The following is an 83,277-nucleotide window of genomic DNA, read 5'->3' as shown; positions in this document are numbered from 1 at the left end:
GGTTTCGCGGCCCCCTAACCGGGGTCCGCCCCACTCCGGGCGGCCAAGCGATCCGGCCTCCACCCGAGCATTTCAGCCCCGGTGTTTTTGTCCGTTCCTCGCTGGCAGAGAGAACATTACGCGGCCCCTCCGGCGGCATGCAAATCGGGGTCGGTTGTCCCCCGTCACATCATCACCACCTGCCGATACCCGAATCCGATTCACTCCGGGCACTCCCGCATAACCCCAGCTCAGCTACCTAATCAGTAGCGCAATCGGGTGCCGTGGAGGCCGTCCCGGACCGCTCGACCAGGTCGGCGACCTCCACCGGGTGACTCAACGGGACCAGGTGACCGCCCGGCAACAGCTCCGCCTCGACCCCGAGCCGTTCGCGGGCGACGCGCTGCTGGAACACGGCCGGGAACATGCGGTCGTCGCGGCCGGTGAGCACCCGGATCGGCACCGCCGGCCAGGCCTCGAACACGCACGGGTCCCCGAAGATGCGCTCCGACTCGTCGCGGTCGTGGCTCAGGGCGTACGCGATGAGGTCTTCCGGCACGTCCTGGAAGAAGTCGGCCCGCAGGTCGACATCGGCGTCGGGGTCCCTGCCCTGCCGCAGGGCCAGCTCGCGCCGCGCCTCGGCGGATCCGGTGACCTCACCCCACGCGCTGGCCGTCTCGCCGGGCAGCGGGATCATCGCGTTGACGAACACGATCCCGGCCACCGGACGGCGGGCCGCCACCGCCGCTGCGGTGAACCCGCCCAGGGACAGCGCGACCAGCACCGGCTCCGCGCGCTCTCCCACGGCCGCGTCGACCGCGTCGGCGTACTCCGGAAGGCCTGCCTTGTCGTCCTCGGCGGGCAGGTCGACGCTGATCGCCTCGTGGCCGCGTGCGGTGAGCTCGGCGGCGACGCGGTGCCAGTACCAGGCGTCGCCGCCCGCGCCGGGGATGAACACGAAGGTCGTCATCCGTCCGACGCTACGCATTCCCACCGACAGAACAGCCGGCTAACGGGGCGTACTGGTGAGCAGGTAGTCGTCGGCCTCGGTGTCCCAGCGCAGGTCCACGACCCCGGCGGTGGCCGCGGCTTTGCAGAACTGCAGGAAGCTCCGGTAGCCGAGCTTCTTCTCGCTGAAGTCCGGCTGCGCGCGGCGCAGGTGGTTCTTCAGCCCGGACAGCGCCACCGGCCCCGAGCTGCGGCTCAGGTCGGCCACGACGCCGCGCAGCAGCCCGAACTCGGCCTCCGGCCCGCCGTGCTCGGGCAGTGACACCTCCGGATCCCCCTTGGCGGGTCCCTCACCCAACTCGACGACGTCCCGGCCGGCGAGATAACGCAGCAGCTCCCCGAAGGTGCGGAAGCCGTAGTCGCCCTCGGTGAACGTCGGGTCCTTGCGCAGCAGGGTGCGCTTGAGTGTCGAGGCGGTCACCGCACCGCCCGAGCTGCCCTCCAGCCCGGCTACGGTCTGCGCGACGAACACCGCGAGGCCGTCCATGTCGCGGGCCGGCTCGTCGGCGGGTGCCTGCGGTTCGAGCTCCTGCTCGACCGGCTGAGGGGTGGCCTCCTGCGGCCGGGCCTGCGCGGGCGTCCGGCCGCCCCGGGTGCGCGCGGGCCGGACCTCGACGCCTTCGAGCCGGTCGTAGTAGAGGAACTCGTCGCAGGCCGGTGGCAGCAGCGCCGAGGTCGACTGCTCGACGCCCACGCCGATGACGCGTTTGTTGAGTTCGCGGAGCTTGTGCACCAGCGGGGTGAAGTCGCTGTCGCCGGTACCGAACACGAAGGTGGAGATGTAGTCGCGCTCGAAGGCGAGCTGCAGCGCGTCGACGGCCATCTTGATGTCGGCGGAGTTCTTGCGCGAGGCGCCCATGCGCTGCGGAATGTCGATCAGCTCAACATGTGACCTGGTCAGCAGGCGGCGGTCCTCGTCGAAGTAGGACCAGTCGGCGTACGCCCGGCGCACCACGACGCGGCCGCGCTCGGCGAGCGCGTCGGCGATGGGGCGCAGGTCGAACGTCATCCCGCCGAGGTGTTCACGGGCGCCGATCGCCAGGTTCTCGTAGTCAAGGAACAGGGCAATACGATCCTCTTGATCCACGCGCTCAGCGTACGCCGAACCGCGGCGGGCCACGTCTGCCCGCACCCGGTTCGGCGTGACGCGTTCCCGCCAGGTCAGCGGTCGAGGGCGTTGATGGTGACGCGGTCGGTGGGCGAGGGCCAGTTCGGGACGGTGAAGTGCTGGGTGCCGCCGCCGGCCCGGGACTGGATGGTCACGGCGATCGTGCCGGAGGCGTCGGCGGAGGCGGGGATGTAGACGTCGGCGGCGCTGATGAACACCTCGTCGAAGTCGGCCAGCGCGGTGCTGAGGTCGGTGCGCTGGTCGACGAGCTGGTCGTGGGCGAACAGGCCGATGGCGCGCTTGTCGCGCGGCGCGGTGACCGCGTTGAGGATGTCGACGCCGCCGATGGTCAGGTGGTCGCTGTCGGCTCCCTGGTCACCCCACCATTCCTTGTATCGGGTGAGCGAGATCGCGCTGTGCCGCGGGTCGACGGGCACCCGGGCGCTGATGCCTTCGCCGGGCCGGTTGGTGAGCAGCCGCAGCAGCCGGTCGGTGCGCTCGAACGGCTGGAAGTAGTGGTGCTGGGTGTGGCCCCCGGTGTGCACGATCGCGAACTCGTAGCGGGCCTGCGGCCCGGCGGTGAACGGGCCGAACGTGCCGTCGGCGGTGATCGTGAACCGGGCGGCGGGCGCGGCGGTCTGGCGGCGGCCGGTGGCGGCGTCGATCGCGTACACGTCGACGCGTGCCCCGACAGCGGCCGCGTTGGACGGGAACAGCACCGTCCTGCCGGACAGCGTGATCGGGCCGGTCTCGGGCACGACCGCCGTGGTGGCGGGGTCCGCGCCGGTGAAGAAGCGGTGCATCTGCGTGAAGCTCTGCGTCGAGGTCACCGTCTGGGTGTGGGACTGGCCGCTCTGGTACACGTTGGTGGCGCCCCAGATGCGTCGGGTGGTGCTGCCCTCGCCCCAGATGGCCAGGGTCGGCACGCCGCCGGGGCGGCTCAGCGCGGTCGCGCCGTCGAGGTTGACGTAGTGGGCGACCTTGGCCGCGCGGGACCGCGTACGCAGGAAGGTGTGGCTCAGGAAGGTGCCCAGCGAGTGGGCGACCAGGTCGACCTGGGTCGCCCCGGTCTGCGCGCGGAGCTGGTCTATCCGCTGCTCCAGGCGGTTCAGCACGGCGGTGCTGCTCTCCGCGCCGAACGAGTAGTCGTAGTCGATGCCGTCGATGATCTCGACCGGGTAGCCGTTGCCAGCGAATCGTTTGGCCTGGGTCTCGAACTGGGCGGCGGAGCCGGCCGCGCCGTGCAGGAACACGATGGGCCGCCGTACGGCAGCGGCGGGCGGCTGCTCCGCGAAGCCCGCGGCGGCTGGTGCGGCGGTCAGCGCCAGGGCGGCGGTGACGGTCAGCAGGACGGTGCGCATCAGACCTGCCCTCCATTCTCAAGCGTGGATATGGGGAGGTCCGATGCTATGGCGGCGGCAATATCGGCCGAGTCGGCAGAATCACCAGCCTTTCGCCCATTCAGGCGACAACCGGCAGCCTGTCCGCCGACGCACCGGCATTACGAAGCAGTGACCGTCGGTCATATCGGTGGTCGCAGCCGTGCCGCGGGACGACGATGGATGGACCGGCAACTGCCCGGGGAACACGTGGTGGTCGGTGGCCGTTGAACGTGCCGACCGATAGTAGACCGGTCGACTTATTGGACCGCCGAGGAGAAGAACCATGAACCTCAAGCTCGAACTCATCGTCCTGCCCGTGTCGGACGTCGACCGCGCCAGGGCGTTCTACGAGCAGGCGGGCTTCCGCCTGGACCTCGACAAGGCCGCCAACGAGCAGTGGCGCGCGGTGCACCTCACCCCGCCCGGCTCCGAGGCGTCGATCATGTTCGGCAGCGGGCTCACCTCCGCCGCGCCCGGCTCGGTTCAGGGCCTGTACCTCATCACGCCCGACATCGATCAGGCCCGCGCGGACCTCGTCGGCCGCGGCATCGCGGTGAGCGAGGTCTTCCACGACGACAAGGGGCTGGTCTACCACGGCCACGGGGGCGGCGGCATCACCCACGACGGCCCCGGCCAGGGCCGCGTGGCCGGGCCACACCCGGAGCGCGCCGACTACGGCTCATTCGCCACCTTCAGCGACCCGGACGGCAACGGCTGGGTGCTGCAGGAGGTCAAGAACCGCGCCCCGGGGCGCTGAGGCCGTCCGCGATGATCGGGCGTACGGGGGCCCAGGATCCACATCCGACCGCAGGAGAGCAGTGATGACGCAAGCAGCGGCGAACGACGCCGACCGCACCTATGACGTGATCGTCGTCGGAGCCGGGCCGGTCGGCGAGAACGTGGCCGACCGGACCAGCGCCGCCGGGCTCAGCACCGTGATCGTCGAGCGTGAGCTGCTCGGCGGCGAGTGCTCGTTCTGGGCCTGCGAGCCCAGCAAGGCGCTGCTGCGGCCGGTGATCGCCCGCGCCGAGGCCCGCCGGGTTCCGGGGCTGCGCCAGGCGGTGGCCGGGCCGCTGGACGTCGCGGCGGTGCTCGCCCACCGCGACGAGATCGTCAACCACTGGCACGACGAGGACCAGGTCGGCTGGCTGGACTCGGTCGCGGTCGACCTCATCCGCGGCCACGGCCGCCTCGACGGCCCCCGCCGCGTCACGGTGCGGACCCCCGACGGCGGCACCGTCCGGCTGACCGCCCGCCACGCCGTCGCCGTGTGCACCGGCACCACCACGGCCCTGCCCGACACCCCCGGGCTGGACTCCGTACGGCCGTGGACGAATCGGGAGGTGACCAGTGCCGATCATGCGCCGGAACGGCTGGTGATCGTGGGCGGTGGCGTGGTCGCCGTCGAGATGGCCGCCGCGTGGCAGGGGCTCGGGTCCCAGGTGACGATGCTGGTCCGCGGCGACGCGGGACTGCTGTCGAAGATGGAGCCGTTCGCCGGGGAGCTGGTCGCCGACGCGCTGCGGGAGGCGGGTGTCGACATCCGCTACGGCGCGAGCGTGGCGTCGGTGTTCCGCGAGGGCCGCGAGGTCCGGCTGACGCTCGGCGACGGCACCTTGCTGGCCGCCGACGAGATCCTGTACGCCACCGGACGCAGCCCGGCGACCCGCGACGTGGGACTGGACACCGTCGGCCTCACCCCGGGCGACTGGCTGCCCGTCGACGACACGGGCCGGGTCACCGCCGTCGACGGCGGCTGGCTCTACGCCGCGGGCGACGTCAACCACCGGGCGCTGCTGACCCACCAGGGCAAGTACCAGGCGAGGATGATCGGCGACGCGATCGGCGCCCGCGCGAACGGCGAGCCGGTCGACGACGCCGCGTGGGGCGCGCACGTCTCGACCGCCGACCACACGGCGGTGCCGCAGGTCGTCTTCACCGACCCCGAGGTCGCCTCGGTCGGCCTGACCACCCGTGAGGCGGACGGCTCCGGCCGCCGGATCGAGGTGGTCGACTACGACATCGCCCGGGTCGCGGGCGCGCACCAGTACGCGCAGGGCTATCGCGGCCAGGCCCGGCTGCTCGTAGACCTGGACCGGGGCACCGTAGCCGGGGCGACGTTCGTCGGGCCGGGCGTCGCCGAGCTGCTGCACTCGGCCACCGTCGCGGTCGTCGGCGAGGTGCCCATCGACCGGCTCTGGCACGCCGTGCCCGCCTTCCCGACCATCAGCGAGGTCTGGCTGCGGCTGCTGGAGACCTACCGCGACCGGCACCAGCCGCGCCGCCGCCCGCCCGCGCACACCTGAGCATCCACCAGCACGAAGGAGATCGACCCATGGCAGCCAGTGACCTGGTTCTCATCGCCGGCGCCGGCGGCGTGGGCAGCGCCGTCCTCGAAAGACTGCGCGCCGGGGACGTACCAGTGCGGGCGATGGTCCGCCGTGACGGCGAGCACGCGGCCGCGCTGCGCGAGCTCGGCGCGGAGGTCGTCCTCGGCGACCTGACCCGGCCGGAGTTCGTCGCCGCCCATCGGGACCTCTACCTGGACTGAGCATCACCTGTCGCGAAGGAGACGACGCCATGCGCACCGCACCCGAGCATCCCGACACCACCGAGACCGCCCGCCGGGCCCGCTTCGGCACGCTGCCCCAGCAGATCCGCCCCGAGGAGATGGTCGAGGAGCGACCGGCCTCGACCCCGGCGGACCACACCTACAACTCCGACGACTGGCTCGTCCGCTACTGCTGGTGAGCCCACCCCGCGATGGAGGAATCCGATGCGACTGCCCAAGCCCCTCATGGTCCTGTCGATGGCGGTGCTCACGGCGAGCGTGGCGATCGGCTGCTTCGCCCACCTCACCTGACCGCCCTCAGCTCGCCCCGGCCGGTTCCGCCGGGGCGAGCGCCAGGCCGTGGTTCTGGACGCGCTGGCACCTGCCACAGCCGCTGACGGTGCCCCTGTTCGACAGCGGCCTGTCCCGCTAGGAGGGCCGGGGAGCGCGGTCCGATGCGCCGACGGCGCAGTCGGGGGCCTTGCAGTCGCGGCGGTTCCGGTGGATGCGCAGGTCGTTGGCGCTGATCCGGACCACGCTCACCGTTGGCCGGGCGGGCCCGCGCCGCCAGTAGGCGTGCTCGGCCTGCGCGGCGCGTTCGGCCTCGGCCAGCGTGAGCCGGGGCGCGACGAACTCGTGCGTACGCCAGTCCGGCCAGTCGCGGCGTACCGCGAACACGACCGTGTTGTCGGCCACGCGCCGCCGCGCCAGGCCGAACCAGCCGACACCCACCCACAGGCCACCCATGCCCCGTCCCCCGTCCTGCTTCCGTCCCCGCCGCGCCGGCCACCGGACCCGCCGCCGCGATTCCAGCGTCGCAGCGGACGCCCGATCACCCACCGTTACGTCGGCGTTCTGTCCACGGCCGGGTGAACGTGCCCACCGCATCGGCGCGGCCCATCCCGGCAGCATCGACCAAACATCGATACATTGACAACTGTGATACTAGTTCCCGTCGCAACCCAGCTCAAGGGGACCACTGAGCAAAACCGTTCCGGTCTGGACCGCGCATGGGTATCTCGGCTCGTCCCTACCGGTCAGGCGGAGGGCGCGCCGTTCCAGACCGGCGGGGCGTATCCGGCGGGCTTGTCGCCGATACCGAGACCGGGGCTGACGATCCAGGACTGGTACTGCGGCGTGAACATCGCGTACGGCCCGCCCGGCTCCGGAGCTCCGGCCTGTTCGAGGCGTTCGCGCAGCTCGGCCGGGATGGTGAAGTCGAGCGCCGCGAGGTTCGCGTCGAGCTGATCGGCACTGCTCGCCCCGATGATCACCGAGCCGACGGCGGGCTGGGTGGCCACCCAGTTGACCGCGACCTGGGCCATGCTGCGCCCGAGTTCGGCGGCGACCTTTTCCAGGGCCTCGATGACGGCCCAGTCGCGCTCGGCGACCGCGACGCCGCCCAGCCGCCCCTGGCCCGCCAGTGCGTCCCCGGTGCGGCGGTACTTGCCGGTCAGCAGGCCGCCGCCGATCGGGCTCCAGGCGGTCAACCCGATGCCCAGCGTCTGCGCCATCGCCGGATACTCGGCCTCGATACCCCGGTTGACCAGCGAGTACGGGAGCTGGAGGCTGATCATCGGGGTCATCGCGTGAGCCTCGGCGAGGCTCTGCGCGCGGGCGGCGTACCAGGCGGGCACGTCGGACAGGCCCGCGTAGCGGATCTTCCCGGCGCGGACCAGGTCGTCGAAGGTGCGCACGACCTCCTCGACCGGGGTGATCCGGTCCCAGGTGTGCAGCAGGTAGAGGTCGAGGTAGTCGGTGCCCAGGCGGCGCAGCGACGCGTCCAGGGCCCGGATGATGTGCTTGCGGCCGTTGCCCGCGGCGTTCGGGTCGCCCGGGTCGACGGTGTTGGTGAACTTGCTGGTCAGCACGACCCGGTCGCGGACCCCGGCGGCGGCGATCAACCGGCCGAGGATGGTCTCGCTCTCGCCCGCGGTGTAAAAGTCCGCCGTGTCGATGAAGTTCCCGCCCCCGTCGAGGTAGCGGCGGAGGATGGGTTCGGCCTCGCTCTCGCTCTTGCCGTAGGCCGCGTGGAAGCCGCCGGTGCCGAAGTTCATCGTGCCGAGCGCCAGCCGGCTCACCCGCAGGCCGGACCTGCCGAGCAGGTAGTAGTCGTTCACAGCTGCCGTCCTTCTTGTTCGCGTGGCGGCCCAGGATTGGACCGCTTAGTCCAACCTAGGTCGACAAAACTGGACCGTCAAGTCCAGATCTTGCGTAAGCGCAGGTCACCGCCGAACAGACGGCGGATCGCCGCTTTCGCGTACGCCATGAGGGTGTCACGCACGTGGTGTCTTGCCGGACTTAACCCGATTTGTGGGGCAGGATGTCGGGCGTGGAGTGGCCTTCGCGCGGAGGTCGCCCTCGCCGCCCATGAGAACGGCTTTCCGGGGGCTGAGCGAGGCCGCACGCGCGAACCACGCGGCGGACCGCCGCGCCCGCACCGGCCCACCGGCCGCGGAGCCCTCCCCCCTGTTCCCGCATCCAGCAACTCCCCGACCGGAAGGGTTCGCACCATGACCTCGCCCCCGGCACCCGGCTCGACCGGCGCTGCGGCACCGTCCGACGGCCCCACCAAGCAGCCCGGCCCCAGCGCCGGCCCGACCGCCCCCGGCAGCGTCCGGGCTGGTCGCAGTGGCGGCCCCGCGCCGACCGGCCCCGCACCGCTGCGCCCCGTCGCCGGACGCGCCACGGTGCCGTCCGCCACCGGCCGGACCGGCGGCAGCGGCCGGATCGCCCCGGGCCGCGCGAGCGTCGGCGGACCCGGCCGACCGGCCGCCAGCAGCACGACCCGCGTCAACACGCTGCCCCCCGGGCGCGAAGCGCCCCACGGCGGCGGCAAACGCCCCAAACGCAAGATCAGGCTAGGCCGGTGGAAGTGGCGCAGCATCGTGCTGGCCGCTGTGGCGGTCGTCGTCATGCTCGCCGGTGGCGGCCTGGTCGGCGTCGCCTACCTCTACGACTCGGTGCCCGAGCCCGCCGACTTCAGCCCGAACGAGAACACGTTCGTCTACTCGGCCGACGGCGTGCAGATCGCCAAGCTCGGCGGCGAGAACCGCGAGATCGTCTCCATGGCGTCCCTGTCCGACGAGGTGAAGGTCGCCCTCATCGCGGGCGAGGACAAGAACTTCTTCAACCACCACGGCATCGACCTGTGGGGCGTGGCCCGCGCCGCCTGGAACAACCTGACCGGCGGCGAGACCCAGGGCGCGTCGACCATCACCCAGCAGTACGCCCGCAACGCGGCCAAGGACCTGGAGGTCACCTACGCGCGCAAGCTGCGCGAGGCGGTGATGGCGCGGCGGCTGGAGGAGGAGCACTCCAAGGACGAGATCCTCGGCTTCTACGTCAACACCGTCTGGTTCGGCCGCGGCTCCAGCGGCGTCGGCGCGGCGGCCAAGGCCTACTTCAACAGGTCGGCCGCCCAGCTCACGGTCGAGCAGGCGGCGGTGCTCGGCGCGGTGCTCAAGCAGCCCGAGCCCAACGACTACGACGGCACCAAGGGCTACGACCCGCACCTCAGCCCCGAGGCGGCCAAGATCCGCTGGAACTACGTGCTCGACAACATGGTCGAGATGGGACGCCTCGACCAGGCCAAACGCGCTGCCATGGTGTATCCGGACAAGACGCTGCGCAAGTACTCCGCGCGCTCCGGGGAGACGGGCATCCAGGGCACCGGCACCGGCTTCGTGATCAACAAGTACGTCGAGCGGGAGATGGCCGCCTGGGGCATCACGGACTGGCGCAACAAGGGCTACCGGATCACCACGACGATCAACTCCAAGGCGCAGCGGGCGCTGGAGGCGCAGCTGTTCCGCACGTTCGAGTGGAAGGAGACGTGCGAGGGCAAGGGCGACGAGAAGGAGTGCGTCAACGACGTCGTCAAGGCGGTCGACCCCAAGGTCGACGGGGCGTACACCAAGATCAAGGGTTATCCGAAGAACGTGATCGCCGCCGGGGTCGCCATCGACCCGCGCAACGGCCGGGTGCTGGCCTACTACGGCGGCGCGGACGGCACCGGCATCGACTACGCCGGGAAGATCAACGAGGGCACGATCTGGGAGGACGGCGGGCACCCGCCGGCGTCGTCGTTCAAGGTCTACACCCTCGCCGCCGCCATCGACGCGGGCATCTCGCTCAGGTCCACCTGGGACCCGACGCCGATCGTGGCCACCGGCAAGAAGCGCAACTGCGACAAGTACCAGCTGTGCCCGTACGAGGTGGAGAACGCCGGGCGCGAGGCCGGCAGCCTCAAGTGCAAGCGCAAGTGCACCCTGATGGACGTCACCCGGATGTCACTGAACGTGCCCTTCTTCAAGATCGCTAAGAAGATCGAGCCGAAGAACGTCGTCGCCATGGCGCACGCCGCCGGGATCGACACCATGTGGGCGCTGAGCGACGGCAAGGCCCGCGACCTGACCAAACCCGAGACCGACACGAGCCGGGCCTCCTTCGACTACCAGGTCGGCTTCGGGCAGTACCCCGTCACCGTGCTCGACCACGCCACCGGCATGGCGACCTTCGCCAACCACGGCGTCTACAACAAGCCGCACGTCGTGCTCAAGGTCGAGAAGAAGGACGAGCGGACCGGCAAGTACGCGCTGGTGCCCAACACCGGCGAGGTCAGCCGGGCCGAGCGGCGCATCCGGCAGGAGGTCGCCGACGAGGTCACCGGCATGCTCAAACAGCTGCCCAAGTCCTACTACCACGCGCTGGCCGGGGGCCGTGAAGCCGCCGCGAAGACCGGCACCTGGGAGAGCAAGGTCCAGGACAAGGCCCACTCCAACGTATGGACCGTCGGCTACACCCCCCAGATCGCCACCGCCATCTGGGTCGGCAACGTCAAGAACGCCTCGGACCCGATCTACCGGCCCAAGGCCCTGGGCGGCGGCAACATCACCAGCGTCGGCCTGCCCGCCGACATCTGGCAGGGCTTCATGAACCAGGCCCATGCGGACATGAAACTGAAGCTGGAACCCCTGGCCACCGGCACCAACGGCAAGCTCGGCGAGGTCGAGGGCGTGGGTGACGGCGTCGAACCGTCCAAGAAGCCGAAACCGGACGACGACTGCGACCCCAAGCCGGCCTGCCTGGCCGCCAGCCCGACCATGCCCGGCAACGCCGCCGTGGTGCCACCGACCCCGTCGACCGGCCCACCCGGACCCGCCACCCCCCTGGCTCCCCTACCCTCCGCCTCCGGCTGAACACCACCCACCCCCACCAACCCACCAACCCGCCCCACCCACCCGCCCGACCCGCCCGGCAATGACGCTGGCCTATCCGGATGACTTCGATCACGAAAAAGTCATCCGGATAGGCCAGCGTCTATCGCTAGCGGGGCGGCCGCAGCCCCTGCCCCCGAGCGCCAGGGCGTGGCAGTATGGCGGCACCCGTCACATACGGGCCGTCACTGATGCCGCGACCGGGAGCCCTCATGGACAACGCCATCGACCACGCTCCCCTGCACCACGACGGCGACGACGGCATCGGCGTCGTGGTCTGCCACGGCTTCACCGGTTCGCCGCACAGCATGCGGCCCTGGGCCCGGCACCTGGCCGCGCAGGGCTGGTCGGTGCGCCTGCCGCTGCTGCCCGGCCACGGCACCACCTGGCGCGACGCCAACCGCACCACTTGGCAGGACTGGTACGGCGAGGTCGAGCGCGCGCTCACCGACCTGCGGCAGCACTGCTCGTCGGTGTACGCCGTCGGCCTGTCCATGGGCGGCACCCTCGCCCTGCGGCTCGCCCAGCAGCACCCCGACCTGGCCGGGATCGTGCTGGTCAACCCGGCCGTCACCATGCTGCGCTGGGACGCCAAGCTGCTGCCCGTGCTCGGCCTGGTCGTGCCGTCGGTGCCCGCGATCGGCAACGACATCGCCAAGCCCGGCGTCGACGAGGGCGCCTACCCGCGCACCCCGGTGCGGGCGGCCGCGCAGCTGCGCCGCTTCCAGGCCGTCGTCCGCGCCGACCTGCCCAAGGTCGCCCAGCCGGTGCTGCTCTACCACTCCGCCGACGACCACGTCGTGGAGCCCGTCAACAGCGAGATCGTCCTGAAGGGCATCTCGTCGGCCGACGTGCGGGAGGTCGTCCTGCACGACAGCTACCACGTGGCGACCCTCGACCACGACGCGCCGCAGATCTTCGACGGCAGCGTGGCCTTCATCCAGCGCCTGAGCAGCTGACCGCCGGTCAGCCCGGCACCCGTGCCGCGGCCAGCCCACGCAGCTCGTCGAGCACGATCCGGGCGGCGGCGGTCAGCGCCGACCCACGGCGCACGGCCGCGTACACCTGCCGGGTCAGCGGCTCACGCAGCGGCCGGACGTCGACCCGGTACCGGCGGTCGACGGCCAGCTCGGGCAGCAGCGACACCGACAGTCCCGCCTCGACGTGCGCCAGCAGCAGCTCGTAGCTGGCGAAACGGCCCGCCACCCGCGGTTCGAAACCGGCCTGCCGGCAGCTGCCGGTCACCAGCCGCGACAGGTAGGTGCCGGGCAGGTCGACCGACCAGGCCGCCTCGGCGTAGTCGGCCAGGTCCACCGGCCCGCCGTCGTCGCCGGTCTGCGGCGTGACGAGCACGACGGCGTCGGCGAGCAGCGGGATGGCGTGCACGTCGCGGTCCAGCGGGGTGGAGCCGTCGATGACGTCGGCGGTCACGATGATGTCGCAGTCGCCACGGCGCAGGGCCGGGTGACCGGCCTGCGGGTCGAGTTCGCTGATCTCCAGCTCGATGCGCGGATGCGCCTGCCGCAGCCGGGCGGCGAGCGGGATGACCAGGGTGCGTACGGCGCTGGAGAACGCGGCCAGCCGCACCGGTCCGGCGGGCTGCCCGGACAGGTCGCGCAGTTCGGCCTCGGCCGCCTTGACCTGGTCGAGGATGACGCGGGCGTGCCGGGCCAGGGTGCGCCCGGCGGCCGTGAGCTGCACCCGGCGACCGACCCGCCGCAGCAGCTCGGCGTGGGCCTCCGCCTCCAGCACCGCGAGCTGCGCCGACACCGCCGACGGGCTCAGGTGCAGCGCCGCCGCGACGGCCCGCACCGTGCCGAGGCTGTCCAGCAGGCTGAGCATCTCCAGGCGAGCGGTGTTCACGGCGGCTCCTTGTGCAGATAATCCGCACAGGCTAGCCGGATATCGGAGCTTTTCGCGTACAGCGGCGATCCCTATCGTGAAGCTCATGACGCTGATGAGCGAGCAGGGCACCGCCGAGCAGTTCTGGTCCGACGCGCAGCGCCACCTGGTGCGCTACGGCGGCCCGTTCACGCCGGAGATCATCGAGAGCGCGGCGGGCAGCTACGTGTTCACCGCCGACGGCCGCCGCATCCTCGACTTCACGTCGGGTCAGATGAGCGCGATCCTCGGCCACTGCCACCCGGCGATCGTGGCGACGGTGCAGCGGGAGATCGCGAGTCTCGACCACCTGTTCAGCGGCATGCTGTCGCGCCCGGTCGTCGAGCTGGCCCGGCGGCTGTCCGAGACGCTGCCCGCGCCGTTGGACAAGGTGCTGCTGCTGACCACCGGCGCGGAGTCCAACGAGGCCGCGATCCGGATGGCGAAGCTGGTCACCGGCAAGCACGAGATCGTCGCGTTCGCGCGCTCGTGGCACGGCATGACCGGGGCCGCGGCAGCCGCGACGTACAGCGCGGGCCACCAGGGCTACGGCCCGACCGCGCCGGGCAACTTCGCGATCCCGACGCCGAACCCGTACCGGCCGGACTTCACCACCGCCGACGGCGAGCTGGACTGGCGGCGGCAGCTCGACCACGGTTTCGCGATGGTCGACGCGCAGTCGTCGGGCAGCCTCGCGGCCTGCATCGTCGAGCCGATCCTCAGTTCCGGCGGGGTCATCGAGCCGCCGCCGGGCTACTTCGCGGCGCTGGCCGCCAAGTGCCGCGAGCGCGGCATGCTGCTCATCGTCGACGAGGCGCAGACCGGGCTGTGCCGCACCGGCGACTGGTACGCGTTCGGCCGCGACGGGATCGTGCCCGACATCCTGACGCTGTCCAAGACGCTCGGCGCGGGCCTGCCGCTGGCGGCCGTGGTGACCAGCGAGGAGATCGAGCAGCGGGCCCACGAGCGCGGTTACCTGTTCTACACCACGCACGTGTCCGACCCGCTGGTCGCGGCGGTCGGCAACACGGTGCTCGACGTGCTGCAGCAGGAGCGGCTGGACCTGCGGGCGCAGGAGCTGGGCGCGTTCCTGCGCGCCGGGCTGCTCGACATCCAGCAGCGGCACGAGGCCGTCGGCGACGTACGCGGCCGTGGCCTGATGCAGGGCCTCGAACTCGTCGCCGACCGCGCGACCAAGCAGGGCGCGGACCTGCTGGGCGCGCAGGTCACCCGCCGGTGCCTCGAACTCGGCCTGCACCTGAACGTGGTGCAACTGCCCGGCATGGGCGGCACGTTCCGCATCGCCCCGCCGCTGACCGCGACCCGGCAGGAACTGGCCCTCGGCCTGGAGATCCTCGACCAGGCGCTCGGCGAGGCCACCGCAGCCGCCTGACCGCGGAACGGGCGGGAGATCGCCGGACCGGCGGCGGAGCGCCGTGCACGCCTGCGCCGGCCGCTACGTCAGAGCCTCGCGTAGCTCGTCGTAGGTCGGGGCGAGCAGCCGTAGCGCGGCCGCCGCCGTCGGGAAGTCCTTGGTGACGATCGGGTGCTGCAGCGAGCCGACGATGCGGGCCTGCTCCGCGGCGATCCCGGCGGCCTTGTCGTAGCCGGCCAGCAGCAGGCAGTCGGCGGTGTCGGCGAGGCGGCGCGCGCCGACCCGGATCGCGAAGTACATCAGGTGCTCGCGCAGCCCGTCACCGGCACCGGCCTCGACCAGCTCGGCGACCCTCTCGGCGGCGGCGCCGTTGGCTAGGCTGCCCGGCGGCATCGCGATGTCGGCGCGGGGCGTCAGCCAGGCGATCGCGGCCGGGATGATCGACCGGATCGCGTCGGCGTCGGCGACGTCGGCGATCTTCACGAAGTCGGTCCGCATCGTGTACGGGTCCCCGTAGCTGACCGTCTCGGCCTGCCACGCGGTCATGAAGTCCCCCACCGGCACCTGCGCGTACGGGAACCCGTGCGGGTCGTGGATCAGCACCCGCTCGTCGTCCACGTCCAGCGCGACCACGAAGTGATCGGCCCCGATCGGGCCGTTCATCTCGGGCTGGTGGCGCAGGTGCCCCATCTCGACCGGCCCGACCCACACCGGCCCGCGCTCGACGGCCGCCGCCAGCCGGGCCAGCGCCGCGTCGGCGTCCCCGCCCTTGCTGACCGTCGACGTCCAGCCGATCGCGGCGAGCGCCTGGTCGAACCCCTGCTCGGGATCCCACCCGTACGCGTCGAAGAAGACCAGCGTGCCGCCGATGAGCTGCATGCCGAACGGCCCGCCGGTGGCGACCTCGATGACCGCCGTCGACGGCGACCGCTCGCCGAGCAGCATCGCGAACGAGTTGGCGTAGCAGTACGGGCCGCTGCCGACATAGGGAAGGTGGCGCATGGGGAACCTCTCGCTTCAGGGGACGGTGACCGGGTACGCGACGTCGAAGCGCGTGCCGGTGCCCGGATAGACCTCGTAGGGGTGGCCGGTGCAGACGACGCCGGGGCGCGCGTCCGTCCAGGCCTCGACGGTGTCGTAGACGCGCAGGATCAGCGGCAGGTCCTCGCACGAGGCGGGCACCGGCAGGTAGACGGCGGTGTGCGCCGGGATGAGGCGTACGTGCAGGTCGCCGACGGGTTCGACGCTGCCCGTGCAGGCGAGGGCGACCTCGACGTACCCGTCGCTGTCAGGGGTGATCAGGTCCTCGAAGAACACGTACCGGTGGCCGTCGGCGGCCAGCCCCGAGGCGCGCAGGTGGGCGCGGGCGTCGCGCTCGGCGGCGGCGGTGAACCCGGCCAGCGCGGTGGAGTGGATCCGCTGCCGCCGCCCGAGCACCTTGATCGCGGGCACCTCCCGCACCGCCACGGCGTCGGCGAGTCCGGTGTCGACCGACGAGCCCTGCACCGCCTCCACGACGGCCGCCCGGTCGTCGAGCAGGGCGCGCTGGGCGTGCAGCCAGCCCCGCAGTTCCAGGGCCCGGTCCTGCGGCGGCAGGTCGGCGAGCACGGCGATGCGGGCCAGCGGCAGCCCGAGCCGCCGCAGGCGCGCGATCACGCGGGCACGAGGCAGCTGGTCGGGGCGGTAGTAGCGGTAGCCGGTGGCCGGGTCGATACACGCGGGCGGGAGCAGGCCCTGTTCGGCGTAAAGGCGCAGCGCTTTGGGCGACAGCCGCGCCGCCGCCCCGAACTCCCCCGCCAGCAGGTGGTCCCGTGTCACCCGGCCAGTCTGCGGCGTGCCCTTGGGGCGAGGTCAAGCCGCTCGGAAACTTTCTACTTGCACAAGTGGAAAGTATTAGCCTATGGTTTCCGTCATGGAAAGTATTAGCCTTGCGGAGCAGCTCAAGGCAGCCGAGCGCGGTGCCGCCGCCCCGTACGTCGACTACCCGGCCACCCCGTGGTGGTACGCCCCCGCCGTCGGCGCGTGGGCCGCCGCGATGATCGGCACGTTCACCTGGTGGCGCGAGAACGCGGTCCTGTTCGTCGGGTCACTCGTGGTCCTGATCGCCGCCGAGCTGCTGTTCGTCACCTGGATGAAGCGCCGCCACGGCGCGCTGCCGATGCCCGGCAAGGGCACCCCGCCCGCCGAGATCTCCGCGTTGTGGCGCGGTTACGCGCTCGCCCTGCCCATGACGGTCCTGCTCGTCGCCGCCGTCTGGTGGCTCGGTGGCGTCCCGGCGGCGGCCGGTGCCGCGTTCGTGCTCGTGACCGCCGGCCTGGCCCTCTACGAGCGGCGTTATGCCGCGGCCGCCGCCCGGACCCGGGACCGCCTGCGGTGATCGACGGCCTGGACCCGGTCATCCACGTGCCCAAGCGCCTGGCCGCGATGGCGGTGCTGGCCAACGCCCCGTCGGTGTCGTTCCGCTTCCTGAAGGACCACCTGAAGCTCACCGAGTCGGACCTGTCCAAGCAGATGTCCGCCCTTGAGGCGGCAGGCTATGTCAGCGCGGCCAAGGACGGGCACGGCCGCGGGAGCAGCACCACCTACCGGATCACCAAGGCGGGACAGCAGGCGTACGAGACACACTGCGCGGTCCTGCGGGCGCTGATCGGCGCGGCCTGACCCGGTCCGGGCCGGACGCCCGCCGACCCGGCGGACGTCCGGGCACCGGGCCTACTCGCCCTTCGGGTCCGGGCAGTTGATCTGCACGGTCACGGTGCCGGTCTGCCCGTTGGCGGCGACCGTGATGACAGCCTGGCCGGACCAGGTCGGGTGGACGTCGGCCCAGGCGTTGTGCAGGTAGCCCAGGCCGTTGCCGCTGCCGTCGGTGGTGAAGGTGTCGTCGTGGTCGAAGCCGTACGCGGTCGACGCGGTGTAGACGGTGTTGGGCTGGCCGCCGGACACCGCGACGTACACCTGCGCGCCGAGGTCGTTGCAGCCGTCAAGGGTGCTGGTCAGCTGCCCGACCGGCGTCTGCGCGGTGTCGGCGAGCGCGACCTCGTGCACGGCCAGTGTCGTGGCGAGCGCGACACCGGCGATGCCGAGCGCGCGGAGGGCGTTGATCCGAAGGGTGGACACGTTGACCCCGTTTCGTCCCGGTCCCGGCGGCGTGTCCGCCGCGACTTGCGACCACAGTAGACAGACGGGCGCGGCCGTGGGGGGCGTGAGTAACCGATGGCGGCACGATCTTCACCGGAAGTCGTCGGGCGCACACGACTGGCGTGACGGGTGACGAGGTCGCGGGTTGAGCGGCGGCCGTCACCGGTGCGGGTGGCTCCGCTGTCGGGCATGCGTCGCCGCACTGGCCACTCGCCGTAAACAGTGGCTGTAATCGATGTATGATCCCGGCCGCTGAAAGTGCCTTCGCCCGACGTTCCAGCTCACCGGCCGCACTGGGGCGCACCCTGGCGGCGGTCGGCGAGCGGGCACCGATCGTGTTCGACGAGCTGATGAACGCGCCGCTGGTGCTGCGGCACCGGGACGTGAGCGCCGCGCTGCGCGACACCGCCACGTTCAGCACCCGCTTCTACGGGATGGGCCCGATGAGCGCGGCGATGATCGCCCTCGACGGTCCGCCGCACCAGCGGCTGCGCCGCGCGCACAACCGCTTCTTCAGCGCCGCCGCGAGCGCGAAATACGCCCAGGCCATCGCGCCGATCGCGGCCCGGGTATTCGGCGGTCTGCCCGCCGACGCCGAGGTCGAACTCGTCGAGCAGGGCATCGCCCGGTATCCGATGGAGGTCTTCCTCACCCTGCTCGGCATCCCCGACGACCTGGGCGACCAGGGCCTGACCTGGGTACGCGAGATCATCACGTGGCTGGGCTCGCCGATGGACGAGTCCGTGGCCGCACCGGGGCAGCAGGCGTTCGCACAGCTCAGCGAGTACACCGCCACGCTGGTGCGGCGGGCGCGGGTGGACCGCGGCGACAACATGCTCGGCGAGATCATCCGGGCGTTCGAGGCCGAGGACGCCTACTCCCTGGACGAGGTGACGACGGCGGTGGTCAGCCTGCTGCTCGGCGGGTTCGAGACCACCATCCAGATGATGTCGGCGACCGTCTCCGCGCTGCTGCTCAACCCCGACGCGCTCGCGCGGGTACGGGCCGACGCGAGCCTGACCGAGGCCGCGATCGAGGAGGCCTTCCGCTGGGCCAACCCGACAGCCGGGCTCTACCGCCTGGTGACGCGCGACGTCGAACTCGCCGGAACCCCGCTGGCCGCGGGCAGCATGGTGTACGTGTGCATCGCCGCCGCGCACTTCGACGCGCAGGTCTACCCCGAGCCGGCGGCGTTCCGGCTGGACCGGCGGGGCGGCGTGCACCTGGGCTTCGGTCTTGGCCCGCACTACTGCGTCGGTGCGCCGCTGGCCCGCATCGAGGTCAGCGCGGCCGTCACGGCGCTGCTGGACGCCTGCCCGCGCCTGCGTCTGAACCCGGCCGCGCCGCTGAGTTTCCACTACGGCGCGCGGGGCTTCGTCCAGCACGGCACCGAGGCCCTGCCGGTGCTGACCTGACCTCAGCCGACCCGTTCCTCCTGCTCCGCGATCTGCGCGAGGACGGTCTCGTAGCGGTGCCGCCGGTCCGGGCGGGCATGCCCGGCCGCGTGCCGGAGCGCCGGAGTCGCCGTAACCCCGAACCGGACCAGAGCCTGAGTCGCGGAGGTGCGGATCGAGGGATGGGCGTGTGCCAGCAGGCCGATGATCTCGGGGATCGCCGCCTGATACCCCGCGTGGCCCAGGGCTTCGACGGCCGACCGGACCACGGCGGGCTCGCGGTCGCCGAGCAGCAGTGCGGTATGGCGCAGGTGGGTCGGGCGATCCAGGAGTCTGCGGCCGATGCGATGCGCGTGCAGGCGGACGCCGGTCTCCGGGTGATGCAGCAGTTCGGCCAGCAGGCCGACCAACTCCGGGTCCGCGCCGGAGCGGTCGTCCTCCCGGGCTTCGGCCAGGCGGGTCAGCGCCCGGCGGACCTGTTCGGGACGGCCGGTGCGGATCAGCGAGATCAGCTCGTGGCCGGCGGGTCCGGGCGGTGCGGGCTCCACGGTCGGCCGCTCCCGCAGCGCCGCCAGCCGGGCGGCGTCGTCGGCGGCCGCGCTGGGCTCGCGCAACGGGCCGTCCACCAGGGTCAGCTTGTCGGCGAGGTCGTCACGCCCCTCGGCCCGCAGCCGCCGGACCGTCTCGACCAGCGCCGGGGTGCGCAGCAGGGTCCGTCCGGCGATCAGATCGAGAAGACCCCAGGCTCCGGCGTACAGGCGTCCGCCGAGATTCTGGGCGACGGCGTCGGGCACCCGCCCCAGCGCCTGCGCGGCCGCCGCGCGCGTCGCGGGCCCGCCGTTCTCCCACGAGTGCACCAGCAGCGCAATGAGGCGGTGCAGGTCCGGAGCGTCGAGGTGGAGAGCCGCAGCGGCGATGCGCTCCCGTCCGGTGTCGCTGCCGGAGGCCAGGGTCCGCAGTTCGGCCTCATCGATGGTGGCCAGGGCCCGTGCCAGGTCGACACGGACGGTGACGTCGACGCTTCCGCGCAGGTACGCGCGCAGCACAGCGCGGGCCGTCTCGGGTTCGGGCCAGGTAAGCAGTGCCGTGGCCGCCGTGTCGCGGCGGCCCGCGTCCGCGCCGTCGAGCATCGCGAGCAGGCGGTCACGCTGTGCGGCCGAGCGTGGCTGGTCGAGATCGCCGTCGCGCGGTGCCCGTGGCGCGGGAACGGGCCGGCGGGCGTCCTCGGCGATGGTCCAGGGCGGTGCGCCGACCGGCTGGAGGGTCTCCATCCAGTCCAGCAGCGCGTCGCGGGCGTCACGGTGCGCGGCGGGAAACAGGTCGATCAGAGCGTCGAGCCGGTGGCGGGACGGGACCGTGCCGTCGTCACCGGCCCGGAAGGCACCGAGCGCCTCGGTGGTGCGTACGGCCGCTTCGAGCCCGCGCCGCCAGGCCGCGGCTTCGCCGGTCCCGGGAGTGGCGGTGATGGCGAAGGCGTCGCGCAGCACGGCGGTCTCGCCGCGCCACGGGTCGGCACCGAGCCGCGCCCCGGCCAGGGCCTGCTCCACGTCGGCGCGGGTCAGCACCGCGCCGCACCCGCGCAGCACGGGCAGCGCCGACCGTTTCCCAGCGGCGGTGGGCGGCAACGCGCGCAGCCGGGCCGCCAGGTCGACCGCCTGGGTGCGTGGCAGCGTCGGCGCGACCGCTTCGAGGACCGCGAGCAGATCGTCCCGGTCGTCGCCCGTGGCATCGGCGAGGGCCGCCACCAGGGTCCGGGCCGACCGGCCCAAGAGCTTCAGCTCGTCGGACGGCCACGGGGCGGGGCAGAGCCGCAGGGTGAGCCGCAGCGTCGCGGGCCGTAGGGCCGGTTCGTCGGCGGCCAGCCGGAGCCAGTCGGCCAGCATCGGACGCAGCTGGGCGGACCGGTGTGCCCGGCCCGCCGCGACGCCGCGCGGTTCGTCCAGTGCGCGCAGGTGCTCGGGCTGCCGCGTGTGGCTGCTCACGATCCGCAGCGCGGCAGCGGTGTCCCAGCCGTCGCGCACGAGCGTGGCGATGTCCTCGTCGGACGGCCCGGCGGGCGGCGGCGCGGCCGGTGCCGCGATGCCGTGTGCCGCGAACTGCGCCGCCAGGTCGCCTACGGTTCCGCAGGCGAGCCTGACCTGCTGTGCGGCGATCAGCGCCAGCAGCACCGGCGCGACCGGTGAGCCCTGCCGCGCCAGAGCGCCGACCGCCCGCGCCGACGGGACACCGTCCAGGCCGCGTAGCAGCAGTTCCCGGCTCCGCTCGTCGTCGGACTGCTCGGCCGCCGCCAGGACGGTCGCGGTGTAGGCGTCGCCGAGGATCGCTCGCAACGCCCTGATCAGGCTCGCGCGCAGGCCGGGATTGTCGTGGCGGCCGAGCCAGAACAGCAGCTCGGGCACCGTGGCCGGGGTGCCGGCGTGGACCAGTACGTCCGCGGCGGTCTTCTTGATGTTCATGACGGGGTGGTCCAGTGCCGCCGCGATCACCGGTGCCGCCCAGTGGGCCCGGACGTGACCGAGGGCGAGCAGCGCCTGCCGGACGGTCTCCCGGTCAGGGGCGGTGACCAGCGTGATCAGGCTCGCCGACAGCGCTTCGGCGTCCCCGCCGGTGGTGTCGGCGGCCAGCAGCGCGATCACGTGCTTGCGTACGTGGCGGTCGCGGTGGCGCAGCAGCCGGTGCACCCGTGCGCGGGTGCCCGCGTACGGCACCCGTCGCAGCAGGACGAGCAGTGCGGCCTGCTCGCCGCCGGACAGGCCGGGGCGGTCGAGCAGGTCCAGTGCCGTCGTCGCGAGCAGCGCACGGCCCGCCTCGGCGGCGTCGGCGGCCTCGCGCAGGCAGAACGGGCGCAGCTTGCCGCGCTCGCGCAGGCGTTCGCCGAGTGCCTGGATCGCGTCCACGACCTCGTCCGGCACCGAGGGCTCACCGGACGGCGGGACGTCCGGGTGCTGCGCCTTGGGCGGCCACGGTGACGCGGGGCCACTCGGCTCACCCGACGCCGCCAGGTCTGCCACGATCCGCAGCAGCAGGTCGGCGATGGTCGGCAGGGTCGCCGTGTCGCCCTGCCGGGCCAGGCTGAGCAGCGCCTGCACCGGGTCGTCCTCGGCGAACCCGGCGGCGAGCAGGGCCAGCTCCCGGCGGTCGGGCGCGCCGAGGTCGGCCGCGATGCGGCGCGGCACGTCGCGGGGGTTGAGCCGGGACACGATCACGGTACGGCGGCGGGGATCGTCGACGAGATGCCACAGCAGCTCCAGGGCCTGGTCGCGGACCGGCCACAGGTGGGGCGCCATGACACTGACGGCGTCGCCGTCGGGCAGGCCGAGTCCCTGCCACAGCACGGCCGCCGTCCGCGGGCCGCCGATCGCCTCCAGCGTGCGCAGTGCCGCTCCCGGTGTGCGGGGCAGCATCTCCAGGACCGACGCCTCGGCAGGCACGTGACGCAGCGCCCGGATCGCGGCCAGCAACGGCTCGGGACGCGCGGCCCCGGCGAGCAGGCCGGTGATCGCCTCGCCGACCGGCAGGTCACCGCCGCCCTGGCGGGCGAGGTCGACGAGCAGGTCCAAGCGACGCGGCCAGGAGTCGTCGGCGGCTTCGGCGGCGAGCAGCGCGTCGAACGCCGCACCTCGGCACGTGAACACGATCGTGGCCACGTCGGTGGAGGGCACGCTGTGGTCGGCGAGCGCCAGCCCCACGACCGCTTCGGCGTCGGCGGCGGCCGGGAAGTGGCCGCGCCGGTGCATCGCCCGCAGGCAGGCGATCGTGGGTGCGGCGAGCAGCAGCGGATCGGTGGCGGCGTAAGCGGCCAGCGCGCCGACGTCCTCGTGTGCGGCCAGCTCACCCAGGGCCCGCATCGCCTGCTGCCGCGTCGCGGGCGGCATCGCCTCGTCGGCGACGACGTCCCGGAGGAGGTCACCGTGTCCGTGCCGGGCCGCGACGGCGATCGCCGCGTCGGCGGTCTCGGGCGCGTCGGCGGTCAGCAGCGTCCGGAGCCTTTCCGGCCCGACGGCGGCGAGTGCCGCCCACGGCTCGGCCAGCTCACGGAGCACCGGCACGGCCACGCTCGGCGACGCCAGCAGCCCGGTGAGGTGCTCGCGGGCACGGGCCGGGGCCAGCAGTGCGGCGCGCAGCCCCTCGCGGGCCAGCCGCAGCGCCTCGCGGTGCAGCACCAGGTCACCACCGGCGACCAGCTCGCCGATCAGCTCGTCCAGCAGGTCGGTGTCGACGGCGGCGATCCCGGCCACCGCCTGGTACAGCAGTTCCCCGGTTTGTCCCTGAACCGTCGACGGCGCGTCGGCGATCTCGGCCCGCAGCCATACGAGACGCACGCTGACCGGCAGCTCGCCCGGCGGGAAGCCGCCCGCGCCGAGGTGGCCCGTCAGCCAGCCGAGGTCGCCCCGCCGCACCGCGGCCCGCACCTGCTCACTCACCGACGTCATGCCGCCAGATGCTAGTGCGCGCGCGGCCGGCCGGAGCTGTCGCTCCGGCCGGCCGCGGTGGATGGTGCCGGTGTTACGGAGCCGGGTACTGGTTGACGTACACCGGCGAGCCGATGCGCGTCGTGTCGGCCGGGTCGCCGAGACCGTTGACCACGTGGTCGATGATGCCGGCGCTGAGGTTGACCGTCATGACGTGGTGCAGCTGCACACCGGGCCGGTTCGGCACCTCGAAGCCGTTCTCGGTGTGGATGGACGGGTTGTTCTGGTTGAACACGTACACGCCGCCGCCGTAGAGGGTGTGGGTGCGCACGTGGTCGCCTACCTTGTAACCCGCATAGCCTTCGACGTCGCCGTTCATCCAGTCGGCCTGCGTCGGCGGGTCGTAGGGCAGCTCGTTCTGGTACAGGATGGTGCGGCCGCGCTCGCCGTTCCAGACGGTGTTGTACTTCTGGAAGTGCTCGACGAACAGCCCGTTGGCGTTGACGTCGTCACCGTTGATGACAGCGCCGTACCGGCCGGTGTTGGTGTTCCACCGCTCGGTGTCGGTGAAGCCCTCCACGCCGTGGTCGCCGCGCCACACCCAGGTGTGGTCGATGAGCACGTTGTTGCTGTTGACCTGCAGCGCGGTGTCGGTCTTGCCGATGTGCGGGCCGCCGACGCGGAAGTACACGTCCGACAGGGTGGTCGGGTTGTTCGGGTTCGACCAGCGCAGCAGGTTGAACTTGCGGCCGACGCGCAGCAGCACCGGCGACTCCTTCAGGCCGGCGTCGATGGTGACGCCCGCGATGATGACGCCGGGCACGTCGGCGACGTCGAGCGGCACCGACCCGTTGACGGCGGTCAGCGTCGCCTGGCCCAGGCCCAGCACCACGGTGTCGGGGCGCCAGACCTCGATGCTGCGGGCGATGTCGTACACGCCCGGCGTCAGCAGCAGGTGCTTGCCGAGCGCGAGCGCGACGTTGATCTTCGTGACCGAGTCGCCCGGCTTGGCGACGTAGAAGTCGCTCAGCGGCACGGTGCGGCCCGGGGTCATCCCGTCGGCCCAGGAGACGCCGCTGGTGTCGAACCGCGCCGACGGCACGCGCACCTGGTACTTACCCTGCGCGTCCACGAACAGGTACGGCTTCTCCCGGCTGACCGGGGTGGTGGCCAGCGTGGTGTACGGCGGGTTCGGGAACGCCTCGTCGGTCGGGGCGCCGACCACACCGCTGAACACCTGGTTCCACACGCCGTTGGACCAGCCGTCGACCTGGCTGTTACGGGTCAGCCACTGCTGCTGCGACCCGCTGACCACGAACGGCAGCTTCGAGTCGGCGATGAAACCGCCACTGGCGTACTGCGGACCGGCGGTGCAGTAGTCCATCAGCGACAGGTTCGCCCCGGTGATGTTGAGCCGGCGCATGGAGACCGCCTGCGACACCCCCCAGAAGTTCGCCGAGCCGCGGCAGCCGTCCTGCCCCGCCGAGTTGACGTTGATCGTCAGGTTGGACAGGGTCCGCCAGAAGTTGACCAGCGCGAGGCAGTTGCTGGTGCCGCCGTCGGCCAGGCAGCGGTTGTAGACCTCGACCTTGCCGTTGATCACCACGTCGGTCGGCGACGCGCCGAGACCGGCGATCTCGGTGTAGTAGCCCACCTTCACCTGCAGCGGCTGCTCGGCGGTGCCGTAGGTGCCCGGCTTGAACAGGAACGCGTACCGGTTGGGGGCCATCTCCGCGTCGACCTGTGCCGTGTGCACCGCGTCCAGGGTCGCCTGGATCTGGCTGACCGGCATGCTCGGGTCGAAGACGGTGACGTTCGCGCCGAAGTTCGGCGCGGCCGCGGACGGTGCGGTCGCCGCGGCGGCGGGGCCGGTGGAGCCGACGACCACCACTGCGGCGGCGAGTGCCGCCGTCAGACCGAACGACACCTTCCGGCGTACGGCGCGGCGGCCCGGGGACGGTGCCGTGCCGACACCGCCGGGACTCGTGCTCATCATGGAGTGCAGGTCCTCTCTGCTGGGACTGGGACCGCACGGTGACAGCGCTCTCCGCCTATGCGAGGTAGGCGTGACAAGGAAAGTGCGATGTCAGAGAGAGCGCTCTCCGGACGGATCCTCTGGAGCGTAGCGGAGCGGACTCGTTCTGGAAATCTCCGTTGTGGACACCGATACATCGATCCCGGTTTGCTCGGAACAGCAGCCTTGGTCGCACCTCGCCCCGCTTAGCACCGACCATCCACCCCGTGACCCGCCCCACCCACCACCCCCACCATAGACGCTGGCCTATCTAGATGAATTTAATCTTCAAAAAGTCATCTAGATAGGCCAGCGTCTATTGCGATTCGGGCGGGGCGAGCGGGACCGACTGCCGGATGTCAGCATGACCCGGTGACAGTGTGGGAGGAACTCACGTTGGAGCAAGTGGCCGTCATGCACGTCGCCGCCGAGGAGGGCGAGCTGCGCCACGTGATCGGCGAGTGGGACCTGCTCGCCAACCGGCTGCCCGTCGGCCGCGGGCACCAGCCTTCGACACTGACGTACGGCGATCGGCTCGCTCTCGTGCCGCGCTTCGCCGACATCGTCGCCGACGTGGTCGAGCGCGGCTGGATCGCGGTACGCGAGCCGTACTACCGCGACGGCTGGCAGTGCGGCGATCCGATGACCCCGGCGGCGCTGCGCGCCCTGCGGGACCCCCAGGTCTGGGTGCTAGCCGATGCGGGCCCTACCCGCCTGATCTGGCTGGAAGCCACCGACTACTGGCTCGACCTGTCCCGAAGGCCTTGACCGGCGTGAACGGTGAAGCGTCAGAGGTCGGGGGCGAAGTGGGTGGCGGCGGCGGTCACGGAGGCGTTGATCTCGTCCTCGGTGGCGGTGCCGGAGGCGCGGATGGCATCGGCCCAGGCCTGGATCGAGCGGCGGGAGAACTCCTGGCCGGGCAGGGAGTTCTGGTCGGCGAGGGGGTCTTCGGTGGTGTCGCCGGCAAGGTGGCGGGCGAGCATGAGCAGGCCCTGGTCCCAACCGGGGCCGACGTAGAGGGCGCCCGCGCCGCTGCCCGCCATCGCGACCGGCACGGTGTGCTCGACCTCCAGGTCGGTGGCGTCCGCGCCGGACGCGGCCAGGCGCACCTCGACGATGCTGGTGGGGCCGCCGTAGGTCATGCGCAGCAGCTTCGGCGGGCGGCACTGGAGGATCTCGCCGGAGGCCATGTTCTCCACCTGGAAGCTGCCGCCCTCGCGGAAGTCGCCGCTGACGGGCGCGAACCAGCGCGGCAGGCGGTCGGGGTTGGTGATCGCGTCCCAGACGTCGGCGGCGTCAGCCTGGTAGGTGCGCCTGACCAGCACGGCAACGGTCTCGCCGGAGTCGCCGCCGCGCCGGGCGACCTCGCGCCGGATCGCCTCAAGCTGCTCGGTGATGTCCTGCATCGGGTTTCTCCTCGTCGGATCGTTCACTCGGGCGGCGTTCGCGGCGGCCCCGGGCGAGTTCGGTGCCCAGCGTGTCCAGGCGCTGGTTCCAGAACCGGCGGAAGTGGTCCAGCCAGCTGTCCACTTCCCGCAAACCGGTCGCGTCAACCGCGTACCGCCGCCGGGTGCCCTTCAACCATGGTATTCACGTCGCCGGCAGGTGGAGCATTCCATCGGTCAGCGCGGCCGTGCGGTCGGTGCCGTCAGCAAGGGCGGTGACGACCACGGCTGCCGCGCCGGTGCGTTCCCGGTCGCGGGCGCTAGGCGCAGCCGCCGGGCAGGGTCGCCAGGTAGTTCATCCCCACACCGGCCAGCGCCGCGAACGGCACCAGGCTCAGCGCCCAGCCCGCCAGCACGGCCCACCGCCTGCCGTCCGTACGGCGCAGCGCACCGGCCAGCAGGATGCCGCCCAGCAGCAGGTCGAGCAGCACCGCCAGCGCCCAGCCCGCGGCCAGGCCGTCGGCCCTGTCGCAGCCCTCCAGCCGCAGTAGCGAGAGCGTCCCGTAGACGAGCAGCGCGAGCACGTGTACGCCCGCGCCGATCGTCAGGTTCGCCGTCAGCCCCAGCGGGACGGAGGGCCGGCGCACCGTGTGATCCGCCACGTGACCGCCTCAATCACTGCCGTCGCGCCGGTGGTCCGGCGCGGGCCCAGTGTCCCACCAGGAGGTTACCGTTCGTTTACTGGTCGTCGCCGATGCCCTCCATCACGCGCAGCCGCTCGACGACCTCGGCCGCGAGGTCCAGGCTCGCCGGGGACAGGCCGGTCATCCGGTGCAGCAGGCGGCGCACCTTGGTGTCGCGCAGCGCGCCGAGCAGTTCCAGCTCCCGGTCGACGAGCGCGGCCCGCTCGGGGTCGAGGAAGTAGGCCACGTCCACGCCGAAGTACGCGGCGATCCGGCCGACCAGCTCGTGACCCGGATTGGTGCGCTTGCCGGTGCGCAGCATGCCGATGTACTGCGCGGACACGTCGACGGCGCGCGCGACCATCTCGTCGGTGTGGCGTACGCCGCCGGGCTGGATCGCGTCCAGCAGCCGGTTGTAGCGCTGGGCGAACAGGGGCAGCACAGGTCGCGCGCGCATCTGGACATCATCTGACGGGCAGGCCGGGCCGGTCATGTTCACTCCATTTTGGACACGACGACAGCGGCGGTGTGTCGCTCAGTCGGGTGACGGCGTCAGGTGCTGGAGCTGGTGCGCGAACGCCATGATCACCGCGTCGAACTGGGCCTCGATCGCGGGCAGGTTCGACCGGGCCGCCTCCAGCGAGCGCAGGCAGGTCGCCAGCATGGCCACGTCGCGTGCCTGGCGTTCCAGGTCGGGGCTGTACGCGCCCCCGGCCGACGCACGGTAGCTGGCCGCGGCCCGGTCCGCGTCGCGGCGGGCGGCGTCCAGGATGTGGGTGGCCTGCTTCTCCGCGCTCTCCACGATCAGGCGGCTCTGCTGCTGCGCGGCGGCGATCACGGTGTCGGCCTGAGCCTGGGCGCGGGCGGTCAGGGTGACCGCCTCGGCGGCGACCTGCCGGGCCCGTACCGCCGGGTCGACGGGCTGCAGCCGGTCGCCGAGCCGCTTGACCCGGTCCAGTTCGGCCTGCTGGGCGACGATGTAGGCGTTGAGCGCGTCGACGTCCTCGGCCAGGGTGCGCCGCAGCCGGTCGACGGCCTCCTTGTCGTAGCCGCGCCGCCGTCCACTGGCGTCGGGCAGGTGGTGGCGGACGATCGACTCGGGCGTGTGCGGCACCCGCTTGCGCAGGTCCGGCTGCTCGTACGCGCTGACTGTGGTCACTGCTCCCCCTGTGTCAGGTCATCGGGCCGCGGCGGTGCTCGCCGCGGGCGCCGGGGACGGCAGGTAGGTCCCGCCGTCGTTGTCCTCCAGATGGATCTGCGCGACGGGCACTCCCGCCGCGGCGAGCGCGCCGCGGGCCTGCCCGACCAGGGCGGGCGGGCCGCACACGTACACCTCGCGCTCGGGCAACCGGAAGGTGCGCAGCGCCGCGCCGAGCACGTCGTCGCCGCCGCGCTCCTCCGGTGTCACGGCGAGCACGCTCAGCCAGCGGTGCGCGGCCTCCAGGCCGCGCAGGGTCGGCAGGTCGTAGAGGTCGCCGACGTTTCGCGCGCCCGCGAACAGCTGCACGGACCGGGGCGGCACGCCCGCGGCGGTCTCGACCTCGACCTGCTCGACCAGGGCCCGCAGCGGGGCCAGTCCGGTGCCGGCGGCGATCAGCAGCAGGTCGCGCCCGCCGCCCGGGGTGAGGGTGAGCCGCCTGCCGACCGGCGCGCCCAGCCGCACCTGGTCGCCCTCGCGCAGCTGGTGGACCAGGGCGGGGCTGAGTTCGCCGCCGGGCTGGGCGCGGACGTGGAATTCGATGGTGCCGTCGGCGCGCGGGGTGTTGGCCGGGGACAGGAAGCGCCAGACCCGTGGCCGCAGCGGGCATTCGACGCTCACCGACTGTCCGGGACGGTAGGTCAGCGGCATGTCGGGGCGCACGGTGAACACCGCCAGGTTCGGGCCGCGGCGTTCGTGTTCGAGCACCTCCGCGGTCCACCAGGCGGGCTGGCTGCGGGCGGCGTGCTCGGCCGCCCGCAGCATGGTGCCCGACACGAGGTCGTACGCCGCCGACCACGACGCGGCCAGGTCGTCGGTCCACTCGTCGCCCAGGAAGTGCTCCAGGGTGGCGAGCAGGGCCTGCCCGACCTGTGTGTAGTGCGCCGCGACCACCGAGAACCGGCGGTGGTCGCGGCCCAGGCCCTCGATGTAGGGCGTGGCCTGGTCGAGCCGGTCGACGTGCGACACGACGTGCCCGAGCGCCTGCAGCAGCCGGTCCCGCTGGCCGGCCATGGACACCGGGAACAGGTCGCGCAGCTCGGGATACGCCACGAACAGGAAGGCGTAGAAGTGCTGGGCGGCTCGGTCGCCGTGCGCGGTCACGACGGCGAAGCTGCGCTGCAGGCGGTGGGCGTCCATCCTCAGGCCGCCGCCGGTGCGGCGACGATCAGGGGCTGCACACTGGCCAGCACCTGTCCCACCTGGAGGATGACGTCCATCGGGGCGTGCAGTTCGAACAGCACTCCGGCGGCGTACTGTGCGACGCGCTCGTAGTGCGCCACGCTGATGTTCAGCCGGGCGTGCGCGGGGCCGAGGTTCTCCACCGGGTAGCCGGTGGGGCCGCCGAGCACGTGGGTGAGCAGCATGACCATGTGGCCCTTGAGTTTGGGCAGGTCGATCCCGTCGAAGTAGTCGGCGAGCTGCTCGTCGGCGAGCAGGTAGGTGTAGAGCCGGTCAACCGCCTCGCGCACCGACGGCGCGCCGCCGATGAGGTCGTATGCGCTGCTGACCGTGGTGGTCGCTCCGGGACTGTCTGACATGTCGCGCCTCCGTCATCGCAGTGGTGAGCAACGCGGAGCCGGCGGTCGCCCGGTCCGGGCCCGCACCCGGTTCGGGACGTGGTGGAGCACACCGGCACAACCAGCGGTTTGCCCGAAGGCCGCCAATCAAACCACTGGTTATCCGCGCACTAGCAGGATATATAGATGCATCACTTTGGTGTCAACCAGTAGTCGACAAATACACGGTGTGTGTTTTAGAACACACGTTCGAACGCCGTCCACATCGGATGTTACCGGTCGGGCGGGCCGTGTGCGCCTCAGCCCGCGCTGGTGGCCGTGAACTGCGCGGTGAGGGATCCGGCGATGCCGTCGGCCACCCGCGTGCCACGGACCGACAGCGCCAGGTCACCCGACAGCGTCGCGCAGTCACCGGCCCGCGGCGTGAACCGCCCCTCGACCGCCAGCTTCGCCGTCGTGACCGGACGGTCGCCGACGGCCCACTCCAGGGTGCCCCCGGTGTGGGCGAACGTCGCGGCGGCCGGGCCGCCCGCCGGTCGGGCCGTGCCGTCCAGCGTCGCCGTGACCCGGCCGCCGGACAGCTCGACGACCTGACCCACCTCGCCGTCGATCACGTTGCCGCCCGAGACGACCAGGCGGAAGGTGACCTGGCCGCCGACCGGCCGCACCGTCGCGCCGCCCACCCGCACCGCGCCCGACACCGTCGCGGTGCCGCTCCACTCGCCGTCGGTGAACGTCGCGCAGTCCTCCCTGCCGTGCCAGGCGACGGTCACCGGAAGCCGCCCCACGGTCCGCGGCATCGGCGCGAGGAAGTCGGCCAGCGCTTCCGGCGCGCCGGAGAAGGCCGCCCGGAACAGCCGCAGGTTGTCCGTCGGCACGGCCTGCAGCACCCCGGTCACCGCCCGCTCGGGATCGGCCGGCGCGCCCGGATCGGCCGTCGCCCGCATCCGCAGCGTCGCCCGGCCCGCCGCGTCGGTCACCACGCGCCGCGGTGCGAATCCGCCGTCGCCCAGCTCCACGTGCCCGGCCAGCTGCGCGGGCGGCAACCAGGCCAGGTCCACCACGCCGGGGGCGGCGTCCGCCGTCAGCAGCGGCCGCGCCCCGAACTTCGGCGCGCCCTGGACCACGTCCACGGTGGCGACCACGTCCACGGCGTCACCGGGCCCGCCCGGACCCTGGGTCAGGCGCGCGGTCTGCGGCGACAGCCTGATCCGCACGTCCTGCCAGGACAACAACGCCTGGGCGTACGCCGTCGCGGGCGCACTGCCCAGGGACAGCTCCCGGCCACCGGCGGCGTACGCCAGCCCCCACCCGGCCGTGTCCGGCGCGGGCCGCTGCCCGGAGCCCATCGGCGCGCGCGCGGGCACCCGCGCCCCCGCGTCCGGGATCACGAACGCGTCCAGCAGCATCAGCCACTCCGACAGCGCGTCCACCGACGGCCCGAGCTCGCCGTCGCCGGAGAAGTCCACCTTGCGGGCCTGCAGCAGCCGCACCAGCCACCACGTCCGCCCCTGCCAGTACGCCGTCCGGTACAGCTCCAGCAGCGCGGCTGGCTCCCGCCGCACGCCCAGCGCCGACAGCCGCCCGGTGAACGCCAGCATCGGCTCACGGGCCGTGCCCGCCATCTCGGCCAGCGTCTCGACCTGCGAGTCCAGCACGTACACCCCGTCGGCGCCCGGCCGGACCCCGGCGAGCACCTGCTCCCCCGTCGGCGTGTAGACCGCGACGCCCAGGTTGGCCAGCAGCGACCAGGCACCGCGGCGGCGCTGCGCCGGATCGGGCGAGGCCAGTGCGGCGGCGGTCTGCTCGGGTGACAGCGCGACCTGCGCGCCGTCGCCCCGGCTGCCGCCGCCCGTACACGCGGCCAGCGGCAACAGCAGCGCGAGGACGAGCCCGCCCACGATCGAACGCCGGGCCATGCGCTTCCCCCGTCTGCCGCACGCGGACACGTCCTGGGCCGTCACCGTAGTGGCCCGCGCCGGGGCCGCGCCAGGGGTCGGTCAGTCCTCTTCGAGCACGGACAGGATGTTGCCCGCCGGGTCCCGGAACCAGGCGATCCGCGGGCCGGTGTCCGCATCGGACACACCGGTGCCGTCGGTCTTCAGGTCGGCGGTGTCGTACTGCTCGAACGCGACGCCGCGTTCCCGCAGCTCCCCCATCGCGGCCTCCAGGTGCGTCACCGGGAAGTTCAGGATGGTGTACGTCGCGGGCTCGTGATCGGGCTTCGGATAGATCAGCACCTGGCCGCCCCCGGCCAGCTCCAGCCGCAGCATGCCGCCCCCGACGTCGGTGACCTCCAGACCCAGCGTCTCGCCGTAGAACCGCCTGGCCCGGTCGGTGTCGTCGACCGAGAACCCCGAGAACGCTCGCGTCCTGCCGAACATCGTCCGCTCCTCCTGCTGTGTCGCACCGGCCCCGGCGGGGCCGCCGTCAAACCTCGGCGGTCCGGGCGTCGATCGCCGCCTGCGCCTTCGCGGTGCGGCGTACGGCCGCGGCCAGCGCGCGTTCCGCCGCCGTACGGGCCGCCCGCCGCCCGTTCGCCTCCTGCCGCAGCAGCGCCCGCCGCTCCTCCAGCGCCGCCATCGCGTCCCTGAGCTGGGTCAGCTCGTCCTCAGCCGACGCCTCGGCGGCCCGTGCCCGGTCGGCCTCGGCACGCGCCCCCTGCTCGGCCTCACGCGCCGCCGCCAGCTCCCGCCGCATCCCGACCGGCACCGTCGGCGTGGCCGGACGGGGCGGCGGCGCCGGGCGGGACGGTGGTGTCGGCGCGGGCCGGCGTGCGGGCGCGGCCCTGCGCGCGGGTGCACGTGCTGCCCGGTCGCGGGTGCTCACGGACGGTTCATTGTCGTCGGGTTCGTCGCCGGGCGGCGGCGGCGCGCCGAAGCCGGTGTACGACACGGCTTTGACGACCGTGCCTGCCCGGACCTGTGCGGCCACCTCGTCGTCGGCCAGCGCCGCGGCGAGCGTCTGCTCGACCTCGGTCATCGGCAGCTTCGCCGGGCTCAGCGCCGGTTGCGCCCGCACCGCCAGGTCGGCGGCCTGGGCGGCCAGGGCAGACAGCAGCTCGCGCCGCTGCACGGTCAGCGTGCGCAGGTCAGCGCCGCGCAGCTGCCGCTGGGCGGCGCGCAGGGCGTCGGCCAGCGCGGTCAGCTCCGCGATGCGGTCCGGGGCGCGGTGGGCCAGCAGGTTGACCAGCCACGCGGCGACGGTCGGGCGACGCAGCCGCTTGATGGCGGTGGCCTGTGCCGCGTGACCGGCGGCGCGGGCCTCGGCGGCCGCCGCGTCCCGGGCGGCCGTGAACTCCTCGGGCAGGGCCGTGTACAGCTCGCGTACGGTCTCCTCCGGAACCTCGCCCACCTTGCCATGATATGAGCAGATCAGTCGGCGGCCAGGTAACCGTGGGCCTGGATCGTGAACAGCTCCGCGTACCGGCCGCCGGCCGCCATCAGCTCGTCGTGGCGGCCCGACTGCACCAGGCGGCCCTCGTGCAGCACGTGGATGGCGTCGGCGTGGCGGACGTTGGCCAGCCGGTGCGTGATCAGGATGGTGGTCCGCCGCCCCTGCCGGTCCCGGATCGCCTGGAACAGGGCGTCCTCGGCACGCGGGTCCAGGGCCGAGGACGGCTCGTCCATGATGAGCAGGTCCGCGTCGCGCAGGAAGCCGCGCGCGGCGGTGATGCGCTGCCATTGCCCGCCGGACAGGTCCTGCCCGTCGGCGAACGTACGGTCCAGCAGGGTGTCGTACCCGAACGGCAACTGCATGATCATGTCGTGGGCCACGGCGCGGCTCGCCGCCGCCTCGACCCGCTCGTGGGACACCGGCGCGCCCGCCTCGCCCAGGCGGATGTTCACCTCGGCGGTGAACGGCCACTTCCAGTAGTCCTGCGACACCACCGTGATCCGGGCGCGCAGCTGGTCGGCGTCCAGTTCGGCGAACGGCACGCCATTCCAGGACACGGTGCCTCCCGACGGCTCGCGCAGCGCGGCGATGATCGCGGCCAGGGTCGTCTTGCCGGAGCCGTTCTCGCCCACGAACGCCACCGTCTGACCCGCCCGCACCACCAGCGACACTCCGTCGACCGCGGGGGCCGCCCGGTCGGGATAGCTCAGGCTGACCGCCTCGACCCGCAGCTCCTCCAGCTCCGCCGCGGGCAGGGTGCCGTCCGTGGCGGGCACGTGCGCCCTGGCCCGCGCCATGAACCCGGTGTAGTCGTCGAAGTGCCGCCCCTCCATGTACAGCGCGTCCACCTGGTAGGTCACCGTGGCCAGCGAGTGCCGGGCCGCCTGCAGGGCTATCACGGCGGTCGCCGCGGCCGCCAGCGGGATGGCGCCGTCCAGCAGCAGCCAGCCCAGCAACCCGTACACCGCGCCCCCCGCGACGCCGCCCGCCATCGCGCCGAGCGCGTTGGTCGTGGTGACCCGCCGCGCCAGGTCGAGCTGGATGCGCGTCTCGGTCTCCATGACCGTGTCGTACTGGCCGAGCAGGAAACCGCGCAGCCCGTACGCGCGCAGCTCAGCGGCGGTCAGCCGGTCGGCCATCAGCCGGTTGAGGATCCACATCCGCCGCCGCCGCACCGACCCGGCCAGATACGTCCGGTACTCCAGGTGCCCGGTCTTCAGCGCCGCCCACGCGTTGGGCACCGTGGCGACCAGCATCGCGCCCAGCAGCAGCGGATGCACCACGACCAGCGCCACCGCCACCGCGAGCACCCCGATCGTGCCCGCGGCCAGCGCCATCATCGCGTTGACCAGGCGGATCACCGAATCCATGCCGCGCGCGGCCCGCTCCATGTCGTCGGCGAACGCGTCCTCGTCGAACGCGTCCAGCCGCACCGCCGTCGTCGCCTCGAACAGCCGCCGCTGCACCTCCCGGTCCACCCGCGGCGTCAGCCCGTTGAGGGCGTACCCGGTGGCGATGCCCATGCCCGCGCGCACCGCCGCGGCCCCGGCCAGCACGACCAGCGCGGGCAGCGCCGTGGCGACCCGGTCGGGCGTCGGTGCGGCGGAGAACAGGCCGACCAGCACCTGCTGCGTGGCGAGCAGCCCCGCGGTCGACATCACCCCGGCCAGCACGGTGCAGGACAGCACGATCGCGGTGCGGGCCCGGTCGGCGCGCCAGGCGATGCGCAGCGCGGTGCCGACCAGGCGCGGCAGGGCCTGCGCGAGCGTGCGCAACCCGGCGTCGGCGCGGGCCCGCAGGCCCTCCTCCCACCACATCGTGCGCATCTTCGGCAGCACGGAGTCGACGGCGGACGTCGGTTCGGCGGCGGCCACGGTAGCGGTCACGGTGGCGGCTTCGGACGGTGCGGACACAGGCATTCCTCCCCTGAGCCGCCTCCCACCGGCGGCCTGGGGAAAAGTTATGCCCGATCAGGAATGATCGGTCGATTCGTTCACGTCGGTCCGGTGGGCGGCCATCCAGCCGGTCGCGAAGTCCACCAGGTCCCGCTGCCGGGCCAGGCGCGCCGTGGCCCCGCCGACCGGGCCGACCCGCATCGCGCCGGTGGCCTCGAAAGCGTCCCCGACCTGGGTGAAGTCGCTCTCGTCCGGGTCCACCTCGGTCCAGGTCACCCAGTGGCTGGTGCCGTCCGGCCGCCGCACCGACGAGCCGGTGCGGTGCGTCGGCGGCTCCTGCTGGCGGCACTCGGCCAGGTGCAGCGACGTGTTCGAGTCGTGCCCGCAGCCCAGCAGCAGCACCCTGCCGTCGAGCCGGTAGACCGCGCCCAGCGGCGAGCGCTCGCCGAGCGCGTCGTCGAGCGGGTGGTCGGCGACGATGTCGGCGGCGTGCGCGCCGAACGCGGCGAAGGAGACCTGCGGATGGCCGCTGCGTTTCGCGCCGGGCCAGGTGCGGACCGTCTCGGCGAGCACACCCATCCAGCGGCTGGGGGTGCACGCCGGGTCGAAGCCGGGGGCCTGCTCGCGGATCACCGGCCACCATGATTCGGGGACCGGCGGGTGCTGCCATACGGCCGGGTCGGTGTTGTCGGGGGTGTGGGTCGGCACGACCAGGGTGCCGCCGGGGCCGAGCACGTCGAGGAACGCCTGCACGACGGCCTGCGTGCCACCGGCGACGAACCCGACGTTCTTCATGGACGAGTGCAGCAGCACCACGTCACCGGGGGCCAGGCCGAGTCGGGTCAGATCGGCGGCGAGGGTGGCCGTGGTGTGCGGCGTGGTCTGCTCCATCGGCGCATCGTAGCCGCGTCCCTCGCCGCGCCCCGCATGGTTTTCGCGCGGTCAGGGGCTGTCCGGGCGGGCCGGTTTGCGCAGCATGAACACGTCGTACGCGTCCTCGGCCTCGACGGTGAAGCCGTGCCGCTCGTACAGCCGCCGGGCCGGGCTGCCCTGCAACACGATCAGCCGGACGGCGACGCCGTCGCGGTCGCACCGCGCCAGCAGGCCGGTGAGCACGGCCGTGCCGACGCCGCGGCCGTGCAGGTGCGGGGCCAGCAGGAAGTTCTCCAGCCAGTGGGCGTCCTCGGCCGGGCGCAGCGTCACGCAGCCCGCGAACGCGCCACCGACCTCGATCACCGACGTGTGCTCGGCCGCGAACTTGTCCCGCAGCCGCTGGCGCACCCGGTGCTCGTCGTAGCGCCCGATCCGTTCCAGGTCGGCCCGCAGCACCACGGCCCGCAGCTCCGCTACCGTCTCGACGTCCGCGGCCGAGGCCGGGCGGGTGGTCCAGCCTGCGGTGATCATCGGGCCGCCGCCGGGCGGAAGTTCTCCAGGCCCAGGATGTGCAGCTTCTTCGCCGGGTCGAGGCGGTACGGCACGATCTTCCCGGTCGCGGTGAACCCGATGCGGCGGTAGAAGGCCAGCGCGCGCTGGTTGTCCTCGTGTACGCCCAGGGTGAGCCACGCCGCGTCGGTGTTGTCGCGGGTCCACCTGATCCCCGCGTCCATCAGTCGGGCCGCGAGGCCCGCCTGCCCGCCACGATGCGCGGGCGCCACGTAGACGCCGTGCAGGCAGGAGGTCCCGGGGACGTCCGGCAGCGGCGCGCAGCCGGTCATGCCCACCCAGTGGCCGTCGACGGTGGCGGCGACGAACATCGCCGAGGTCGCCGACGTCGCGTTCAGCTCCGCCTGCTGCCGCCAGTCCTCGTCGGGCAGCGCGGCGGCGTCGGCGTACGTGACGCCGAAGGCCGTCGGGGAGTCACGCAGCGCCTCCAGGCGCAGTGCGCGCAGCTCACGCCACTCCCCCGGCGCGGTCCGGCGTACGACATAGGTCATGGATCTGCTCCCTGCGGGTCGGATTCGCATGATGCCACCCGCCCCGCGCGCCGGGACGCCGCTCGGCCGACCTTGTGCCGCAGCGCACTCAGGCGGGCGTGGACCGCTCCGAGCGCAGCTCGTTCTGCGGGCGGCCGCCGACGCCGACGATGTGCCAGCCGAGGTCTGGGAACCCGGCGCTGCGCGCGGTGCGGTCCGAGGCGGTGTTCTCCGGGTCGTGCAGGTAGATCGGCACCGCCCCCTGCGCGATGATCCAGCGCGCGGCCTGCGCGACCAGTGCGGTGGCCAGCCCGCGGCCTCGGTGCGCCTCCTCGGTGCCGACGGAGATCTCCATGCCCGCCGGGTTGTGCCGTTTCACGCCCACGCCCGCCGCGTACCGGCCCGCGCCGTCGAACGTGATCAGCACGTGACCGCCGAACGGGTGCAGCCACTCCGGCACGCGCGGATCCAGCGCGGGCACCCACTCACCGGCGTCGGGCAGCTCGGCGGGGCCGGTGGTCCACCGGAAGACCCCGCGGTAGGCGGTCGCGTCGGGCCGCCCGAGGGCGGCGGGCAGCCGGGCGGCCACGTCGTCCCAGGTGCGGACGGCGTCGCGTACCGCATCGGCGGTGTCCGGGGCGACCGACAGGACCCCGCCGCGCGGCGTGGACACCCCGACCACGTCGCGGACCTTGCCGTCCCAGCCGGGGAGCGTCCGGGCCGGGCTGCCGACCACGGTCAGCCCGTCCGCCTCGGTCCACCGCCCCAGGTACTCGACCAGGAAGTCGGTGAGGCGGGGGTCCGTGCAGATCTCGCGGCTGTCCACCGCCCGAAGAATACGTGCCCGGCCGTACGCACACCCGCAACCGGTCCGCCGTCACCCCGTCTCGGCGACGGTTGTTGTCGGGCGGCGGGTGTAGGTTCGCGGGCGTGGAGGAGATGCTCGAGGCGCACCGGCGGGAACTGACCGCCTACTGCTACCGCATGCTCGGTTCGGCGTTCGAGGCCGAGGACGCGGTGCAGGAGACGCTGATCCGCGCCTGGAAGGGCTACGACCAGTTCGAAGGCCGCTCCGCGGTCCGCTCGTGGCTGTATCGCATCGCCACCAACGTGTGCCTGGACATGCTCGGCAGCGCGCAGCGCCGGGCCCGCCCGATGGACCTGGCCTCGGCCGGTGCGCCCGAGCGGGTCACCAGCGCGCCGGTGCCGCTGGCCGAGTCGGTGTGGGTCGGCCCCGCGCCCGACGACCGGCTGCTGCCCGACACCGCCGACCCGGCGGACCTGACCGTCGCCCGCGAGTCGGTCCGGCTCGCGTTCGTCGCGGCGCTGCAGCACCTGGCGCCCAAGCAGCGCGCGGTGCTGATCCTGCGCGAGGTGCTGGCGTGGAGCGCCGCCGAGACCGCCGAACTGCTCGGCCTGACCGTCGCCTCGGTCAACAGCGCCCTGCAGCGGGCCCGGGCCAGCCTGAGCGCGGTCAGCGCCACCGACGCCGACGTACTCGTGCCCACCGACGCCGATCAGGCCGCCCTGCTCGCGCGGTACGTGGAGGCGTTCGAGCGCTACGACCTCGACGCCCTCGCCACGCTGCTGCACGAGGACGCGACGCTGTCCATGCCGCCGCTGGACCTCTGGTTCCGGGGGATCGGCGACATCAGCGCCTGGATGCTCGGCCTCGGCTCCGGCTGCCGCAGCTCGCGGCTGGTGCCCGTCGCCGCCAACGGCCTGCCCGCCTTCGGGCAGTACCGGCCGACCGAGGACCCGGACCGGCACGATCCGTGGGCGCTCATCGTCCTGGAGATCTCAGCCGGACGGATCGCCGGGGTCAACAACTTCCTCGACACCGAGCGGCTGTTCCCGCTGTTCGGCCTGCCCCCCGTGCTCGTGCGGGGCCGGGAGGCCGAACTCGTCGGCTGAGCCGTCCGGGTGCGACGGCAGCACGCTGCGCAGGCCGGTCAGCTCCAGCAGCAGCCGCAGGTGCGGTCCGGCCCGCCACAACCGCAGCGTGCCCCCGGCCCGGCCGGTGTGCAGGCGCAGCCGGGCCAGCACGTCCAGCCCCGCCAGGTCCGGCCGGGCCAGCCCGGCGACGTCGCAGAGCACCACCAGCTCGCGGCCCGCCGGCACGTCGCGGTGGGCGTCGTCGACCCGGGCGCACAGCGCCGCAAGGTCCCCCGCCCCCAGCGAAGGACCGAGGACCAGCACCGCGTACGACTCCCGCTCGCGCACCGCTCGCCTCCTTGACGGCGCACCCGCCCGCCGCCGGACGCGAGCCGGGCACGGGGCACCTCGCCAGATAGGACGATCGGCGACGCCTCGATTCATCGCAGCCTAGCCGTGTCCCCGTCATCGCAGTTCAGCGCCGTTTTACGCAGCCGACAAATTTTTCTTCCCGGAACCGATGAGTTTCCGGACGCTGCTTCGTCTGAGTTGGTGAGACAGCAGCCGCGCCACCGGGGCGCGGCGCTGACATCGCTGGAGGACATCATGCGGAAGATCGTCGCTGGGCTGTTCGTGTCGCTGGACGGCGTCGTCCAGGACCCCCACACCTGGCACTTCCCCTACTTCGACGACGCCATGGGCGCCGCCGTCGGCGCGCTGATGGAAGGCTCGGACGTGATGCTGCTGGGCCGCACCACCTACGACGGCTTCGCCGCGTACTGGCCGCAGAGCGAGGACGACTTCGCGGCCGTCATGAACGGCAAGCGCAAGGTCGTCGTGTCCAGCACCCTGCAGGACCCGACCTGGGAGAACACCACCGTCGTACGCGACCTCGACGAGCTGCGCGCCCTCAAGGCCGAGCCCGGCACGAACCTCGGCATCACCGGCAGCGTCGTGCTGGTGCGCTCGCTGCTGCGGGCCGGCCTGCTCGACGAGTTGCACCTGCTGATCCACCCGATCGTGGTCGGCCACGGCCAGCGCCTGTTCGACGACGGCGAGACGGTGCCGCTGACCCTGCTGTCGTCCGAGACGTTCAAGACCGGCGTGATCAACGCGGTGTACGCCCCTGCCACCGAAGCCTGAGCCGGAGAACCGGACCATGAGCGAGAAGACCATCGCCGCGAAGCTGCCGACCAAGCCGAACACCAGTTACTGGACCGCGACCGACGAGCAGCCGGCGCTGCGATTTCGCGCGAACAAGCCGGGCGGGGTGCCGTTCACCAGCGGCGCGACGGCCTGACCCGCACGACGCAGCGGGCCGGTGCGGGCACCGCGGAATGTCTCCGCGATGCCCGCACCGGCCCGGCGTGGTGTCAGCCCGCCGTGGACCGGCGGACGGTCACGAGATCGAGACGGGCGTGAACCTGCTGTGCGTCGGGTCGAGCAGGTGGATGCGGCTGGTGGCGATGTCGAAGTACATGCCGACCAGTTCCAGCCGTCCGTCCCGGACGCGCTCGGCCACCGCTGGATAGGTCATCAGGTTCTCCAGTTGCTGGACCACGTTCTGCTGGCAGAGCCGGGTCAGGTGGTCGCCGTCGCCTTCGGGCAGGCCGCCCCGGTGCAGGCTCGGCTGGGCGTGGCGCAGCCACCGGCGCAGGTCCGGCATCGGCGTCGCACTGGTCGCCGGGCGCAGCAGCGCGGCCAGCGCCCCGCAGCCCGAGTGCCCGCACACGGTGATGGTGCGCACCTGGAGCACGTGCAGCGCGAAGTCCATCGCCGCCTGCACGCTGCCGTCGTGATCGCCGTCGTCGTGCCTTGGCACCAGGTTGCCGACGTTGCGCACGGTGAACAGGTCACCGGGCCCGGTCGACGTGATCATGCTGGTCACGATGCGCGAGTCGGCGCAGGTGATGAACAGCTGCGTCGGCTGCTGGCCGGTGCGGGCCAGCTCGGCCAGCAGCGGCCCGACCCGGCGCGCGCCGTGCCGGTGGAACAGCCGCGCGCCTCGGGCCAGGCGCTCACGGGCCCCGTGCGGCACCGCCCGGTGTACGCGGGGCAGCAGCCACGCCGTCGGGTGGACCTTGCGGGCGGGCGAGCGGCGGCCGGTGATCGCGTCGGCGTACCAGTTGTGGTGCAGTTCGTGCACCTCGACGCTGCCCCCGCCGCGCTCGTGCGCGGTGCGCCAGTCGTGTAGCGCGGTGACCGCGGCGTGGTCCATGAAGTCGGCGTTGAGCTCGACGCCGACGGCGACCCCGGTAGGCACCTGGGCCAGTGACCGGGTCAGCTGCGGCACGGCCAGGAAGGTCAGCGAGCCCTCGATGGCGACGTGCCAGCCGTGCTCGTCGGCGTACGCGCGCACGGTCGCGTGGGTGAGCCGCCAGATCGACAGCAGCAGCGCGCACCCCATGCCGACCAGCACCCCCTCGAACAGGCCGAGCACCACCACCGACAGCATCGTCAGCACGTACACCGGCATCTCGCGGTGCTGGTGGACCTGCTGGGCGTGGGTCAGGTTGACCATCTGCACGCCGGTGTAGACCAGCAGCGCCGCGAGCGCGGGCAGCGGGATCAGCTCGATCACCGGAGCGGCGGCGAGCACCAGCACCAGGATCCACACGCCGTGCAGCACCGTCGACAGCCGCGACCGGCCACCGGCCTTGACGTTGGTCGTCGAGCGCACGATCACCCCGGCGACCGGCAGCCCGCCGAGCGCCCCGGCGACGATGTTGGCCGCGCCCTGCCCGGCCAGCTCGCGGTCCAGGTTGACCCGCGGGCCGTCGTGCATCCGGTCCACCGCGACCGCGCACAGCAGCGACTCGACGCTGGCGACCAGTGCCACCGCACCCACCGCTGCCAGGAACACCGACGGCGACGCGTCGGGCCAGACCGGGCCCATGTCCAGGGCGAGGATGTCGTCCGGGATGTCCACCCGCTGCAGATCCCACCCCGTGGCGGCCGCGACGGCGGTGCCGATGACGATCGCCGCGAGCGGCGCGGGCACGATCCCCGCGATGCTCGGCACCGCCCGCCAGCCCCACAGCACGACCAGGGTGAGCACGCCGACGAAGACCGCCGGGGTGTGGTTGTGCAGCAACTCGGCGGGCAGCTCCCGCAGGTTGGCCAGCGCCGAGGCCTGCGGGGCGTCGCCCAGCAGCACGTGCACCTGGGACAGGACGATCACGACGCCGACCCCGGCCAGCATCCCGTGCACGATCGCGGGCGAGACGGCAAGCGCGGCCCGCGCCACCCGTGACGCGCCCAGCCCCAGTTGCAGCACCCCCGCCGCGACGGTGATCGCGCAGGCCCCCCGCCAGCCGAAGGTGGCCACGGTCTGCGCCACGATCAGCGTCAACCCGGCCGCCGGGCCGCTGACCTGCACCACCGACCCGCCCAGCGCACCGGCCACGATCCCGCCGATCACCGCGCTGATCAACCCCGCCAACACCGGGGCGCCCGACGCCACCGCGATACCCAGCGACAGCGGCAGCGCTACCAGCACCACCACCAGGGACGCGGGCACGTCCGTCCGCAACCGCTCACGCCATTGTGCGCTCATGTAGACGACCACCTCTCCTTACGCGCTTTGCCCTCCTCAACTGCCGCAAGCTGAGAAAACGCTGATGAAGAGATCGTCGATCAATCCGAGGGGCCGTCCGGATCGTGCGGTCGGTAGAGGCCCAGCAGCAGGCCATACCGTATGCCGTCGTCTTCGGCGTCAGGAGTGTCCTCGGCCAGGGCGGTCAGCGTGGCGGTGAGTTCGCGGACCTGCTCGGCGGTCAGCCGCAGGTGCCGCAGCACCAGGAACGGGTCCGGCGCGGCGGCGGCGATCTCCGCGCCGAGCGCCTGGAACGCGACCGCGGTGTTCTCGGCGGCGCCGGGGCCGGTGTAGTGCAGGGCGCGGGCCGGGCGGGCGTAGTACTGCTCGGTGCCGCCGCGCACGGTGCGGGTGCCCGCGGGCCGCACCAACCCGGCCTCGACGAGCACCTTCAGGTGGTGCGCCACATTGCCCTTGTTGGTACGCAGCACCGCCGCGAGCCGGCTGATCGTCGCCGGACGCTCCAGCGCGAACAGCAGCCGGTGCCGCATCGGGTGCGCGAGGGCCCTGTAGTGCTCCGGGCCGTTCACCTGCATGACCGCCGGGTCCTCGGATGCGGCGGCGGGCGTCTCGTCGGGCGATGTCATGCGTCAAGCGTCAAGAACTCTTGACGCTTTGTCAAGCGGCGTGCTTCCCTGAACGGCATGCAGACCCCTGAGGTGACCGAGATCGTCGACCGACTGCGGACCCTGGTGCAGGAGCGCTACGTCTTCCCCGACGCCGCCGCCGACATCGCCGCGCGGCTGGCCGCCCACCGCGACGGCTACCCCGCCGACCCGGCCGCGCTCGCCGCCGCGGTCACCGCCGACCTGCAGTCCGTCAACGGCGACAAGCACCTGCGCCTGCTCCACCACACCGAACCCCAGCCGGAGCAGGTCCCCGGCGACGACGCGGCCGAGTACGCGGCGATGGCGCAGTGGGCCGAGCGCACCTGCGGCGGCGTCGCCACGGCGCGCCGCCTGCCCGGCGATGTCGGGCTGCTGGAGATCACGCCGGTGCTGTTCCCGGCGGTGCTCGTCGGTGACGTGTATGCCGCCGCGTTCACGCTGCTCGCACCCGTGCAGGCACTGATCGTGGACCTGCGCGGCTGCCTGGGCGGTGAGCCGTCGGCGGTCAACCTGTTCTTCAGCTACCTGTGGGACCACGAGCCGGTGCAGATCACGGGCATGTACGAGCGGGCCACCGACCAGGTACGCCAGTCGTGGACCTCGGCCCACGTGCCCGGTGGCCGGTACGGGCGGGAGCGGCCGCTGTATGTGCTGACCAGCGGGAAGACGTTCTCCGGGGGCGAGGCGCTGGCGTACGACGTGCAGCAGACCGGGCGGGGCACCGTCGTCGGCGAGCAGACCCGCGGCGGCGCGCACCCGCGCGAGGGCTTCCGCCTGCACCCGCACCTGGAGGCGACGATCTCGGTGGCCCGCGCGGTCAACCCTGTCTCCGGCACGAACTGGGAGACCGTCGGCGTCACCCCGGACGTGCCCGTCGCGGCCGCCGACGCGCTGTCGACGGCATACCGGGCGGCCCTCGAACAGCTCGCCGCCCAGGACGGCCCGCCCGCCGCCGAAGCCCGCACCGCCCTCGACGCAGGCGCACCGCTCTGACAGGCGAAGGAAGGGCACCTTCACATCGCTAGGCGTTGTGGAAGGTGCCCTTCCTTTCACAGCAGGCGTTCCAGGTAGGACTCCATGACGGGGAGCGGGGCGGCGTGCGGGCCCTCCCACTCCATGTCCAGGAAGGCGAGCAGGTCGGCGGCCGGGTCGTGGCCGTCGAGCAGCGGGAGCAGGGCGTCGGCGGCGTCGGGGCCGTGCGCGATGAGCAGGTTGACGCGCAGGTAGCCGAAGTCGTAGCCGGGCAGGCCACGGGACGCGTTGGTCCAGTCGACGATGCCGGTGAGGCGGCCGTCGCGCCACAGCGTGTTACCCGGATGGTAGTCGCGGTGGAGCAGAGTGGACCGGGCCGGCGGACCGATCGCGGCACCGGCCGTGAACGCCCGTTCCCACAGCTCCGGCCGCGTGCTGGCCCGGGGCGGCTCCGCCTCCTCGAGCATGACGTACGGCTCCCACGGGGCGACCTGCGTGCCGTCGACCGCGTGCACGGCGCGGGCCGCGTCGACGAGCTGGCGCAGCATGGCGGCCGACGGGGGCGGTTCGGTGGCCGCGCGGTGGGTGGCGCTCGGCAGCATGGAGCCGGGCAGCCAGGTCATCAGCAGGGCGGGGAAGTCGGTCTGATCGCCCGCCGGGTCCACCGCGACGACCTCGGGGACGGGCAAGCCCGTGTCGGCAAGGGCGGTGAGCGCCGCGACCTCGTTGGCCGGGGTGAACCACGGGTCCTCGACCTGCCAGCCGGGACGGCACCAGCGGCGCAGGGCGTACCGCCGCCCATCGGTGGTGTCGACGGCGCTGATGGCGTGCGCGATCCCGCCGACCAGCGGAGTCACAGCGGCGACCGGCACACCGAGAACACGCCGCAGCCAGTGCAGCGTGGCGGGTGTGGGCGGCGGATACGCGTTCGCAGTCATGGCGACTATGGGACGAAGTAGCCGATGCCCTGGTGCGAGGTCAGTTCACCGCTCGCCTTGAGGCGGTCGAGGGCGTTGCGCACACTGCCCAGGCTGCATCCATAGTGCTCCCTGAGCGCGGGCAGGCTTGGCAGCTGATCACCGGACTTGAGCTCTCCGGCCGCGATCTGGCGTCGGATGTCGGCGATGATGTTGGCAGCGTACGGCGGGCTGATGGGCATGGATGTACTCCTGGCAGGTCGGCCCCGCCATCAAATCACCGACTGAGGTCAGCCGTCTACTAGCACTGCCAACACTGATCACAGAGTTGTGGTTGACACTGCTAGCAGTGTTAGCAGAAACTGAGGACGGTGTCTGGCAGGTCGGCAAACTCGCCAGCAGCACGAGCCTTCCCCCAGAGGTCGGCTCAACGGGTGGCCTCCCATGGCAAACCACCCGTAATCAGCGCCCCGCCGCCTCGACAGAGTTACGGTGCGGCGGGGCGCCCAGCGGACGCGTGGAGGGCACCATGCAACGGCAGCGGCTTCCGCGACCCAGCTGGGCCGACGAACGAGCACGGGAGTTGACTCCCGCGGATCTCGTCGCCCGGGACTTCTCCCAGTTGGTCGCTTGGAACAGGTCGACCAGCGTCGTCCGCGCGGTGCTGGCGCGCCTGCGCACCGACCTCGGCGGCGAGACATGAGAGCACCGTCGTTCTGGGTGCTTGCCGACGGCGCCGGCGTGCGGCTGGGCGACATCGTGGCCACCGAGGACGGCGAGGGTCCGATCGTCGCCGTGACCGCCACCGGCTACCCGATCATCGAGGTGACCTCGGGCCGCCGCACCGGCAGCCGGCCAGCCGTTCGACATCATCGCCCTGGTCCGGCGCCCCGCGCCGAAGGACTGAGGACAAGCCTCGCCGGACCCGGCCACGATGATCGCTGTTTCGGGTCAAAACCTCGGGTGGAACCGCAGGTTTTGACCCGAAACAGCGATCATCGTCGGGAGCCGCCGCGCGGAGGGTCCCACGGTCAGCGGCGAGCGATCATGGCCGGGCTCGGCGCGCAGGTCGGGTGAGTCAGAGGCGGAAGGTCAGGTCGGCGGGGAGGACGGCTACCTCGATCTGGGCTTTTTGGAGGCGGCCGGAGTAGTCCCAGTTCAGGGCCTGCCAGCGGGTGAACTGGTCGAGCACCCACATGCCGGACTGGCGGCTGCCGTTGCCGGAGCGGCCGTTGCCGCCGAACGGCAGGTGCGCCTCCGCGCCGGAGGTCGAGTTGTTCACGCTGACCATGCCCGCGCCGATGCCGCGCCGGAACGCGAACGCCTTCTTCGGGTCGGTGGTGTAGATCGCGCTGGACAGGCCGTAGCCGGGGGCGTTGGCCAGCGCGATCGCCTCGTCGAGGGTGCCGTAGCTGGTCACGCCGACCAGCGGCCCGAACGTCTCGTGGTCGAACAGGTCGTCGCCGGGACGTACCCCGTCGACGATCACCGGGTGGTAGAACAGCCCGGCCGCCGGGTCGCCGACGAACCCGGCCCGCGGGTTGTCCGCCGTGATCCGCCCGACCGCGCCGAGCACCCGGTGCCCACCGGAGATCCACCCCAGATACTTCTCGTACGCCGCCGCGAAGCGCTCGTCGAGCATCGGCCCGTACAGCACGTCCCGGGTCGGATCGCCGACCGCGGCGGCGGCCGTCGCCGCGGCGAAGCGGCGCAGGAACTCCCCGTGCACCGACTCGTGCACGATCGCCGTGCCCAGCGACGTGCAGCGCTGCCCGGCGGTGCCGAATCCGGCGAACAGCGCGCCCTCCACGGCCAGGTCCAGATCGGCGTCCTCGGTGACGACCATCGGGTTCTTGCCGCCCAGCTCCAGGCACGGGCTCTGCAGGTGGCGGCCGCACAGTGCGCCGATGGCCCGGCCGACCTCGGTGGAGCCGGTGAAGCCGACCTTCTGCACCAGTCCCTCGTCCAGGGCCTGGGACAGGCCGTTGAAGGTCTCCGTCCCGTCGGCGTGCACCAGGTTGAGCACCCCGGCGGGCAGTCCGGCTGAGACGAACAGCTGGTAGAGGGCGTCGGCGCTGGCCGCGGCGTACAGGGCGGGCTTCCAGACGACGGTGTTGCCGCACAGCAGCGCGGGCACCAGGTACCAGGACGGCACGGCGACCGGGAAGTTGCCCGCCGTGATGATCATCGCGGTGCCGACCGGTTCACGGAACGTGAACAGCTGCTTGTCGGGCATCTCCGAGGGCACGGTCTGGCCGTAGAGGCGGCGGCCCTCGCCGAGGAAGAACCGGCAGGTGTCGACGATCTCCTGGACCTCGCCCCGGGACTCGGCCAGCGGCTTGCCGATCTCGCGGGTGACCAGCCGCGCCAGGGCCTCGGCATTGGCTTCGACCAGGGCGCCGATGTTCGCGATGACCTGGCCGCGGACCGGCGCGGGCACGTCGGCCCAGGCGCGCTGGGCGGCATGTGCCGACCGGGCGGCCGCGGTGACCGTGGCCGGATCGGCGAGCACCACCTGCGCCACCACGTCGTCCAGGTGGGCGGGATTGCGGCTGTCCAGCACCCGGGATCCGGCCGCAACCGGTGAGCCGTCGACGATCGAACGAAGCATGCCAGCATCATGGCCCCTGCGGGCAGCGTGCGCCAAGGTTCGGTGGGGTGCCCGCCAGCCGTGGCAGAATGTCCGAATGCAGCGAGTAACAGGTATCGGCGGCGTCTTCCTCCGCGCCCGCGATGCCGAAGCCCTGCGGGCCTGGTACGCCACCCACCTCGGCATCGATGTCAGCGAATGGGGTGGGCATACTTTCCGCTGGCACGCGGGAGGCACCACGACCTGGACCGTCCTGGAGAAGGACAACGACTACATCGTCGACCCCGACCAGCCGTACATGATGAACTTCCGGGTGGACGATCTGGACGCCATGCTCGCCCAGCTGCGGACCGCCGGGGTCAGGGTCGCCGAGGAGGTCGAGGACGGGGAGTACGGGCGGTTCGGCTGGGCGTACGACGGCGAGGACAACCGCTTCGAACTGTGGCAGCCGCCGCGCGGCCGGTGAAACGCTTCCTCACCGGCGACCGGGTCTGGCCTCCCGGTTGGACCCGGCTGCACGTCTACCTGCTGCCCGAGCTGGAGCAGAACCAGGACCTGGCCCGGCTTGTACGCGACTGGCGGGCGGCCATGGCCCCGTTCGGCTTCCTCGCCCCCGTGCCCGACCCGTGGCTGCACGTCACCGTCCAGCCGGTGATGGGCATCCCCGCCGCCGAGATCAGCCCCGGTGAACGTGCCAAGCTGACCGCCCTGCTCACCGAGGCGCTGGCCGACGTGCCCGCGTTCACGCTGACCGCCGGCTGCGCGCTGGCCAGCGTGTCCGTCGTGCTCGCCGACCTGGACGGCGACCTGCCCGGCGAACCCCTGCACACGGTGCACGCCCGCACCCGTACCGCGATCTCCGATGTGCTCGGCTCCGAGGCCGTCGCCTACCAGGCCATGCCGGGGCATATGACGATCGCCTACGCCACCGGCTCGGGCGACTCCGGGCGGGTCCAGGCGGCCCTGCGCCAGGTGCGCCCCGCCCACGCCGCGCTGACCGTACGCGAGGTGCACCTGCTCGACGTCACCCAGGACACCCGCGCGGCCGTGTACCGGTGGACGCCGGTGGCCCGGATTCCGCTGCGAACCTGATATGCGCACGTCAGGTGCCGTTTCACCGTCACTGACGTGGGATGAGCCGCGACAGCGGACCCCGGCACGTGCCATCATCGCGACATGCTCGAGCAGTGGCGCACCATCGCGGACCTGGACGCGGCACGGCAACGCTTCGAGGCGGCGATCCCCGGCTGGCAGCCACCGGCCGCGTTCGGGGTCGCCCGGCTCGTCGCCGGACGGCCCGTGTTCGCCCGGGTCGCGGTCGGCGACGGCTTCCTACCGGCCGTCGTGCTGGCCAGCGTATGCGGGCACGCCAGCGGCTCGGCGTCCTACTCGCTCACCCCGGCCGACCTGGACCGCGTGATCGCGCTGCTGACCCCGGCCGTGGCCTGCACCGACCTGCCGCACCCCAACCTGCACGCCTGGCGGGGGCTGCGCCAGCAGCTCAGCCTCGGCGAGGACGCGCTGGCGGTGTTCGCCGCCGACCTGTCCACGCCGTCGGAGAACCCTCACGTGACCGCGATGCTCGAACAGGCCGCCGTCGCACGGTGACGGAACCCGCAGGGGGTCCGTCCACGTCGGAGGCGGCATGAAACCACGCGCCGCGATCCTCCTCGTCCTGGCCTCCCTCGTCACGAGCCTCGTCGTGGTCCTGTCCCCCGCCGACCCGGCCTGGGCCTGCTCCTGCGTGTACAACCCGGTCGAGCAGGATGAGCGGGCCGAACGCACGGTCAACGGCACCGTGACGGAGGTGACCGACACCGCCATCCGGCTCGCGGTCGACACCGTGACCAAGGGCGACGCCAAGGTCGGCGACACGCTCACCCTGCGCGTGGCACGCAGCGAGGCGAGCTGCGGCTACGAGTTCCGGGTGGGCGCTCGATACCGGGTGAACGCGAACAGGAACGAGACCGGCCTGTGCATAGGCGCCTACCCGCTGGCCGCCATGCCGCCCGCGCCCGCCGCGACGACCGCCGTCCCCGTGGCGGCGCCGATGATGACGCCCGCATTCGATCGTCCGAGCCCCTGGTGGTTCGTGCCCGGTGCGCTGCTGCTCGTCGCCGCCGGGCTGATCACGCTGTCCCTGCGCGGCCGCCGGGGATCAGCCGGGTAGCACCGGCCGCGTTCAGCGGGCCATACGGCGGGTCAGCTCGGCCGCGCGGTGCAGCTGCACGGAGCGCGCCTGGCCGGTGACGAACCCGCGCATCGGCGCGGCCATGGTGATCTCCATCTGGTCGTCGATCGTCGCGCCGGCACCGTCGGGCGTGAGCCGCACGGTCCACTCCAGCCGCACCCCACCCGGGCTGACCACGCTCTGGCGCAGCGCCGTGCCGGGTGCGACCACGCGCATGCGTACCCGGATCAGGTTGTCCCAGTGCAGCACCTTGAGGAACCGGAAGCGCTCGACCGCGACGTAGTCCGTCACCGGCTCGCCCCGCTCGCCGGTGCCGGGCCGTACGTCGCGCACCGCCACGATCAGCGGCGACAGGCCGATGTAGTTCTCCGGCGCGGTCAGGTGGGCGAAGACGGTCTCCGGAGCGGAGTCGACGTGCCAGGAGTGGGCGAGGTGTGCGACGGCCATCGCGACAGCGTAGTGGCCGCCGTCCGCCCGCTCAGGGCAGGAACCGGTAGTGCGTGGTCACCCGCAGATCCTCGTCAAGCACGTGGAAGGCCAGCCCCGGCGGCGCGTCGAGGTCCATCGGCTGATCCGTGCCCTCCCAGGGCAGCCGCAGCCGCGAGGCGACCCCGGGCGCGACCAGCAGCGGCCTGCCCGCGAACGTCGTCGCGGCCGGGGTGTGCGCGTGACCGCACAGGACCGCGACCACGTTCGGGGACTGGGCGACCAGTTCGGCCAGCGGCTGGGCGTCGTGCAGCCGCAGCGCGTCGATGAACGGGATGCCCAGCTCGACCGGCGGGTGGTGCAGGCAGACCAGCACCGGGCCGTCGCTTCCCGCCACGACCCCGCGCAGCCAGCCGAGCGTCTCGGCGTCGAGGCGCCCGTCGTCGCGGCCGGGGATGCTGGAGTCGCAGAGCGCCAGGGTCACGCCGTTGACCACGACCGCCCGGTTGACCGGGCCGCCGTCGGCGGGTTCACCGAACAGCCCCTGCCGGTAGGCCGCGCGCACGTCGTGGTTGCCGGGCAGCGTCAGCGCTTCCGGCACCGCCGCCAGGGCCTTCGCCGCCTGCTCGTACTCGTGCGGCAGGCCGTGGTCGGCGATGTCTCCGGTGACCAGCACGACGTCGACGGGATGCGGCAGTGCGGCCAGGTAGGACAGCACCCGCGCGCTGCGCTCGGCCGCGCGTGTGCCGCCGTCGAAGTGGGTGTCGCTGACGTGCGCGATAACGATCATGAGTTTTTCTCCGTCCCGGCTTCAGTGGGCTCATCATCGTCGGCCAGGGCCAGGAAGACGTCCACGACCGCGGGGTCGTAGCGCGTGCCGCATCCGTCCAGCAGCGTCTGGCGTGCGTGTGGTGACACGCCTGCTGCGGCGTCGGCCCAGCCGTCGCAGACCGCGATGATCCGCGCACCGATCGGGATGTCGGATCCGGCGAGCCCGCGCGGGTGGCCGCTGCCGTCGTGGCGCTCGTGCACGGCGGCCAGCAGGGGTGCCAGGTCCGGCCGGTGCGCGAGATCGGCCAGCAGGCACGCCGACTGCTCCGGCCCGGCGCGGGCCGCATGGCCGTCGTCGGTTGCCGGGCCCGGTTCGCAGGTGGTGGTGAGGCAGCCGATGCCGTGCAGGCGGGCGGCGGCGGCGATGCGCAGCCGGGTCGCCTCGTCCAGGCCGAGCGCGGCGGCCGTGCGCCAGGCCCAGCCGCTGACCGCCGCACTGCGGCCGTCGCCGCGGATCCGGTCGAGTTCGTCGGTCAGCCAGACCAGTTCCGGCGGCAGGTCGAGGGTCGGTGAGACTTCGGCCGGTTCGCGCGGTCCGCCGCCCACCACGCGGTCGCGCCCCTGCGCCTTGGCGCGGTACAGGGCGCGGTCGGCGGTGTCGACGAGTTCGTCGACGCTGAGCCCGCTGGGGTCGGCCGGGTCGGCGCAGGCGACGCCGAACGACGCGGTCATCGCCAGTGGCTCGGCGACGCCGGGGACCGGGATCGGGGTGGCGCGCAGGCCGACCCGGAGCCGCTCGGCCAGGTCCCACGCGGCCGGGCCGCCGGTGCGGGGCAGCAGGCACACGAACTCCTCCCCGCCATACCGGCAGAGCAGGTCGCCGGCGCGCAGCGACCGCCGCAGCCGCTCGGCGACGGCGGTCAGCACGGCATCGCCGACGAGGTGGCCGTGGGTGTCGTTGACGGTCTTGAAGTGGTCGAGGTCGATCAGGACGACGCTGAGCGGGCCGCGGCGGCGGGCGGGGTCTGCTTCGGCGGCGAGCATCTCCTCGAAGTAGCGCCGGTTGTAGAGGCCGGTGAGCGCGTCGGTGATGGCGGCGGTGCGCAGCTGCTCGGTGAGCCGGGTCCGGCCGCGGGCGGCGACGATCTGGCGTACGAGCAGGCCTATCAGCAGCAGCAGGGCGACCGTCAGGGTGACCCGGCTGAGCTGACCGGACAGGATCAGGTCGGCTGCGGCCAGGCCGCCGACGACCAGCACGGCGACGAGCGCGGGCAGGAAGGACACCTCGCGGGCCGGTGGCCGCTCCCGTTCGTCGCCGGGATGCCGCGCGGCGACCAGCGCGGCCAGGCACAGCAGCAGGATCTCGCCCTGCCAGCCGACGTTCAGCCAGGTCGTGCTGGTGTAGTGACGCAGGACGCTGGAGTAGGCGTAGACCCCGTCCATCACGACGGCGATCCCGAACGCCACGGCGAACAGGACCATGGCGGGGGGCACCCGGCGGTCGCCGGTCAGCATCAGCGCGACCAGCACGCTGAAGATGACCACCGAGAAGACCGGGTACAGGAATGTCACGAACGCGCCAGGGTCCCAGCTCGGCGGCACCAGCGGGCTGATGACCAGTTGCCAGCCGATGGCCGCGCCGGCGGCCGCGACCAGCAGCGCGTCGAGCAGCCCGCGCAGCTTGAGCCCGAGCGCGATCATGATGGCGGGCATGGTCAGCAGGAAGCGCAGCAGGTAGAAGGCATCGGCCAGGGTCGGCACCGGAGGGTCGCCGCCGGGGGTGGTGTAGACGTAGTACGCCCAGACGGAGTCACCGCACAGCCAGGCGACGTTGGAGGCGACGAGCAGCCGCCACGCGGTCCTGCTCCGCCCCTCGGTGCGCCGGGCCGCGTAGACGCTCAGCCCCAGCAGGGTGGCCACCGGCACCAGGTACAGCACCTCGCCGGTGAACCGGGCCAGCCCGGGTCTGTCCTGGCCGAGAAAAGTCAGCGCGGCGTAGAACACGAGCCAGGCGAGGCAGCCGAGGCCGAAGACGGCGAGAACCCGATCGCCGACCAGCGGCACCCGGCTCCTGTGCACCATCCCGCGCCCCCGTGATGACCCGTCGGCATGGGTGGCAGCTTGCCCCACCATCTTGTCAGGAATGATCAGCAGGCATCCGGTTTAGGCGAATTACCCCTGGTTCAGCAGACGTCGACGATGACCTCGGTGCGCAGTCGCTCATAGACGGCGGGGTCGACGACGCCGGCGACCGGCGACAGCACCGCGGCGGCGGACAGGGCCACCGCGTCGCGCAGGCGCTCGGGCCAGGGCTGCCCGGCGAGCAGGCCGCGGGCCAGGGCGGCCACGCACGCGTCACCCGCGCCGGTGGGGTTGCCGGTGAGCGGCTCGGCCAGCCGGGCGCGCCATACGCCCTGCTCGCTGACCGCGACCAGGCCGCCACCGCCCAGCGACGCGACCACGTCGCCCGCGCCCAGTTCGCGCAGCGCGGCGACGGCGGCGCGGGCCGCGTCGGGCCCGTCCACGCGGATGCCGGTGAGCGCGTGCAGCTCGGCGGCGTTCGGCTTGACCAGGTCGGGCTGCACGCGCAGGCCCTGGCGCAGCGGGTCGCCGTCGGCGTCGAGGATCGTGGCGGCTCCGGCCGCGTGGGCCAGGGCCAGCAGTTCGGCGTACGCCGTCGCGGGCACGCCCGGCGGCAGCGAGCCGGACAGCACGACGACCTTCACCCCGGCGAGCAGTGCCGCGAAGTGTGCGGTGAACCCGGACCACTCGGCGGCTGTCACGGTCGGGCCGGGCTCCCAGAAGCCGGTGGCGTCGGCCCGGTCGGCGACCACGACGGTGCGCCGGGCGTCGCCGGTCACCGGCAGGAACGCCTCGGCGACGTCGTCGGCGATCAGCAGCTCGCGCAGCCGCTGCCCGGTCGGTCCCCCGGCCAGGCCGGTGGCCAGCACCGGCGTGCCGAGCCCGTGCAGCACTCGGGCGACGTTGACGCCCTTGCCTCCGGCGCGCTCGGCGACGGCCCCGACGCGGTGCGTGGCGTACGGGGTCAGGGCGTCGATCTGGTAGGTGACGTCAAGCGCGGCGTTGGGCGTGACGGTGAGGATCATCGGGTTACCTTAACCGGCGTTACGGTGACCTCTTCGAGGCTCGTCAATACATGGCGGCCGGGAGCGTCCGGAATGTCCTGAAGGTGCGGTACGGCGACCGTGGTGCAGCCCGCGCCCTCGGCGGCGGCCAGCCCGGCCAGGCTGTCCTCGATGGCGACGCAGCGCGCCGGGTCCACGCCCAGCAGCGCCGCCGCGGTGGCGTACGGCAGCGGGTCGGGCTTGTGACGCGGCACGTCGTCGGCGGTGACCGTGACCGCGAACGCCGCCCGGCCCAGCACGTCGAGGATGATCTCGGTGTCGGCCCGGCCCGACGAGGTGACCAGCGCGCACGGCACGCCCGCCGCGATCAGGTCGTCGAGCAGCCGCCGTGCGCCCGGCCGCAGCCGTACGCCCACTTCGGCGATCTTGGCTTTGACCGCCTGGTCGATCCACCGGTCCAGGTCCGCGGCGGCGTGCCGCCCGCCGGTGGCCACACCGACCACCGCGACGATCGACGCGACCGTCCCGCCGATGAGCCGCGCCCGGTCCAGCGGGTCCGCGCCCAGCTCGGCGGCGACGCCGAGCACCGCCTCGATCCACAGTGACTCGGTGTCGACCAGGGTGCCGTCCATGTCGAACAGGACGGCGTCGAACGCGCCCAGGTCGAATCGCATCATGACTCCATCGCGAAGGTGCTCAGCACCGCCCAGTGGTCCGAGGTCCACTCATTGTCGCCATGGTGCGGCATCAGGCGCGGCTCGCCCACGCCCACGGTGTCCGACGCCACCGGCCGCAGGGGCCCCGTGTAGTGCACGAAGTCGATGCGGTCCTGCGGTTCGAGCACCCCTTCCTCCTGCTCGTGCCAGTGGTTCAGCGGCGACCAGGTGTGGCCGGGCTTGGCCATCGCGTCGGGGTGCACGACGCGGTAGGAGTCGCGCAGCCCGGCCCGCTCGACGGCGACGCTGACCTGCCAGGGCAGCTCGGGCCAGTCCAGGTGGGAGGGCACGTTGAAGTCGCCGGTGAGCAGCACGGGCAGGCCGCGCTCGGCCAGCGCGGGCCGCATCGCGTCGATGATGTCGGCGATCTGGCGCGGGCGGCCCGCCTCCTCCTCGCGCGCCAGCACCTGCGGCACGCTCATCCCGGCGAGGTGGAAGTCGTACGGCCCGTACGGTTCGTGGTTCAGGTGCGCGCTCCAGGCCACCAGCTCACGGCCGGAAGGCAACTGGACGCGCGCGCCGACGCCGCGCAGGGACTCGTCGCCGTAACGCGCGGTGATCGGGTGGGGCGAGATGATGCCGCAACTGCCGCCCTGGTGGAAGTGCCAGCCGAGTTCGGTGGCCAGCTCACGGGCGGCCTCGCCCATGGTCTCCTGCAGACCGACCACGTCCGGGGCCTGCTCGCGCAGAAACGCGAGCTGCTTGGTGCGGGCGTCGTCGACGAACCGGCCGTCGAGCCACAGGTTCCACGACATGACCTTCAGGTAACCGCTGTCTGGGCTCATCGCTGATCAGCACTCCTGCTCACCTACGCCGTGACGGTCGTTATCGGACCGGCCTCGCAGCGCAGCAGCGTATACGGTTTCGCCCCGCCGGGGACACCCTGCCCGTCCCCGGCAGGTCACGACGAGGCGATGTCGGGGATGTCTAGTTCGCGGCTGTAGGCGGCGTCGAGGGCGGCCCAGCCGTGGCTCTTGGCCTCGTCGCCGCGGATCGGCGGCACCGGGTCGCCGTCGAGCAGCCGCTCCGCGACCACCAGGCACAGCTGCCAGCCCGCGGCGACCTTGGGCACCCAGGTGCGGTCGGCCATGGTGTGGCGCAGGGTCAGCCGGGTCCCGGTGGCGGTGGCGGCCAGCTCCCAGCGCAGCAGGTCCTCGCCCCAGGTATATACCAGCAGGTGCGGCGGCTCGGCGCGCTGCACGGTGGCCGGCAGGTCCTCGGTGTGCTCGCCGTCGATCATCGTCAGGGTCGCCGCGCCGGTGCGGCCGAGGTCGCGGTCGGCCAGGTAGGGCGCCCACCGGGCGAGCTGTCCGGGTTCGGTGAGCGCGGCCCACACCTTCGCGGGCGGGTGCGCGAGGTCGCGGTGCAGCACCAGGGTCCAGCGCTCGCCCGACGGGTGGCACTCGACCGGCCAGATCGGGCCGGGGTCGATGGCGTTCATGGTCGTCACTCCTGGTCGTCGAGATGCCGTTCCAGCGCGTCGAGGTGGCGGTCCCACAGGCGGCGGTACTGCGCCAGCCAGTGCTCCAGCTCGGCGAACGGCTCGGGTTCTATGCGGTAGATCCGCTGCTGGGCGGCGACGCGGCTGGACACGAAGCCCGCGTCGCGCAGCACCCGCAGGTGCTTGGAGACGGCGGGCTGGCTCATCCCGAGCCGGTCCACGAGTTCCCCGACACTGCACTCGGCGCCGCGCAGGTGATCGAGGATGCGCAGCCGACTCGGCTCACCGAGCACTGCGAACGCCCCCACCACCGCCACGCTCACAACATGCCTTCCCGGTTATATGCCTGTCAAGTCGTACACAGAAATCTCGCGAAATCGGGAAGGAGTATTAACAGTTCTGGGTTCATGATCGGCATGACCGTCGTGACACCGGATCGCATGTGGACGCGTGACTTCAGCCTGTACTTCGTCGCCCGTGGCGTCGCCCTGCTCGGCGACGGCATGCTGCCCGTCGCCGTGGCGCTGGCGGTGCGCTCGGCGGGGCACGGCGACTCCGGCGTCGGGCTGGTGCTCGCCTCGTGGATGACCCCGCTGGTCGCCCTCATCCTGTTCGGCGGGGTGTTCGCCGACCGCTTCGGCGCGCGCCGCCTGATGATCGGCGCGGACGCGGTGCGCGTCGTCACCCAGTCCGTCGTCGCGGTCGCGCTGATCACCGGCAACTCGCCGCTGTGGCTGCTGGTGACGATGTCGGCGCTGGCCGGGGCGGCCGCCGCCATGTTCCAGCCGGGCGTGGCCAGCATGGTCCCGCGAGTCGCCACCGACGTGCAGCGCGCCAACGGTGCCCTGCGCGTGGCCGACGCCGGGGCGCAGCTGCTCGGCCCCGCGCTGTCGGCGACGCTGGTGGTGCTGACCGGGCCCGGCACGGTGTACGCCATCAACGCCGCGACGTTCGCCGTCAGCGCGGTGTGCCTGCTGGCGCTGCGGCTGCCGCCGGTCGTCCGCGCCCCGCGGCCCGACGTCACGATCCGCCGGGACCTGCGCGAGGGCTGGCACGAGTTCCGGGCGCGCAGCTGGATGTGGAGCGTGATCGGAATCTGGGTGGTGTTCGGCGTGACGCTGTTCGGGCCGTACATCCCGCTCAGCTCGGGTGTGATCACCGGCTACCTGGGCGAGAGCGCGTACGGGTGGGCGATGTCGGCGATGGGCGGCGGCACCGTGCTCGGCGGGCTGGTCGCGATGCGGGTGCGCCCGGACCGGCCGCTGGCCGCGGGTGGTGTGGCGATGTTCGGCTTCGCGCTGATCCCGTTGTCGGTGTCGGTGCACGCCCCGTTCTGGCTGCTGCTGGCCGCGCACGCGGTCGGCGGCGCGGCATGGGCGTTCTGGTCGGTCATGTGGGCCACCAGCGTGCAGACCCAGGTCCCCGGCCCGGTCCTGAACCGGGTCTCGGCGTACGAGGTCGCGGGTTCGGTCGCGGGCATCCCCGTCGGCCAGGTCCTCGCCGGCCCCGCCGCCGCGCTGGTCGGAGCCGACCAGGTGCTGGGCGCGTCCGCGCTGGTCGGCGTCGTCGGCTGCGCCGTCCTGCTCGCCCTGCGCCCGGTCCGCCGCCTGCGCCGCGCCGCCCCCGCCTGAGAAAGGAAGGGCACCGCTATACGTTGTGCAAGGTGCCCTTCCTTTCCTGGACGCGGAGGGCGCGGGATGCGGCCGTCGGCGTCGAGGAACGCCTCCAGGTGGAAGACGCCGCCGGTGTGCCCGAGGGCTCGCATCGCGGCTTCGGCCAGTTTCCCGCCATCGCCCGGCAGATCGCCGTGGACCACGGCGGCACGATCGGGCTGGTCAGCGAGCCCGGTCGCGGCACGACCTTCACGATCCGCCTGCCGGCCACGTGAGGCCGCAGCCGCTCGAACGCGCTACTTCGGGGGTTCGCGCAGGGCCACGTAGGGTTCCTCGTCGGCGGGGTGGCCTGCGGCGATGGCGCGGGCGCGGTGGAGTTCGGCGTCGAACTCCGCGCCGAGCAGCAGGGCGACGTTGCTGATCCAGAGCCAGATCAGGAAGACGATGATGCCGGCCAGGCTGCCGTAGATCTTGTTGTAGGAGCCGAAGTTCGCGGCGTACAGGGCGAAGCCTGCCGAGGCGAGCAGCCAGATGAACACGGCGAGCAGGCTGCCGGGGGTGATCCAGCGCCAGCCGCCCTGCCGGGCGTTGGGCGAGGCCCAGTAGAGCAGCGCGAAGATCAGCGCGATGACGAGGATTACCAGGGGCCACTTGGCGATGTCCCACACCCGGACCACACCCGTGCCCAGGTGCAGGAACTCTCCGGTGCGCGCGGCGACGGGACCGGTGAAGACCAGCGCGACGGTGACCGCGACGATGGCGATCACGGACACGATGGTGACGCCGAGCCGGACCGGCAGCATCTTCAGCATCGACCGGCCCTCGGGCACGTCGTAGATGATGTTGCTGGCGCGCATGAAGCCCGACACGTACCCCGAGGCCGACCACAGGGCCAGCAGCACACCGATGACGGCGACCAGCCCTGCCGCGCCCTGGCCGCGCTGCAGTTCGGTCAGCGCGTTGGCCAGCACGTCGCGCACCGCCCCGGGGGCGTACGCGCCGACCTCGGCCAACGCGCGCTGGGCGGTGTCGGCACCGGTCAGGCCGAGCAGGGCGACGAGCACCAGGATGCCGGGGAACAGCGACATCACCGCGCGGTAGGTCAGCGCGGCGGCCCAGTCGCCGAGGTTGTCCTGCTGGTACTCCTTGCCGGTGCGTTTGAGCACGTCCCACCAGTCGCGCCGGGTCAGGTCGCGGGGGCTGTCGGGCACGGCGGTGGTCGGCAGGGGCACGGTGTCCTCCGGTGGTCGGGTGTCAGACCGGGTCCGTACCCGGCGGGCCGTGGTCCGAACCGCCGGGGTGCGGCCCGTGCTCGGGTGGCAGCGGTTCGCGCAGTTCGGCCAGCACAGTCTTGACCGTGGCCGCGATCGGGATGGCCATCAACGCGCCGATCAGGCCGAGCAGTCCCGCGCCGATGAGGCTGGCCAGCAGCACCGCGAGGGCGGGCATGTCCAGGCTCTGCTTCATCACCTTCGGCACGATCACGTAGTTCTCGATCTGCTGGTAGATGAGCAGCCAGACGACGATGCCGACCGCGGCGGGCCAGACCCCGGACGCGACGGCGGCGACCACGCCGCAGACGGCGGTGCCCAGCGTCGCCCCGATCAGCGGGATCAGGTCGGTGACCGCGACGATCAGGGCCAGCGGCAGCGCGAACGGGATGTCGAGGACGAGCAGCCCGGCGTACGCGACGACACCCGCGATCGCCGAGATCACCAGATTGCCGATCATGTACGAGCCGACCTTGTCCACGACGACGTCGACGATGCGCCGGGTGCGCTCGCGGTGCCGGTCGGGGGCCAGGAGCTGGACGCGGCGGCGCAGGCGCGGCATGTCGGCGAGGAAGTACAGCGACAGCACGAGCACGGTCAGCGCGGCGGCGAGCACGCCGAGGAAGGTGCGGAACAGGCTGAGCAGGCTCGCGCCGACCTTCTCGGGGATCGTGGCGGCGAGGTCGTTGAGCCGGTCGCCGAGGCCGTAGCGGGCGGACAGTTCGCGGAAGGCGCGGGAGCGGTCGTCGAGGCTCTGGATGTGGCCGGGCAGGTCGGCGGTGAGCTGTCCGGCCTGGCGGGCCAGCGGCGGCCCGATGCCGACGAACAGCAGCGCGAGCAGGGCCAGCAGGGCGATCAGGATGATCGTGACGGCGTACGGGCGGCGAACGTGGTGCCGGACCAGCCAGCGCACGGCCGGGTCGAGGCTGACGGCCACGAACAGCGACACGAGCACGAGGATCAGGATGCCGCGCACGGACCAGACCGCGGCCAGCGTCAGGCCCACCAGCGCGATGCCGCACGATCCGGCGACCGCCCAGCGGAACACATCGGCGGCGCTCACTCGACGCCCGTTCACCACCGAACGTACGTTCCCTCACCTGCTACTTTCCCAAACCTGTTCATAATCTGGGATCGTTCTCCTATATATCGGGATGAGCTCTCTAGACTCTCCCGGTAGGAGGGATCGACGATGACGACCTACACGCACGGACATCACGAGACGGTGCTGGTGTCACACCGCTGGCGCACCGCGGCCAACTCGGCCGCGTACCTGCTCCCCCACCTGCGGCCGGGCCGCACGGTGCTGGACGTGGGCTGCGGGCCCGGCACCATCACCGCCGACCTGGCCGATGCGGTCACCCCGGCCCGGCTCACCGCGCTGGAGCTGACCGAGGACGCCCTGAGCCTGGCCCGCGCCGAGATCGCCGCCCGGGGCACGGCCAACGTCGACTTCCTCGTCGCCGACGTGCAGGCCCTCGACCTGCCCGACGACGCGTACGACGTGGTCCACGCCCACCAGGTGCTGCAGCACCTCGGCGATCCGGTCGGCGCGCTGCGCGAGATGCGCCGGGTGTGCCGAGCGGGCGGGACGGTGGCCGCCCGCGACAGCGACTACGCCGCGTTCACCTGGTATCCGCTGATCCCGGCCCTGGACGAGTGGCTGGCGCTGTACCGGCGGATCGCCCGCCACAACGGCGGCGAACCCGACGCCGGGCGGCGGATGCACGCGTGGGCGCGGGCCGCGGGCTTCACCGACGTCACCGCGACCGGCAGCGTCTGGTGCTACGCCTCCCCCGAGGAGCGGGCCTGGTGGGGCGGCATGTGGGCGGAGCGCGTGGTGCGCTCGGCGCTGGCCGGGCAGGCCGTCGCGCTGGGCTGGGCCACCGAGGCCGACCTGCGGCGGTTCGCCGACGGCTGGCGGGAGTGGGTGGCGGCCGAGGACGGCTGGTTCCTGGTGCCACACGGCGAGATCGTCTGCCACGTCTGACCATACCCCCAGGGGGTATATCGAGGTATCCTGGGCGGCATGGATCAGCACGACCATGCCGCCCACGGCCACGCCCCCGCCGCGACCTGGGGCACGGCCGCCTCGGCGACCCTGCACTGCCTCACCGGCTGCGCGATCGGCGAGGTGCTGGGCATGGTCGTCGGCACCGCGCTGGGCTGGTCGGCGGGCCCGACGGTGGTGTTGTCGATCGCCCTGGCGTTCGTGTTCGGCTACGCGCTGACCATGCGCGGCGTGCTGCGCGCCGGGGTCGGCTTCCGGCAGGCGCTCAAGGTCGCCCTCGCCGCCGACACGGTGTCCATCGTGGTCATGGAGCTGATCGACAACGCCATCATGGTCGGCGTGCCCGGCGCGATGGACGCGGGCCTGACCAGCGGCCTGTTCTGGGGCGCGCTGGCGTTCTCACTGCTGGTCGCGTTCGCCCTGACCGTCCCGGTCAACCGCTGGCTGATCTCCCGCGGCAAAGGCCACGCGGTGGTGCACCAGTACCACTGACCGCGTCGCGCCGCGGTGATCGTCGGACGTGCCAGGCAGGTGTGCGTGACTTGAGCCGCTTTCGCACACCTGCCCGGCACGTCGAGCGATCATGGGCCCGGCAGGCGGTGGGCGACGAAGCAGTCGCGCGGGGTGCGGTCCTCGGTGGTCTGCTCGGTAACCCGGTCGGCGGTGAAGCCGGCCTCGGCCAGCAGCCGCAGCCACACCTCGCGGGCGAACACGCCGGTGCGGTGGGTCTCGTGCGTGGTGCGCACGCTGCCGTCGGTCTCGCGCAGCAGGAACGCGTACTCGGTGACGGTCCACGTGTCGGCGGGGTCGGGGTCCCAGGACCATTCCAGCAGGCGCGCACCGGACCCGTCGGCCGCGTCGGCGCCGCCGTGGTCGGTGCCGGGCTCGTAGGTCTCGGCCGTCTCGTCGGGCATCAGGACCACGACGCCGCCGGGGCGGCAGTGGGCGTACGCCGTCGCGAAGGCCTGGCGCAGGTCGTCCTCGGTGGTCAGGTAGGACACGGCGTCGTGGACGAACACCGCGTCGAACGTGCGGCCCAGCCGCAGGGTGCGCATGTCGCCGAGGTGGTGCTCGCAGTCCGGGTTCAGCGCCTGCGACACCTGCAGCATCTGCGCCGACAGGTCCGACAGCGTCATCGTGAAGTGCTCGCGCAGGTGCACCGCGTTGTGGCCGCCGCCGCTGCCCAGTTCCAGCACCTCGCGGACCGGGATCGCCGCGCCGCGCAGCAGGCCCGCCGCGTACGCCGTCTCCTCGGTGTAGTCCTCGACCGGTGAGATCAGCGGCCACCACCGGGCCAGCTCGCCGTAGAACCGGTACTGCCCGTCGTCGGTCATCCGCCCATGTTAGGAAAGCGCCCCAGCGCCGCGCATTCCGTTAACAAGGTGCCCTTCCTTTCTCGGGGGACCGCTCAGGTATCGTCGGGGCATGTTCTCCGCTGTGGTGTGTGCCGGCCGTGCTGCCGTGCGCCCGCAGGGTCGCGTCGCCGTGATCGAGCGACGACGAATCATGGCAGCTCGCTGACGCGTTTCGCGTCGCGCTGCCTTCTTCGCCAGTTCCCTGCTAGACCCTTCTGCCTGCGCGGAGCGCTTCCGTCCGGCCGTGCCTGCCCGGCCTGACCGCCGCGCTGCCCGTTCCTTCCTGTTTCCGTGGGCCCTGCCTGCTTTCTTGAGAGAGCCGAGATCGATGACTGACCTGGAGAGTGTCCTCAACGACAGGCTGGCGGTCGCGTTCGCGGCGGTCGCCGGCGCGCCCGCCGACCCGGTGGTGCGCCGGTCGCAGCACGCCGACTTCCAGGCCGACGGCGCGCTGCCGCTGGCCCGGCGGCTGGGCCGCGCGCCGCGTGACGTCGCCGCCGACGCGCTGGCCCGTGCCGACCTGGCCGACCTGGTCGCCACGGCGCAGATCTCCGGGCCGGGGTTCATCAACCTGACACTGCGCGACGACGCCCTGGCCGGGCTGCTCGGCGTGATGAGCGGCGACGAGCGGCTCGGCGTGCCCACGGCGGCCGTGCCCGAGACCGTGGTGATCGACTACTCCGCACCGAACGTGGCCAAGGAGCTGCACGCCGGGCACCTGCGCACCACCGTGATCGGCGACGCCGCCGCCCGGATCCTGGAGTGGCTCGGCCACGACGTACGGCGGGCCAACCACATCGGCGACTGGGGCACCCCGTTCGGCATGCTCATCGAGCACCTGCTGGACCTGGGCGAGACCGAGGCGATGCAGGAGCTGTCGGTCGGCGACCTCAACGGCTTCTACCAGGCGGCGCGGGTCAAGTTCGACGCCGACCCCGTGTTCGCCGAGCGGTCCCGGGGGCGGGTGGTGGCGCTGCAGGCAGGCGACGACACGACGCTGCGACTGTGGCGGCTGCTGGTCGACGAGAGCGAGAAGTACTTCCTCGCCGCGTACGACAAGATGGGCATCACCCTGACCGCGGACCACTTCTACGGCGAGTCGTACTACAACGACATGCTCGACCCGGTCGTCGACGCCCTCGACGGTCTGGGTCTGCTGCGCGAGAGCGACGGCGCGCAGTGCGTGTTCCCGCGCGGGTTCACCGGCCGCGACGGCGAGCCGATGCCGATCATCGTGCGCAAACGCGACGGCGGCTACGGCTACGGCGCGACCGACCTGGCGGCGATCCGGCACCGGACCCAGGACCTGAAGGCGACCTGGCTGCTGTACGTGGTCGGCTCGCCGCAGCAGCAGCACCTGGAGATGGTGTTCCAGTGCGCGCGGGAGGCCGGCTGGCTGGCCGCGCCGGCGCGGGCCGTGCACGTCGGCTTCGGCCAGGTGCTCGGCGCGGACGGCAAGAAGCTCGCCTCGCGGGCCGGTGACACGGTCAAGCTCGTGGAGCTGCTCGACGAGGCCGTGATCCGGGCCGCGGCGATCGTGCGGGAGAAGAACCCGGATCTGGACGCCGAGACCAGGGCCGAGGTCGCGCGGATGGTCGGCATCGGCGCGATCAAGTACGTCGACCTGTCCAGCGACCGGATCAAGGACTACGCGTTCGACTGGGACCGGATGCTGTCGTTCTCCGGCGACACCGGGGCGTACCTGCAGTACACGTACGCCCGGATCAACTCGATCTTCCGCAGGGGCGGGGTCGTGCCCGACCGGTCGGCGGCGGTGCTGCTCGACCAGCCCGCCGAACGGGCGCTGGCGATGGAGCTGCTCGGCTTCGCCGCCGTGGTCACCGATGCCGCCGCGACGCTGCAGTTCCACCGGCTCACCGGCTACCTGCAGCATCTGGCGGGGGCTTACACGGCGTTCTACGAGAACTGCCCCGTGCTCAAGTCCGAGGGCGCGGTGCTGGCCAGCCGCCTGCTGCTGTGCGACCTGACCGCGCGGGTCATCGCGCAGGGCCTCGACCTGCTCGGTATCGAAACTCCCGAGCGCATGTGAACCACCGTCGGGGTCCACGCCGACACGGCGTGGACCCCGATGGTGTGATCCGGGGCCGGTCCGGGTACGCAGACCGCCATGAGCGAACCGCGTTTCACCGAACCGTCCGAGGACTTCGAGCCGCCGCCCGAGCGTGAGCCGCTGCCCGAGCCGCCCGCCCGCGAGCTGCCCCCGGACGAGCAGGACGACCTGGGTTCCCCGGCGGGCACGCAGGACCGTCTCGACGGCGGCGGAACCGACGTGGTGGGCGAGCCGCCGGACTGACGCCGGTCAGACGTCGGCGCTGGTCAGCTCCTCACGCAGGGCCTGGAAGGCGCGGGCCAGCAGCCGCGAGACGTGCATCTGCGACACCCCGACCTTGTCGGCGATCTCCGACTGGGTCAGGTTGTCCACGAACCGCATCCGCAGGATGAGCTGGTCACGCTCGGGCAGGGTGTCGATCGCCTGGCGCAGCGCCTCCCGCTCGGGCAGCGCCTCCAGGGTGTCGTCGCACTCGCCGAGCAGGTCCTGCAGTTCGCCGTCGCCGTCCTCGCCGGTCGCGGGCGCGTTCAGCGAGCTGGCCGTGTACGCCGCCGCGCACTGCATGCCGCGCAGCACCTCGGCCTCGGTGACGCCCAGGTGCACGGCGACGTCCTCGGCGGTCGGGGTGCGCTGCAGCGACTGGCTGAGCTCCGGGATCGCCCGGCACACCGCCAGGTGCAGCTCCTGCAGCGAACGCTGCACGTGCAGGGTCCAGGTCCGGTCCCGGAAGTAGCGTTTGATCTCGCCGAGCATCGTCGGCATGACGTAGTTGGCGAACGGGACGCCGCGGTCGGGCTCGAACCGGTCCACGGCCTTGATCAGGCCGATCGTGGCGACCTGCACCAGGTCCTCGACGTCCTCGCCGCGGTTGCGGAAACGCATCGCCAGCCGCCGCGCCACCGGCGCGCACCCGCAGATGATCTCGTCGCGCAGCCTGCCGCGACCGGCGTCGGCGGCGGGCAGGCTGTGCAGCAGCAGCAAGGAGTCCTCGAACTTCGCAAGCGCGTCGACAGAGCTCACGGCTGACTTCGGGGACGAAACAGTATCGGTTCGCATGGGTCACACCTGCCATCGCCCGCATCACGTCACCCGTGCACCGCACGGGCCGGCCGGCATCTTCTGGCGGGTCTCGGCGCCCTGCTGCTAGAGCGCCGCCGCAGCCCGGTCAAGCCCGGGCCGCGCACCGCTGTTTCACGGCGGCGACTCGAAGTCTACGCCCCGCACCGGTCAGGATGCGGCGACGCGCCCAGGCGGCCGCACCGATGCCAGCGCCCACACGACCTTCCCGCCGCTGGTCAGCAGGCTTCCCCAATCGGTGGCCATCGCTGAGACCAGCTCCAGTCCGGCGCCCCGGTCCTCGGGGCCGGACTCGTGCGGCAGCCGCGGGTCACCGTCGCGGACGGCCACGATCACGCCCTCACCGCAGCGGCGCAGCGTCAGCTCCATCTCGGTGCGCGCATGGGTGACCGCGTTCGCGGCCAGCTCCGAGGCCAGCAACTGCGCCAGCTGCCCCAGGCGGGGCAGCCCGAACGCCGTACACGCGCGCTGGGCCAGGTCACGGGCGCGGGCACAGCTCGCCGGGGTCGGCGGCAGGCTCACCGAGCGGCGCGGGCTGACCGGCAGCGCCTCGGCGGCCTTCTCCGCCATCGCGACGTCGTCGAACACCGACAGGCCCGCGTGGTCGACCGACACCGGGCACGGCGGGGCCGCGACCATGATCGGCACGGCGGGCCACCGCGACGCGCTGACCGCGGCCCGGTGCAGCCACGGCACCAGCCGCTCGTCGGCGCAGCGCGTGTCACCCAGGTCGAGCACGACCGCCTCGGGCTGGGCGGCCAGACAGTCGGCCACCGTGACACCCGCCTGGATGAGTGTGTCCTGGTCGAGCGTCCCGGCCATCGCGATCACCGCGAAGGGCTGCGTTCGCCGCACATGGCACACCAGCATGGACATACTCCTCACGTGCCCCTCTGGCACGGCGACCAAGCCTGCGCCGGTGAAATTTTCGGAAATAGGTCCACGACGCCGCGTCGCGGTCGAAACCGCGAGCTCAGGCGGGTGGGGCCAGCAGCTTGCCGACGCCGGTCACGTCGAGGACCTTCGCCACCCACTGTTTGGCCCCGGTCACGTAGAAGCGGTGACCGAGCTCGTTGGCGGCACGGTAGGCGTCGAACAGCGCCCGTACGCCGGTCGAGTCGAGAAAGCCCACACCCTGCAGGTCGACGACGACCTCGGGGGACTGCTTGACCGCGTCGCACAGCTCGTCACGCAGGGCGCCCGCGGTCATCAGGTCGATCTCGCCCCGGACCTTGACCACGATGCGGTCCGCGTCCACGACCCGTTCGACCCCGAAACCCCGGTCCATCCCACTCCCTCCGCCACTGCGAACAGTTCCATTAACGCACGCCCGGCCCGGTTCGCACACCCGCCGTCCCACCGGTCACGCTCCTACCGGACAATGAACCGATCACCGTTTCGGCGCCGAGCGCGATGGGCAGGGTACGAATCATGGCACGGCAAGCCGAACCCCGGCCCGCAGAGGCAGACTGGGTGACCCGCGTGCAGCGCCTGGAGGCCGAACTCGCCGGCCTGCGCAAGGCGATGCGCACCCGCGGCCTCATCGAACAGGCCAAGGGGCTGCTCGCCGAACGGTACGGCTGCGACCCCGAGACCGCCTTCGGCCGCCTGTCGGCGATGTCGCAGCAGAAGAACGTCAGCGTCGTCGACCTGGCCGCCGACCTCGTCGGCGCGACCGTGCCGGACACCCCCGAGGCCCAGGACCCGCCCGTCGCCGCGGCCGCCGCCACGTCCATCGACCTGCCCGGCCAGGACGCCCCCGGGCTGCGCACCGTCGTCGGCCTCGACGACGACCCGGCCCGGACCCTGCCGCAGGCCCGCGCCCGGCTTCTGCGCAAGACCCTCGCCGCGCTCGACGCCGCGCCCGACTTTCCCACGCTGACCGACGTGCTGGTCACCCTCGGCCTCGGCGACGCGCCCGGTGCGGCCGCGGCCGTGTTCACCGCCGAGACAGACGGCGCGGTGCGCCTGCTCGCCAGCCACGGCTGGCCCGCGCAGGTCGCCAGCGAATGGCAGCGCTCCCCCAGCTCCTTGAACACCACCATCGGCGCCGTCGTACGCACCGGACGGCCGCTGCTGCTCGACGGCCTGCGGCCGCACGACTTCGTGCTGATCGGCCCCGGACCGGCCCGAGCCGTGTTCCCGCTGTCCGTCGACGACCAAGTCGTCGGCGCGCTGTCCCTGGTCTGGGCGCAGCCCCGCGAGTTCACCGGCCCCGACCTCGCATTCCTGGACCGGCTGGCCGCCGGGGCGGGCCGGGCGCTGCGCCGCCTGTGGTCGGCGGCCGACACCGGCCCCGCGAACCTGCCGGTGTGGCTGGCGACCGCGCTCGACGTGCTCGGCGGGCGGGGCCACCTGCTCACCCCGGTACGCGCCGACGACGGCACCGTCGAGGACTTCGTCATCGCCGCCGCCGGGCCCGCCGTACGCGCCTCCGACGGCGACACCGTCGGCCGGCTGCTGCTCGACGTCTACCCCCGGCTGCGCGTCAACGGCGTCTTCGACGCCTACGTCGACCTGCTCACCGATGACGTGCCCTTCGCCCGCGACGCCGTCGTCGAGGACGCCGTGGTCAACGGCCGCCCCCGGCGCGTCATCCTGAACCGCCGCGCGGCCCGCGTCGGCGACGCGCTGCTGGCCGCGTGGGAGCGCATCGACGCCACGGTCAGCAACGACGCCCGGATGGCCCGCCTGGAGACGCTGAGCCGCTCCGGCTGGGCCGAATGGGACCTGCAGGCGGGCGACGCGGTCTGGTCCCCCGGCCTGCACGGCCTGGTCGGCCGCGAGGAGGCGCACGGCCCGACCACCCTGGACAAGTTCGCGTCGTTCTTCGCCCCCGCCGACCGCGGGCTGCTGCGCGAACTGCTCGCCGGGCTCGCCCAGGGCCGCCCCGACCTGGCCCTGCTGCGGCTGAACACCGCCCGCGGCGTGGTGCCGGTGCGGGTGTTCGCCGAGGCCGACCTCGCCGGTGACGACATCCGGCTCATCCGGCTGGTCCTGCACGACGTCAGCGAGCAGCACGCCGCCGAGGACCGGTGGACCCGCAGCGAGACCGTCGCCGCCGCCCGCCAGATCCAGCTCGCCGCCGAGCAGTCCCTGGTCTCGAACCTCAGCCGGCTGCTGTACCCCAGCCGCGAGCTGGTGCTGCACGCGCCCGGCGCGGAGGTCACCGGCCGCCACTACGCGGCCACCGCACCCCGTACGCAGCTGCGCGGCGACTTCTGCGACGCCGAACGCCTCGACGACGGCTCGCTGCTGTTCGTCATCGGCGACGCGTTCGGCACCGGCCTGGTCGCCGCCGCCGCGGTGGTGCGCCTGCGCTTCCCGGTGATGACGCTGGGCTCGGCCGGGACCGCGCCCGCCGAGATCCTGCGCATCGTCAACGGCATGCTGATGGGCGCGCCCGACGGCCCGCTGGCCAGCCTGCTCATCGGCCACTACCGGCCCGAGGACCGCACCCTGCACTGGGCGTCGGCGGGTCACCTGCAGCCGCTGCTGGTGCGCGACGGCGTCGCCGGGGTCGTCGACGACCCGGCCGGGCCGCTGCTAGGCCTGCTCGACGGGCAGCGCTTCGACACCCACACGCTGCGGCTGGAACCGGGCGACAGCTTCGTGTCGTTCACCGACGGGGTGCTGCACAAACGCAAACGCGACCCGCTGGCCGAGTTCGCGACCCGCGTCGCCGGCGCCTACCGCAAGTCCGGCACCGCCGGGCTGTGGGAGCTGACCCCGCCCGAACGCGACGACGAGGCCTGCCTGCTCGCCCTGGAGATCACCGCGGGCTGACCCGCGCCGGGTCAGCGCGTGCGGCGGGTCAGCGGCTCCGGATCGTGCGGCAGCGCCGCCCGCAGCCCTTCGCGGGCGCGTTCGATGTCGTCCAGACCGGGGTCTTCGAGCAGGCGCACCGCGTCCTGGGCCGCCCCGGACAGCCGGGCCCACTGCTGGGCCTGCTGGCGCAACTGCTGCGTCTTGACCCACAGGTCCACGAAGATGGCGACCTTGGCCCGCAGCACCCACGGGTCGAACGGCTTGGTCAGGTAGTCGACCGCGCCCGCCGCGTACCCGCGCAGCGCCAGCCGGGCGTCACGGTCGGCCGCGGTCAGGAAGATGATCGGGATGTGCCGGGTGCGCTCGCGGCGTTTGATGTGCCCCGCCGTCTCGAACCCGTCCAGGCCCGGCATCTGCGCGTCCATCAGGATCACCGCGAAGTCGTCGACCATCAGCCGTTTGAGCGCCGCCTCACCGCTGCTGACCGCGACCGGCTCCACCGGCAGCCCCTGCAGCATCGCCTCCAGCGCGATCAGGTTGTCCTGCCGGTCGTCGACCAGCAGCACCTTCGCCAGCAGAAAACCCTGCTCCAAGTCGCTCATGCCTTCTCCCCGCTGCGCTCGTCGGCGGCACGACGCCCAGACCACATGACTCGCTCGCTACGCTCGCTCATGCCTTCTGCTCCGGGCGGCCGATCCAGCGCGCCATCAGGCGCAGCAGCTCGTCGAGGTCGACGGGTTTGGTGATGTAGTCGCTGGCGCCCGCGCCGAGCGCCGCCTCGCGGTCGCCGGGCATCGCCTTGGCGGTCAGGAACACCACCGGCAGCGTGGCCAGGTGCGGGTTGCGCCGGATGATCCGCGTCGTCTCGTAGCCGTCCTGCTCGGGCATCATCGCGTCCATCAGCACGATGTCGATGTCGGGATGCTCGGCCAGCAGCTGGATGCCGTCGTTGCCGTTGTCGGCGTACAGCACCTGCATGCCGTGGTGTTCCAGGGCGCTGGCCAGGGCGAACACGTTTCGCACGTCATCGTCGACGATCAGGACCCGGGCCCCGTCCAGGGTCGAGGACACCTCGGCGCCCAGCGTGTCGGTCGCCGCCCGGCCGATGATCGGCCGCGACACCGGCGTCGCGTAGTGCGCCTGCGCCGACGGGCTCACCGGCACCGCCCCGGCGGGCGCGCCGACCCCGGTCAGCGCCGGCAACAGCGGCAACGTCGGCGCGGTCGTCGGACCGGTCAGCATGCCCGGCAGGTACAGCGTGAACGTCGAACCCTGGCCCGGCGCCGAGGTCACCGTGATGGTGCCGCCGAGCAGCCGCGCCAGTTCCCGGCTGATCGACAGCCCCAGGCCCGTCCCGCCGTACTTGCGGCTGGTCGTCCCGTCGGCCTGCTGGAACTCGTCGAAGATCAGCGCCAGCTTGCTGGCCGAGATGCCGATGCCGGTGTCGTGCACCGCGAACATCACCACCTCCCCGGACTGGCTCAGCGACGGCTCCTCGAACACCAGGTCCGCCGGGGCGGGCCCGATCTCCAGGTGCACGGTGCCCGCGTCGGTGAACTTGACCGCGTTCGACAGCAGGTTGCGCAGGATCTGCTGCAGCCGCTGCGCGTCGGTGATCATCCCGGCGGGCAGCTGCCCGGACAGGGAAAGCTCCAGCTCCAGGCGCTTCTCCTCGGTCTGCGGCCGGAACGCCTGCTCCACGTAGTCGCAGATGTCCTGGAAGCGCACCTCGCCCGGCTCGACGTCCATCCGCCCGGCCTCGATCTTCGACAGGTCCAGGATGTCGTCGATCAGCGCCAGCAGGTCCGACCCGGCGCTGTGGATGGTGCGCGCGAAGTCGATCTGCTTCGGGGTGAGGTTCGCCTCCGGGTTGTCGGCCAGCAGCCGCGACAGCAGCAGCAGCGAGTTCAGCGGCGTACGCAGCTCGTGGCTCATGTTGGCCAGGAACTCCGACTTGTACTGCGAGGCCGCCGACAGCTGCCGCGCCTTGTCCTCCAGACCGAGCCGCGCCAGCTCGATCTCCCGGTTCTTGATCTCGATGTTGCGGTTCTGCTCCGACAGCTGGGCCGCCTTCTCCTCCAGCTCGTTGTTGGTGCGCTGCAGCTCCACCGAACGGTCGCGCAGCTCCTGCGCCAGCCGCTGCGACTGGGCCAGCAGCTCCTCGGTACGCCGGTTGGCCAGGATCGTGTTCAGCGCGATGCCCAGCGTGCCCGCGAGCCGGTCAAGGAAGTCCAGGTGCAGCTCCGAGAACGGGGTGACGCTGCCGAACTCGATGACGCCCAGCGCCTCGCCCTCGAACACGATCGGCACCACGATCAGATCGGCGACCTTCGTGTCGGCGATGCCGGACCGCACCGCCATCTTGGTGCGGCCCGCGCCGACGCGGATGGTGCGCCGGTCCACGGCCGCCTGGCCGACCAGCCCCTCCCCGACCGCGTAGTGCGCGGCGGTGCCGCCCCCGGCGTACCCGTAGGCCGCGGTCAGTTGCAGCCGGATGTCCTCGCCGTCGGGCTCGGACAGGAAGAACGCGCCGATCTGCGCCTCGATCAGCGGCGTCACATCCGACATGATCATGCGGGAGACCTGCTCCAGGTCCCGCTGGCCCTGCAGCAGCTCACCGGCGCGGGCCAGGTTCGAGTCCAGCCAGCCCTGCTCGGCGTTCTTCGTGGTGGTATCGCGCAGAGTGACGATCATCTGGTTGATGTTGTCCTTGAGCTCGGCGACCTCGCCCTGCGCCTGCACCGAGATGCGCTGGGTCATGTCGCCGCGGGTCACCGCCGTGGACACCTGCGCGATGGCCCGCAGCTGCGTGGTCAGCGTCGAGGCGAGCTGGTTCACGTTCTCGGTCAGGTGCCGCCAGGTGCCGGACACGCCGCGCACCTGCGCCTGACCGCCGAGCTTGCCCTCCGAACCCACCTCACGGGCGACACGGGTCACCTCGTCGGCGAACGACGACAGCTGGTCGACCATCGTGTTGACGGTGTTCTTCAGCTCCAGGATCTCGCCGTGCGCGTCGACGGTGATCTTCTGCGACAGGTCGCCCTTGGCCACGGCCGTGGTCACCTGGGCGATGTTGCGGACCTGGCCGGTCAGGTTCGACGCCATGAAGTTCACGTTGTCGGTCAGGTCGCGCCACGTACCGGCGACCGCGGGCACCTGGGCCTGACCGCCGAGCTTGCCCTCCGAACCGACCTCACGGGCGACACGGGTGACCTCGTCGGCGAAGGCGGACAGCTGGTCGACCATCGTGTTGACGACGTCCTTGAGCTCCAGGATCTCGCCCTGCGCCGCCACCGCGATCTTCTGCGACAGGTCACCGCGGGCCACCGCCGTCGCGACCTGCGCGATGTTACGGACCTGCGCGGTCAGGTTCGACGCCATGACGTTGACGTTGTCGGTCAGGTCGCGCCAGGTGCCGGACACGCCGCGCACCTGCGCCTGACCGCCGAGCTTGCCCTCCGAACCGACCTCACGCGCGACACGGGTCACCTCGTCGGCGAACGACGACAACTGGTCGACCATCGTGTTGACCGTCGACTTCAGCTCCAGGATCTCGCCCCGCGCGTCGACCGTGATCTTCTGCGACAGGTCACCCTGCGCCACGGCGGTGGTCACCTGCGCGATGTTGCGGACCTGAGCGGTCAGGTTGCCCGCCAGCTGGTTCACGTTCTCGGTCAGGTCCCGCCACGTACCCGACACCCCGGCCACCTGCGCCTGACCGCCGAGCTTGCCCTCCGAACCCACCTCACGCGCGACACGGGTCACCTCGTCGGCGAACGACGACAACTGGTCGACCATCGTGTTGACCGTCGACTTCAGCTCCAGGATCTCGCCCCGCGCGTCGACCGTGATCTTCTGCGACAGGTCACCCCGCGCCACGGCGGTGGTCACCTGTGCGATGTTGCGGACCTGAGCGGTCAGGTTGCCCGCCAACTGGTTCACGTTCTCGGTCAGGTCCCGCCACGTACCCGACACTCCGGCCACCTGCGCCTGACCGCCGAGCTTGCCCTCCGAACCCACCTCACGGGCCACCCGGGTCACCTCGTCGGCGAACGACGACAACTGGTCCACCATCGTGTTGACGACGTCCTTGAGCTCCAGGATCTCGCCCTGCGCCGCCACCGCGATCTTCTGCGACAGGTCACCGCGGGCCACCGCCGTCGCGACCTGCGCGATGTTACGGACCTGCGCGGTCAGGTTCGACGCCATGTAGTTCACCGCGTCGGTCAGGTCCTTCCAGGTGCCCGCCACGTTCGGCACCTCGGCCTGACCACCCAGCTTGCCCTCCGTGCCGACCTCACGCGCCACCCGCGTCACCTGCTCGGCGAACACCCGCAGCGTGTCGGTCAGCGAATTGATCGTGTCGGCGAGGTCGGCCACCTCGCCCTGCGCCGAGATCGCGATCTTCTGCGACAGGTCGCCCTGCGCGATGGCCGTCGTCACCTGTGAGATCGACCGCACCTGCGCGGTAAGGTTCGACGCCATGAAGTTCACGTTGTCGGTCAGGTCCCGCCACGTGCCCGACACACCCCGCACGTCGGCCTGACCGCCGAGCTTGCCCTCCGTGCCGACCTCACGGGCGACACGCGTCACCTCGTCGGCGAACGACGACAGCTGGTCCACCATCCGGTTCACGGTGCGGCCGATGGTCAGGAACTCGCCGCGCAGCGGCCGGCCCTCGATGTCCAGGGTCATGTGCTGGCTCAGGTCGCCCTCGGCCACGGCCACGATCACGCGGGCGATCTCCGCGGTCGGCCGCCCCAGGTCGTCCATCAGGCTGTTGACCGCGCGTACACCGTCGGCCCAGGCGCCCTCGTACGCCTCCTCGTCCAGGCGCTCGGTGACCCGGCCCTCCCGGCCGACGACCCGCGAGATACGCAAGAACTCGCGGTTACGCTGCTCCTGCAGCATCACCACCTCGTTGAAGGCGTCCGCGACCTCGCCGACGATGCCGGAACCACGGGGCAGGCGCACCTTGAAGTCACCGTCACGCACCGCCCGCAGCGCCGCCGCGACCTCGTGCCACCGCGCGTCGGCGTCATCCGCCCGCCCACGCTGTGCCGTCGTCCGATTCGCCGTCACCAGGACCCACTCCCCTCGATGGCCGACTCGCGCCTACTGGCCCATCGCCGCGCCGCACCGTCGCGACGCACGCTTCATCATTGTCCGAACGACCCCCGGATGCGAGCCAGCCCCGCGCGGCAAGCAGCCCACGGTGGAAACCCGGCGCTGATCGGCGGACACTACTAGGGTGCCGAACCGCGCTCCCGACCCGGAGCACTCCCCCCGCCAGCCCGCCGACGCACCGCTGGCCGCCGTCGACGCCCTGCTCGACGTCGCCACCACCGCCGACGAGACCGGCACCGTGCACGGATTCACCGGCGACCTGCTGCGCGTCCTGGCCCAGCACACCGGTGCCGGCGGCAGCGCCGTCTGGCTCGACCGCGGCGACGGCGACGGCGCACAACTGCTGGCCGCCCAGGGCAGACGGCTGCCACCCGGCGCCACGATCCGGCGCATCACCGTGCCGGTCAGCCTGCCCTGGTCCGCCGAACTGCGCCTGGACGCCCCCGACACACCCGAGGCCCGCACCCTGGCCCACCTGGCCACCCAGCGGCTCGGCATGACCCTCGAACACCAGCGGTTGCGTGACAGCGACCGGCGGCGGCAGACCTCACTGGCGTTCCTCTCCGAGGTCAGCGAACTGCTCGCCCAGTCCCTGGACCTCACCCTCACCCTGGCGCTGATCCCCCGCCTCGTCGTGCCCCGCCTGGGCACCTGGTGCATCCTGCACCGGGCCACCCCCGGCCGCCGCCTCGAACCCGCCGCCGCCGCCCACGCCGACGAGGCCCTCAGCGGCTGGCTCGACGCCGTCAGCGACGACCTCACCCGCTCGCTGCTCACCCCGCCGCTGGCCGAGGCCCTGCTCGCGGGGAAGAACGTCCCCCTGCCGGGTGCCCTGTCCGGTATCGCCGTGCCTCTGTTCGCCCGCGGCGAATGGCTCGGCGTGCTCAGCATCGGCCGCGACACCGACTCCCCGCGCGACCCCGACGAGATCCCGGTCGCCGAGGAGGTCGCCCGCCGCTGCGCGCTGGCCATGGACAACGCCCGCATCCACGAGGAACGCCAGACCGTCTCGCACACCCTGCAGCAGGCGCTGCTGCCCGCCAAACTGCCGACGATCCCCGGCCTGGGCATCGGCGCCGAGTACGTGCCCGCGGGCCGGGGCGTCGAGGTCGGCGGCGACCTGTACGACATCATGCCCATGCCCGACGGGCGCTGGCTGGTCATGGTCGGCGACGTGTCCGGCAAGGGCGTACACGCCGCCGCGGTGACCGGGCTGATCCGCGAGGTCATCCGGGTGCTCGTCAAGGACGGCAGGCCCCTTGAGTCGGTGCTCGACGCCCTCAACGAGACCCTCAGCGAACGCTCCGAGCGCTACTGCACGCTGGCCCTTGCCGCCTTCGACACCCGCAGCCGCGGCTCCGGCGTCGAGGTCTCGCTGCACCTGGCCGGGCACGACCGGCCGCTGATCCTGCACGCCGACGGCCGCGTCTCCTCGGCCGGCCGCTGGGGCACCGCGCTCGGCCTGGTCTCGCCGGTCACCTGCCCGCCCGCCCGGCTCGTGCTGCAGCCCGGCGAGACCCTGGTCTTCTTCACCGACGGCGTCACCGAGCGCCGCAACAGCCAGGAGTTCTTCGGCACCCAGCGGCTCGCCCAGCGGCTGACCTACCTGGCGGGACACCCCGCCGACGTCATCGCCGCCCGGCTGCGCACCGCCGCCGTCGACTTCTCCACCGACCCGCCCCGCGACGACATGGCCATCATGGCGGTTCGCAACGACGCAGAAGGGTAAGGCGTACCTATCGCCCCCCTCACGCGCCGGCTGACCCGGCGGACCCGGCCGGACGGCGGGTTCAGGGTCGCGGGCACGGAGCAATAGCATTGTCTTACGGCTTGACAAAGCCGGACGACGGGCCACAAAGCGGGCTCGGGAAGGACCAGTGGTGGACGCAACGGCGCTCGCGGGACACACCGACGGCGACCGCCGCGCGGTGCGACCGCGCAGGCGGCGGCCCACCCCGGCGACGGGGGTGGCCGGATGAGCCTGCCGCAGCAGCCGCTCAGCCGCCACGACGCGTTGCAGTACGACGACGACGGCGGGCTGCTGGACGCCGTGGTGCCGTTCCTGCGCGAGGGCGCCGCGGCCGGTGACAGTGTCGTGCTGATCTGCCGCCCCGACAACGCCGCGCGCCTGCGCGACGCCATGGGCCCGGACCGGGTCGCCGAACTGCCCCGCGAGGACGTGTACGGCGGCACCGTCGGCGCGATGAACGCCTACCGCGAGCTGGTGGCGCGCGAACGGGAGCGGGGCTGTGAACGGGTCCGGGTGGTCACCGAGATCGACTTCGGGCCGAAGCCGAGCGGCCAGTGGGAGTGGGCCCGCTTCGACGCCGCGCTCGGCCAGGCCCTGACCAGCTACCCGGTCTGGAACCTGTGCCTGTACGACCGCCGCCGCGTGCCCGCCGACATCCTGCGCGCGGGCGAGAGCAGCCACTCCCACCTGCTCGCCGACGGCGGCCGGGTGCCCAGCGCCGGGTACACCGACGCGCTCACCCTGCTCGGTGAGGCCCGTATGCGCTGGCCCGATCCGCTGGAGGACAGCCCGCCCCGGCTGGACGTCACCGGCCCGCACGACCTGGCGGCCCTGCGTGCCGCGGTCGAGCAGGCGCTGCTGCGCGACGGTTTCGCGGCGTACGCGGTGCAGGGGTTCATGCTCGCCGTCAGCGAGGTGGCCACGAACGCGATCCTGCACGGGGTGGCCCCGGTGCGGGTGCGGCTGTGGTCCGACGCGCGCCGGGCGCTGTGCGCGGTGTCCGACGGTGGCACCTGCTTCAGCCCGTACAGCGGTTACCTGCCGACGGACCGGGAGGTCGGCGCGGGCGGCATGGGGCTGTGGCTGGCCCGTCAGATGAGCGACGACCTCACCGTCGACGCGGCCGACGGCGGCTGCGTCGTGCGCCTGGGTCTCAACGGCTGAGGGCGGATCACCCGTCGGGCCGGGTCGACCAGCCCACGCCCGTGGCGCCCTCGTCGGAGTCGGGCGGCTGGTGGCGCTGGCCGCGCGTCAGGTCGTTCCAGGTGATGACGCCGATGACCCGGTGGCTCTCACACACGGGCAGGCGGCGCAGCGAGCGCTCCTTCATGATCCGGGCGGCCTCGCCGGTGTCGTCGTCGGCGTGCACGGTCACCAGTTCCCGGTCGGTGAGCTCCCCGGCCACGATCGTGGCCGGGTCGCGTTCGGCGGCCACCACGCGCACGATGTCTCCGCTGGTCACGATGCCGACCAGGCGTTCGCCTTCGGCGACCAGCACGTCGCCGATGGCGTTGTCGCGCATGAGCCGGGCCGCCTCGGTCAGCGTCGTGCCGGGTTCGACGCACACCGGGCGGCCGGTCATCACGTCGCGGACCGTACGTCCCGTCAGCTGCTCCCCCACGTTCCCAGTGTCGCCGGGTCCGATCCGCGACGGGCTCGGTTCCCGCAGCGTGGGGCCGTTTCTGGCGGTGTCCGCCGACACCGCGCCTGGATCTTCCTAGGCTGCTAGACCATCAGACCGCCTCGCGAAAGGGATGCTTACGGCAATCACCACTTAAACTACGGAGCAGGATGTTTTGGACTCAGCGCCGCCGGGTAAGGCCGCCGAGTGCGCAGAGCAGAGATCGACGGCAGCTCCACCGGCATGTTCGACGCGGTCCTGTTCGACCGGGACAACACTCTGATCCGCGATGTGCCGCAGCTCAGCGATCCCGATCTCGTCGTGCCGATGCCCGGCGTACGCGCCGCGCTCGACCTGCTGCGCGAGGCCGGGCTGCGGATCGGGGTCGTGTCCTACCAGTCGGCCGTCGGCTTCGGGTTCGTCACCCGCGCCCAGGCCGAAGCCGTCGACGCCCGCATCGGGCAGCTGCTCGGCCCGTTCGACACCTGGCAGACCTGCTGGCACACCCCCGCCGACGGATGCGCCTGCCGCAAGCCCTCACCCGGCCTGATCACCGCCGCGGCCCGCGCCCTCGGCATCGGCGCGCACCGCTGCGTGATGGTCGGCGACCTCGGCACCGACCTGCTGGCCGCCGCGGCGGCGGGGGCGACCGGCCTGCTGGTGCCGACCGGGCAGACCTGCGTGGCCGAAGCCGCCGCGGCCCCGTACCGCGCGCCGACCATGTTCGCCGCCGCCGAGTGGATCCTCGCCCGTCGACGGCTGCTGCGCCCCGGCCCGGCGGGGGCCGACGAGCCCGGCAACGTGCTCGCGGTGCGCGCCGGCTCGGCGGGCGACGTGCTGCTGGCCGGGCCCGCGCTGCGGGCGCTGGCCGCGCGGGCGTCCTCGGTCACCCTGCTCACCGGGCCGCCGGGGGTGCCCGCCGGCCGGCTGCTACCCGGCGTGACGCGGGTGCTGGAGTGGCGTACGCCCTGGGCCGAACGTGACCCGGCGCCGGTCGACCCGGCGGCGGTGGACGGGCTCCTCGACGCGGTGCGCTGCTGGCAGATCGACGAGGCGGTCATCTTCACCTCGGCGGCCCAGTCGCCGCTGCCCACCGCGCTGCTGCTGCGGCTGGCCGGGGTCGGCCGGATCAGCGCGGTCTGCGACGACTATCCCGGCGCGCTGCTGGACGTGCGCCACCGCGTGCCCGACGACCTGCCCGAGGCGCAGCGCGCCCTGTCACTGGCCGCCGCGGCCGGATACGGCCTGCCCCCGGGCGACGACGCCCGGCTGCGTACGGTGCTGCCCTCGCCCGCCGCGCGCACCGGACGGGTGATCGTGCACCCGGGTGCGAGCGCCGCGGCGCGGGGACTGCCGCGCAAGGTCGCCGTCGAGATCGTGCGGGAGCTGGCGCGCTCGGGACGCGAGGTCATCGTCACGGGCGGCCCCGGCGAGACCGAACTGACCGCCGAGGTGGCCGGTGACGTCGCGGGCGACCTCGGCGGGCAGACCGACCTGGCCGCCCTCGGGCGGCTGCTGGCCGGATCGGCGTGTCTGGTCGTGGGCAACACCGGCCCGGCTCACCTGGCCGCGGCGGTCGGCACGCCCGTGGTGAGCATGTTCGCGCCGACGGTGCCGTTCGCCCGGTGGGGCCCGCACGGTGTGCCGCACGTACGGCTCGGCGACCCGGACGCGCCATGCCGCGACACCCGCGCGCTCACCTGCGCCCAGCCCGGTCACCCGTGCCTGGGCGAGATCGACCCGGCCGAGGTCGTCGCGGCCGTGGAGCTGCTGGCGCGGAGCCGGTGACCGGCCCGGCGCTCACTCCTCCGGGTCGACGAGCGCGCGGAAGCGGTAGATCCAGGCCGGTTCACCAGCGGGGTTGGCCTCGCGCACATACACGGCCTCCCACGGGTCGCCCGCGACCCACTGGCCCGGGGCGGGGTCGAGGCCGTTCGCGACCCAGATCGAGTACGTCTCCGGCGGGTCGACAGCCGAGTCCACCTCGATCTCCCGAGTGATCTCGGCGGCGCCATGGACGAACTTCGCGGCGATCCTGTCCACCCGAACGACTCCCTTCGATCAGCACCCGGCCGCGGGGACGCCGTCCCCGCCGGGCCGATGTCATGACCTCACCATGCCGGAGCGTCGCCGCGTGGGAGTTCGGCACGGCCGGACCCGCCCAGCGGCATACCGGCTGGTTCCCCGCCGACGCCAGAACTGAAACGTGTTCGCCCGGTTCGTCCTGGCGGATACGCCTCGCGGTGATGCCGCGAGGCGGACACTGGGGAGGATCGCCGCCGGGTCGCACACGGGAGGGGGCGGGCGATGGCCGAGGACCGCGAGATGCTGGAGACACTGCTGGACACGCTGTTCATCGGGGAGGAGCGGCTCAGCGTCGCCGAACTGCGCCGCCGCGCGGTCGCCGAGGGCATGCCCCCGGACGTGCTGCAGTCGGTCGGCACGCTGCCCGAAGGCGAGTACGCCCAGGACGAGGTCCTGGACGCACTGCACACGCACGCGGTGATCACACCACCCGCGCCGTGAGACCGGGCCGGGTCAGCGGTCGACGGCGCGCTGCAGCTCGGCCTTGGTCATGGTCGAGCGGCCCTTGACGTTCTTCTTCTTCGCCTCCTCGTAGAGCTGGTCGCGGGTGCGTCCGCCCTCGCCGCGATGCGAGCGCAGCCCGCCACGCCGACCCGACGAGATGTCGTTCCTCGACAGCGCGCTGGACTGCCTGGCCTCCCCGGCACGGGCCCGTTCCTTGTTGACGGTGCGCGCGGCGATCTCCTGCGCGACGTCCTCGGACTTGCCACGTTCCTCGGCACTGGCCTTGATGTGCTCGTACTGGCGCTCCCGCTTGGCACTCCAGCCCTGCTGCGGCATGGCAGATCTCCTCTCACGCTGCGCTAGGGATTCCCGCTGCCCGCCCGACCGAAACGTACGGCGCGCCCGGAAGATCGCTTCACGGCGCGCCGACCAGGCGCAACGCCATCGTGGGCCGCTCCGTTAAGACGGCATGCGGGATTGCGGATCATGCGAGGAGAGCGGGGGTGGCCGCGCCGAGCGGTGCCCGCAGGACGGCGACCCGGGTCGTGGCACGGCGTGGGTCGGGGCCGCGCCGGCGCGCTCCGCCCCGCGCCGCGGTCCGCTGCACCGGGCCGCCGCCGGGCTGCTGGCCGCCGTGGCGGCGTTCGCGCTGGCCGCGCCCGCCGCGGCGGTGCCTGACGGGGCCGACGATCCGGACGTGCTGCGCCCGCAGGGCGTCGACGCGCAGGGCCTGCCGATGCAGCCCGACGGCATGGCCGGGCCGGCGCGGGGGCTCGGCCAGCCGATCACCCGCATGCAGATCCTCGCCCGCGCCGCGATCTGGGCCGACGACCACGTCGGCTACAGCCAGCTCACGTTCCGCAAGGGCTGGCGCACCGACTGCTCCGGGTACGTGTCGATGGCCTGGGATCTGGGCCGCAACCACTGGACCGGGGACCTGCACCAGGTCGGCGAGCGGATCGGCTTCGCCGACCTGCGGCCCGGCGACATGCTGCTCCACCACAACCGGTCCCGGCCCAGGGACGGCTCGCACGTGGTGCTGTTCGAGCGCTGGACCGACCAGCCCGGCGGCGACTTCGTCATGTACGAGCAGACGCCGCCCTCGGTCAAGCACCGCACCTGGTCGGAGTCGGGCTACAGCCGCAAGAAGTACACCTCCTACCGCTACCGCAACGTGATCGAGAACGAGGCGGTCTGGTATCCGGTGACCGGCGACTGGGACGGCGACGGCCGGGTCACCGCCGGAACGGCCGTGCCCGAGGGCGAGTCATGGCGCTGGCGGCTGTCCGACGACCCGCGCGGGGCGACGACCGACGCCGACTTCCTGTTCGGCGACGTGCGGAAACTGCCGATCGTCGGCGACTGGGACGGCGACGGCCGGTGGACGCCGGGCACCGTCGACCTGACCGGCGAGCACCACGACTGGTACCTGTCCAACTCGCTGCGCGGCGGCGAGCCGGACGTACGCGTCGGCTACGGGGACACGGAGAAGGCCCCGGTCGTCGGCGACTGGGACGGCAACGGCACCTTCACCCCCGGCGTGGTCGACGCCGACGGCGACGTACGCGACTGGTACCTGTCCAACACCCTGGCCGGTGGCGAGCACGACCTGCACGTCGGTTTCGGTGACGTGGACAAGGTCCCGGTGGTCGGCGACTGGAACGGCGACCGGGTCAGCACGCCGGGCGTGGTCGACCACGACGGGGAGCACCGCGACTGGGAGCTGACCAACAGCCTCGACGACCCGGAGACCGAGACCGAGGTGTCGCTGGGCGACGTCGGGCAGATCCCGGTGACCGGCGACTGGGACGGCGACGGCATCGTGACCCCCGGCGTGGCCGACCCCGCGATCCGCGAGTGGCGGCTGTCCAACGCGCTGGCCAGCGGCATCGCCGACACCGTCTTCGCGTACGCCGGTACGCCCGCCGCCCCCGGGGCGGCCGGGCCGTCCCCGAGCCCGGCGGTCCCGCCGAGCCCCGTGCCCAGCCCTGCCACCCCACCGGCCGCCCCGAGCCCCGGACCGGCCGCGCCGTCCGCCGGTCCCGTCGTACCGCCGGTGGCAGACCCGTCGCCGAGCGCGTCGGCCTTCGTACCGCCGCCCGGCGTACCGCCGCTGGACCAGCCCACCGTCCTGCACTGAGGAGAGCCGTGAACCTTAACCGCACCGCCGCAGCCCGCCGTGTCGTCCTCGCCGCGGCCGGGCTGCTCCTGTCCCTGGCCGCACTGCCTGCCGGGGCCGCGCCGCCGACCGACCCGCTCGGCCCCGACGGCAAGCCGATCACCGACGGCTGGGCAGGCGCGGGCACCCCGGCCGACCTGGCCCCGCCAGCCGCGGCGCGGGCGCTGGCGGGCGCACCGGGCGGCTACCCGGTCACCGGCATCGACGTGTCGCACCACCAGGGCAACATCGACTGGGACAAGGTCGCCGACAAGGGCGCGAAGTTC

The 83,277-nt window shown here is 72.7% G+C and carries 84 protein-coding genes (1 of these 84 running past the window's edge); 34 read left to right on the top strand and 50 right to left on the bottom strand.

The annotated features are described in order from the left end of the window. Positions 1-238: 238 nt before the first annotated feature. From HAV40_RS23025 to HAV40_RS38950, 3 genes are all read right to left on the bottom strand, one after another. Positions 239-949: an alpha/beta fold hydrolase gene (locus tag HAV40_RS23025; protein ID WP_166384568.1), complete on the bottom strand. Its 711-nt coding sequence runs from the start codon at positions 947-949 to the stop codon at positions 239-241. A gap of 39 nt (positions 950-988) precedes the next feature. Beyond that, positions 989-2,074 carry a PIN domain-containing protein gene (locus tag HAV40_RS23020; RefSeq protein ID WP_166384566.1) on the bottom strand — a complete coding sequence of 362 codons (1,086 nt, stop codon included), beginning with the start codon at positions 2,072-2,074 and terminating at the stop codon, positions 989-991. 74 nt (positions 2,075-2,148) lie between these two features. After that, positions 2,149-3,456 (bottom strand): alpha/beta fold hydrolase, encoded by a 1,308-nt coding sequence (locus HAV40_RS38950; protein ID WP_166384564.1) that lies wholly within the window; start codon positions 3,454-3,456, stop codon positions 2,149-2,151. Between the two features lie 304 nt (positions 3,457-3,760). Here HAV40_RS38950 and HAV40_RS23010 point away from each other — a divergent pair, with 304 nt between their 5' ends. The 4 genes from HAV40_RS23010 to HAV40_RS22995 all read left to right on the top strand — a co-directional run bounded on the left by HAV40_RS23010 (position 3,761) and on the right by HAV40_RS22995 (position 6,228). Next, positions 3,761-4,234: a VOC family protein gene (locus HAV40_RS23010; RefSeq protein ID WP_166384562.1), complete on the top strand. Its 474-nt coding sequence runs from the start codon at positions 3,761-3,763 to the stop codon at positions 4,232-4,234. 64 nt (positions 4,235-4,298) lie between these two features. Then, positions 4,299-5,783, top strand: coding sequence for a dihydrolipoyl dehydrogenase family protein (locus tag HAV40_RS23005; protein WP_166384560.1), 1,485 nt, complete (start codon positions 4,299-4,301; stop codon positions 5,781-5,783). Positions 5,784-5,812: 29 nt separating this feature from the next. Continuing rightward, positions 5,813-6,028, top strand: coding sequence for an NAD-binding protein (locus HAV40_RS23000; RefSeq protein ID WP_166384558.1), 216 nt, complete (start codon positions 5,813-5,815; stop codon positions 6,026-6,028). 29 nt (positions 6,029-6,057) lie between these two features. Beyond that, entirely contained in the window at positions 6,058-6,228 is a 171-nt protein-coding gene (locus HAV40_RS22995; protein ID WP_166384557.1) for a hypothetical protein, read from the top strand. Positions 6,229-6,457: 229 nt separating this feature from the next. Here HAV40_RS22995 and HAV40_RS22990 read toward each other — a convergent pair whose 3' ends face one another. Together HAV40_RS22990 and HAV40_RS22985 are read right to left on the bottom strand one after the other, a co-directional pair. Continuing rightward, on the bottom strand, positions 6,458-6,775 hold the full coding sequence (locus HAV40_RS22990) for a hypothetical protein (RefSeq protein ID WP_166384555.1): 318 nt from the start codon (positions 6,773-6,775) through the stop codon (positions 6,458-6,460). 290 nt (positions 6,776-7,065) lie between these two features. After that, positions 7,066-8,148 (bottom strand): aldo/keto reductase, encoded by a 1,083-nt coding sequence (locus HAV40_RS22985; RefSeq protein ID WP_239087047.1) that lies wholly within the window; start codon positions 8,146-8,148, stop codon positions 7,066-7,068. A 393-nt stretch (positions 8,149-8,541) separates the two neighbouring features. Here HAV40_RS22985 and HAV40_RS22980 point away from each other — a divergent pair, with 393 nt between their 5' ends. After that, complete coding sequence (locus tag HAV40_RS22980; protein WP_166384553.1) at positions 8,542-11,229, top strand: transglycosylase domain-containing protein; 2,688 nt, start codon at positions 8,542-8,544, stop codon at positions 11,227-11,229. Between the two features lie 230 nt (positions 11,230-11,459). Next, positions 11,460-12,206: an alpha/beta hydrolase gene (locus tag HAV40_RS22975; RefSeq protein WP_166384551.1), complete on the top strand. Its 747-nt coding sequence runs from the start codon at positions 11,460-11,462 to the stop codon at positions 12,204-12,206. 7 nt (positions 12,207-12,213) lie between these two features. On the opposite strand, the gene HAV40_RS22970 is transcribed toward HAV40_RS22975, so the two are convergent. Beyond that, positions 12,214-13,110, bottom strand: a complete 897-nt coding sequence (locus HAV40_RS22970; protein ID WP_239087048.1) for a LysR substrate-binding domain-containing protein — start codon at positions 13,108-13,110, stop codon at positions 12,214-12,216. 85 nt (positions 13,111-13,195) lie between these two features. On the opposite strand from HAV40_RS22970, the gene HAV40_RS22965 reads away from it, so the two are divergent. Beyond that, positions 13,196-14,521 (top strand): aspartate aminotransferase family protein, encoded by a 1,326-nt coding sequence (locus HAV40_RS22965; protein WP_239087049.1) that lies wholly within the window; start codon positions 13,196-13,198, stop codon positions 14,519-14,521. A 63-nt stretch (positions 14,522-14,584) separates the two neighbouring features. Here the strand turns inward: HAV40_RS22965 and HAV40_RS22960 are convergent, their stop codons facing one another. Continuing rightward, positions 14,585-15,505 (bottom strand): hypothetical protein, encoded by a 921-nt coding sequence (locus tag HAV40_RS22960; RefSeq protein WP_166384547.1) that lies wholly within the window; start codon positions 15,503-15,505, stop codon positions 14,585-14,587. A gap of 15 nt (positions 15,506-15,520) precedes the next feature. Continuing rightward, positions 15,521-16,321, bottom strand: a complete 801-nt coding sequence (locus tag HAV40_RS22955) for a MerR family transcriptional regulator (protein WP_166384545.1) — start codon at positions 16,319-16,321, stop codon at positions 15,521-15,523. A 94-nt stretch (positions 16,322-16,415) separates the two neighbouring features. On the opposite strand from HAV40_RS22955, the gene HAV40_RS22950 reads away from it, so the two are divergent. Continuing rightward, positions 16,416-16,880 (top strand): hypothetical protein, encoded by a 465-nt coding sequence (locus HAV40_RS22950; protein WP_166384543.1) that lies wholly within the window; start codon positions 16,416-16,418, stop codon positions 16,878-16,880. After that, positions 16,877-17,164 (top strand): transcriptional regulator, encoded by a 288-nt coding sequence (locus HAV40_RS22945; protein WP_166384541.1) that lies wholly within the window; start codon positions 16,877-16,879, stop codon positions 17,162-17,164. The genes HAV40_RS22950 and HAV40_RS22945 overlap by 4 nt, the downstream gene beginning before the upstream one ends. 51 nt (positions 17,165-17,215) lie before the next feature. Here HAV40_RS22945 and HAV40_RS22940 read toward each other — a convergent pair whose 3' ends face one another. After that, the gene (locus HAV40_RS22940) at positions 17,216-17,620 is read right to left on the bottom strand and encodes a hypothetical protein (RefSeq protein ID WP_166384539.1); all 405 of its coding nucleotides are present in this window, start codon (positions 17,618-17,620) and stop codon (positions 17,216-17,218) included. Positions 17,621-17,880: 260 nt separating this feature from the next. Between HAV40_RS22940 and HAV40_RS22935 the strand changes: the two genes are divergently transcribed. Continuing rightward, the gene (locus HAV40_RS22935; RefSeq protein ID WP_166384537.1) at positions 17,881-19,056 is read left to right on the top strand and encodes a cytochrome P450; all 1,176 of its coding nucleotides are present in this window, start codon (positions 17,881-17,883) and stop codon (positions 19,054-19,056) included. 2 nt (positions 19,057-19,058) lie between these two features. Here the strand turns inward: HAV40_RS22935 and HAV40_RS22930 are convergent, their stop codons facing one another. Beyond that, a complete protein-coding gene (locus HAV40_RS22930; RefSeq protein WP_166384535.1) occupies positions 19,059-23,468 on the bottom strand; it encodes a HEAT repeat domain-containing protein in 4,410 nt (1,469 codons plus the stop codon). A gap of 73 nt (positions 23,469-23,541) precedes the next feature. Continuing rightward, entirely contained in the window at positions 23,542-25,440 is a 1,899-nt protein-coding gene (locus HAV40_RS22925) for an adenylyl cyclase (protein ID WP_166384533.1), read from the bottom strand. Between the two features lie 417 nt (positions 25,441-25,857). Between HAV40_RS22925 and HAV40_RS22920 the strand changes: the two genes are divergently transcribed. Then, positions 25,858-26,229 carry a hypothetical protein gene (locus HAV40_RS22920; protein ID WP_166384531.1) on the top strand — a complete coding sequence of 124 codons (372 nt, stop codon included), beginning with the start codon at positions 25,858-25,860 and terminating at the stop codon, positions 26,227-26,229. A gap of 20 nt (positions 26,230-26,249) precedes the next feature. Here HAV40_RS22920 and HAV40_RS38945 read toward each other — a convergent pair whose 3' ends face one another. The 14 genes from HAV40_RS38945 to HAV40_RS22850 form a co-directional block, all read right to left on the bottom strand. Beyond that, a complete protein-coding gene (locus tag HAV40_RS38945; protein ID WP_166384529.1) occupies positions 26,250-26,867 on the bottom strand; it encodes an SRPBCC family protein in 618 nt (205 codons plus the stop codon). Between the two features lie 299 nt (positions 26,868-27,166). Beyond that, positions 27,167-27,493, bottom strand: a complete 327-nt coding sequence (locus tag HAV40_RS22910; protein ID WP_166384527.1) for a hypothetical protein — start codon at positions 27,491-27,493, stop codon at positions 27,167-27,169. Positions 27,494-27,584: 91 nt separating this feature from the next. Then, positions 27,585-27,986, bottom strand: coding sequence for a helix-turn-helix domain-containing protein (locus HAV40_RS22905; protein ID WP_166384525.1), 402 nt, complete (start codon positions 27,984-27,986; stop codon positions 27,585-27,587). A 78-nt stretch (positions 27,987-28,064) separates the two neighbouring features. Further along, the gene (locus HAV40_RS22900; RefSeq protein WP_166384523.1) at positions 28,065-28,688 is read right to left on the bottom strand and encodes a DivIVA domain-containing protein; all 624 of its coding nucleotides are present in this window, start codon (positions 28,686-28,688) and stop codon (positions 28,065-28,067) included. Positions 28,689-28,706: 18 nt separating this feature from the next. Further along, positions 28,707-29,867, bottom strand: a complete 1,161-nt coding sequence (locus HAV40_RS22895) for a globin domain-containing protein (protein ID WP_166384521.1) — start codon at positions 29,865-29,867, stop codon at positions 28,707-28,709. A 2-nt stretch (positions 29,868-29,869) separates the two neighbouring features. Next, positions 29,870-30,268 (bottom strand): group I truncated hemoglobin, encoded by a 399-nt coding sequence (locus tag HAV40_RS22890; RefSeq protein ID WP_166384519.1) that lies wholly within the window; start codon positions 30,266-30,268, stop codon positions 29,870-29,872. Positions 30,269-30,546: 278 nt separating this feature from the next. Next, on the bottom strand, positions 30,547-32,166 hold the full coding sequence (locus tag HAV40_RS22885; RefSeq protein ID WP_166384517.1) for a hypothetical protein: 1,620 nt from the start codon (positions 32,164-32,166) through the stop codon (positions 30,547-30,549). A gap of 81 nt (positions 32,167-32,247) precedes the next feature. Next, positions 32,248-32,631, bottom strand: a complete 384-nt coding sequence (locus HAV40_RS22880; protein WP_166384515.1) for a VOC family protein — start codon at positions 32,629-32,631, stop codon at positions 32,248-32,250. 46 nt (positions 32,632-32,677) lie between these two features. Continuing rightward, positions 32,678-33,601, bottom strand: a complete 924-nt coding sequence (locus HAV40_RS22875; RefSeq protein WP_166384513.1) for a hypothetical protein — start codon at positions 33,599-33,601, stop codon at positions 32,678-32,680. A 20-nt stretch (positions 33,602-33,621) separates the two neighbouring features. Next, positions 33,622-35,469 carry an ABC transporter ATP-binding protein gene (locus tag HAV40_RS22870; protein WP_409365023.1) on the bottom strand — a complete coding sequence of 616 codons (1,848 nt, stop codon included), beginning with the start codon at positions 35,467-35,469 and terminating at the stop codon, positions 33,622-33,624. A 144-nt stretch (positions 35,470-35,613) separates the two neighbouring features. Next, complete coding sequence (locus HAV40_RS22865) at positions 35,614-36,429, bottom strand: AAC(3) family N-acetyltransferase (protein WP_166384511.1); 816 nt, start codon at positions 36,427-36,429, stop codon at positions 35,614-35,616. A 51-nt stretch (positions 36,430-36,480) separates the two neighbouring features. After that, the gene (locus HAV40_RS38940; protein WP_166384509.1) at positions 36,481-36,942 is read right to left on the bottom strand and encodes a GNAT family N-acetyltransferase; all 462 of its coding nucleotides are present in this window, start codon (positions 36,940-36,942) and stop codon (positions 36,481-36,483) included. Continuing rightward, positions 36,939-37,472, bottom strand: coding sequence for a GNAT family N-acetyltransferase (locus tag HAV40_RS22855; protein ID WP_166384507.1), 534 nt, complete (start codon positions 37,470-37,472; stop codon positions 36,939-36,941). The genes HAV40_RS38940 and HAV40_RS22855 overlap by 4 nt, the downstream gene beginning before the upstream one ends. An 88-nt stretch (positions 37,473-37,560) precedes the next feature. Continuing rightward, positions 37,561-38,277: a GNAT family N-acetyltransferase gene (locus tag HAV40_RS22850; RefSeq protein ID WP_203672204.1), complete on the bottom strand. Its 717-nt coding sequence runs from the start codon at positions 38,275-38,277 to the stop codon at positions 37,561-37,563. Between the two features lie 113 nt (positions 38,278-38,390). Between HAV40_RS22850 and HAV40_RS22845 the strand changes: the two genes are divergently transcribed. Further along, positions 38,391-39,365, top strand: coding sequence for a sigma-70 family RNA polymerase sigma factor (locus tag HAV40_RS22845; protein ID WP_166384606.1), 975 nt, complete (start codon positions 38,391-38,393; stop codon positions 39,363-39,365). Here the strand turns inward: HAV40_RS22845 and HAV40_RS22840 are convergent. Continuing rightward, on the bottom strand, positions 39,252-39,674 hold the full coding sequence (locus tag HAV40_RS22840; RefSeq protein ID WP_166384506.1) for an STAS domain-containing protein: 423 nt from the start codon (positions 39,672-39,674) through the stop codon (positions 39,252-39,254). The genes HAV40_RS22845 and HAV40_RS22840 overlap by 114 nt on opposite strands. Positions 39,675-39,932: 258 nt before the next feature. On the opposite strand from HAV40_RS22840, the gene HAV40_RS22835 reads away from it, so the two are divergent. Further along, a complete protein-coding gene (locus HAV40_RS22835) occupies positions 39,933-40,469 on the top strand; it encodes a dihydrofolate reductase family protein (protein ID WP_166384505.1) in 537 nt (178 codons plus the stop codon). Between the two features lie 16 nt (positions 40,470-40,485). Next, a complete protein-coding gene (locus tag HAV40_RS22830; protein ID WP_166384503.1) occupies positions 40,486-40,626 on the top strand; it encodes a hypothetical protein in 141 nt (46 codons plus the stop codon). Between the two features lie 99 nt (positions 40,627-40,725). Here HAV40_RS22830 and HAV40_RS22825 read toward each other — a convergent pair whose 3' ends face one another. Together HAV40_RS22825 and HAV40_RS22820 are read right to left on the bottom strand one after the other, a co-directional pair. Next, on the bottom strand, positions 40,726-42,882 hold the full coding sequence (locus tag HAV40_RS22825; protein ID WP_166384501.1) for a SulP family inorganic anion transporter: 2,157 nt from the start codon (positions 42,880-42,882) through the stop codon (positions 40,726-40,728). An 80-nt stretch (positions 42,883-42,962) separates the two neighbouring features. After that, complete coding sequence (locus HAV40_RS22820) at positions 42,963-43,508, bottom strand: ArsR/SmtB family transcription factor (protein WP_203672206.1); 546 nt, start codon at positions 43,506-43,508, stop codon at positions 42,963-42,965. Positions 43,509-43,565: 57 nt separating this feature from the next. Here HAV40_RS22820 and HAV40_RS22815 point away from each other — a divergent pair, with 57 nt between their 5' ends. Continuing rightward, entirely contained in the window at positions 43,566-44,522 is a 957-nt protein-coding gene (locus tag HAV40_RS22815) for a S41 family peptidase (protein WP_166384499.1), read from the top strand. A gap of 56 nt (positions 44,523-44,578) precedes the next feature. On the opposite strand, the gene HAV40_RS22810 is transcribed toward HAV40_RS22815, so the two are convergent. Both HAV40_RS22810 and HAV40_RS22805 read right to left on the bottom strand, forming a co-directional pair. Continuing rightward, complete coding sequence (locus HAV40_RS22810; RefSeq protein ID WP_166384497.1) at positions 44,579-45,439, bottom strand: phosphotransferase family protein; 861 nt, start codon at positions 45,437-45,439, stop codon at positions 44,579-44,581. Positions 45,440-45,444: 5 nt separating this feature from the next. Continuing rightward, positions 45,445-45,660, bottom strand: a complete 216-nt coding sequence (locus HAV40_RS22805; RefSeq protein ID WP_166384495.1) for a winged helix-turn-helix domain-containing protein — start codon at positions 45,658-45,660, stop codon at positions 45,445-45,447. A 287-nt stretch (positions 45,661-45,947) separates the two neighbouring features. Between HAV40_RS22805 and HAV40_RS22800 the strand changes: the two genes are divergently transcribed. Both HAV40_RS22800 and HAV40_RS22795 read left to right on the top strand, forming a co-directional pair. Further along, positions 45,948-46,121: a hypothetical protein gene (locus tag HAV40_RS22800; protein ID WP_166384493.1), complete on the top strand. Its 174-nt coding sequence runs from the start codon at positions 45,948-45,950 to the stop codon at positions 46,119-46,121. 17 nt (positions 46,122-46,138) lie between these two features. After that, on the top strand, positions 46,139-46,495 hold the full coding sequence (locus HAV40_RS22795) for a hypothetical protein (protein ID WP_166384491.1): 357 nt from the start codon (positions 46,139-46,141) through the stop codon (positions 46,493-46,495). A gap of 1 nt (position 46,496) precedes the next feature. Here the strand turns inward: HAV40_RS22795 and HAV40_RS22790 are convergent, their stop codons facing one another. Beyond that, positions 46,497-48,029 carry an aldehyde dehydrogenase family protein gene (locus HAV40_RS22790; protein WP_166384489.1) on the bottom strand — a complete coding sequence of 511 codons (1,533 nt, stop codon included), beginning with the start codon at positions 48,027-48,029 and terminating at the stop codon, positions 46,497-46,499. Between the two features lie 76 nt (positions 48,030-48,105). On the opposite strand from HAV40_RS22790, the gene HAV40_RS22785 reads away from it, so the two are divergent. From HAV40_RS22785 to HAV40_RS22770, 4 genes are all read left to right on the top strand, one after another. Continuing rightward, positions 48,106-48,474 carry a VOC family protein gene (locus HAV40_RS22785; RefSeq protein WP_166384487.1) on the top strand — a complete coding sequence of 123 codons (369 nt, stop codon included), beginning with the start codon at positions 48,106-48,108 and terminating at the stop codon, positions 48,472-48,474. Continuing rightward, positions 48,471-49,100, top strand: coding sequence for a 2'-5' RNA ligase family protein (locus HAV40_RS22780; protein WP_166384485.1), 630 nt, complete (start codon positions 48,471-48,473; stop codon positions 49,098-49,100). The genes HAV40_RS22785 and HAV40_RS22780 overlap by 4 nt, the downstream gene beginning before the upstream one ends. Positions 49,101-49,184: 84 nt before the next feature. Further along, positions 49,185-49,616, top strand: a complete 432-nt coding sequence (locus HAV40_RS22775; RefSeq protein WP_166384483.1) for a hypothetical protein — start codon at positions 49,185-49,187, stop codon at positions 49,614-49,616. Between the two features lie 37 nt (positions 49,617-49,653). Beyond that, positions 49,654-50,178: a hypothetical protein gene (locus tag HAV40_RS22770; protein ID WP_166384482.1), complete on the top strand. Its 525-nt coding sequence runs from the start codon at positions 49,654-49,656 to the stop codon at positions 50,176-50,178. Positions 50,179-50,190: 12 nt separating this feature from the next. Here the strand turns inward: HAV40_RS22770 and HAV40_RS22765 are convergent, their stop codons facing one another. The 8 genes from HAV40_RS22765 to HAV40_RS22730 form a co-directional block, all read right to left on the bottom strand. Beyond that, positions 50,191-50,646: an SRPBCC family protein gene (locus tag HAV40_RS22765; RefSeq protein WP_166384480.1), complete on the bottom strand. Its 456-nt coding sequence runs from the start codon at positions 50,644-50,646 to the stop codon at positions 50,191-50,193. A gap of 31 nt (positions 50,647-50,677) precedes the next feature. Then, positions 50,678-51,415, bottom strand: a complete 738-nt coding sequence (locus tag HAV40_RS22760; protein ID WP_166384478.1) for a metallophosphoesterase — start codon at positions 51,413-51,415, stop codon at positions 50,678-50,680. Continuing rightward, complete coding sequence (locus tag HAV40_RS22755) at positions 51,412-53,478, bottom strand: bifunctional diguanylate cyclase/phosphohydrolase (protein WP_166384476.1); 2,067 nt, start codon at positions 53,476-53,478, stop codon at positions 51,412-51,414. The genes HAV40_RS22760 and HAV40_RS22755 overlap by 4 nt, the downstream gene beginning before the upstream one ends. A 101-nt stretch (positions 53,479-53,579) precedes the next feature. Beyond that, entirely contained in the window at positions 53,580-54,503 is a 924-nt protein-coding gene (locus tag HAV40_RS22750) for a 1-phosphofructokinase family hexose kinase (RefSeq protein WP_166384474.1), read from the bottom strand. After that, positions 54,500-55,156, bottom strand: a complete 657-nt coding sequence (locus HAV40_RS22745) for an HAD family hydrolase (protein WP_203672208.1) — start codon at positions 55,154-55,156, stop codon at positions 54,500-54,502. The genes HAV40_RS22750 and HAV40_RS22745 overlap by 4 nt, the downstream gene beginning before the upstream one ends. Next, positions 55,156-55,983 carry an endonuclease/exonuclease/phosphatase family protein gene (locus HAV40_RS22740; protein ID WP_166384470.1) on the bottom strand — a complete coding sequence of 276 codons (828 nt, stop codon included), beginning with the start codon at positions 55,981-55,983 and terminating at the stop codon, positions 55,156-55,158. Before HAV40_RS22740 ends, HAV40_RS22745 begins: the two co-directional genes overlap by 1 nt. Before the next feature lie 116 nt (positions 55,984-56,099). Next, complete coding sequence (locus tag HAV40_RS22735) at positions 56,100-56,639, bottom strand: SRPBCC family protein (protein ID WP_166384468.1); 540 nt, start codon at positions 56,637-56,639, stop codon at positions 56,100-56,102. A gap of 5 nt (positions 56,640-56,644) precedes the next feature. Beyond that, entirely contained in the window at positions 56,645-56,956 is a 312-nt protein-coding gene (locus tag HAV40_RS22730; RefSeq protein ID WP_239087051.1) for an ArsR/SmtB family transcription factor, read from the bottom strand. Between the two features lie 99 nt (positions 56,957-57,055). On the opposite strand from HAV40_RS22730, the gene HAV40_RS22725 reads away from it, so the two are divergent. Further along, positions 57,056-58,270 (top strand): MFS transporter, encoded by a 1,215-nt coding sequence (locus HAV40_RS22725; protein WP_239087052.1) that lies wholly within the window; start codon positions 57,056-57,058, stop codon positions 58,268-58,270. Positions 58,271-58,302: 32 nt separating this feature from the next. Further along, a complete protein-coding gene (locus HAV40_RS22720) occupies positions 58,303-58,527 on the top strand; it encodes an ATP-binding protein (RefSeq protein WP_166384466.1) in 225 nt (74 codons plus the stop codon). 21 nt (positions 58,528-58,548) lie between these two features. On the opposite strand, the gene HAV40_RS22715 is transcribed toward HAV40_RS22720, so the two are convergent. Both HAV40_RS22715 and HAV40_RS22710 read right to left on the bottom strand, forming a co-directional pair. After that, entirely contained in the window at positions 58,549-59,484 is a 936-nt protein-coding gene (locus HAV40_RS22715; protein WP_203672210.1) for a YihY/virulence factor BrkB family protein, read from the bottom strand. 22 nt (positions 59,485-59,506) lie between these two features. After that, on the bottom strand, positions 59,507-60,586 hold the full coding sequence (locus HAV40_RS22710; RefSeq protein WP_239087053.1) for an AI-2E family transporter: 1,080 nt from the start codon (positions 60,584-60,586) through the stop codon (positions 59,507-59,509). 129 nt (positions 60,587-60,715) lie between these two features. On the opposite strand from HAV40_RS22710, the gene HAV40_RS22705 reads away from it, so the two are divergent. Both HAV40_RS22705 and HAV40_RS22700 read left to right on the top strand, forming a co-directional pair. Beyond that, the gene (locus HAV40_RS22705) at positions 60,716-61,513 is read left to right on the top strand and encodes a methyltransferase domain-containing protein (protein WP_166384462.1); all 798 of its coding nucleotides are present in this window, start codon (positions 60,716-60,718) and stop codon (positions 61,511-61,513) included. Between the two features lie 39 nt (positions 61,514-61,552). After that, entirely contained in the window at positions 61,553-62,026 is a 474-nt protein-coding gene (locus HAV40_RS22700) for a DUF4396 domain-containing protein (protein WP_166384460.1), read from the top strand. Positions 62,027-62,115: 89 nt separating this feature from the next. On the opposite strand, the gene HAV40_RS22695 is transcribed toward HAV40_RS22700, so the two are convergent. Beyond that, the gene (locus tag HAV40_RS22695; protein WP_166384458.1) at positions 62,116-62,868 is read right to left on the bottom strand and encodes a class I SAM-dependent methyltransferase; all 753 of its coding nucleotides are present in this window, start codon (positions 62,866-62,868) and stop codon (positions 62,116-62,118) included. 349 nt (positions 62,869-63,217) lie between these two features. Between HAV40_RS22695 and argS the strand changes: the two genes are divergently transcribed. Both argS and HAV40_RS22685 read left to right on the top strand, forming a co-directional pair. Further along, positions 63,218-64,939 (top strand): arginine--tRNA ligase, encoded by a 1,722-nt coding sequence (argS, locus tag HAV40_RS22690; RefSeq protein ID WP_166384456.1) that lies wholly within the window; start codon positions 63,218-63,220, stop codon positions 64,937-64,939. A gap of 78 nt (positions 64,940-65,017) precedes the next feature. Then, positions 65,018-65,203 (top strand): hypothetical protein, encoded by a 186-nt coding sequence (locus tag HAV40_RS22685; protein WP_166384454.1) that lies wholly within the window; start codon positions 65,018-65,020, stop codon positions 65,201-65,203. A 6-nt stretch (positions 65,204-65,209) separates the two neighbouring features. Here HAV40_RS22685 and HAV40_RS22680 read toward each other — a convergent pair whose 3' ends face one another. From HAV40_RS22680 to HAV40_RS22670, 3 genes are all read right to left on the bottom strand, one after another. After that, complete coding sequence (locus HAV40_RS22680; RefSeq protein WP_239087054.1) at positions 65,210-65,980, bottom strand: SigB/SigF/SigG family RNA polymerase sigma factor; 771 nt, start codon at positions 65,978-65,980, stop codon at positions 65,210-65,212. 207 nt (positions 65,981-66,187) lie between these two features. Further along, the gene (locus HAV40_RS22675) at positions 66,188-66,907 is read right to left on the bottom strand and encodes an ATP-binding protein (protein ID WP_166384450.1); all 720 of its coding nucleotides are present in this window, start codon (positions 66,905-66,907) and stop codon (positions 66,188-66,190) included. A gap of 103 nt (positions 66,908-67,010) precedes the next feature. Continuing rightward, positions 67,011-67,325: an STAS domain-containing protein gene (locus HAV40_RS22670; RefSeq protein ID WP_166384448.1), complete on the bottom strand. Its 315-nt coding sequence runs from the start codon at positions 67,323-67,325 to the stop codon at positions 67,011-67,013. Between the two features lie 143 nt (positions 67,326-67,468). Between HAV40_RS22670 and HAV40_RS22665 the strand changes: the two genes are divergently transcribed. Continuing rightward, positions 67,469-69,823: a SpoIIE family protein phosphatase gene (locus HAV40_RS22665; RefSeq protein WP_166384446.1), complete on the top strand. Its 2,355-nt coding sequence runs from the start codon at positions 67,469-67,471 to the stop codon at positions 69,821-69,823. An 11-nt stretch (positions 69,824-69,834) separates the two neighbouring features. On the opposite strand, the gene HAV40_RS22660 is transcribed toward HAV40_RS22665, so the two are convergent. Both HAV40_RS22660 and HAV40_RS22655 read right to left on the bottom strand, forming a co-directional pair. After that, positions 69,835-70,407 carry a response regulator gene (locus tag HAV40_RS22660; protein ID WP_166384444.1) on the bottom strand — a complete coding sequence of 191 codons (573 nt, stop codon included), beginning with the start codon at positions 70,405-70,407 and terminating at the stop codon, positions 69,835-69,837. Positions 70,408-70,474: 67 nt separating this feature from the next. Beyond that, positions 70,475-74,800 (bottom strand): HAMP domain-containing protein, encoded by a 4,326-nt coding sequence (locus HAV40_RS22655; RefSeq protein WP_420837238.1) that lies wholly within the window; start codon positions 74,798-74,800, stop codon positions 70,475-70,477. 256 nt (positions 74,801-75,056) lie between these two features. On the opposite strand from HAV40_RS22655, the gene HAV40_RS22650 reads away from it, so the two are divergent. Further along, positions 75,057-76,661, top strand: coding sequence for a PP2C family protein-serine/threonine phosphatase (locus HAV40_RS22650; RefSeq protein ID WP_166384442.1), 1,605 nt, complete (start codon positions 75,057-75,059; stop codon positions 76,659-76,661). Between the two features lie 246 nt (positions 76,662-76,907). Then, the gene (locus HAV40_RS22645; protein WP_166384440.1) at positions 76,908-77,846 is read left to right on the top strand and encodes a sensor histidine kinase; all 939 of its coding nucleotides are present in this window, start codon (positions 76,908-76,910) and stop codon (positions 77,844-77,846) included. A 7-nt stretch (positions 77,847-77,853) separates the two neighbouring features. Here the strand turns inward: HAV40_RS22645 and HAV40_RS22640 are convergent, their stop codons facing one another. Next, the gene (locus tag HAV40_RS22640) at positions 77,854-78,303 is read right to left on the bottom strand and encodes a CBS domain-containing protein (RefSeq protein WP_166384438.1); all 450 of its coding nucleotides are present in this window, start codon (positions 78,301-78,303) and stop codon (positions 77,854-77,856) included. Positions 78,304-78,510: 207 nt separating this feature from the next. Here HAV40_RS22640 and HAV40_RS22635 point away from each other — a divergent pair, with 207 nt between their 5' ends. Continuing rightward, entirely contained in the window at positions 78,511-80,091 is a 1,581-nt protein-coding gene (locus HAV40_RS22635) for an HAD-IIIA family hydrolase (RefSeq protein ID WP_239087071.1), read from the top strand. Between the two features lie 12 nt (positions 80,092-80,103). Here the strand turns inward: HAV40_RS22635 and HAV40_RS22630 are convergent, their stop codons facing one another. Beyond that, a complete protein-coding gene (locus HAV40_RS22630; RefSeq protein WP_166384436.1) occupies positions 80,104-80,346 on the bottom strand; it encodes a hypothetical protein in 243 nt (80 codons plus the stop codon). 264 nt (positions 80,347-80,610) lie between these two features. Between HAV40_RS22630 and HAV40_RS22625 the strand changes: the two genes are divergently transcribed. Beyond that, positions 80,611-80,829 carry a hypothetical protein gene (locus HAV40_RS22625; protein ID WP_166384434.1) on the top strand — a complete coding sequence of 73 codons (219 nt, stop codon included), beginning with the start codon at positions 80,611-80,613 and terminating at the stop codon, positions 80,827-80,829. Between the two features lie 12 nt (positions 80,830-80,841). Here HAV40_RS22625 and HAV40_RS22620 read toward each other — a convergent pair whose 3' ends face one another. Further along, positions 80,842-81,168 carry a plasmid stabilization protein gene (locus tag HAV40_RS22620; RefSeq protein ID WP_166384432.1) on the bottom strand — a complete coding sequence of 109 codons (327 nt, stop codon included), beginning with the start codon at positions 81,166-81,168 and terminating at the stop codon, positions 80,842-80,844. Between the two features lie 133 nt (positions 81,169-81,301). Here HAV40_RS22620 and HAV40_RS38060 point away from each other — a divergent pair, with 133 nt between their 5' ends. Then, positions 81,302-82,972 carry an NlpC/P60 family protein gene (locus HAV40_RS38060; RefSeq protein ID WP_203672239.1) on the top strand — a complete coding sequence of 557 codons (1,671 nt, stop codon included), beginning with the start codon at positions 81,302-81,304 and terminating at the stop codon, positions 82,970-82,972. 8 nt (positions 82,973-82,980) lie between these two features. Next, positions 82,981-83,277, top strand: partial view of a GH25 family lysozyme gene (locus tag HAV40_RS22610; protein ID WP_166384430.1) — the beginning only. 1,662 nt of this gene lie beyond the right edge of the window; 297 of the gene's 1,959 nt are visible here — the first part of the coding sequence; the start codon lies at positions 82,981-82,983; its stop codon lies off the right edge, out of view.

The organism is Catellatospora methionotrophica (assembly GCF_011297335.1).
Lineage (GTDB): Bacteria > Actinomycetota > Actinomycetes > Mycobacteriales > Micromonosporaceae > Catellatospora > Catellatospora methionotrophica.
This window is presented reverse-complemented; position numbering and strand designations above follow the sequence as displayed.

Excerpts from the sequence above, each read along its gene's own strand:
- HAV40_RS22705 (WP_166384462.1), top strand. The coding sequence starts at position 60,716 with ATGACGACCTACACGCACGGACATCACGAGACGGTGCTGGTGTCACAC.
- HAV40_RS22925 (WP_166384533.1), bottom strand. The coding sequence starts at position 25,440 with ATGAGCACGAGTCCCGGCGGTGTCGGCACGGCACCGTCCCCGGGCCGC.
- HAV40_RS22825 (WP_166384501.1), bottom strand. The coding sequence starts at position 42,882 with ATGAGCGCACAATGGCGTGAGCGGTTGCGGACGGACGTGCCCGCGTCC.
- HAV40_RS22700 (WP_166384460.1), top strand. The coding sequence starts at position 61,553 with ATGGATCAGCACGACCATGCCGCCCACGGCCACGCCCCCGCCGCGACC.
- HAV40_RS22755 (WP_166384476.1), bottom strand. The coding sequence starts at position 53,478 with ATGGTGCACAGGAGCCGGGTGCCGCTGGTCGGCGATCGGGTTCTCGCC.
- HAV40_RS22870 (WP_409365023.1), bottom strand. The coding sequence starts at position 35,469 with ATGCGCACGATGTGGTGGGAGGAGGGCCTGCGGGCCCGCGCCGACGCC.
- HAV40_RS22770 (WP_166384482.1), top strand. The coding sequence starts at position 49,654 with ATGAAACCACGCGCCGCGATCCTCCTCGTCCTGGCCTCCCTCGTCACG.
- HAV40_RS22845 (WP_166384606.1), top strand. The coding sequence starts at position 38,391 with ATGCTCGAGGCGCACCGGCGGGAACTGACCGCCTACTGCTACCGCATG.
- HAV40_RS23025 (WP_166384568.1), bottom strand. The coding sequence starts at position 949 with ATGACGACCTTCGTGTTCATCCCCGGCGCGGGCGGCGACGCCTGGTAC.
- HAV40_RS22685 (WP_166384454.1), top strand. The coding sequence starts at position 65,018 with ATGAGCGAACCGCGTTTCACCGAACCGTCCGAGGACTTCGAGCCGCCG.
- HAV40_RS22930 (WP_166384535.1), bottom strand. The coding sequence starts at position 23,468 with ATGACGTCGGTGAGTGAGCAGGTGCGGGCCGCGGTGCGGCGGGGCGAC.
- HAV40_RS22975 (WP_166384551.1), top strand. The coding sequence starts at position 11,460 with ATGGACAACGCCATCGACCACGCTCCCCTGCACCACGACGGCGACGAC.
- HAV40_RS22810 (WP_166384497.1), bottom strand. The coding sequence starts at position 45,439 with ATGACTGCGAACGCGTATCCGCCGCCCACACCCGCCACGCTGCACTGG.
- HAV40_RS22935 (WP_166384537.1), top strand. The coding sequence starts at position 17,881 with ATGATCCCGGCCGCTGAAAGTGCCTTCGCCCGACGTTCCAGCTCACCG.
- HAV40_RS22775 (WP_166384483.1), top strand. The coding sequence starts at position 49,185 with ATGCTCGAGCAGTGGCGCACCATCGCGGACCTGGACGCGGCACGGCAA.
- HAV40_RS22890 (WP_166384519.1), bottom strand. The coding sequence starts at position 30,268 with ATGTCAGACAGTCCCGGAGCGACCACCACGGTCAGCAGCGCATACGAC.
- HAV40_RS22995 (WP_166384557.1), top strand. The coding sequence starts at position 6,058 with ATGCGCACCGCACCCGAGCATCCCGACACCACCGAGACCGCCCGCCGG.
- HAV40_RS22865 (WP_166384511.1), bottom strand. The coding sequence starts at position 36,429 with ATGGAGCAGACCACGCCGCACACCACGGCCACCCTCGCCGCCGATCTG.
- HAV40_RS22960 (WP_166384547.1), bottom strand. The coding sequence starts at position 15,505 with ATGCGCCACCTTCCCTATGTCGGCAGCGGCCCGTACTGCTACGCCAAC.
- HAV40_RS22675 (WP_166384450.1), bottom strand. The coding sequence starts at position 66,907 with ATGCTGGTGTGCCATGTGCGGCGAACGCAGCCCTTCGCGGTGATCGCG.
- HAV40_RS22670 (WP_166384448.1), bottom strand. The coding sequence starts at position 67,325 with ATGGACCGGGGTTTCGGGGTCGAACGGGTCGTGGACGCGGACCGCATC.
- HAV40_RS22805 (WP_166384495.1), bottom strand. The coding sequence starts at position 45,660 with ATGCCCATCAGCCCGCCGTACGCTGCCAACATCATCGCCGACATCCGA.
- HAV40_RS22855 (WP_166384507.1), bottom strand. The coding sequence starts at position 37,472 with ATGACCTATGTCGTACGCCGGACCGCGCCGGGGGAGTGGCGTGAGCTG.
- argS (WP_166384456.1), top strand. The coding sequence starts at position 63,218 with ATGACTGACCTGGAGAGTGTCCTCAACGACAGGCTGGCGGTCGCGTTC.
- HAV40_RS22765 (WP_166384480.1), bottom strand. The coding sequence starts at position 50,646 with ATGGCCGTCGCACACCTCGCCCACTCCTGGCACGTCGACTCCGCTCCG.
- HAV40_RS22740 (WP_166384470.1), bottom strand. The coding sequence starts at position 55,983 with ATGAGCCCAGACAGCGGTTACCTGAAGGTCATGTCGTGGAACCTGTGG.
- HAV40_RS38940 (WP_166384509.1), bottom strand. The coding sequence starts at position 36,942 with ATGATCACCGCAGGCTGGACCACCCGCCCGGCCTCGGCCGCGGACGTC.
- HAV40_RS22735 (WP_166384468.1), bottom strand. The coding sequence starts at position 56,639 with ATGAACGCCATCGACCCCGGCCCGATCTGGCCGGTCGAGTGCCACCCG.
- HAV40_RS22725 (WP_239087052.1), top strand. The coding sequence starts at position 57,056 with ATGACCGTCGTGACACCGGATCGCATGTGGACGCGTGACTTCAGCCTG.
- HAV40_RS22895 (WP_166384521.1), bottom strand. The coding sequence starts at position 29,867 with ATGGACGCCCACCGCCTGCAGCGCAGCTTCGCCGTCGTGACCGCGCAC.
- HAV40_RS22980 (WP_166384553.1), top strand. The coding sequence starts at position 8,542 with ATGACCTCGCCCCCGGCACCCGGCTCGACCGGCGCTGCGGCACCGTCC.
- HAV40_RS22660 (WP_166384444.1), bottom strand. The coding sequence starts at position 70,407 with ATGAGCGACTTGGAGCAGGGTTTTCTGCTGGCGAAGGTGCTGCTGGTC.
- HAV40_RS38945 (WP_166384529.1), bottom strand. The coding sequence starts at position 26,867 with ATGCAGGACATCACCGAGCAGCTTGAGGCGATCCGGCGCGAGGTCGCC.
- HAV40_RS23005 (WP_166384560.1), top strand. The coding sequence starts at position 4,299 with ATGACGCAAGCAGCGGCGAACGACGCCGACCGCACCTATGACGTGATC.
- HAV40_RS22745 (WP_203672208.1), bottom strand. The coding sequence starts at position 55,156 with ATGCGATTCGACCTGGGCGCGTTCGACGCCGTCCTGTTCGACATGGAC.
- HAV40_RS22785 (WP_166384487.1), top strand. The coding sequence starts at position 48,106 with ATGCAGCGAGTAACAGGTATCGGCGGCGTCTTCCTCCGCGCCCGCGAT.
- HAV40_RS22695 (WP_166384458.1), bottom strand. The coding sequence starts at position 62,868 with ATGACCGACGACGGGCAGTACCGGTTCTACGGCGAGCTGGCCCGGTGG.
- HAV40_RS22800 (WP_166384493.1), top strand. The coding sequence starts at position 45,948 with ATGCAACGGCAGCGGCTTCCGCGACCCAGCTGGGCCGACGAACGAGCA.
- HAV40_RS22965 (WP_239087049.1), top strand. The coding sequence starts at position 13,196 with ATGACGCTGATGAGCGAGCAGGGCACCGCCGAGCAGTTCTGGTCCGAC.
- HAV40_RS23000 (WP_166384558.1), top strand. The coding sequence starts at position 5,813 with ATGGCAGCCAGTGACCTGGTTCTCATCGCCGGCGCCGGCGGCGTGGGC.
- HAV40_RS22620 (WP_166384432.1), bottom strand. The coding sequence starts at position 81,168 with ATGCCGCAGCAGGGCTGGAGTGCCAAGCGGGAGCGCCAGTACGAGCAC.
- HAV40_RS22885 (WP_166384517.1), bottom strand. The coding sequence starts at position 32,166 with ATGGCCCGGCGTTCGATCGTGGGCGGGCTCGTCCTCGCGCTGCTGTTG.
- HAV40_RS22645 (WP_166384440.1), top strand. The coding sequence starts at position 76,908 with ATGAGCCTGCCGCAGCAGCCGCTCAGCCGCCACGACGCGTTGCAGTAC.
- HAV40_RS22990 (WP_166384555.1), bottom strand. The coding sequence starts at position 6,775 with ATGGGTGGCCTGTGGGTGGGTGTCGGCTGGTTCGGCCTGGCGCGGCGG.
- HAV40_RS22665 (WP_166384446.1), top strand. The coding sequence starts at position 67,469 with ATGGCACGGCAAGCCGAACCCCGGCCCGCAGAGGCAGACTGGGTGACC.
- HAV40_RS22830 (WP_166384503.1), top strand. The coding sequence starts at position 40,486 with ATGAGCGAGAAGACCATCGCCGCGAAGCTGCCGACCAAGCCGAACACC.
- HAV40_RS22625 (WP_166384434.1), top strand. The coding sequence starts at position 80,611 with ATGGCCGAGGACCGCGAGATGCTGGAGACACTGCTGGACACGCTGTTC.
- HAV40_RS22790 (WP_166384489.1), bottom strand. The coding sequence starts at position 48,029 with ATGCTTCGTTCGATCGTCGACGGCTCACCGGTTGCGGCCGGATCCCGG.
- HAV40_RS38950 (WP_166384564.1), bottom strand. The coding sequence starts at position 3,456 with ATGCGCACCGTCCTGCTGACCGTCACCGCCGCCCTGGCGCTGACCGCC.
- HAV40_RS22835 (WP_166384505.1), top strand. The coding sequence starts at position 39,933 with ATGCGGAAGATCGTCGCTGGGCTGTTCGTGTCGCTGGACGGCGTCGTC.
- HAV40_RS22750 (WP_166384474.1), bottom strand. The coding sequence starts at position 54,503 with ATGATCCTCACCGTCACGCCCAACGCCGCGCTTGACGTCACCTACCAG.
- HAV40_RS22820 (WP_203672206.1), bottom strand. The coding sequence starts at position 43,508 with ATGACATCGCCCGACGAGACGCCCGCCGCCGCATCCGAGGACCCGGCG.
- HAV40_RS38060 (WP_203672239.1), top strand. The coding sequence starts at position 81,302 with ATGCGGGATTGCGGATCATGCGAGGAGAGCGGGGGTGGCCGCGCCGAG.
- HAV40_RS22815 (WP_166384499.1), top strand. The coding sequence starts at position 43,566 with ATGCAGACCCCTGAGGTGACCGAGATCGTCGACCGACTGCGGACCCTG.
- HAV40_RS23010 (WP_166384562.1), top strand. The coding sequence starts at position 3,761 with ATGAACCTCAAGCTCGAACTCATCGTCCTGCCCGTGTCGGACGTCGAC.
- HAV40_RS22760 (WP_166384478.1), bottom strand. The coding sequence starts at position 51,415 with ATGATCGTTATCGCGCACGTCAGCGACACCCACTTCGACGGCGGCACA.
- HAV40_RS22905 (WP_166384525.1), bottom strand. The coding sequence starts at position 27,986 with ATGCGCGCGCGACCTGTGCTGCCCCTGTTCGCCCAGCGCTACAACCGG.
- HAV40_RS22950 (WP_166384543.1), top strand. The coding sequence starts at position 16,416 with ATGGAAAGTATTAGCCTTGCGGAGCAGCTCAAGGCAGCCGAGCGCGGT.
- HAV40_RS22880 (WP_166384515.1), bottom strand. The coding sequence starts at position 32,631 with ATGTTCGGCAGGACGCGAGCGTTCTCGGGGTTCTCGGTCGACGACACC.